Genomic DNA, 115,343 nt, shown 5'->3' on the forward strand with positions numbered 1-115,343 from the left:
GCACGTGCTTGTTGCATAATTGGCATGACATACGGAAGCAGTAAACCATTTACTTCTGCACAATCACCTAATGCATAAATATCGGTTTTATTGGTTTCCATTAAAGTGTTAGTCACAATCCCACGGCTGGTATGGATTCCTGCTTCTTGTGCAACTGATGTATTGGGTTGCAGGCCAACAGCAGAAAGAACAACGTCAGCTGTAAAGCTCTGTCCATTTGCAAGCGTTACGGTATAGCTTTCGTCTGAGTTTTTACTTACCCGATCTACGGTGGTACTTAATGCAAACTGAATACCTGTTTCTTCGAGATTTTGCTGGAAAGCATGTGCAACGTGTTCTGGTAGAAGGCGACCCAAAGGTTGTGGGGCAAGATCAATCACAGTCGCTTGATGACCAGTGTTCTGTAAATCGTTGGCAAACTCACACCCAATGAGGCCTGCACCTAAAATGACAACACGCTTGTCTTGTTTAAGGTCGAGCTTAGAGCGAAATTCACGATAATCAATCAGTGAGTTAACTACATGAATATCATCAGCGCCATCACCTGAAATGGCTAAACGAATAGGGTTAGCACCTACAGCTAATATTAATTTGCTGTATATAAGGTTTTCAGCTTGTCCATCTTTTGTGTAGGTCAATTGATGTTGATCTGCAGAAATTGAAGTTACAGTCGCATGATGAATAATTTGCATATTCAATTGCGCAGACATTTTCTCAGCATCACCTAAGGCAATTTGCTCTGGCGCTTTTTTACCTACAAGTGCATTAGATAAAGTTGGTTTTGCATAGTTCACCGCATCATCTGAGCAAATCATAACAAGTGCTTGTTCAGCATTCAGTTTGCGAAACTCTCGCGCTAATGTGTAACCTGCCATGCCAGAGCCAACAATGATGATCGGTTGCATAGTACTCTCCAATACTGATAATTTTTTTAGTAAATAAGAAAAAAGACCATATCAAAATGGTCTTTAAAGGAAATCTGTATTAGATTTCAATCATTTCAAAATCTGCTTTTGATACGCCGCAATCTGGGCAAGTCCAATCATCTGGAATATCTTCCCATTTAGTGCCTGCAGCAATGCCATCTTGTGGCCAGCCTTCTGCTTCGTCATAAATCCATCCACAAACGATGCATTGATATTTTTTCATTTGATTCTCCAAAAATACTGACAATTCCATTTATTGGTGTCAGCCAAAATCTTTCTCACACCTAGACTCGAGTGATATGAATTTTTATCGTTCATATTCAAGCAAATTTTTACGCAGTTCGAGGTGGAAAGTAAAGTAAATAACGGAGTTTAGCTGACTAAAAGAGAAGCTGAATGGCAGATTAGGACAAAACGTATGCTAATTATGCTAATGCATGATAGGACTGAGCATTAAATCTTTGAAATATTTGCCAAAATTATATGTATTATGATTTAAAAAAAATTGTCAGACTTTTGTCGCGTATTGATTTACCAGTTATTCATATAAAATTTATACTGTTTGTGTTTTATACTTGTTATTTAATTAAAAAATGGTTTATTAAAAATCAATAAGTTATATTGGTTGGTATTTTTTCTTAGCTCATGTTTGCTATATTTTTTGTCAATAATTCGTTAAAATTTACGCATTCTTTTGTCTAATTTTTATCTCCTATGTCTACTTCTTTGTCTACATCATTGTGGTCACACATTCGTACGGTCCAAGATTTTCCAAAACCAGGAATTTGTTTCTTTGATTTAACTCCTTTGTTCATGCAGAGCATTGCACCTTTAACTGATGCCTTAATCGAAAGTATTCCTGCGGAGCAATTGGCAGAGGTAGAGAGTTTCGTTGCTGTTGAAGCACGTGGGTTTGTTTTGGCGAGTTTGTTGGCGCAACGTACTGGCAAGGGGTTGTTGTTGGTTCGTAAAGCTGGAAAATTACCACCACCAGTAATTGGCGTGGGCTATAGCCTTGAGTATGGCATGGACCGTTTAGAAATGTCTGCGGATGTACAGGCTCAAAAAGTGATTATTGTTGATGATGTATTGGCCACAGGTGGTACATTAAAAGCAGTTAAGCAATTGATGGATAAATGTCAGCACACTGTTTTAGGGGCGAGTATTTTCCTTGATTTACCAGACTTACACGCGGATTTAGGAATGAATATTTGGTCAGTTTTGGACGATAAATCAAAACCTCAAATTTAAGTCGAAAAGCCTTGTGATTCACAAGGCTTTTTTAATGTGATTGATGATTTGAGTGGCTGACTAATCCGATCAGGTAATTCAGACGATCAGGGTTTTCCAGTTGATGACGGCCACCAATAATACTTTCAACGTACATGTATGGCTCTAATAAGTCAGAGGTACTATGCATATCAATCAGTTCATCACCAAGTTCGATATAAGCGATTTGAGATGAGGTTTTGGATTGAAGCTCCTCAATTGTAATCGCTGGATAATCTGGATCGAAAGATGGCATTAGGCTCGGATTTGCAATCACAGCAGGAAGTTGAAATCGATTTGACATCTTTAATGCCCAGTAACCACCTAGACTATGTCCTACTAAAATGTCTGGTTTAATTTTCTCGATCATATCGATATAAAAACGTTCAACAGCAGCGTATTTTAAATTTCGATAATCAACATTAATGCAATATTTATTTTTAGAAAGAATTGCCTGAAACTTGGTAGATTCTCTTGAAGAATCTAATCCATGCATAAACAATACTTTAGGCTCTTGAGTGTTCATAAGTCATCATTAAATCCATTCTATTTTTTATGATTGTTGAAAGTATACTTTTCCACAATTTATAGGATGATTGTAGAGTGCTGTATTCAAAGTACAACTTAGCTTTTGGTCTAAGAAATGTTCAGACCTAGACTTTAGTGGATGAAATTAAGCGTTTTTCAAATGGCTGATTATTTTTTCTAATGCTCAAGTACTTTGAATTCTGCTATGCTATGCAACTTCTTTTTTAAATAAAATTACGAGGCAGAGATGACGCAACAAAACGCTCAATCGACTTCTGAACAAGCCATTTCCGAAAACGATTTAATCGCACAGCGTCATGCCAAGTTAAAACAGATTCAAGATAAGGCTCAAGAGCAGGGTACGAGCCCTTGGCCAAACACGTTTAAGCGTGAACATTATGCACAAGACCTTCAGGATCAGTTTGCTGATAAATCAAAAGAAGAAATTGAAGGCAGTGAAAAAGTTTATGTCAAAGTTGCGGGTCGGGTGATGTTGAACCGCGGTTCGTTCATGGTGATCCAAGACATGACCGGCCGTATTCAGCTTTATGTGGCGCGTAAAGAACTTTCTGCTGAAACACTTGACACCATTAAAGGTTTAGACCTAGGTGATATTATTGCCGTTGAAGGTTACATCGGACGTTCAGGCAAAGGTGATCTTTATGTGCATATTGAACATTTTGAACTCCTCACTAAATCACTCCGTCCTCTTCCAGACAAGTTCCACGGTTTAACAGATACAGAAGTAAAATATCGTAAACGTTATCTTGATTTGATCGTGAACGAAGAAACGCGTAAGACTTTTGAAATTCGAGCAAAAGTAGTTGCTGGTATTCGTAACTTCTTGACTGAAAAACGTTATATGGAAGTTGAAACGCCAATGATGCATGTGATTCCAGGTGGTGCTTCTGCGCGTCCATTTGAAACGCATCACAATGCCTTAGACATGCCATTATTCTTACGTATTGCACCAGAACTTTACTTAAAGCGTTTGGTTGTAGGTGGTTTTGAACGTGTGTTTGAGATTAACCGTAACTTCCGTAATGAAGGTGTGTCTACACGTCACAACCCAGAATTCACCATGATCGAATTCTACCAAGCTTATGCAGACTACAAAGACTTGATGGAACTGACAGAGCAAATGCTAGAAAAACTAGCAATTGATATCTTAGGTTCGACAGATGTACCTTATGGCGAAGAAGTGTATAGCTTCAAAGGTCCATTCAAGAAAATCTCAATGTTTGATGCAATTCTTGAACATAACCCACAATTTACACCTGAAAATGTAAATGATCGCGAGTTTTTAGCTGAGTTTGTTAAGAATGAACTTAAAGAGCAAGTGAAGCCAGGTTTTGGTCTAGGTAAGCTTCAAACGATTGTATTTGAAGAAACTGTTGAAACGAAACTTCGTCAACCGACCTTCATTACTGAATATCCTGCGGAAACCTCTCCATTGGCACGTCGTAACGATGACAACCCGCACATTACTGACCGTTTTGAATTCTTCATTGGTGGTCGTGAGCTTGCAAATGGCTTCTCAGAGTTAAATGACCCAATTGACCAGGCTGAGCGTTTCCAAGCACAGGTAGCTGAAAAAGATGCGGGTGATGATGAAGCAATGCACTATGATGCTGACTTCGTTGAGGCGCTTGAATATGGATTACCTCCTACAGCAGGTGAAGGGATTGGTATTGATCGTCTGGTAATGCTATTTGCCAATGCGCCAAGTATTCGCGATGTGATCTTATTCCCACATATGCGTCACAAAAATGCGTAATAGTGAAATTAAAAAAGCCCTTCTTTGAAGGGCTTTTTTAATTTTTCTTAACATAAAATTAAATTTAAATGTTTTTTAGTGTGAGTGTATTTTGAGGTTTTAATTACAAAATATTTAATTAAGGTGATAAAAAATATAGAAAATTATCATTAAAGCTAATCTGTTTAACTAGCTGTATGTTTATCAAAATATTTATACAGTGTTATTAAATGTATCTAATTAAATACTTAATGTAAAGTTAATGGATTTATAAATTAAAAATTCAAATAATCAATAAGATATAATCCTAAATTGATTTGTGATGAACCCGAATAGACTTATAAAAATCCTATCATCGAGCTTACTATTTTCTAGTCCATTGGTGTTTGCCAATGGCATTCTCCTCAACGATGAAAACCTAAGAAATGATTTAAATTGGCTGAATCAACAAGGTGTGATTCAAATAAGCACCTCGACATGGCCGCTAAGTGGTGATGAAGTCCAACGTGCCCTCACCAATGCTAAAATTAACTCCATTGAACAACAAAAGGTTATTCAGGAAGTCGAAAGAGCGATTAAGCAGCAAAATGAAACATTAAAAGTTGATGTTTTCGCGGAGAGTGATCAAAAGAAAATCCCACAATCTTTTGCCGATCATCAAAAAGCACAATATGCGCTTGGTGCAGAGTTAAATCTTGGGGGGCAAAATTGGGATGCGAAGCTCAAAGTTAGAGGTGAAAAAGACCCTCAGATAGACAATGGGCAAGACGTTAACCTAGAAGGCTCATATCTTGCGGGTAAACTTTGGAATCAATGGCTCATTGCTGGTCAGATTCCAACCTACTGGGGACCTGGACACGATGGTAGTTTGATACGTGGAGATGCAAGTCGACCAGTATATGGTTTCACTCTACAGCGTGCTGAACAGTCTGCTTTTGATCATAAATGGCTATCATGGATCGGGCCTTGGCAATACCAAGCTTTTGGCGGCCAGTTAGATGATTATAAAGCAGTTCCTGATGCTAAAATTATTGGTTTACGTTTGACCGCACAACCACTACCTTATTTAGAGTTCGGTGCATCACGCATTATTCAATGGGGTGGTGAAGGTCGCCCTGAGGATTTAGGAACTCTCTGGGATGCTTGGATTGGTAAAGATAATGTTTACGGGGATACTGTTAATCCATCTAACCAGATTGCTGGATTTGATGCGCGTTTGAATCTAAGCTATTTATTGAACCAGCCAATCGGCGTCTATGCTCAATACGTGGGGGAAGATGAAGCAGGTGGCTTACCTGCTAAGAAAATGTATCAGGCTGGGGTGGATTATTCTTCATCTTTAAAAAAAATGCCTTATCAGGTTTATGCTGAGTGGGTAGACACCACTACAAATGGGAAGGCCCAAGGAATATCTTATAATCACAGTGTTTATACAGATGGATATTATCAACATGGCTATCCTCTTGCACATGCGATTGGAGGAGATGGTGAGATGATTTCTTTGGGTGGAAATATTCGTTTTGATGCCATGAATAGACTTTCAGGTCGCGTATTATTTGCAAAAGTAAATCAATCAAATCGAGATACCAATGTTGCATTTTCTGAGGAAGATGATATCCAAGCATTAGATTTAACTTGGACGCATTTTGTGAAGCCGAATTTGCCATTAAAGATTAATGGTTGGATTGCAGATTCAGATCGTCATGGTAATGATGCAGGTGCTTCTGTTGGTATTGAAATACCTTTAGATGTCAAAAAACTGGGACGTTAATATTCTTAGATTAGTATTTGAAAAAGCCACCTAAAAAGGTGGCTTTTTTTACATGAGACTTGTTTGTATCCGAACTTTCATTTCTAAGCTAAGTTGCGCGATATAATCCTTCATCCATGGGTAATTCTGTCCCATTGGATTTACTTTAGTGGCTGTGTCTAAAAAACTAAGCTCAGGCTGAATGAATAATTGCTTTTCTAAGCAGTCTTTAAATTGCTCAGCGTTCGCATATAAATCTGTTTCAACTACAAAAAAATGTTTAGGATAATTGTAAAAGGCGTAGCACAAATTAAAAGCTTTTTGATTGCCTTTTAAATGACCAATACTAATTTCACTTCTATGATCTTGATTGCTATGTGTAACGCCAATCAAGAACTTTAGTTTTTGATCAGTATGTTCAACAGCAAACTGTAAGCCAATTTGATCAGCAGTTAACTCGTGCTGAACAAAAATATTTAAAGCAGAACCATTTTCAGTAAACGGTTCTTGTAACACTAGAATTTGATGATGCTGATAAATATGACCAGCAATTTGAGCTCGCTCTAAATGTTGTTTAAGAGATTCAAGGCTAAGCATGGGAGATAAAAATAACTAATTTAGAGATTTTTTATATTGAATGAATCCTGTCTCGGTTGCAACACGATTATACAAAAGTCTAGCGTTATCATTGCTTTTATGGGTTAGCCAATACACTCTATCATAACTATTTTTACATTCGTCATAGCTAAATTCTATTAATTTCCTGGCTAAGCCCTGATTTCTATAATTTGCATCAATAAACAAATCTTGGAGATAACAATAAGGGAGTTTAGTCCAAGTGCGTGCGTGAGAAATGAGATGTACAATTCCGACGACGTTTTGATTTTTTATAATGGCATAGCCAAACATATCGGTTTGCGACGCATCAGATAATCGTTTGAAAGTCAGAGCCGCTTGTTGAGGATTCAATTCGGTCTTGTAGAATTCAAGGTAAGCTGACCAAAGGGCTAACCATTCTTGGTATTTTATATTTGAAAGGCCTGTAATTGTTATCATAATTAGATTGTCTCTTTGCTTATATTCTATTTGAGTATATTAATATAAAAAAACGAGATAAAGCTCCGTTGTCTAAATCACTATAATGAATATAAATTTTCAAAAGTGTCATAAGTACACATATTCTAGCTGGTGTTGTCCATGTCATTAAATGAGGAAAGACTTACTCATCTTAAACAGCTTGAAGCTGAGAGTATTCATATCATTCGCGAAGTTGCTGCAGAATTCGAAAATCCAGTCATGCTTTATTCGATTGGTAAGGACTCGGCAGTTATGCTGCATTTAGCGCTTAAAGCATTCTATCCTGCAAAACTCCCTTTTCCACTGTTACATGTAGATACAGGTTGGAAATTTAAGGACATGATTGCTTTCCGCGACAATATGGCTAAGCAACATGGTTTCGATCTTATCGTCCACCAAAATAAAGAAGGTAAGGATGCTGGGATTAACCCATTTGATCATGGTAGTTCGAAATATACTGATATCATGAAAACTCAGGGTTTAAAACAGGCATTAGATAAATACAAGTTCGATGCTGCATTTGGTGGTGCTCGCCGTGATGAAGAAAAATCACGTGCCAAAGAACGTGTGTATTCATTCCGTGATGATAAACATCGTTGGGATCCTAAGAACCAACGTCCAGAACTTTGGAATCTTTACAATGGTAAAGTGAATAAAGGCGAAAGTATCCGTGTGTTCCCATTGTCGAACTGGACTGAGCTTGATATTTGGCAATATATTTACTTAGAAAGTATTCCACTTGTTCCATTGTATTTAGCGGCAGAACGACCTGTTGTTGAGCGTAGTGGTACATTAATTATGGTGGATGATGAGCGTATGCCTTTAAAAGAAGGTGAAGTTCCACAAATGAAATCGGTTCGTTTCCGTACTTTGGGGTGTTACCCATTGACAGGTGCGGTGGAGTCGACTGCTAACACCTTGCCAGAAATTATCCAAGAAATGTTGCTTGCAACGAGTTCTGAGCGCCAAGGTCGAATGATTGACCATGATGAAGCGGGCTCGATGGAAAAGAAAAAGCAAGAAGGTTACTTCTAGAATCTCTCTGCCGCAGCAGTGCTGCTCCTCTCTTTGTAAAAGAGAGGAGTCATCCTCCTTTTTCAAAGGGGGAACGAGGGGGATTCAAATACACCGATTTCAACATATTTGTGGAGCTATGAGCCATGTCTCATCAATCAGATTTGATTAGCCAAGATATCTTGGGTTATTTAAAACAACACGAAAATAAAGACTTATTACGCTTTTTGACTTGCGGTAACGTAGATGATGGTAAATCAACTTTAATTGGTCGTTTACTTTACGATTCAAAATTGATTTATGAAGATCAATTGCAAGCCGTTACACGTGACTCTAAAAAAGTCGGTACAACAGGGGATGCACCTGACTTAGCGCTACTTGTAGATGGTTTACAAGCAGAGCGTGAGCAAGGTATTACGATTGATGTAGCTTACCGTTATTTCTCTACAGAAAAACGTAAGTTTATTATTGCCGACACTCCGGGGCATGAACAATACACACGTAACATGGCTACAGGTGCGTCTACGTGTGATCTTGCGATCATTTTAATTGATGCGCGTTACGGTGTTCAGACACAAACACGTCGTCATACGTATATTGCAAGCTTACTTGGTATTAAGAACATTATTGTTGCGATCAACAAAATGGACTTGGTTGAATTCTCTGAAGCACGATTCAATGAGATTCAAACTGAATATGCAGGCTTTGTTGCACAATTGGGTGACCGTAAACCATCTAACATCATCTTTACGCCGATTTCTGCGTTAAATGGTGATAACGTTGTAAACAAATCTCCAAATACGCCGTGGTACACAGGCGAAACTTTGATGGGTACGCTTGAATCTGTAGAGATTAATCGTACTTCAGCTAAAGCTGACTTCCGCTTCCCTGTACAGTATGTGAACCGTCCTAACCTCGATTTCCGTGGTTTCTGCGGTACGATCGCACTAGGTGATATCAACGTTGGAGATACGATTACTGCGTTGCCATCAGGTAAATCATCTACAGTTAAAGAAATCGTTACTTTTGATGGTAACTTAGAACGTGCAGTTGCTGGTCAAGCAGTGACATTAACGTTAAACGACGAGATTGATATTTCTCGTGGTAACGTACTTGTACGTGCAGACCAAGAAGTACCGGCAATTTCTCGTTCTGTTCAAGCGACTGTTGTATGGATGGCAGATCAACCGCTTGCGATTGGTAAGTTATATAACGTGAAGATTGGTACGCAAACTGTTCCTGCTAAGGTAACAGCAATTAACTTCCGTACAAACGTAAATACGCTTGAAAAAGTTCAAGTTGAAAACTTAGAGCTGAATGCGATTGCGAATGTAACGATTGAATTTGATGCACCAGTCGTATTTGACCGTTATCAAGATAGCCGTTACACAGGTTCATTTATCTTTATTGACCGCTTAAGCAACGTTACAGTTGGTGCAGGTATGGTTGAAGAGGCAGTTGAGTGGACTGCACATAATGAGCCTGTAACATCAGAAGCACGTGCGGCGCGTTTGGGTCAAAAACCTGCTGCGGTAACTGTATCAAATGCTGCAATTGTGAATGCACAAGTATTAGAAAGCTTATTGATCCAACAAGGTGTTGTCGCGATTGCTAAAGCTGGTTTAACTGCTGAGCAAGTTGCATTATTACGTGAAACTGGAGTGGTGGTCATTACTGATACTGCAACAGGTACGGATGCAAGTTTTGAAGTAGAAGCTGCTGAAGAATTGGCTGAGAAGATTGTGGAATTGGTTCGTCTTTAAGATTGACTGATTTAAAAAAACCCGCCTGATGGCGGGTTTTTTTATTTAAAATTCAATAACGACCACACTAGTCTTAATGAGCTAAGATAGGGTAAACATTAACGATAAATTCGAGATATGATGAAAATAGTAGCGTATTTGCTTTTGATGCTCTTAACGGCATGTGTTAATGCTCCGATACAACAAAAACACCCTAGTAAAGCTTGTTTAGAATACCAACAAATGATGACAGCGCCTATGCCTAGAGAAGCTATGCAAAAACTGCAAAAAAATGCTTCGAATCTAAAGAATAGAGATTAACGGTAAAATTGGACTAAAAACTTAAAACATTTTCGTAGAGTAGAAAAGCTAAAAAATAAAATCATCGTTTAAAGTTAAATATTTTTTTATTGCTCATGAGTCTTGATTAAGATGGAAACTAATCCATTCTATTTAATATACATTTACTAAGAAAAATTATTAAATCATGCCTCAAGGTTCAAAATTTTAACGATATTGGATTAGTTTTGTGTGCTTGAAACTTGAAAAATATAGGAATAGTGATTGCATTGGTGCTAAATTAAATGAGATGAAATGATTAGGCGCTACAATGAATAAAGCACTCCCAAAATTTCACCCCAAACATCTCAATTGGCTGATGCCGTTAATTTTGTCATGTTTGATGAGTGGTTCAATTTCTTTAATTAATATTGTAATGAATCGTGGATTTTTTGATGGGATCTGGGCGGTCTGGATAAAGACGTGGGCAATGTCTTGGTTAATCGCATTTCCATTGATCTTAATATTTTTACCTGTGGTAAGAAAAATCTTAATGCGTTTTGTAAAAACGATACCATAGCCCTTGAATGAAAGGTTTGATTGGCATTTAAAACAACAATTATAAAATTCTATGATCTTGCAACTGTTAAAAAATCGGGATAATTTTGCAGGTCGATAAAAATTACAACCTAAGGATTGGCATGACATATAACTCAGTATTCAAGGAAAACTTATTTCAGAATCAGGTCATCATTGTGACAGGAGGTGGTTCTGGTATTGGACGTTGTACAGCTCATGAGCTTGCATCATTGGATGCACAAGTGATTATTACAGGGCGTACCCAAGAAAAACTCGATAAAGTTGTTGCTGAAATCATGGAAGATGGTGGTAGAGCCTATGGCATCGCTTGTGATAATCGTGATGAAGCACAAGTGAAAGCCATGATTAGCGAAGTAACTAAAAAATTCGGACGAATTGATGGCTTGGTGAATAATGCAGGCGGACAATTTCCAGCGCATTTAGAAAAAATCTCAGCCAATGGATTTGATGCTGTCATTCGAAACAATCTACACGCTACATTCTATCTTATGCGCGAAGCTTACAATCAGTGGATGAATAAGCATGGTGGAAGTATTGTCAACATGACTGCTGATATGTGGGGAGGTATGCCGAATATGGGACATTCAGGGGCAGCCCGTGCAGGGGTTGATAATCTGACCAAGACAGCTGCTGTCGAATGGGGCAAATCTGGAGTTCGTGTGAATGCCGTAGCACCTGGATGGATTTTGTCATCAGGTATGGATACATATACTGGTGAAATGGCTGAAAAAGTGATTCCAAGTATGGCGGAGAAAGTTCCTTTGCAACGCATGGGAACAGAAGCTGAGGTGTCATCAGCGATCGTCTATTTGTTGTCTGAAGCATCTAAATTTATATCGGGTGTCACGATACGGATTGATGGCGCAGCTTCTCAAGGCACACGTATATTTCCATTAAGTCCGGCTGAGAATAATCAAGCCTATGATGGATTTCACCGTTCTTTTTTACCCGAAGTGATTCAAAATTTAAAAAAATAAGAAATGCCCAATTGAAGCTTTAAACTTAACAATTGGGCATGTAAATTTAAAGTTTCTTACTGAATCGTGACTGTCACGGGTTTACCGTACAGGGTGTAGCTATAATTCGGAGCAATCGTGTATTGATAGCTCGGCATGACATAGGCTTTGCCTGTTTCACTAAACGTAATCAACTGACCATTTTTACTATATTTGGCAGAACCAGGCAGAACAATCATTGAATTAAAGTTTTGTGCTGAAGCCTTACCTATTTGAGTAACTTTTTCTCCACTAAAAACAACAGGCTGTCCCACTTTCGCATTAATTTGACCTGGAGTATTGATCTTGACGACTAAATCAGAAGATTCATGAGCATAATCGGTGGTTAAGCCATGTGTTCCTTGTACATACATACGATTAAAATCATCTTTATTGGTACGGAATGTCCAAGGCCAGAAAGTTACGCCACGTAAGCTCGCCATTGACATTAACTCTTTGCTTAATCCTGCAAAAGACGGGTTAAATGTAGAAGAATATTTTTGAGTCGCGTCTAATATTCGACGTGTGTTTACAATATTGCTTTGTGCGTTCGGCGTACTCGTTAAGAAGCCTGTAGAAACACCCGGTAAGGTATTTTTCATCTGTAAGATTTGATCACCATTAAAACTAATAACAATCGATTGATCATAGGCATTATGCTTATCTAAAAGCTCTTTAATCTTCGCTACAATTTCAGGCTTAGTACTTTTAATTTCGATGAAATTGGTCACATGTGGATATTTTTTGACTGCAGCCAAAACCTCATCCATGGTTGGAACTGGACGACCATTGGGAATCGTACGTAACTGACGAATTTCAGCTAAGGTCAGATCTTCAGTGTTTCTGCTATCACCTGTGGTACGTTTTAGCGTCCCGTCATGCATCAAGAAAACATGTCCATCTTTCGATAAATAAACATCATATTCAACTGCATCAGCACCTACCTCAATAGCTTTGATTGTTCCTTCTAAAGTATTTTCATCCTCTAAAGCTGGAATACCACGATGGCCTGTGATGAGGGGTTTTCTTAACAAGGTATTCGGTGCCATCTGCTTCATAATGTTTTGGAAAACATCTGGCTGTTGAGTATAGATCCCATTAATCCCAGTGCTTAAAATATCAGCTGCTTTGAATGCATCAATGCCATCTTTTTGATCTGGATGAAGTGTGCTTGCCCAGGGTGTTATTAATAAGCGTTGTAGATGAGATACGACTTCTGATTGCACTAAGTGCGGCGGTAAAATGACAATTTTTGATAAAGAAGAGTTGGTATTATGTGCAATTTTTACAATATCTGATTTACTATTGGTTAAACCAGATTGTTTTGAATAGTCGAGTGCTGTACGCAATACAGGGATTTCAACACGAGCTTTACGTAAGAGTTCAGGCTGATCCGACACCAAGGTGATATCAGCGAGATCATAGTTTTCTGTCAACGTTTTCAGATTACGAATTGTTTTTTCTGAATTGATCGTTAATAGCGGAATATGACGTCGTGTTGAATCATTTAAATAATCTTTTAAATGAGTAATTTTCTTTTGATCTTGGTTAAGAAGATTGAGTTGCTCATCCAGTTGGTAGGCAACATGAGTTGCTAATGGAGCTGAGTTCAGTGTAGTTGCGCCAGCAGGCTGAGCGAGTGCTGGTGCCATAGAGACTGGCAATTGCTGATCGATTAGATCTGTAACTCGATTAGACTCTGGTAGGGCTTCAAGTTGCTCAGTCACTTTAATTGAATCTACACGCATCAAAGCGCCAGCTGTAGAAATGCCAATGTCACCCTGATTTAAATTGTAAGGTAGCGTGCTATCGAGTACGAGTTCATCATTAATATAATGGCGTACGCGTTGGCCATGTACGATGACTGTTGCTTTGTAGGTTTTATTTAACTCAAAATTCTCTTTATATGCAGATTTCTGTAAAACATTCCATGTGTTGTTAGGTTGACGCATAGAAAGTTCAAGACCACTTGCAGCGGTTGCATCAACACGAAATGCGAATTGATAGTATGGAATAAAAGCTGGATCAGCATATTGATCAGCGGCACGATAGATGATGCTACCCCAACGCCCGCCATTGTTATTTTCTAAGAAAGCAAAATCCATATCGATACGATAATTACGATGTTGCTGTAGTTCGTTTGGCAACATGATGGTCGTCATTTGTGTATCGTGCGGCGTACCATCGATGAATAGTGCTCCATCTTTAACCTCAATATTCCCTGGATTGCTACGAAGTTGAGTCCAATTGTTTGGAATAGACGTTAAAGCATTGAAATTTTCTTCAAAAAGTATTTTGGGTACAGGTACTTCAATGTCTGGTGTTTCTGGTTCAGGAGATGGATTAGGATTTTCCGTTTGATCTGGATTTGATACAGTGTTTTTTTGATCATCATCGGAGCAAGCCGTTAAGCTTAATGTTAATAATATTGCTGACGTCAGTGTTGTAAATTTCATCATTAAAAAGTACTCGAAAAGTATGTCCCTAAGCGAGACACAATCTAAGTACGTAAAATGACAATTCTATGGATTTGTCATAAAGTAAAAAAAATATTACATATTAAATATTTATGAAATTCATCAGCTTTAAATACTGTCGTGTTTAAGCGGTGAACATCATTAAAAGTCCAGTTGAAATCTTATGAAAAGATGAGGGAAAATGCGATTTTCGAAAAAAACCAACTCAGCGAACTGAATTGGTCTCCAAATATCAATGTGATGTGCTTATTGAATGGTCACAGTCACGGGTTTTGCATAGATGGTATAGGTGAAATTGGGTGCTATGGTGTATTGGTAGCTTGGCATGACATAGGCTGTACCACGTTCACTGAAACTCACAGATTGACCATTTAGACTATATTTTGCAGAGCCTGGTAGTACGAGCATCGTATTGAAGCTTTGGTAACTAGATTGACCCAGTTGCGTTAATTTTTGCCCAGCGATTTGTAAAGGTTGACCAACAGTTGCTGTTATTTGTCGTGGAGTTTCAATTTTGACCACAAAATTCGATGCATCTTGTGCATAATCTGTGGTCAATCCATGTGTACCTTGAATGTACATACGATAGAAATCATTTTTAATTAAACGGAACGTCCAAGGCCAGAAGGTCACCCCACGTAAACTTGCCAGATACATGACATCCTGATTCAAACCACTATAATTTGGATTGAATGTTGAAGAAAATTGTCGTGTTGTTTCCAAAATTCTTCGAATGTTTAGAAAAGTAGTTTGTTCCTTTGGTGGATATACCAATAAACCCGTTGATACACCTTTTAGAGTGTTCTTCATTTCAAGAATTTGTTGCCCATCAAAACTTATGACAATGGCTTGACCATATGCATCATATTTATCAAGTAAATCTTTAATTTTTGAAATTATTTCGGGTTTTGCACTCTTAATCTCGATAAAATTGGTGACATGTGGGTACTTTTTAACTACTGCAGCCAATACTTCATCCATCGTCGGTACGGCAAGTCGCTGCCCGGTCGTTTTTAGTTTACGAACCTCTTCGAGCGTCATTTTCTCAATATTTTTTGCGATACCCGTTGTGCGCAAAACCGATTTATCATGCATTAAAACGACATGGTCATCTTTCGTCAGATAGACATCATATTCCACGGCATCAGCACCAACTTCTATCGCCTTAAGAATACCTTCAAGCGTATTTTCATCAACTTGAGACGGGACTCCTCGATGACCTGTAATAAGTGGTTTACGAAGTAGGGTGTTGGGCGCCATTGAGCGCATGATGGAATGAAATAATTCAGGCTGATGTGTATAAATGCCATTTACGCCTGTTGTTAATATCTCAGCAGCTTGATAGGCATCAAGCTTAGGACTGGTCTGTCCAGAAATATTGTGGGTAAAACCTGCCCAAGGTGTGATCAATAAACGTTGCAAGTGTGCAACTACATGAGACTGAACCAAATGGGCTGGTAAAATCACAATTTTAGAAAGTGATGTATTGGTTGCCTGTGCAATTTTCACAACACTATTTTGATCTGAAATCAAATTGCCCTTTTCAGACCAGTCCAATGCTGTACGGATTTCTGGAATCTCCACACGCGCTTTTCTTAATAGATATGGATCATCAGAGACTAGCGTGACATCACTAAAATCATAATCTGAAGACAAAGATCTTAATTCAGCCAGTATGTTTTCAGAGTCGATATGCAGAAGAGGAAGTGTTCTTTTGGTTTGATCAGAAAGAAGACTTCTGAGGTGCATCGAGGTCTTATTGTCGAAATCTTTTAAAAATAATTGTTCATCAAGTTGGTAAGCAATATAAGTGGCGGTATGAGCGTTATCATTTGTTAATGAGTCGGCTGGTTGCGCTAAAGCAGGCGCCATTGCAACTGGATATTTGTGATCAATGACATCTGTAATCCGATCTTGAGTAGGGAGGGCATCAAGTTGTTCAATCACCTGTATTGTGTTGACCTTCATCAGCAATCCTGCTGCTGAAAGTCCAATGGCACCTTGGTTTAGGTTGGTGGGTAATTCACCATCAAAAACCAATTGATCATTCAAGTAATGACGAACACGTTGATCATGAACAACAACTGTAGCCTTATAAGGTGTATTTAAAGCAATGTTTGATTCGAATTTGGATGTATTGATGACATTCCATGTGTTATTTGAGCGTCTAAGTGCGAGTTCTAGACCATTATAAGCAGATGCATCTGCACGAATAGCAAATTGGTAGTATGGTGTATATTCAGGTTGAGCAAACACATCTGAAGCTCTATAAATAATACTTCCCCAACGAGTACCGTTATTACGCTCAAGGTATTCAAATTCTAACTCAATTTTATAGTTGCGAAGCTTTTGAAAATCCGAACTTAACATGATGGTGGTGGGTTTGGTTAAATCTTTGCGACCATCAATCAGTAAGGCACCTTCTTTAAATTGAATGCTACCTGGATTTGAAGGCAGGATATTCCAATCAGAAGGTATTGAATAAATTTCAGTAAAATCCAGATTTAAATATGTTTTTGGTTGTGGAACATTGATCGGTGTTTCAGGTTCGAGATCCGGTGGTAGAGATGGTTCTGGATCTTCAGGCTGAATTGGTATGGTTGGCTCAGGGGTATTTGGTAAGGTTGATTTAGCTTGATCTTCCCCAGAGCATCCTGCTAAACCGAGCATGAGCGATAGTGTGACAACTAGAGTCTGCTTTTTCATTTTAAAATTCTCGAGTGTACGATCCATGACGACCTTAAAATCTATGAAATTAAGGTTACAATTCCTTTGTAAATCAAAAAAATACGAAGCTTTGTTTGTATTATTGAGTTATTTTAATATTCGTGTCTGAGGCAAGGTTCAAAATAAAAGATTTAAAACTTGCCATCCACCAATAATGACACGAATGATCCCCAAAGCGACGAACAATATCATTTCAAAAAAACAGAAAACTAAAAAAGTCCAACCTGCTGCACCATCCACTTTGCTCGCATCGTATTCAATGTATAGCAATAACAACACCAGCCCAATTTGGAAGTAGATCATCGCAATTACTGCTGAATCCCATGGAAAACTTAACAAAAAAGTCCAACAGATGATGACCAAGGCAGCAAAACTGCATGGCAAAATAAATTGCAGCAAGTAACGCATATTATTTTCCCCAAAAAATAATGATTCGTTTTCATCCTTATACATAAGTAATACAGGACTTTATCAATGCGATCAACTATGATGAAATTGATTGAAATGAATGAAAAGTATTGTAAATAAAGGATTTGATTATGGCACAAAGCATGCAACACGTGATCATTACTGAACCAGGCGGCGTTGAGAAGTTGGCTTATGAAACGGTTGATATTCCGCAACCTAAAGACAATGAAGTCTTGGTGAAAGTACATGCTTTCGGCATTAACCGTCCTGATATTTTACAACGCCAAGGTTTATATCCAATGCCTAAAGGGGTCACGCCTGTACCTGGGTTAGAGGTATCAGGGGAAGTCGTTGCAGTAGGGGCTGAGGTAAACGCCTATCAGGTGGGGGATCAAGTGTGTGGACTCACCAATGGTGGTGGTTATGCCGAATACTGTGTAGTGCCTGAATCTCAGCTGATTAATATTCCTGCAGGGGTGAGTCATATTCAAGCTGCTGCAATTCCAGAAACATTTTTTACCGTTTGGGCGAATATTTTTCAAATGGGCAAAGCTAAAGCGGGGGAAACGGCTTTAATTCATGGCGGAACCAGTGGGATTGGAACAACGGCATTGATGTTGTGTAACGCATTTGGCTTAAAAACTTTTGCGACTGTTGGCTCAGATGAGAAAGTAAAAGCAATTCAAGATTTGACGCATGCAATTAATTATAAAACGGAAGACTTTGAACAGGTCATTCAGCAAGCGACTGAAGAAAATGGTGTAGATATTGTCTTAGATATGGTTGGAGCGCCTTATTTAGCCCAAAACTTGAATGTATTACGTCGTGATGGGCGTTTGGTTTATATCGCATTTCTTGGAGGAGCTAAAGCTGACGGCGTAAAATTAGGTCAAATCATGATGAAGCGTTTAACCATTACTGGCTCAACCATGCGTGCACGTACCACAGCAGAAAAAGCCAAAATCGCTCAAGATTTAAAGACACATGTTGCGCCGTTATGGGCAAAAGGTGAATGTCTACCGATGATCTATAAAACTTTTAATTTTGATGAGATTCAAGTGGCTCATTTGGCAATGGATGCAGGTGATCACATTGGTAAAATTGTGGTGAAAGTCTTGGATTAATCTCAACCACCTATGTTCGATTGAGTCAGCGCTGAGGATGAATAATCTGCTTCGTCCCAACAGACTGTAGATTATTCATCTGCTAACCAATTCTTAGACTGTTGATTGCTTGTGTCCAATCTTGGCAAGAACAGCGCGGACAATCTTGAAGTGGTTGTTGAAGTTCAGTACAGAATCCGCAATGTGTACACGCATATATTACGCTAGGTTTTACCTTGTATATTGATTGAGCTTGATCTGGAAAAATTGGTAAGCCATATTTAACTTGCTCATCGGGATAAAACAAAATACTGAAATTCCCATCGGACTCTAATAGACCGACTCGAATTTGACCTAAATGCTCAACGGATTGACGACGCATTTCCGAAAAGAACTCATCATGCGACATATTACCTCGCTTGAATGCTTCAAGGACGAGCATGCCATCTTTTACGATGTAACAGGATTTACCTTCGACTAAGTCTTCGAAAGGCTGATATTTCATCATTAACCACGTTGTGGTGCGGTAAAGCAAGATGATCACACTCATGACGACTACGGCTTGAATTAAGGGTAAATCCTCCGTAAACATTGGATCTCCAGCAATTGATCCAAGACAAAGAATAATGGCAACTTCAAAGATGGAGAGTTGTCTAACCCCTCGCTTGCCAGTCAAACGAAGAAAAAGAATGATGAGTAAATACATCACCACACATCGGATTAAAATTTCGAAAACAAATACCCATGTGGTGTCGTAAAAAAAGATAGAAGCAAAATCCATTTGTTCCTCAATTTTCTAGGTGATTCTACTTAAGCTATCAAGCGCCAAAAAAAAGAAATACAGAATTATTGTCGAATTATTATGACTTTATGTAGATGTGGTGCGTGACTTGAATATTAAATCATGTTGTTTAAAAGATAGGGAGTGGAATTACAGTTGTTAATGTTAATCAGGATTTTGAATATATGAGATAAGGTTGGCATTTTTTATTCATTACAATGATCCGAAATGTTTGTTATGTATTTGTAATATTCTGTTATATTCTTATGGTTGCATGTTTCGGTGTTTAACCAAGAGTTAAGGTGTATTTTGGATTCATTCCGTAATCGCGTTCTGTTCATATTTGCTGGATTAACCATTATCCTTGGGATATGCGTATCGCTGTATATTGGAAATATCGCATCTCAGCACTTGGCTAAAGCCAGTGGACAGACCCTACATGTCGCAGCAAAAAATATCAGTAATGCCTTGGCAGCTTCTCTTGCCGAACGCGAGCGCGAAATGGTGCTGCTCAGCCAATCTCCATTCTTTTCAGAAGCAAGCCTAGATGATCCACGTGTTCGTACACGCTTGGAACAAGTCAAAAATGCGTATGTCTATTATGCTTGGATGGGGGTAACAGATTTAAACGGTAATGTTCAAATTGCTGCGGATGGTATTCTTGAAGGTGAAAACGTTTCTTCACGGCCATGGTTTAAGGCAGGTTTACAGGGTACATACTTAGGTGATGTGCATGAAGCTGTGTTATTGGCAAAAAAAATTCAAGCTTTAAATCCTCATGAGCCGATGCGTTTTATTGATTTCGCAACACCAATCTATGATCCAAATACTCAAAAATTAAAAGGAGTGTTAGCTGCACATGCAGATTGGGAGTGGGCACGTCATATTCTCAATAAAGCATTATCTCAAACAGCATCTCAGCGTGGCATAGAAGTCTTTATCTTAAACAAACAGGGTGAACTGCTGTATCCATTTAAAAGTATTGGACGAGTCAAGCCACCTCAACTTAAAGTCAACGATGCACTTTATTATATTGATGATTGGAATGAAGGACAGGATTTCTTAACCGCAAATATTGCGGTGGAGTCCGAGACTAAAAGTGATATTGGTTGGCATGTGGTTATTCGTCAACCTTTGGCGATTGCTTTGGCTGATATGCGTGATTTGCAGTTCAAAATCTTTCTGATTGGTTTATTCGTCTCGCTGTTTATCTTTTATGTGATTTATCAACTTGCCAATAAATTGAGCAGACCCATTGAGGCTTTAGCTAAATCGGCTTATGCGGTCGAACAGGGAGACGTGCATACGGCATTTCATAGTCAAAGCAGCATCCGTGAAATCCAAGGATTATCACATTCTCTACAAAGCATGACGCAAACCTTATTGGAACAAAAACAACAATTACTTGATGCTAACCAATCACTAGAGCGGAAGGTTCAAGAGCGTACTCGAGCACTTGAATTGGCTAATCTTGAGTTGATTCGATTGTCACGACATGACGCATTAACAGGTTTACACAATCGCCGTGCTTTAAACGAACAACTTGAATACTGGTTTGCTCAACATAAAAGAAATCAAATTGGCTATGCAGCACTTATATTGGATGTCGATTATTTTAAGCAAGTCAACGATCAATATGGTCATGATCAAGGGGATCAAGTGTTACAACAAGTAGCAAAAATCCTTGATCAAGCAACGCGTGAAACCGATTTTGTGGCACGTTATGGTGGTGAAGAATTTGTAATTTTATTGCCTGCAACACATCTGATGGGTGCGCAAGTTTTGGCAGAGAAAATTCGTACAATGGTGGAACAAGCTGTTATTTTGGTAGAGAAAACTTTGACTGTCAGTATTGGAGTTAGTGTGATTGATCTCAATGATGCTGATGCTTATACCATTCTTAAACGAGCAGATCGACATCTTTATCAAGCAAAAGCCAATGGTCGAAATCAAACTGTGATTGATGCTTAAAATAAAGCATCCACATTTTGCTAAACTCAGTATTCTCTCATTGGACTAAGCACCTAACGTGACTTCATTCAAAATTCAAACCAGTTCTTTTGCACAACTTGTTCAAGTTCCTCAAGATCATAAGTTGAGGATTTTGATTGATCAGATTGAACAACAAAAATTACAATTATCCGCATGGCAACACGCGCAAGAAGAAATTCGTGCCTACACGCAGAAGAAACTTATTCCTGTCTATCGTGATGTTTATCAAGTGCTGTTTCAGCAATTACAAAGTCTATGGAATAGCCTAAGTCAAATTGATTTAAATAAGTCGTCTCAAAAGGTTGTAGAAGAGAAGTGTTTTAGTTTGACCCAAATGTTGAGCAAATCAAATATGCTCAATGAAACTCAACTTGAGACAGTTGAAAAATTACATATTTATTTCGAACAGGTGTTTGCTCAACCACGAAATAAGCAAGATAAAAAGAACAACTTCGAATCTAGTCAAGCACCAGATGCTCATGTTGAACAAAATGATTCAACGATTGATGACGATTCGTTATGGGACAAAGCGCAGTATCAACAAGCAAGGCAGCAAGCCAAACTTAAACGGCAGCAAGATAAACAAGCCGAAGCAGAAAAGTTAGTGAATCAATCGCTAAAAACCGTATATTTAAAGATTGCCTCGATTATTCACCCTGACCGTGAGCCTGATGAGTCGAAAAAAGCGGAAAAGACCGAGCTGTTACAGCGTGCTAATGAAGCCTATGAACAGGAAGATTTGTTCTATTTATTGAAACTTCAGCTTGAAGTTGAGCAAAGTAAACATGGTTCAAATAAGGGTTTAAGTATTGAGCAAGTCAAGTTTTACCAACAGGCTTTAGAAGCGCAAAGCCAAGCTTTAAAACAGCAGATTCAGGAATTGATTGACTCGCTTGTGTGGTCAAACAAAGCCAAAATTGGCGTGAAAAAGTCAAAAGGGCAATTGAATATTAAGGACTTATATAAGCAGATTGATGCGGATGTGTCTGCGGTGAAACAGCAGTTAAAAGCGGAAAAACAAAGGTTGATGTATATGGGGAAAGAGCGTGGGTTGGAGATGTTATTGGAGCATCAGGTTTTGTGATTTTTTTTAGAAGAGCCTCTCCGTAATTTCCCTCACCCCAACCCTCTCCCATAGGGAGAGGGAGTTGCATCTGGTTAGATATCATCAAGTAATTTAATAATGAACGTTCCCTCTCCTTGTAGGAGAGGGCTAGGGAGAGGTTACAAAGTTTGATAATCTAGAGAAAATAATAAAAAATTAAATCCAACATGAACAAGAAGCTCGATCGTCAATTACTCATCTTCGCTAAATCCATGCGCCACACCGCCACTGATGCAGAACATTTGATGTGGCAAATTCTACGAGCTAAGCGATTTATGAATCTTAAATTTCGTCGTCAGCATGTGATTAAACCTTATATTGTGGATTTTTACTGTCATGAAATTGGTTTGGTGATTGAGTTGGATGGTGGTCAGCATGGAACGGATGAGATACAAGAATATGATGCTGAACGGACGAAGTTTTTAGCAGCTTTAGGTTTAACGGTTGTTCGGTATTGGAATTATGATGTGTTGGAGCGGACTGATGTAGTTTTAGATCATTTATGGAATATATGTTTTGAACTAAAAGTAAATGAATAATGAAAGCTCCTTCTCCCTTTGGATAGGATCGAGGTGAGGTTGAAATTAAGGATAGCTATTTAAAAATTTGTGGTAAATTTTTAAATTCTAACCAAGAATTTTTTCAAATAATATTTAATGGAGTATTGTTAAATGATTGTTGCTTTTCAAGGAGAGTTGAAATCACCATTAGGCTTTTTTTCTAAATTTAAGAATCAGGATTTTGATTTAGGTGACAATTATATACTATCCTTTAAAGATAATGATGAAAATCCTCGAGCACCTGTCATAAGAGTAGTTCATGATGTCAATGTGGATGCTGATATTTATAAATTTATTGATAGTTTTATCTACGAAAATAAATATTTAATGCATTTAGATACATCAATTAATCTTCCTCTAATTGATAAATTTGATAATTTATATATTAACGCTAATGGTGATTTGCAACATGACAAATTTATTGATTTAAATCATCTTCCTTACAAAGTTGAAGAATTATGCTTAAGTGTTGATTCTGAAATCAAAAAAAAATTAAAAAGATTTTTGCAGTCATTAATTTGGTATCAAAATTTAAATAGTCAATTTATAAAAGAAATTAGTTTAAGTTTATTTTGGAAAACTAGAAATGAAGAAAAATTATATCATTTAATTCCATTGAAAGAAGACGGTGGTTCTATTACTGGAAAATGTAATGGGGTATATTGGGCTGATAATCATGTTGATAATTTTCAAATTTTTTATAATCAGCAGTTTGAAATACCATTAGCTCATGAGTTACTTAAGGAAGCTTATAATGTTAGGAAAGATAGTCTAAGAAGCTCGTTTGTTTTAATGGTAGCAAGTTTGGAAATTGCGATTAAACAGCATATTGGAAGAGTATTACCAAAAAGCTATTGGTTGTTGGATAATATGCCAAGTCCACCGATTCAAAAATTGTTCAGTAAATATCTGTTGGAGCTACATCCTTTTTTAGAAGGGAACAATAAAGAATATTGGGATAATGTAAAAAAAGTTTTTAATAATCCCTTGCAGAAATTAATTGAGAATAGGAACAAAATTGTACATACAGGGTGGTTACCAAATAAAAAAGAACTAGATGAAGAGTATGTTGAAAATAGCTATTATTTCATATCGGATTTAATTTATTTTTTAGATGCCTTAGAAGGTCATGAGTGGGCTAATAATCATATTTCAGAGCAATTACTAACTGCATTAAAGTGGCAAAAAAATAGTGAAGTACCCACATCGGATATTTTAACAATAAGCTTAATAAGCAACTTTAATGAATAAAAAATCCCCTCATTAAGAGGGGATTTTTTGAATCAAACTACAACATTAAAGCGCTGCAATCTGCTCCATATTCGCTTTAATCTTCGCTAACTGGTCAGCAAACTCAGCAAGTTTTACTTTCTCGCCTTCAACCACAGCAGCAGGTGCTTTTGCCACAAAACCTTCATTAGAAAGTTTAGTTGCAATTTGGTCATGCTGTTTTTGAACCTTGTCTAAGTCCTTTTGTAGACGACCCAATTCCGCTTTAGGGTCAATTAAACCCTTCATTGGAACGAATACAGATACATGACCTACAACGCTTGATGAAGACAATGGTGGTTGTTCAGCATCAGCAAGGAAAGTAATGCTTTCAACTTTCGCCAATGCTTTAAACAACGGTTCAATACGAGCAATCTGTGCTTTTTCCGCATCCGTTGTGTTTTGAAGCAGAACAGGCAACAAGCGCGCATTACCTAGACCCATCTCACCACGGATGTTACGTACCGCACCAATCAAACCTTGAAGCCATTGCATATCTGCTTCAGCTTGTTCGTTAATCAACGCTTGGTCAGCAACAGGGTACTGTGCAAGCATAATCGTTTCGCCAGAAATGTTCAGTTTTGGCGCAAGTGTTTGCCAGATTTCTTCTGTAAGGTACGGCATCAACGGATGTGCCAAACGTAAAGACGCTTCCATCACAGAAAGAAGCACACGACGCACTTCAGCTTTACGCTCAACCGATACGTTTTCATCATTCAGAACAGGTTTCGTCAGCTCTACATACCAGTCACAGTATTCATTCCAAATGAACTCGTAAATCGCTTGTGCAGCCAAGTCCAAACGATACGTTGCAAATGCAGTTTGCACCGCTTGTTCAGCTTTTTGCAGACGGCTCACGATCCACTGTTCAGGCAATTCCCAAAGGTCTTGGCGAACTTCCTGACCAATCACTTGCTCTTCGCAGTTCATCATCACGAAACGTGTTGCGTTCCAGATTTTGTTGGCAAAGTTGCGGTAACCTTCAACACGTTTCATATCGAACTTGATGTCACGACCCGTATTTGCAAGCGCACAGAATGTAAAACGAACTGCGTCTGTACCGTAAGATTGAATACCTTCTGGGAATTCTTTACGGGTTGATTTTTCAATCTTCGCTGCTTGTTTCGGGTTCATCAAACCTGTTGTACGTTTTTGTACTAAAGTTTCAAGATCAACACCGTCAATCAAATCGAGTGGGTCAAGTACATTACCCTTAGATTTAGACATCTTCTGACCTTCGCCATCACGTACCAAACCGTGTACATACACAGTTTTGAACGGCACTTGAGGTGTACCATCTTCATTTTTCATGAAGTGCATCGTAAGCATAATCATACGGGCAACCCAGAAGAAGATGATGTCAAAACCTGTGACCAACACATCAGTCGGGTGGAAGGTATTTAAGAAGTAGTTTTCTTTATCTTTCGCTTCGTCACCCGTCCAACCTAAAGTTGAGAATGTCCAAAGCCCAGATGAGAACCATGTATCCAATACGTCTTCGTCTTGATCTAGTTGAACATCTGCAGGGATGTTGTTTTTCGTACGAACTTCATCTTCGTTACGACCTACATATACATTGCCTTCTGCATCGTACCAAGCAGGGATACGGTGACCCCACCACAATTGACGAGAGATACACCAGTCTTGAATGTTGTTCATCCACGCCATGTACATGTTGCTGTATTGCTCAGGCACGAACTTAATACGACCATCTTGAACCGCTTCAATTGCAGGTTTCGCAAGTGGGGCAATCTTCACGTACCATTGGTCTGTTAATAACGGTTCAACAATTACACCTGAACGGTCACCACGAGGTGGCTTCAATGTATATGGTTGAATTTGATCTAACCAACCTTCAGTTTCCGCTTGTTCAACTAACTTTTTACGTGCTTCAAAACGCTCTAAACCAATGTAGTCTGCAGGCGCAGGAATGGTTTTAGAAATTTGCTCACCCGCTTTTGCGATATATTCAAACTCAGCCAACACTTCAGCATTTTTGTTGAAGATGTTGATGATTGGCAATTCGCAACGTTTACCCACTTCATAGTCATTGAAGTCATGCGCAGGGGTGATTTTTACACAGCCTGTACCGAATTCTTTGTCTACATATTCGTCTTTAACGATAGGAACAGCACGACCTGTGATTGGTAGGATGATGTTTTGACCTACAAGGTGTGCGTAACGTTCATCATCAAGTGCAACTGCAACAGCTGTATCACCCAACAAAGTTTCAGGACGAGTGGTTGCCACAACAATGTGATCTTTACCATCGTGCGTGCGAAGTGACTTATCTTCAAAGAAATATTTGAAGTGCCAAAGCGAACCTTGTTCTTCTTTATCAGACTCAACTTCTAAATCAGAAAGGGCAGTTTGTAATTTTGGATCCCAGTTTACAAGGCGTTTACCACGGTAAATCAAGCCTTCTTCGTGAAGTTTTACAAACACTTCTTTCACTGCGTTTGATAAACCTTCATCCATGGTGAAGCGTTCACGTGACCAGTCGACAGAAGAACCTAAACGACGAATTTGACGGGTAATGTTACCGCCAGACTGTTCTTTCCATTCCCATACTTTTTCGATGAACTTTTCACGACCAAGATCATGACGGCTAATGCCTTCGGCACCCAACTGACGCTCTACAACCATCTGCGTTGCGATACCTGCATGATCCGTACCTGGTTGCCATAGGGTGTTGAAGCCAGACATACGTTTATGACGTGTCAAAGCGTCCATGATGGCATTGTTAAAACCATGACCCATGTGCAAGCTACCAGTGACGTTTGGTGGCGGAATCATGATACAGAAAGACTCGCCTTTTTCAGACGGCTTAAAGTAACCGCGTTCTTCCCAAGTTTGGTACCATTTTTTCTCGATCTCGGTCGGATCGTAGGTTGTAGCAATATTTTGCGCTGAATCAGTCATAGTTCGAACAGATCAAAAGTAGATAAAAAATTGCATCTATTGTAGCAAAAAAAATGCATGGAGAGGCACGTTAAGCAAATGCATTCTCGTTTCAAATCCCACACAATCGAACAGTAATTGATTTTGAATAACACTAAAGCCAGCGTCAACTCGCGGAATCGGCCTGACAATAAAGGATAACAATCGCATGACCTATACTATTTCTTTGCGCTTACAACCTGAAACTTATCAGCAATATCAAACCATTCACCAAAAACTCAATGCAGGAGATCGTGAAGCGCAAGCTAAAATTCTTGGAGATAATCTGTCCAAAATTGCTTGTGAGATTATTGATCAAGCCTTTGGCACACTGGTCAAAGATTCTAATGCAAAGGATCAAGACTCAGCAAAAGTATTGAAACAAGTGCAAGATGCAATCTTGAAATACATGCCTTGGTCGGTATCATTTTTTGGTAATGATCGCTTAATGCCTATGGTGAATCATGTACAAAGTTTGATGTATGAACAAGATGGAAAATACTATATTTCATACCCAGTTGAAAAAGTTATTGTGAATGAGCTACTGGGCTGTGCAGAACGTATGCGTGAAGGTCAAAATCAATATGTTGCTCCCGGCTTAAAAGCCTTCACTAAAGTGGTTGATCAAGGCGTTACGAGCTTAATTCGTGAACCTAAAAAAATGCTGAAATTTAATATGGTGGTGGATAAAACCTTAAATGGTGTGATCAGTCTGACCACAGGATTAGGGTATAAGCGATTTGAAAATTTAAGCAAAATTCATGATGCACAAAGTATCGTGAAGTACTTTGACCATTTTCTGGTTTTTCTTGATAATGAAGGACAGCAAAAAGCAAAATTAAATGCTTAAACCATAAGGATAAAGGGAATGGCAAAGTTGGAACAGCTTGATCAGAAAGTGGTGTGGATTACAGGTGCATCATCGGGTCTTGGTAAAGCGTTGGCTGCTGAATGTGCCAGTTTAGGGGCACAGGTTATTTTGACGGCTCGTCGTTTTGAAGAGCTGGAAACGGTAAGGCAGTCTTTGGCACACCCAGAACGACATATTTCCATTAAAGCGGATATCACAGATGAATCACAAGTTCGTCATGCTTATGAACAAGTTCTCCAACAAAAAGGACGTATTGATTGGTTAATCAATAATGCAGGTCTATCACAACGTGCATTAATTAAAGACACGACCATGCAAACTGAACGTGCGATCATGGAAGTTGACTATTTCTCTCAAGTCTTTTTAACCAAAACGGTTTTGCCGACTTTTCAGCAACAAAAGTCAGGACGAATTGCCTTTATCTCAAGTGTCGCTGGGTTATTGGGCACACAATATCGTGCGACTTATTCGGCAGCCAAAGGTGCGATTCATATGTGGGCGAATAGCTTACGTGCTGAAATTGAGCAAGATGGTGTGGGTGTCTCGGTAATTTTCCCAGGATTTGTGAAAACCAATGTATCCTTTAACGCTTTAAACGGTGAGGGAAAGCCCCAAGGTTATCAAGATGAGGCCATTGAAAATGGTTTAGAAGCAGAGGAATTTGCTAAACAAACCGTACAGGCATTATTGAAAGGGGATGAGTATATTGTCGTGGGTGGGGCAAAAGAAAAATTAGGCGTCTTTATTTCACGGTTATCACCAGCAATACTGTATCGAATGATCCGAAAAATGAAAGTAAAGTAATTTTTAATGATCGTGACCCGCATATCGATGAGAAAAATTTTATCAACTATGTTTGGTTTTCTATCTCAATGATCATGCGAGCGATAAGGGGTTTGAAGACTCCTCAAATAAAGTATAGGGCTTGAGTGACTACTACATACCTGTAAAGAAAAAGAGAGACTTTTAGTCTCTCTTTTGTATAGCAGTTCCGTAAGCGAATACTTCAACCATTCCACCTTGAAGTCCTAAATCTGTGGTGCTGAGTCTTAACCCTAAGATTTCAGTTGCGCCCATTTTTTCAGCTTCAAGTTTAAGTCTAACAATAGCTTCACGTCTTGCACGTTCAACAATACTTTCATAACTGCGTAAGCGTCCACCAAAGAAATTTTGGATTTGCGCAAGTACAAACTTAAAATAATCATGCGAAATCACAACATTACTGCTGATCATTTGTCCATGGTTTTCAGAAGTTTTAAAACGCTGACTATCTAACTTGATATAAGCTAAGCGCGCTTCTTGTTCATCAAGTTGCTTAAGATGCTTTTGTTCATTATAGCGACCAAATCCAAATCCAATACAAAATAGGATGAGAAAGATAACCACCTGAAAAATGATACCATCCATAACGAATCCTTAAGAGGTGAATGGATCAGGAATTTTAGGTGCATTCGGTGTGACATACACAGCTGTGCCATAAACAAATAATTCGGAAGCACCTTGGGTAATATTGGAAGTCGAGAAACGAATTCCGACAATCGCATTCGCCCCTAAGCCACGCGCTTTATCAATCATACGGTTCATTGCTTCTTGACGAGACTCTTCAAGTAATTCCGTGTATGCGGTAAGTTCTCCACCGACGATATTCTTAAGTCCTGCGAGTAAATCACGTCCAACGTGTTTACTTCTGACGGTACTACCATATACCACGTCAAATTGTTGTTGAATTTGATGACCAGGTACAGATTCTAAATTACTTAACAGCATGTGATTGAAGTCGTTATAAAAAGGATAATTAATGACAAAATATCAGTATTTGGGACAATAAAAAAGCCCACCGAAGTGAGCTTTATTCAAACAAAAAATTACTTCTTGTCGTATTTTAAATCTGAGCTTGAAGGCTGATAAATCACTTGATCCGTAGTATTAGTTTTTAAGCCACCACCGAGTGATTTATAGAGCTCGATTTGGTTGTTAAGGTTCGCTTGTTCAAGCAGCAATAAACCTTGCTCAGCACTATACGATGTACGTTGCGCATCTAATACAGTTAAGAAACTGTCAATACCAGCGCGGAAGCGGGCATTTGAGAGTTTGTAGGTTGTATTGGTCGCATCAACTAAACGGCGTTGTGCAGTTAAACGTTCACCGATATTTTGACGCACTGCCAAAGCATCATTCACTTCACGGAACGCAGATTGAATTGATTTTTCATAATCAGACAATGCGATCTGTTGCTGTGTTTCAGAGACCTTAATATTGGCACGACGTGTACCCCAGTCAAAGATTGGTATATCTAGACTAGGACCAACAGACCAAACAAAAGCGCCAGACTTGAATAAATCACTTAAGTCTGTTGATGCATAACCTGCTGAACCTGTGAGGCTAATGGTTGGGAATAAACGCGCTTTTGCAGCACCGATATTCGCACCAGCCGCACTTAGCTGATATTCAGCCGCTTTAACATCTGGACGGTTGTTGAGTAGATCACTTGGCAAACCAGCCGCAAAAGCAGTGGTTGATGTCACACGTGTGATTCTCTCTTTAGGCAATAAATTGTCAGGTAGTGGTTGACCTACAAGGAGGTTTAACGCATTAACCGCTTGTGCAATTTGAGTCTTGTATTCAGCAACATCACCACGTGCCGTCTCAACAGAAACTTGAGCCTGACGAAGCGGAACTTCACTGTCGATTCCTACATCAAAACGTTTTTTGTTGAGATTGTAAGATTCAAGTTGAGCTTTTAGCGTCTGTTCAGCGAGCTTAAGATTCGCTTGCGCATATGAGTAAGCCAACCAAGCTTGAGCTGTTTGGCTAATCAAGGCAATTTGAGTGGCATCACGTGCGCTTGCAGTTGAAAGATAAGTGTCTAGGGCATTGTCTTTCAAGCTTCTAACACGACCCCAAAAATCAATTTCATAAGCCGTTAAACCTAAACCTACATTATAGGTTGTTACTGGGCTTGGCGAATTGACCGTGTCTTGTCGTAAAACACTACCACTTGCACCAATCGTAGGCAATTGATTGTTTTGGCTGATTTGAAATTGTTGACGTGCTAATTCGATATTTAGCGTCGCTTTACGAAGATCACGGTTATTTGCCAAGGCTAAATCCAAAACTTGGATTAAGCGTTGATCTACAAAAAAATCCTTATAACCTTGCTCCGCAATAGATGGACCAGAAGCATTGCCAAGATAACTTCCTGGAATATTGGCTTGAGTGACCGGTTCTGGACCACGCATGCTTTGACATGCTGTCAAAGCAAGCGCAATTGCAGATACCGCAATGCTACGACCTGTAATAGACCATACGTTTTGCATCACGAAATTTGCTCCTGTTTATTTTGTTTTGGTTTTGTTTTAAAGATACTTCGGATCCATACATAGAACACTGGAATAAAGAAGATCCCTAAAAGTGTTGAGCTGATTACACCACCAAGTACACCATAACCCACGGAATGTTGACTTCCTGCACCTGCGCCAGAAGCGAGAGCTAGAGGAAGAACACCAAAACCGAAAGCCAATGTGGTCATAATGATTGGACGCAAACGCATTTTCGCGGCATGCAAGGTTGCTTCGAAGAGTTCTTCACCTTGATCTTGAAGCTCTTTCGCAAATTCTACAATCAAGATCGCATTCTTCGCGGACAAACCAATCACGGCAATAATCGCCACTTGGAAGTAGATGTTATTTGAAAGGTTTGGATCTTTCAAAATAATCATTCCCAAGAATGTTAAGGCAAGTGCACCAACAATACCCAATGGCACAACCATGAGTACAGAGAATGGGATAGACCAACTTTCATATAAGGCTGCCAAGCAGAGGAAGACAATCAATAACGAAAGAGCATAAAGGAATGGTGCTTGTGCGCCAGACTCACGTTCTTCAAGAGATAAACCAGTCCATTCGTAATCGAAGCCTTGTAAGCCCATTGAAGGAAGCTTAGCAATGATTTCTTCAACCGCTGCCATTGCATCACCCGAACTCACACCTGGAGCTGGAGTGCCTGTAATGTTCATGGAAGAAACGCCGTTATAACGCTCTAAACGTGGTGAACCATAAGTCCATTCGCCTGTTGCGAACGCTGAGAATGGAACCATCGTACCTTGGTTATTGCGGACATACCACTTGTCTAAGTCTTCAGGCATCATACGAGAGCTCGCTTCACCTTGGACATACACTTTTTTCACACGACCACGATCGATGAAGTCATTAATGTATGAACCACCCCATGCCATACCCATCGTACTATTGATTTCAGCAATGCTGACTCCCATAGCACCTGCTTGAGCATGATCGACGATGACACGATATTGAGGCGTATCTTCTTGTCCGTTAGGACGAACACCTGTTAAGCGCTGATCTTGAGAAGCTAAGCCGAGTACAGCATTACGTGCTGCTAATAATTGCTCGTGACTTTGACCTGCAGCTGCTTTTAACTGTAGGTTAAAGCCTGCACTCACGCCCAACTCCGGCATTGCTGGAAGTTGAAGAGGCATGATATAGCTGGCATCTTTCACAATCATATTCAGTGCCATACCACGTTGGATAATTGCACCGACCTGAGATTCAGGAGAGGTACGGTCTTTCCAGTCTTTCAACTTAATGAAGGCAAGACCCGCATTTTGACCAATACCCGTGAACGAGAAACCAGCAACACTAAATACAGATTCAACATGTTCTTTCTCGTTGTTGAGGAAGAAGCCTGTCATTTGATCAATTGTTTTGCCAGTGCGTTCAAGCGTTGCATTTGGTGGTAGCTGAACGAGTGTCATCACCACACCTTGGTCTTCATCTGGTAAGAATGAAGAAGGAAGGTTGACAAATAACCAGCCCATCACAGCAATCACAACACCATAGACCAATCCTGCAAATAGCTTGGCATGTGTTAAACGGTTTACGCCGTTTTGATATTTCACCGAAATTTTGTCAAAACCATTGTTAAACCAACGGAAGAAACGGGCAAAAATGTTATTGCTTTGAGGTTTGTTGGCATCATGTTTTTTCAACATGGTCGCACACAATGCAGGGGTAAAGGTTAATGCAACAATCAATGAAAGAATCATTGCTGTAACGAGCGTGATAGAGAACTGACGATAAATTACACCTGTCGTACCCCCCATGAATGCCATAGGTACGAATACTGCAGTTAAGACAGAGGTAATACCAATCAATGCACCAGAGATCTGTCCCATCGACTTTTCAGTCGCTTCCACAGGTTCAAGGTGCTCTTCTGCCATCACACGTTCAACGTTTTCTACGACGACAATCGCATCATCCACCAGTAGACCAATGGCGAGAACCATAGCGAACATGGTTAATGTGTTAATCGAGAATCCGAACATGTTGATCACAGCAAATGTACCCAATACAACCACTGGAACAGCCATTGTTGGAATAATGGTTGCACGCCAGTTTTGTAGGAACAAGAACATGACCAAGAATACGAGGATAATTGCTTCAATTAAGGTTTTCACAACACTTTTAATTGAGAGCTCAATAAATGGTGTTGTATCAAATGCAAGTTTGTCCACCATACCTGTTGGGTAATTTGGACGTAATTCTTTTAAACGATCTTCAATCGCTTGGGCTGTATCTAATGCGTTTGCACCCGTTGCCAAACGAATCGCTACACCACCTGCAGGTTGACCATTAAATTTAGAGTCAAATGCATAATTATCTGCACCTAATTCAATTTTAGCGACATCACCTAAACGAACTTGTGCACCATTTGGTGAGTTCTTAAGGAAAATATTTGAAAATTGTTCAGGTGTTTGTAAAAGACTTTGAGCAGTTACAGTCGCATTTAAAACTTGACCTTGTACAGAAGGTGCACCACCTAACTGACCTACCGCCACTTGCGCATTCTGAGTTCTTAATGCATTTGCAATATCACTCGGTGTAACTTGCAGGTTGGCCATTTTGGATGGGTCCATCCAAATTCGCATAGCATATGAACCACCAAATACTTGCACTTCACCCACACCAGTCACACGGCTAAGTGGTTCAGAGATATTTGAGTTTACATAGTCTTTAATGTCATTTGCATCTAATGCATCTGACTCAGAATAAAACGCAATAACTTGTAAGAAGCTTGCGCCAGACTTAGTAACTTTTAAACCTTGACGTTGTACGTCTTCAGGCAAAAGTGCAGTCGCTGATTGAAGTTTATTTTGAACTTGTACCTGTGCAATATCAGGATCGATACCTTGTTCAAAGTTTAGAGTAATGGAAGCTTGTCCATTACCAGCACTGTTAGATGAGATGTAACGTAACCCATCCAAGCCATTCATTTGTTGTTCAATAATTTGCGTTACTGTGTTTTCTACAGTTTCAGCAGATGCACCCGGATATGTTGCAGAAATCGATACCGTTGGTGGTGCAATCGTTGGGTATTGCGCAATTGGCATCTTGGTGAGGGATAAAATACCCGCCAACATGATGACCAATGCAATCACCCAAGCGAAAATTGGGCGATGGATAAAAAAGTGAGCCATTCAGTCTACTCCTTATGCATTTGAAGTAGCTTTTTGTTCAGATTGAGCTGCTGGCTTTGCTTGTTGACCATCTTTGCCGGCTTGAGGTGCTGCAGCTTGAGGTTGATAAGGTTTAGCTACAACTTGTTGTTCAGGTTTAACTTTCGCCACACCATCTACAATGACCTTGTCACCTGTATTTAGACCTTTGGTCACAATCCAATCTTTACCTTGCACACCTGCAGTCTCAATTGGACGTACTTCAACTGCACCTTTCGCATTCACGATCATCGCAGTCGCTTGACCTGTTGGTGTACGGGTCACAGCCGCTTGAGGCACTAAAATCGCATTAGGAATTACACCTTGCACAATTTGAGCATTAGTGAACATTCCTGGCAATAATAATTGATTCGGATTTGAGAACACAGCACGTAGGGTAACTGTCCCTGTTTCTGGATTTACACTTGCATCAGAGAATGCAAGATTACCTTCAATAGGGTAGATGCTGCCATCTTCAAGTTTTAAACGAACTTTAGTATTGTTGCTGCGGTCGATGCTGCCTTGACTCAACTGTTGACGTAAACGAAGAAGCTCAGCACTTGATTGGTTGATATCGACATAGATTGGATCAAGCTGTTGGATTGTTACCAATGCTTCAGGTTGATTAGCCGTTACCAATGCACCTGCAGTCACACTAGAGCGACCTGATTGCCCTGAAATGGGTGAGCGAACAGTAGAATAACCTAAGTTAATCTGCGCATTTTTCACCGCTGCTTCTGAAGCTGCAACATCTGCTTGTGCCAATTTAACTTGTGCTTGTAGATCATCAAATTCTTGCTTAGACACAGCATTGATACCGACAAGTTGGCGATAACGGTCAGCTTTAACTTGAAGCGCATTGAGATTGGCTTTTTGACGAACTAAGGCTGCTTTTGCACTGTCTAAGTTCGCACGGTTGGTATTTGCATCAATTTCGTACAGAGGTTGTCCTTCACGCACAAAACTACCTTCAGCAAACAGACGCTTTAAAATCACACCGCTTGCTTGCGGACGTACTTCAGAAATTTGATAGGCTGAAGTTCGACCCGAAAGCTCGACAGTTTGTTCAACACTTTGTGGTTGAGCAACGATGACACCAACTTCAGTTGGCGGCATTTGCTGTTGTGCAGCGGCTTGCTCTGCATCTTTTGGATCTTTGCTACAACCCACAAGTGCAATACTTGTTGCAAGAGCACAAGCAGTGAGGGCAGGGGCCCAAAGCTTTGCCGACATCATTATTCCACCTCGTTAGATTTTTCTCTAAAAATAATTGTTTGCTTTGCTATCCGTTGTGATAGGACTAACCACAGTATAGTCAGCCATATCAACGCAATACTCCAACCTGCAACAACATCTGTCGGGTAATGAGCACCGAGATAAACCCGTGAAAAACCCATGCCAACAAACCATATACAGGCAGCGACAAAAATGATTCTACTTTGATGATGGTTTCGAAAGATCATGATCATCAAACCAGCAATCACTGCTGCATAGAGACTATGTGCGCTTGGAAATGCGGCTCCATAAGTTTCAACGATTTGATAAATTGCATTTGGACGAGGTCGGTCGAAAGCATATTTGAGTAACCAGCCAAGACAGGCACCACCAACGAGACCAAGTGAGATAAATAGACAGTTAGCATATTGTTTTAATCGCCATTGCTGTAAGGTCCAAATCGCCACGCACATCAGCATGATCGGTAAACCGCCAACATGAGACAATAAAACCGCAATTCCATCTATGAGGGGATTGCGGTGTTGACTCATCCATGAAACAGCAGTGAGATCGAGCTGTTGTATCGTTGGAATATAGATTCCTATACTACTTATCGTTATTCCTAAACAACCTATTAAAATCAGTAAGTAAGGCATATAAAATAACCTAAGTTATATTATAGTGGCATACATTTATTGCATGAATGCGTCAAAGTGTACTCGCCAGTACACTTTTTTTCAAGTCAGTGTAAAAGCATAATTTATAGTAATTTCATTACAATGTGCATCTTATTTTTAGCACAAAAAATAACACAAATATCTAATGAGAAGATTTCTTTGGTGAAATTGGATCTTCGACCTCTAAAGGTTGTTTTGGGGGCCAGAAAAAGTCCATTGGTCGTGTAACAAAGTGAGTAAATACTAATTTTGCCAGAGGTTTCCATTGTTCAAAACGAACACGTCGTGCGCGTAATGCCACAATAATAGTGAGACTAAAGCTGACAAATAAGTTGGTCAAACCAATTAATAATACACCAAGGAATGAAACAATAATGAGCCCTATTTCAGGCGTGCCATTGATACTCAATAGGCCCTGCATAAAGTTTGCTGAAGCAAAGGCAATATGGCGAATATCTAAAGGCAGACCAAGAATAAAACCAATTGTCCCCATGCTGCCTAGCATGATTCCGAACAGGAAATTCCCGGCTAGTGCGCCTAAATTACGTTCAATATAGTTTGCAAACTTTTCCAGTCTGTCAGCACCTAGCCAGTTTTTTAAGCGATGATGTGCTTTTAAGCGAGGTCCGACTTTACGATACACTGCCATGTTGTCGAAGTAACCTGCGATTAAACCAGATAAAAATAGACATACACCTGCAATAGCTGCATGTGGTACTGCTAGGGATGTAAAAGGATTTAAACTATGAAGTAAATATGTTGCTTTACTGTGATTGAGTAATTGTTCACCCAAAATCAATGGCCACATCATGGTGATCAATGCTGCAACCGGGATTGCAATGGAAATATTGCCGAGAATAGCGACAAACTGCGTACGGATAATATTGATAATCAGCGCAGCAAGTTCTGCAATTTGTGCAGTTCGAGACCCTTTCTTTTGTTGAACTGTCGCGGCTAGGGCAGCTGCAGTCATAGCAGGTTGTTTGGTTGCAACGGTAAAATGCAGTACATGGATCAACATGAAACCTAATGCATAGTTCATGCTATACGCGAAGGCTTGCATGATAGGTGCCATGGCGATGCGCGCAGTGAGAATCTTCAAGGTCGCCATGATAGCGATAATGACGCCTGCACCTGCGGCTGATTTGTACATACTGAAGAAACCAGCTTTATTGGTACTTACATAATGTTCGCCTGTTTTACTGGCATTTTCAGTGACTTGTAATGCGATTAATTCACTGTTTGTTTTTAAAAGCTCTCGAACACTTCGCTCCTCATAGTGAGCCGCAACTAAATCTTGACATAACTCAGCTAGTGCTAAGTATTGAACTTTTCCAGTTTCAGTCAATAAGTTCAGTAATAGTTCAATACGATCTAAACATTGCTCAAGCAAAGACAATAAATAAGTGAGACTTAAACTCACCCCAATTCTTTTCGTAGCACGACGAATCTTCAAAACGACATCGCGGCACTGCTCGATCATCACCAAAGCCTGGTTGGCGTCGGGTACGACCATTTCAGTAAGATCATCAGCTTCACTATAATGTTTTTTGTATAGCTCAATAAATTCAATGATTTCACGATTCTGCACCAAAAAAGGTGACTCATATTCAGTCAGTTCTGGTTGTGCATTAATAAACTCAGGATAAAGTCCAATACCGCTGATACGGTAAGATAAAACTGTAATGGCTTTAATCATGTCGCGTTTGATGCCAAATTTTGCATCTAAGCTGCCATTACTTTGATTGACAATCTGAAAAAACTGAATCCATTGCTGATCTTCAATATTTTCTAGCCAATATTTATCGCTACGTAAATGAAAGACACGGAAGACTAAATCTTTTAGATCAGTTTCATCGGTCAAAAGGGGAAGAACATGCGCTCCCATTCGTTGACCCAACTGATTCCAAAAACCATCTAGAGAAAGAATCCCACTGTCCGCATAAATAGTGGTTTGTTTATAGCGATTGATCAGATGAACGATATAGGCTTGAAAAGTGGTGGCAGCAGTCGGCGTAATTAATAACGCTTGTATCAACGCCTGAAATTTTTGATTAATTTCTTCTAGGTTATAACTGTCTGATGGACGGATGCGATTAACGAGTTCAATGAGTATGTTTTCGTCTGGAGCAGCTTGATGATGGTCAAGTTGCTCCTGCATTTGTTTAAAAAGATCATTAAAGTTTATATGCATACGCAAATTTTTTTAGTTGAAGTTTATTGGATTCGATCTAATGCTAATTGCGCCAAATTATCAAGCGCTTGACGATAAATACTTTCAGGCAGTTGTAACAATGCCTCACGAGCTGCTGTAGTTTCTTCAACAGCACGTTCGCGACAGTAATCTAGTGCACCAGAGTTTTGAACAATCTGAATCACTTGATCCAAATGTTCAGTACCACCTGTAGTGATGCTACGACGGATAATATCGTGCTCTGCTCCAGAAGTTTTTTGTAGAGCAGCAATCAGTGGCAGTGTTGGCTTACCTTCCATTAAGTCATCGCCAATATTTTTACCAAGTGTTTCTGCGTCAGAGGTGTAATCGAGTATGTCATCTATGATTTGAAATGCATTCCCGAAATGACCTGCGTATTTTCTGAGTGCTTCACGATATTGATGTTGATTGGCAAGAATCGCAGCGCCTTCAGTCGCCAATTCAAACAAACGAGATGTTTTGCCGTGAATAATATCTAAATACGTCGCTTCAGTGGTTTCAGGCTGATGTTGAGATTGCAGTTGAAGTACTTCTCCTTCAGCAATTTCACATGTTCCTGTTGAGAAGTCTTTTAATAACACCATATTGTTCAAATCTACGAGCAAATCGAAAGCTCTAGAAATCAGGAAGTCTCCAACAAGTACAGCGGTTTGGTTATTCCATGTTGCATTCGCTGTAGGACGACCACGGCGTAACCCAGACTCATCTACGACATCATCATGTACCAGTGTAGCGGTATGCAGCATTTCAATAATTGCAGCTAACTTTTGGGCATGCTCTAGGTTGGTTTCACCGCAAGCGCGAGCAGCCAATAAACACATAATAGGACGCATGCGTTTACCACCTGCCTCAACCACATGTTTGCTGACTGACATCACCAAAGCAACTTTAGAGCTGATTCCTTCATTAATAAGTTGGTCCATCGCAGCAAAGTCTGTAGCAACAGGTGCGAGAATGTCTTGCTTAAAATCGATGGCCATAACAATGAAGTCCTTATACAAACAGTAGATGTTACTCAGCTAGTGTAACAATTTAAGTGAAAGTTTTGGTCGCTTTGCCACATGAATATGCATGATTTTCTTAATGTTGTTCAGTTTCTATTCATGTTTGTGATTTAATTTTCATAATACCAATAAAACTTGATATGTTATTTGATATTCGAAGTAGTTCATTTTGTGAATAAATATAGTTTAATCAATCAGCAAATTGTTATTTTCATGTAAGAAATAGATATTTCGGGTTGAAAGTTAACTTTTAGACAAAAGACCTTGTTGTTTATTTCATTATCACTTAAAATCCTTGCCCTTGAATAACCCCCAGTGGCGTTCGTTTTAAGATCGATATATTCCTTTATCGGCACGACGACACGGGCCTGTTGGAGTACATTATGTACGCAGTAATCCAAAGCGGTGGTAAACAACACCGTGTTGTTGAGGGTGAAACCCTTAAAGTTGAATTATTGAAAGCTGAAACTGGTTCTACTATTACGTTTGATGATGTATTAATGTTAGTGAACGGTGATAGCATTCAAATTGGTGCTCCAGTTGTTGCTGGTGCTAAAGTAACTGCTGAAGTAGTTAGCCATGGTCGTCACGACAAAATCCGCATCATCAAAATGCGTCGTCGTAAACACTATCGTAAACAACAAGGTCACCGTCAATGGTTCACTGAGTTGAAAATTACAGCTATTTCAGGCTAATTACGAGGAGTAAATAGACATGGCAACTAAAAAAGCCGGTGGTTCGACACGTAACGGTCGTGACTCAAATCCTAAAATGTTAGGTGTTAAAATGTTCGGTGGTCAAGCTGTGACTGCTGGTAACATCATCGTTCGTCAACGTGGTACAGAGTTCCACGCTGGTGCTAACGTTGGTATGGGGCGTGACCATACTTTATTTGCTACCGCTGATGGCGTGATCAAATTCGAAGTTAAAGGTCAATTTGGCCGTCGTTATGTATCTGTTGAAACTGTATAAGTTTTATCAGGCATAACCAAAAAACCCACTCTTGAGTGGGTTTTTTTATATCTGAAAGAAAGTTTTTGAACTTAAGTGAATCTTCATCATGATGAAGTATTTTCAACAATTTAGCTAAATAACAATACAAAAGTTCTTATTTTCTCAATTATTAGCGATCAAATTTGGTTTAAGATGACTCCATATCAAATGATGATCAATAACAAAAGGTGGGATCATGACAATGCTTCGTAAAACGATTGGTGCAATTACAATGAGTGCTGCAATGATGGCACCAGTCGCAAGCACTCAAGTTTTCGCAGCGCCAGTGGCTGCTTCGGAGCAACAAGCGACCGCAAACTTGGTTCGTCAATTAAACGGAATAAAAAGTTTAACGGCAAATTTTGAACAAACAACGAAAGCAACTAAATCTAGTAAAGCACCACAAAAACAAGGTTTGAGTGCTCAACATATGAATCAGACTTTTACTGGGGTGATGAAAGTTGCTCGTCCAGGTAAGTTCTATTGGGAAACTACAGCACCAGTAAAACAAACAATTGTGACTTCTGGAAAGATGATTTGGATCTATGACCCAGATCTACAGCAGGCAATTCGTCAAAATATGGATGAGCAAGTTGCCAATACACCAGCATTATTATTGTCTGGTAACACTAACCAAATTATGCAGTCATATCGTGTAACACAGCCCAATAAAGCTAAAACTTATTACACGTTATATCCTAAGCAGAAAGATGGTGCCTTTCAGAGTCTGACCATTAGTTTCGGTGCAAATAAAGCGCCAAGCTTAATGATTTTAGAAGATTCATTAGGACAAACTACACACGTTAAATTTAGTAATGTGAAAGTAAATGCAGGTATTCCGGATTCAACATTTAACTTTACACCGCCTAAAGGCACAGACATTATTGACCAATAATATAAAAGCAGCGTTTATCGCTGCTTTTTTTAACTACAAATTTCAACTGAATTGATGTCTGCTAGAATTTATAGTCTCTGTGTTAAACACTCATTTTATTGGAGGCTATATGCTAAATCACATGAATCAGTTTAGAAAAGTGAGTGTTATTTGTGCATCAATGATCATGTTAGGCGCTTGTCAGCCTAAATCTGATGCAGAAACTAAAAAAAGCAATGTGACTGCTGCGCAAGCAAAACAATCAGAATCTTGGTATGTCGAATCGAAGAACGTCGAATTAAAGCCTAAACAGAAGCAAGTATGCGATGAGGCAGGGTGTACAGAATATTCATTCCAAACGGTTGAAACTAATCATCCGTGGATTAATACGTATTTTAAAAATCGAATTGAAAAAGCAGACCCTATACCATTCCAATCGGCTACTAAGAACACAGAGACAACTACTGTGGATCCGCTGAAGTTGAGTCAGAGTCAGACTGTGGTACGTTATTTAAGTCAACATCAGAATATAGCGAGTTTTGAATATCTGAGCTATGTATATTCTGCTGGTGCAGCACATGGGATGTACCACAAAGAATATGTTCATTTCGATTTAAAAACTAAAAAAAGAATAGCACTACAAGATTTAATTGTGAAAGGTCAAAATAAAAAGCTATTAGAAACACTTTATAGTGCTAATAGTATGTGGCTTACAGATCACAATATTGAACAAGATAAACTCGAATTAAGTGACAATTTCTATTACGGAGTTGATGGTATCGTCTTTGTTTATCCGCTGTATGAACTCGCGTCCTATGCTGAAGGAATGTCTGAACTCACTTTACCTTATGTGAGTGTGAATGGTTTGATACAGTCAGAATATCTTCCAAACCTACCCAAACTCGCTGCTGAGTAATTGACTCTATTTTAATTTGATTCAATAAGCTTCAGCTGTCAGCGCTTCGACTGTATTTTTTTCAACGAAGCGCTTACACTATAGGCAGTTTTTTTCCCTGAAAAGATTAACCATGATCGACCCGAAATTACTTAGAAATAATATAGAGGCTGTAAATTTAGCCTTAGCTAAACGTGGCGTGCAACTCAACGTAGAAGAATGGGCATCTTTAGAGGCTCGTCGTAAAGAAATTCAGTCTAAGACTGAAGCTTTACAAGCAGAACGTAATTCGGGTGCTAAACAAGTTGGTCAAATCAAAAAAGCAGGTGGTGATGCCTCTGAAATCATGGCTCGTATGAGCGCGATCGGAGATGAAATTAAAGCTGCTGAGCTTGCGTTAACAGAACTACAAGCTGAAATTGAAGCAAAATCACTTTCTATTCCAAACCTACCTCATGAGTCGGTGCCAGAGGGCAAAGATGAGAATGACAACGTTGAAATTTTAAAATGGGGTACGCCTCGTGAATTCAACTTTGAAATTAAAGATCACACTGATCTTGGTGAGTGGATGGGTGGACTCGAGTTCGAAACAGCGACTAAGTTAACAGGTACTCGTTTCAGTGTGCTCAAGGGTCCGCTTGCACGTTTACAACGTGCACTAACGCAGTTCATGTTAGATACACATACATTGAAAAATGGCTATACAGAAGCTTATGTACCGTATTTAGTGAATGCTGATTCATTACGTGGAACTGGTCAGTTGCCTAAATTTGAAGAAGATTTGTTCAAGCTTCAAGGTGACAAAGAATATTACTTGATCCCAACTGCTGAAGTGCCTGTGACCAACTTTGTGCGTGATGAGATTATTGATCCTGAGCGTCTACCATTGAAATATGCTGCTCATACACCTTGTTTCCGTAGTGAAGCTGGTTCTTATGGCCGTGATACACGTGGTTTGATTCGTCAGCACCAATTTGACAAAGTAGAAATGGTTCAAATTGTTAAACCTGAAGACTCTATGCAAGCATTGGAAGAGTTGACAGGGCATGCTGAGGGTATTTTACAGGCGCTTGGATTGCCATATCGTAAAATCATCCTATGCGGTGGTGATATGGGCTTTGGTGCAACGAAGACTTATGACTTAGAAGTTTGGGTACCAAGCCAAAATACCTATCGTGAAATTTCATCGTGTTCAAACATGGGGGATTTCCAGGCTCGTCGTATGAAAGCTCGTTACCGTGCTGATCAAAAGAAAACAGAGTTTGTTCATACTTTGAATGGTTCAGGTTTAGCAGTTGGTCGTACTTTGCTCGCGGTGATGGAAAACTATCAACGTGAAGATGGTTCGATTGAGATTCCTGAAGTCTTACGTCCTTATATGGGTGGACAAAGTTTTATCGATTAATCGATAAAACACAAAAAAGCTAACTCAATTGAGTTAGCTTTTTTTTGAGTGTTTTAATGAATGAGTTGAGCACTGCCTGTTTGTCTTTCAATAATTTTTTTTAAGGTCTCACTCGGTTTTTCCCCAAATGCATCTTTATACTCAAGTGAAAAACGACCTAAATGTGTAACACCCCATTTATAAGCAATTTCAGTAATATTAATTTTATGCGTAGACTGTGAAATTTCATTATAAATACATTTAAGTCGGTAATGGCGTATATAAGCATTTGGACTGCATTTTAAATATTTTTTGAAAATTGTATTCAGCTTTTTTTTGCTTAATCCAGATGCATATTCTAAATCTGAAATTTCAATTTTTTGATGTATATTTTTTTGTATGAATTCTAACAAGCGAGTAAAGAAGTCAGGATAATCTAAAGTATTTTTATAAATTAAATCACTATAGTTATTGGGTTGAGATAATAATAATGACTTCACAATAATATATTCAAAATCTGAGCGCATTTCTTGAAAAAATGAAGTATTGGTAAAATTGTTTGTGAAATTTTTAATACTGTCAATTAAATCCCACCATGCTTTAATTTTCGGGTTGTTTTGATCCATCACATTTTGAAATACCAAAGGTTCGGTAACTGGCTGAGAGATTAAATCTGAAAGTATTTTTTCAACAAAAGTCTTTGAAAAAGAAATGAATGTTTGCACACAGTCTTTGTCAATAATTAGTTCAAATTTATCTTCAGGTGAAACAATGGATGCTTGATCATAACAGGCGTAAAAAGTTTGACCATCTTTTTTAAATAGTGGTCGCCCATTTTTAGGGCGCGTTATACAAAAGTGGTTCATATTTTCATGCGTATGCGTTTTGAAAATTACATCTTTACCATATGTTAAATCCCCAATAATCATACGACCGATTTGCGATCCATTAAAACTAAAATCCAATGGTTCATATTGATTAAAATCGACTAAATCATGTGGGCCAATGATTAAATCAAGACAATGGTTGGCATCATGAATATTCTGCGTATGTGATTGAATCGTAGAAATAGACCTGTGTTGCTGGCTATACATAAATACCTCTATCCTTAGCTTGCTTATCATTACTTATGCAAAAATCAATCCATGATTTTGCTTTTTTTGTTTTATCTCAAATAAATAAATTAATCTAAAATAGCAGAATATAAAAATACTCTTTTGGTACTAAATTAGATTAATTTGATATGTTATTTAAAAGTGGTAAGCGACACGTAACATAGGGCTACTCGCGGTCGCTCCTGAACCAGCAACACCAGATGCATCATTACCATATTTATTTTTCCAGTATTGATAAGCAATCCCAGCTTTCAATTTTGGTTGATTGGCAGATTTATCTTTAAGTAAAGAATACATTAAAGACATGTCTACAAAGATTTCACTGGCGGTAGGCTCACCAAAAGGATCTTTCCCTTTGGTACTCATCCAAACACCTATGCCTTGATAATTCCAATTCGATTGCATAATAGGAAAATCCCAAAGCACTTGAAGTGCTAAGTAAGGATCATAGGTATATTTTTTACTCAGTACATTAGCATCATTGCTCTCATAATAGCCTAGCAAACTGAGATTAAGATAGCCTGGTGTATTTAATGTAACACTTGGACCAGCAACATACATTTGTCGATTTGAACCATAATCATCATTCTTTGTATTCCAGTCAAAACCTACTGTAAAACCATATGTCTTGAACCAACTAGAATCATTCAGTTTGTGTTGCGTGATACTTGGGATATCTAAGGTATGACGATAAATTGCATATGCCTCTTGAGCTCCTCGACCAGAAGCTTTGTTTGCATTTGGTTCAGCTGAGGATTGATGCATATTGAGTTGAAAAAAATTGGTGCCATATTTATAGCCGCTTAGGTGTACAAGACTAAAAATATATTTGTCAAAATCACCGTCTTTAAATGGTTCTGAGAAATCTTGACCATAACTGACAGCCAGTGAAGTATCACTCCAATTTGCCGCTTGAACTGCAGTGCCTAATGCAAAGCAGATTGATCCAGTGAATAACCCCTTTAAAATATAATTCACAGCTAAATTCCCTCTTAAAATAAATAAGCCGACAGTGAAACTGTCGGCTTAAGTGGTGGATTAACGAATATTATGCTTTTCCAAAATTGGTAAAACATGATCACGGAAATACGGAAATTCGCGGCTATAATCGAGGAATGAAAGTGTCGTTCCTCTAAAACCAGCTTCATTTAAATCTAAAATACCTTGCGCAACTTGTTCAGGTGTACCGACTAATGGAAAGCCACCATGGCCTACACTCATTGCATCACGAATGGATTGTTGAACCTCTTTTGGGAAACTTTGAGCATGTGCAAACATTAAGCTCATCAGATTGTCAACGGCGACAGTATCAGCATTGTTTAATTGACGATCCCATTCTGCTTTGGCTTCCTCTTGTGTAGGTCTGCAAATGACATGGGAGAAGGTCATTACATTGACTTCTCGGTTTACGTCGCGACCTGCTTGTTTAAGCTCATCAATTTCAATCTTGCTTCTGCCCAAGTCTGAAGCTGGTGTAAAAAGAAAGTCCGCATTATTAACGGCAAATTCACGTCCATTTTTTGAACCAGCAGCATTGAAAATAGGCGGATGTACAAGTGGTTTTGGTTTTCCATAAGTTCCTTTGGTTTTGAAAAACTTACTTTCAAAATCAAATTTTTCTTCACTGGTCCATACTTTTTTAATCAGGTCATACCAGTCTTGTGCATAACCATAACGAGTTTCGTGATCATCAGGTAAATGTAGACCGAGTGCTTCATATTCAGGTTTATTCCAGCCTGCAACAATGTTGAGTCCAATACGACCTTGACTAATCTCAGATAGCGTTGCAATCTGCTTGGCAACTACAACTGGATGATTGGGGACAGTCTGAATTGTCGCAAAAACTGTAATGTCTTTGGTTAAAGCCAATAATGCGGCCGCCCAAGTCATGGTCTCTAAAATTGTTCCCTGAAAGTCTGTTTCACCGCCATAGCCTGTAAAGCGAGCAATCGGTAACATGAAGTCGATACCAGCTTCATCTAGCATTTTTCCAAGTTCGAGATTCTTTTCCCAGCTCGCACTCCATCGATCTTCAAGAGTTGAAATGGTCATTCCACCTGAGCAGTTAGAAGCAAATGAGCCGAGTAGAAAGCGATTATCATTGAAAAAGTGATGTTGATTCATTTTAAAAAATCCTTAAATTTCGTGAATTCGCTATACACCAGCAAATGCTTGATGAAGATTTGCTTGTTTATATTGCCCGTTATGGAACACCAATGGATTTCCAAGCTGATTACGGCAGGCTTCAATTTGTCCCACAATAATGTAGTGATCCCCAGCTTCATGAAGCTCATACTGACGACAAACAAAAGTGGTTAAGGATTTATTTAGAATGGGGATGCCCATATACTCATCAACGTCATCTAAGCCTTCGAATTTGTCATCAGAGGATTTTGAGAAATGCTTAGACTCTTGATACTGATCTTCACTCAAGATATTGATGGCAAAATATTCTGCCTGTTTGAAATCTTCGAAATGTGTCGCAGATTTTGCGATGTTCCATAAAATTAAAGGTGGATCAAGCGATACAGAAGTAAATGAGTTCGCTGTCATTCCAATTTTTTTATGATTTGAATCTAATGCAGTTACTACTGTAATTCCAGTTGCATACTGACCTAAGAGTTGGCGTAACGAGCGTTGCTCCAACTGTATTACAGGTGTCATTTCATTTAACATGATCATAATCCTTCATCTTAATTCTGATTGTCAGAATGAGTTCCTTTATTCGCCAATCGGTTTATTTTCACTGGATGGCCAAGTTGGCATCAGTTCATTTGAGGGTAAAGTTTCATCTAAAAGTTTCTTGGCAGTTTCAACACCTGCAACAGGTAGTCCAGTTGGATCTAATACGCCAATTTGCACCAGTAAACTTGCCTGATCCCAATAGATATGCTCATGACATAGTTTCGGTCCACGGAACTTGATAATGCCGAGCATTGGAATCTCTACATATTTTCCTGTCGGTTTAATTCCAGGAATTAACCAATCAATTTCCTCATCATGAGTAAAACTCATAATGAATTCATCAACGACTTGAGTTGCGCCTACAGTTCGTGAAATAGGCGTTAGTTTCATATCTTTTGGATTGTTATGAACAAAATGGTATTGATAGAAGCGAGCTAATTGCTTGTAGCCGACGCCACCTGTCAATGTTGGAATGTGATTGACATAAGGCTCTGCCACCATTGTTGCCATCGTGTCTGGAACATTTCGAGTGTCAAATTCAAATCGAACATGCTCTTCCCATAGCGCAGCAAGGTCGTAATTTGGTCCTATTGCTTTGCGTAAAGCTGTAATGGTTCTTTCATGTGCCATGAGTGCACTAGGCTTGTGATAATGCATACTCTGTGGGCGAGCAAAAGCATGATCAACATCTGGATAAATATATGTTTCGACTTTTGAGTTGTTTTGAAGAGCAAGTAGGATTTGATCACGAGTGTTAGAATCACAGAACTGATCTTGTTCAGCAAAATGAAGAACCAGTTTGGATTGAATGTTGACTGCTTCTTCTAGGTTTTGCTCGATTCCTACACCGTAGTAAGAAACAGAACACTTTAAATCTGGAATGCGGCAAGCTGCGAGATATGCCAATTTACCGCCTAGGCAGTATCCGACCAATCCAGTACCTGCATCTTGATCAACTGTTTCAAGGGATTTGAGTGTTTCAATTGTAGATTTGATATCCTCAATACCCAGATCTTGATTAAATTGAGTATATAAGTCATATGCTTTTTGAAAGTCTTCTTCGGTATAACCGAGTTCTACATTAGGTTGAATACGCCAAAATAAATCAGGAACAATAACGGTATAACCTTCTTCAGCCAAAAAGTCTGCCTTTTGACGCATAACTTCATTAACACCGAAAATTTCCTGACATAACACAAGACCAGGACCTTTACCTGCTTCAGGTACTGAAAGATATGCTTTAAACGAACCTGCTGATGAATGTACATCAATATATGAACCAGCCATCTCGATAATCTCCTTTACTGTTGAACTTATCATCGGCATCAGCAGGATTTTTGACTATCCAAATAGAGTTCAAGTTTTATCCGTTTTAGGTCCCTTCATCGATATGCATCTGTTAAAAAAGCTACCACTTGCTTACTTTTAAGCAGCTTGAGTCGTGGAGAAGGTGCTAAAATATAGTAGGCATATGAGGATCGATTCAGTGGATATTTTTCCAATTTCATTAAAATTGCAGCAGCAACCTTGTTTGATTGTCGGTGGAGGGCATATTGCATATCGCAAAGCACTGTTACTGCAAAAATCAGGAGCAAAAATTTCGGTTATTTCACCTGAGATTGAGGCGCAACTTTTAGAAATTGTCGAGAAAAGCTCTGGTCAATATATTCAAGCTCATTTTGAAGATCACGATTTAAAATTAAACGATTACCGTTTAGTGATTGCTGCCACAGATCAGCCTTTAGTGAATCAACAAGTTTTTGAAGAATGTGAAAACTTAAATGTATTGGTGAATAGTGTTGATGATCCACCACATTGTCGATTTATGGTCCCTGCAATTGTTGATCGCTCTCCACTTGTTATTTCAATTGCGAGTAATGGGACATCCCCAGTATTGTCCAGACAGATTAGAACTCAACTTGAGACTGTAATCCCCCATGGAATCGGAACATTAGCTAAAATCTCTGGTGAATGGCGACAACGTGTAAAACAAAAAATTGAAAATCCTGATGAACGCCGTATCTTCTGGGAAGAGCTGTATGCTGGACCTTTCAAAGAGCGTGTATTTAATAATAATCTGGCTGAAGCAGAAAAAATTATTCATCAGTCTTTAATAGAATGGAACAAACCCAAAGGTGAAGTTTATTTAGTTGGGGCAGGTCCAGGTGATCCCGAGCTTCTCACACTCAAAGCTTTAAGGTTGATGCAACAAGCAGATGTTGTGATTTATGACCGTTTAGTTTCTGGTGCTATTATGGAGTTATGCCGCCGGGATGCTGAAAAAATCTATGTGGGTAAAGCAAGGTCAAATCATGCTGTTCCACAAGAAGGTATTAATGCTTTACTCGTGAAATATGCGAATGAAGGCAAACGTGTCTGCCGTTTAAAAGGAGGAGATCCTTTTATTTTTGGGCGAGGTGGTGAGGAAATTCAAGAACTCTATGAGGCAGGAATTTCATTTCAGGTCGTTCCCGGAATTACCGCAGCATCAGGGTGTTCAGCATATGCGGGTATCCCTTTAACTCATCGTGATTACGCACAAAGTGTTCGCTTCTTGACTGGACATTTGAAGGAAGGTTCTCCTGAACTTCCATGGAATGAACTCGTGTATGAACACCAAACATTGGTACTGTACATGGGGCTTGTTGGATTAGAAAAAATCTGTGAAAAGCTTATTCAACATGGTCAACGAGCAGACATGCCTGTTGCTTTAATTTCTAAAGGTACGACACCAGAACAAAAAGTTGTTGTGGGGACTTTGGCAGATATCGCTTCGAAAGTGTTAGAAAATCAAATTCAGGCGCCAACTTTGACCATTATTGGTGAGGTGGTGAAATTAAGAGAACAGTTGAAATGGCAAGACGAACTGTAAAAGTCTGCTATAAAGTTGAGAAATTATTGTGATTCATGTTGTTTTATACGAACCAGAAATTCCTGCAAATACAGGAAACATTATCCGTTTATGTGCAAATACAGGAGCACAATTACATTTGGTCAAACCGCTAGGTTTTGAGCTGGATGATAAGAAGTTAAAGCGTGCTGGATTAGATTACCATGAATGGGCTCGCATGCAGATATGGGATAATATTGAAGCATGTCTGGAAAATCTAGCGAGTCAAGGTGTGGATCAAGATTCGATTTATCCTTTAACGACCAAAGGTACCGAAACACCACATACCTCGAATCTGAATAGGCCAGTTGCTTTACTCATGGGGCCTGAAACGCGCGGACTACCTGAACATGTCCGTATGATGTTCCCAAAGCAACATTGGATTCGTTTGCCCATGGCACCAAATTCTAGAAGCTTAAATTTATCTAATGCTACGGCAGTGATTGTTTATGAAGCATGGCGACAACAAGGATTTAAAGATTTAACTTAAGTCAGTAAGGTCATCGAAAGGTGACCTTTTTTAATGCATAAAAGTTTAGTAAAACTTGGCTAATATAATGAAATATTCATTAAGAATAAAATTAAAATAATGATTTTAAATACGATTTGATTTTATATTTCGGGAATCCAATTTTTTTGAGTAAAAGTTTAAAAAATATACAAAATGGTCAAATTTTTTATTTGTTAATGAATTTAATATTTATATAAAACAGAGTGTTAGGTTTGATTTTTGTTGATCTTAAACTAGCTGTCATCCAAACGAGATATTAGAAATTCGACCAATTGGTATATTTGTTGCTTAGTTAAAGTGAATATATGGTTCCGATAAATTTGATAGACGAACTGTGATTTGTACTTAAACGAAATGAATTTATCATTGTACAGCCAATGTCTAAAGATGTTCGACATTGGCTCACATTACCAATGGGGTGGTATGTGATGAAAGAGAATTGGTTTTCCAAATTTACTCCTTTTCAAGGGGATATTGAAAAAACTCCCGTTGCCATGAACGAGTACTTGCCTGCAGGACAAAGTATTGTACTTGGACTTCAACATACATTTGCCATGTTTGGTGCAACAGTGTTGGCACCGCTGCTCATGGGGTTTGATCCTAGTCTAACGATCCTGTTATCTGGTATTGGCACGATATTATTTTTCCTTATCACAGGTGGGAGAGTGCCAAGCTATCTTGGGGGGAGTTTTGCTTTTATTGGTGCTGTGATTGCTGTAACAGGCTATACCGGTTCAGGGTTAAATCCAAATATTGGGATTGCCTTAGGTGCAATAGTGGTATGTGGCATTTTCTATGCCTTGATGGGTTTGCTTGTAATGAAAACGGGTTCTCAATGGATGGAGAATCTTTTACCACCAGTTGTTGCTGGTGCAATCATTATGATAGTTGGATTAAATTTAGCACCTGGGGCGATTAAAGCTGTATCAGGTAATGAGTTTGATACATGGATGGCTTTGTTGACCGCAATGTGTATTGGCGGTGTCGCAGTATTTACAAGAGGAATGTTGAGACGATTATTGCTATTGGTGGGTTTGATAGTTTCGTATCTTGTATATTTTGTTTTAGCTAACATGATGGGAATGGGTAAACCAATCGATTTTAGCTCGGTTTCAAATGCGGCATGGTTTGGTTTACCAACTTTATATCAACCTGAATTTCAAATGAATGCAATTCTGCTGATTTTACCTATCGCATTTATTCTTATTGCTGAAAATCTTGCGCATTTCAAAGTTGTAAGTGAAATGACAGGCAAAAATATTACGCCTTATATGGGGAGAGCATTTTTGGCAGATGGAGTATGTACCTCTATGTCTGGTGCTGTAGGAGGAACAGGATTAACTACATATGCAGAGAATATTGGGGTCATGGCGGCAACGCGTATTTACTCTACAGTGGTTTTTGTAATTGCGGGTATTGTCGCCATTATTCTGGGATTATCACCAAAATTTGGAGCACTCATTAGCACATTACCTGTCGCAATTTTGACAGGGACTTCAATGATTGTTTTCGGCTTAATTGTAATCGCTGGTGCGAAAATCTGGATCGAAAATAAAGTCGATTTTACTCAAAACGGCAACATTATTGTGGCATCAGTGACTGTGATTATGGGCGCAGGGAACTATTCGATTATGGTTGGTGGACTTGATCTCGGCGGCATTACAACGGCGACATTTGCGGGAATTATTCTAAATCTGATTTTTAATCGAGCTAAGCAAAAGCAGAATCAAATTGTAGCAGACGTTGTACCAGAAAAAACTTAAGTTTGAGACTTAGCTTTTATGACAAATTTTAGTCAATCCTAAATTGTCGAAAGTTTCAGCAAGATAATGAAAACGTAAAAGATGTATACTTGATACAAGGGGATAAAAATGGGAATACCAGTAATTGATTTAGCAGGCGTAGATATAAACAAACCAGAAAGTGAGGCGACTAAACGTGTAGTTGCTGAACTGAGAAAAGCTGCGATGCATTCAGGTTTTTTCTATGTGAAGAATCATACAGTTCCTTTAGAAATGATGACGCGACAGTTTGCATTAGCAAAAGAATTATTGGCGCTTCCAGAAGACGTTAAGCAAAAATATGATGTACGTAATTTTTTTGGATTCCGTGGATTTGATAAACTGAATGGTCAGCAATTAGACCCTTACGGCAAGCCAGATTATAAAGAAGGGTTTTATTGTGGTCGTAATTATCCTCAAGATCATCCTTTTGCAATCGCTAAATATCAAAACTATGGTCCAAATCAGTGGCCTGAAGAATTACCTCAATGTGAATTGATTTGTCAGGAGTACATCGATGAAATGTATAAACTGGCAAATTTTCTGATGCAACTTTTGGCATTAACGTTAAATCTGCCATCGAACTATTTTGATGCTTCTAGTAAAGATCCTATGGGAACATTACGTATGTTGCGTTATCCACCTACACCTAGAGATGATGATGAAACATATGGCGTTGGCGCGCATACAGATTGGGGGTCAGTCACCATTTTGGCACAAGATCAAATAGGCGGATTAGAAGTGTGCATGCCTGACGGAGAGTGGGTTGCAGCACCACCAATTGAAGGAACATTTGTAGTTAATCTAGGTGATATGATTCCAAAATGGACCAATGGTCTATATCACTCCAATCCACATCGAGTAAAAAATAGTTTTTCAAATGGTGCTTATCGTTACTCAATTCCATTTTTTTATGAACCAGACTATCACGCTGTGATTGAGCCAGTTCCAGGAACATTGAAAGAAGGTGAATTACCTTTATATGCACCATGTACAGTAGGGGAGCATTTAGAAGAAATGTATAATCGTTCGTATAAAAAAGCGGAAGAGAATGCGGTAGCTTAAATATCGCGATACAAAAAAAGCATTATCAATATAATGCTTTTTTTAATTATTTTAATGATTTATGAGCGATATTGATTGATAAAGTCCTCAGAACTTAGTCCTTTTTTAGCATGATGAATTGATGCTCTTTCCGCATATATTTGTCTGATATAGCGTGCTACTTCGCAGCTATCTGCAAACATATTATATTTCCAACCCAAACCATAGGACCACAAATTAATATTATCCACGGTCATGATTTCAATATTTGTATCCTCATGATCTAAATAATGGTCAATCATCTTGCGAATGACCTCTTTGGTACAGCTTAATTTATATGCATGCCACTCATCATGAGGACACGCATTTTTTGGTGGCTGCCTAAATGGGTATTGAATGCCTCTTCCAGGGCGATTAAGACCGTGACCTTCCCATGGGCTGTATTCTTGGGACCATGTATTTAATGGCCCGTTTGGAACCGCAGGACGTATTTGCCCCCAATGCACCAAATTTTGATTTAACCAATCATCTGCAAAACTATCGCAGTTGAAAGGATCAAGTTTTCTAATCGCTTCTTGGTCATGTTGAAATGAGATATAAGATTCGATTGGATTTTCGATTTTGAAAATACAGTGGCTATAGTCCATCGCCATTTTAAATGGAATACCTTGATGATTGACTAAAGCTGCAACTCTTTCTACCCGGCGATAATCTTCAGACCAATTATCTACGTGATTTTCGAAGGTAATGGTTATACCCTTATTTAGGGCATACTCATAAAAATATAAATAGGCATCAGCAACTTGTTGATCATTAAGATAGTTGAATTTACTGTCTTTTGCTGCAAGCATAATGTTGTGGTATTTGGCGCCTACGGCACATGTAAGCTCGATATTTTCTTTGAATATTTTTTCATGTTCTCCCCAAATATAGCATCCGTAACCTGAATAAACTGGGATATTGTATTTTTGACTCCCTTTAATGTAATCATCAATCATTTCACGATGAGTCGGAATGTGATCGATAAAATCCCACACGCTCGATTCTGCAAGTAGGTCGAATTTTTCCATTATTGATGGTTCTTCAAGAGATACTGGATGCTCAAATGATGAGGCTTGTATGCCTAGTCCAGCACAGCCTAATGGAAACATTTTTTTCATAAATTCAATACCAAAAATATATAATTAAATCAGTGAATTGATAATGCAAAAAAAATGCCTTAATACTTTAATATTTCAATCTATTACATTATTAAAATGGCTTTTTTAAAATATCAGTTGTCTAATACGAGCATAAATTTATCGAAATAAATTAGATACGGGGATGTATGATTAAAAACATTAAAAAATACAGCTATGGAATTATAGTAATCATCTGTGCAGGAATGACGACCTCTAAAGTAATGTCACAAAATGAAAATAAAGAACAAGCGGATTTAAATAATATTAATCCATTGACTCAACAGGAAATCGATCAAGCATTAGCTCAGATGAAAGTAAAAATGTTCAAAAATTTGGAAAATTGGAGTACGGCGTTAAAACGAAATGATTTCGAGCGGACAGGAAAAAATTTGGTGTTAAAAAGTAAGAAACAGCTTGAATTATGTCATATATATCAAGCTTCTGTAGATGAAACATATTCTTTAGCGCAAAAAAATCGCCATCGTATGTCTATAGATGAACAGAAAATTGTGGATGATCGAAACAGGTTTATTGAGTATTTGGGATTCAAAGATAATCAAATTGATACTAAATTAGGTTTTAGTTGTCGATTAATTTAAAAAAAAGCACGGATGAAAAATCCGTGCTTTTTAAACTCTAGAAACGGTAACCAATTTTAAAGCTATATCCAATAGCTGTATTGTTTTTAAAATCTGCATCATAGCGATCGGTTCCGAACCAACTAGCAGATTGAGCTTTTGCATCACCTAACCAAAAATATCGTGCACCCGCTTGAATGAATGTATTTTTATTAAAGCTGTACTGACCACCTAATCCTGCACTCCAAAAACCTTCAGATGGACCTAAGGTAGAAACATATTCACCTGCACCAGAGTCCCATCCTCCGATAATGGTCAATGCGAGTTTTTCATTTAATTTTCTTGCGATACCGAATGTTGCAGATATTTGATCTTTTTCATAAGCGATTAAGTCGAAACCACGAGGTCCTTTACCTTGTCCCTCAGTAATCGAAGAAGTTAAAACTCCAAATTTGTATGGACGGATTTTGAACTCAGACCAATCTACCCAACGTAAATTGATATAAGCTAATGTATCAGCCATGATACCTGATTGGAAATCAAGGTTAACTGATTGTGGAGTTGATGCTGAGGTTTTACCTTCTGCATATTGGTAGTCGGTACCAAGTGCCCCAATTTTATCTACAATATGCCACCCTGGATGTACAATAGGTAATGTATCTGTAATCACTTCAGGCATACTTTCTTCAGCTTGAACTGAATAAGAAATTTTTGATCTGTAGGTTAATGAAGCTCTTAATGCTATTTCAGGAATTTGAAATGCAGCACCCGCTAGCCAACCAAAAGCACCTTCTTCAGGCATACTTGCTTTATAGCCTTGATAATCTTTTCTTGTATCACGACCAAGAAGATCTCTTGAACCTGTACCTTTTTCCTTAAAAGTACTACACAGTGCTACACCACTAGTCTGTGAATTACATAAATAACCACCTAATAGACTGTAAGCAGTTCCTTGTAAACTAAGATCACCTTTTACTGTTTGATAAACTGGGCCTGCATAAAAATTAAGGTGTTCATTAGGTTGGAAGCCTACGACTAGAGATAAACTATTTGTCGATACTTCAGCCTCTGTACTGCCATACTCACTGTGAAATGCACCATATTTTGTCGCAGATTCAAGGTCACCTAATGGCAATCGTCCTGAGCTGTTGACTCTGGAATGTTTTTTATCAGAATTTGAATAAGAGGCTTTTGCTCCGAAAGGTTGGTCATAAATTAAACCTAATGAAATATTGTCAGTCACTTGAAATTTTAAATTAATATTTGCAAATCCGAACGTGTCTGCAATATCACTTAAATTTGAGCCCGCAATTTCCCCACCTGCATTAATATCATCTGCTGTAGGCATATTCCAACCATTCGGGTCTCTTAATCCTGCAGATGCAGGACCCGAAGGTTCAGTTCTCATTGTTCCTGAAAGATCAGCATCCAAAATTGAGTAACTAAAATCTACATAGTTTCCTGGCTGTAAAAAGCCATTCATCGATTGGCCTGAACGATCCATAGCTGCAGCATAAGCGCCCGCGGTTGGAAACATTGCGACCAAAATCGCCCCAGTAAGTGTATTCAAACGCATTATTACATTCCCTGTGTAATGAATATTATTAGAGCTTTTACTCAAATATTTTGCTCTTTATACACATCGTGTAATTTTTGGTCAATGAGTATCCTGACAAATATGTAATTTTTTGCCAATCATTTTTTATTTAATTTCATGTATTTGCGTTTAAATGTGTTATTTGTCTCATTATTTTGAAATAAAGCTGCATATTATGATGTAGAGTTTATTTTTTAAATAATAAATTTTGATTGATGTTTGATCATTTTGGTCAATTTCCATGATAAAAAAAGGCGCCTAAGCGCCTTTTCTAAAAAATCAATTTTTAACGATCATTAAACTCATCATGTTGTGGAGCAGGGTATTTAAAGCCTTTGGTTTTATAACCTAAATACAAAATACCACCAATCGCCCAAATCAAACCATATTTAAGCGATGCTTGATCGACCTCTAACCACAATGCAAATACTGCAATAAAGCCGAGTAATGGTACGATAACGAAATTAATAATTTCTTTCGCTGTTTTAGTACGACCATCGCGTAACGCATAGCGTGAGATAACAGATAAGTTCACAAAGCTAAATGCTGTTAACGCACCGAAGCTAATTAATGAAATGACAAAGTCTAAATCCATAAAACCAGCGGTTAATGCGACTGCACCTACAATCATGATGTTATATGATGGAGTGAAGTTTTTAGGGCTGATGTGACCAAAAATTTTCTTATTGATGACACCATCGCGTCCCATAACATACATAAGGCGTGATACACCTGCATGTGCAGAAATACCTGATGCCATAACAGTAATGATGGCAAATGCAAGCACATAAGACTGGAACAAAGATCCACCAACCAACAACAAAATTTCAGGTTGAGTTTCTGCAATATTCTGGAAGTATGATCCCGGATTATTAGGGAAATAGATCTGCATGAAGTAAGTGCTGACGATAAAGATAATCCCTGCAATTAAAGCAGTTAAGAAAATTGCTTTTGGTAGCGTTTTCTCAGTATCTTTAGTTTCTTCAGCGAGAGAACTGAGTGAGTCAAATCCTGTAAATGAGAAGCAGAGTAATGTTGCACCTGTGATCAAGGCACCCACTGAAGTTAACTCATTCCAAAATGGTTCTAAACTCCAAAGTTGGTAGCGTTGTTCAGCAGAGATTGGACCATCCGCGTTATATCCCATTTGGAGCTTGGTATAGACCATCCATGTAAATACAGCGATCACAATTAATTGTACGAATACAATTAAGCTGTTGAAATTTGCAACAAATCGCGCACCACGAAGGTTAATACCTGTCATAAATGCTGTTAACACAATGACCCAGACCCAATGATTGACATCAGGGAATAAAGCCTCAAGATAAATCACCGCAAGGATGATGTTGACCATGGGGGAGAGCAGGTAATCTAACCATGATGACCAGCCAACCATAAAACCAACGTTAGGGTGGATAGATTTTTGAGCATAGGTATACGCTGAACCTGAAGATGGATATCTACGGATCATATGACCATAACTCAATGAAGTCAGTAGGATTGCAACAAGTGCAAAAATATATGATGTAGGAACGTGGAAATTACTTTCTTCTGATACCAAACCGAAAGTATCAAACAACGTCATTGGCTGAATATAAGCTAAACCGATAATAATGATGTGCCAGAGTCCTAGCGTTTTTTGCAGTTTAGCTGCCGATTGAGTCCCAGTTATATTAGTCAACGGCTTTATCCTCTTAATCGTTGATCAAGGATCAGTCAAATCAATTAAGGATCGTTTGAGACGAACGATCCCCCCTAATGTTTTTTCAAAAGTGCGCCAATCTAAACCAAATTGATGCAGTTTGTCAGTAGTTTGTGCGAGTTTTTTTAGCAGGATTTATGCCAAAGATATTGAACTCATGAGTTAAAACAACTAACAAATGAAAAGCCTGATGTCTAAAAAAACATCAGGCTAGTTTTAAGCGTATCTTTACTTATTTTGAGAAAATTACCAAGCTTTTTCTAAGATAGATTTCAAATCTTTTAATGTCGCTTCTTTAGGGTTGAAAATGATAGATCCGTCATTTAACGCTTTTTCGGCAACTTCATCTAATTGAGATTGCGTAACTTTGCCTGTCTCACGTAATGTACGTGGCAGTTTAGTTAAATCATAAATGCGATCACGCATTGTGTTGATAATCGCAATAGCTTTATCTGCACGTTGATGTGCTGGTGTCTGTGCATAGATATCAGTACCTGCAAGCGGTAGTAACAGGTCAGCAATCTTATCGCCATTCACATCCTTGTTGTAATCGAGCACATAAGGGAGGAATAAGTTCATGCACAAACCATGTGGTAAGTGAGCAACTGCACCTAGAGCGTGTCCAAGGGAGTGAACAATACCGACCATTGCATTTGAGAATGCAATTCCAGCCATGGTTGATGCTTGAGCAAGTTCTAAACGGGCATCAGCATCTTTTGGATTTTCCAAAACTCTAAACAAGTTTTCACTAATTTTTTTAATTGCAGCAGTAGCGTAAGCATCACTGATAGGATTCGCTGCCAAACACGTATAGGCCTCAACTGCATGTGTCATTGCATCCATTCCTGTCATTGCTGTCAGGTGTGGAGGTAATGTTAAAGTCATACGTGGATCTAAAATTGCAGCACTAGGCATTAAATATTTTGAAGCAAATGCCATTTTTTGATTATTCGCTGTATCTGAAACCACAGCAACCATCGTGACTTCAGAGCCTGTACCTGATGTTGTTGGGATAACAAAAAAAGGCTTTAATGGGCGAGGTAGGTTGTGAGCTCCTGAATATTTCAGCAGATCATCGCCTCCTTCGGAGACGAGAATATTGGCAGCTTTTGCTGTGTCGATGACTGAACCACCCCCAATTGCAATGATGGCATCGCATTGATTGTTACGATACATCTCAGTCACGGCTTTTACTGTTTCTAAACTTGAGTCCGGTGGAACTTCATCAAAAATTGAGCCAATTTTTACTTCTGTCGCTGCAAAAGCAGCTTCCACTGGTTCAAGTAGACCATTGGCACGTACGCCTTTGTCTGTGATGATGAGTGGTTTTTTTGAACCCATTGAATCTAGCTCAAATGGAATGTGTTCAAGCGCAGCATTACCAGCAATCACTTTAACTGGACAGAAAAATTCATAATATGGTTTAGCCATGCTTAAGCACTCCCTTTAATATATGACTGAGCTACTTTGAGATAAATATTTGCTGCACCTGTCAATTTTTCTTTTAATGACAGATTGACCGGATATTCTTTGACTGCAAGTTCAGCGACTAATTTTGGAAGAATAAGGGCTTCCATTTTATTCAGACAACGCACTAAACGTATTGCATGACCTAAATCGCCATCAGCAATCATACGGTCATTTGCAAATGCTTGTGCAGTACTTTCTTGGAAAGAAAATACCAAAAAAGCATGATGCATATGTTTAAAGGTAATCGTTAAATCTGGTTTTTTTGATGCATGGTCGATTAAGACAAGTTGATGTTGTGGATTCACTTGTGCAATAAATGCTGCATCACTGTTGAAAACGTCCATTGAAATCGTGAAGCCGACAGGAAATTTAGCAATTTCCTGTTTTATTTCTTCATCGACTTGACTTGCCATCGCTAAGCCTCTGCCAATCACGTCAAGCATGAGTTTGACATAAGCTTGTTCTAGCGCGGGCTTTACAGAGTTAATAGAAATCACTCACTTGTCCCTTATCACATAGTTTTATAATTTAGAGTAAATACTCTAAAATTATCTAATGACAAAGTAAAGGAGTTTTAATGATCATTCACGATAATTTGACTGAACAGGTCACTTTTTTTTAGATAGGCAATGAGGTCTTGAACTAACATATCAAAACTTGGGTAGGGATTTATCAAATCAGAGATTCTGACCATTTCAAGACCTGCATAACCACATGGATTAATAGTTTGGAAGCCTTCCAGGTCACAATCTATATTAAGTGAGAGTCCATGATAACTGCGACCTTTTCGGATTTTAAAGCCCAGAGATCCAATTTTTCTACCATCAACATAAACACCAGGTGCATCTGGTTTAGCATAAGCTTCGATACCGTATTTTTTTAATAAATCGATCATGACATTTTCTGCATAGCTGACTAAAGTACGGACATTCCAGCCTAATCGATTTAAATCAAACATAAAATATGCAACTAATTGTCCTGGACCATGCCAAGTGACTTGTCCACCACGATCAGTTTGAACAACTGGGATATGGCTAGGCACTAATATATGTTCTGGTTTGCCAGCTTGTCCTTGGGTAAGCACAGAATTGTGCTGCAAAATCCAAAATTCATCTGCTGTTTGTTCGTCACGCTGTTCTGTCATCAGCTTCATTTCTTGGAAGCGATCTTCATAAGAAGTGGTTTGGGTATAGTGACGAATAATCAATTGAGGTTTGGTTTTGACATCCACGGAGGTTAAGGCTCACATTCAAAAATGAGTTTTATTATAGACAATATTGTTGAATTAAGTGTGACCTAGGCACATACTTGATGAATAATTAACAAACATAAAAAAACACGCATGAAGCGTGTTTTTTTATTAAAGTGCAGTTTTAATTAAAGGGCAAGCAGCCAAGTCTGCATATACTTGATGTACTTGCTCAAGCTCTTCAAAACGAAGTTGCGCAGTAATTGAATGATACTTGCCTGTACGCGATGGTGTCACTGTCATTGCATTCCCATCAAAATCAGGGAAATGTTTAACAAAAATGTCATTCACGGCTTTGCATAAATCCTCACCTGCAAGACCAATCAATTTAATTGGATAATCCATCGGAAACACCCAAAGATGTTCTTGTAGTTCGCGTGATGGAGTGCGATCGATCATGTCAGTCATAGGACACCTCATTAGTAAAAATACCTGCTAGGCGCAGGTATTTAGAATTATTTGCTACATGCTTTATATTATGGGGGAGTGTCCCCCATATTCAAGCCTGTATTATCCTATGGATAGATTAGTCATTCTCAAGGAACGAGCGTAAATGTTCAGAACGCGATGGATGACGTAATTTACGTAACGCTTTTGCTTCGATCTGTCGAATACGTTCGCGTGTTACATCAAACTGTTTACCAACTTCTTCCAACGTGTGGTCCGTCGGCATATCAATACCAAAACGCATCTTCAAGACTTTAGCTTCACGTTCAGTGAGGTTTTCAAGTACCTCACGTGTTGCTTCTTTCAAGCCTTCTGAAGTTGCAGCATCAACTGGTGAAGTGATGTTACCATCTTCAATGAAGTCACCAAGATGTGAGTCTTCATCATCACCGATCGGTGTCTCCATCGAAATTGGTTCTTTAGCGATCTTAAGCACTTTACGAACTTTGACTTCATCCATTTCAAGGCGTTCACCTAACTCTTCAGGCGTAGGTTCACGTCCCATTTCTTGAAGCAATTGACGAGATACGCGGTTGATCTTGTTAATGGTTTCAATCATATGTACAGGGATACGAATCGTACGTGCTTGGTCAGCAATTGAACGAGTAATCGCCTGACGAATCCACCAAGTTGCATAAGTCGAGAACTTATAACCACGACGGTATTCAAACTTATCTACGGCTTTCATCAAGCCAATGTTACCTTCCTGAATCAGATCGAGGAACTGTAAACCACGGTTGGTATATTTTTTCGCAATGGAGATGACCAAACGTAAGTTCGCCTCAACCATTTCTTTTTTAGCACGACGTGCTTTTGCTTCACCAATCGCCATACGTTTAGAAATATCTTTAATTTCACGTACAGTAAGGTCTAGATCTTTTTCGATATCAGCGATTTTTTGTTGGAAAGCAAGAACGTCAGGGCGTACTTTCTCTAAGTATGGTTTTTGGTCAGCAGTGGCTTTAGCAATTTGCTCATCTAACCAAGCTGGATTTGATTCTTGACCAGGGAACGTTGTACGGAATTGAGTACGATCCATACGACCACGACGAACTGCGTAGCGCATTACTTCACGTTCTGCTGTACGAATTTGTTCATGCGTGCCACGAATCATTTCAGAAATGATGTCAAACAAACGTGGTGTGAACTTAAACATCATAAAGACGGTTGCGAGCGACTCAAGAGCTGCTTTACCTTCTTTACTGTTACGACCATGTTTTGCGATCGCATCTTTAGTCGCATTCCACGCAGCTTCTAGCTCTGCAAAACGCACTTTGGCGATTTCAGGGTCTGGACCTGAATCACCCTCAGAATCATCATCACTTTCAGACTCTTCTTCATCATCGTCATCAAGTTTTACATCTTTAGTTGGTTTAGTCTCTGTTTCTTCTTCAAGATCAGCATCAACTTCTTCTAAAACTTCTGGAATTTCTTCATCAGACTCTGGATCTAAATAGCCTGAAAGGATATCGGCTAAACGACGCTCGCCAGTTTCGTAATCTTTATATTCTTGTAATACAACTTCAACCGCATTTGGCCAATAAGCAATTGAGTTTAAAACGTCACGAATACCTTCTTCGATACGTTTTGCAATCTGAATTTCGCCTTCACGAGTCAACAGTTCAACTGTTCCCATTTCTCGCATATACATACGAACAGGGTCAGTTGTACGACCAGGCTCATTTTCTACAGATGCTAAAACTGCAGCTGCTTCTTCTTCAGCAACTTCGTCAGTCGTTTCTGCGCTACTACCATCAAACATTGCATCGTCAGATTCTGGCGCACGTTCGTGTACAGGAATACCGACGTCTTGAAGCATCTGAATGATATCTTCAATCTGTTCGCTTTCAGTGATCGAGTCTGGGAGATGATCGTTAACCTCAGCGTAGGTTAAGTAACCTTGTTCTTTGCCTCGGCTAATCAGAGCCGCTACTTGTGAAGTAGGGGAATGCATATCGCTCATCTTTGCTCTCTTCTCGTTGAATCTGTGGCGGGGAAAAACCGTGCATTCTAGCACAATTAACTTATCTTTAGTATGGTATTAACTCAGTATAATTGGTTTTGAAAACCAATGAATTAAGCTATTTAAGTCAATATTGGGTCAAAATTGTTCATTTCAAGCACATCATGCTTTTTATTTTAAACCAGCAATAAGGATTTGATCCTTGATTAAATAATGACATATTTTTTTGTCCAAAATAAACTAAAATTTGTATAAATATCAGCGAAAAATAAAATAAAACTTGACAAGTATTCTGAACAAAGATAAATAGCGCCTAGCCCCATTCATTTTTTCACACATGAGGTAGTTTTAGTGTCTTCTACAGATTTTGAACTAGATGATAACTACGGTGATGATGATGTTAGTTTTGATGAAACTACGAGCAAAATTAGCGCCAAAGAATCATTAGAAAAGCGTCGCTTGATTGATGACTTACTTGCACAGCGTCGTTTAGATCGTGAATTGAAAGATCTTGAATATGATTTTGACGATGATGATTTCGACGATGATGAAGACTAAATTAGATTGGGTATCCTGATCTAAAATGTTATTCTACGGAATTAAGATACAACCTTTGGAAATACAATGAGTGCATTAGATTTAGACTTGTTAAGTGACTACTTAGATGGCGACCAAAATGAGCATGGTCTAGATTTTGCTGCAACTCATGGTTTTTTGTGTGCGACAGCTGTAGGTCCTCAATTTGATCGTTGGTTGGATGAGTTATTTGACAATAATCAAAAGAAAGTGCCTGCAGAGATCGTAGCTCAAATTAAACTTTGGTTAGAAGATTTACGTCAAAAACTTGCCAATGAAGAAGGTATTGAATTTCCTTTTGAAATTGAAGAAGCAGATGTAGAGTCAAGCCTTGGGGATTGGAGTGTAGGCTTTGTCGATGCAATGTTCTTAAATGAAGATGCATGGTTCACACCTGAGTTTGAAGAGCAATTGGTTGATCTCACTCTACCAATCATGGTGTTTAGTGGAGTTGACGAAGAAGATCCTCAAATGGAGTCTTTCCGCCGTAACGGTCAATTGATGGATGAGCTTGCAGAAGAAATTCCAGATAACTTGAATGAATTGTATTTGATGTATCACACGCCGAACTAATTAAAAAGCACCGTAAGGTGCTTTTTTTATTTTGAGTGCTTTCTTTTTTGTCTGCGGTACACAATCCAAATGATTATGCTGATCACAATAGCAATAATTAGATAGCTGACTTGGCTAAATATTTTGTGCATCATTTCAGTATTATTTCCAAAATAATAACCCACATATGCTAAAAAGGTAGTCCATATAATCGTGCCTAAACCACTATAAAACATAAACTTTGCAAAAGGCATTTTGCTCATGCCTGCAGGTATGCTAATCAGAGATCGTACTGCTGGAACCATACGTCCAAAAAAAACGATTCGATGTCCATATCTTTCAAACCATTCTAATGATTTATCAACATCAGCTACTTTAATAAATAAATACTTTCCATATTTATCAACGAATGCATAGAGCTTTTGATCAGAGATCTTACGTCCTAACCAATACAGCGTAGCGGCAGCTAAGAGCGAACCTATACTTCCTGAAATAATGACACCGATCAAAAGTAATTGACCCTGAGAAGCGGTATAGCCAGCTGAAGGCATAATAATCTCAGAGGGTATTGGTGGAAACACATTATCGAGAAACATCAATAGAGCAATGCCGAAATAGCCCAATTGCTCCATCACTGAAATGATCCAATCTTTCATAAGTGATTTGTATTTTAAAGTTAAACCTATGCTAGATGTTTTTAGGAAAAAATACAGTGAAATTAAGTTAATGCATTAATTCAGGATGTTGAATTTGTATAAGTGTATGAACATAGACTTCTCGTAGGATATAGCTGACGAGAAGGGGAGCTATGCTGATGATGAAGATAAGACTCATTGAATTTCTCATCTGAAAACCGATTGCTAAAGCAATAATTGCGCCGATACAAGCACCTAACGTTACGATAAAATAATGGGATTGGTTACGTATATGCAATTTAACACCAGAATTATGTGAATCGATATATGTAAATTTTAAATGTGTCGGTACAGCTGATACACGATCTAAATGATTATGGTGAGCAAAATTCCGTCGAACAGGAAGATATTTGAATGGCACTCGATTCATGACTTTCATCCTTGAGCTAAATTTATTTCCTTCGTATTAAATTTATCTGAATGACTTCATGTGTTTTGTGTTGTTCTAAAATAACTTTGTAATGGTGATATAGCAGAATTGAAATTTTGTTTGTTCAATGTAAAAAGCGTCATCTACACTGTAATGTAGACAACGCTTTTGTAAGTTAAATAAAATATTTTTTATTTATAGGCGTTTACGTTTTGCCGCAATAATCTGAGACTGGCGCATACGGAATCCTTCTTTCTGCTTTTCTGTTGTTTTATCGATACAATAAACACATGATACGCCATGTTCGTAACTTGGTAATGCTACTTCTTCAGGGGTTAATGGCCAACCACAAGCATGGCACTTCACATTTTGACCTTCTTCCACTCCGTGTGTAACCGCAGTACGACCATCAAAAACAAAGCATTCACCTTCCCATAAACTTTCTTCAGGAGGGGTTTCTTCTAAATATTTAAGAATACCACCTTTGAGGTGATATACCTCTTTAAAGCCTTCTTGAAGAAGTAGTGAAGTTGATTTTTCACAACGAATCCCGCCTGTACAAAACATGGCAATCTTTTTATCTTTATGCTGTTCAAGATTGTTTTTTACATATTCAGGGAATTCGCGGAACGTTTCAGTTTTTGGATCAATTGCCCCTTTGAATGTGCCTGCTTTGTATTCGTAATCATTTCTTGTATCGACTAAGATCACGTCATCACGTGCAATGAGTTCGTTCCATTCTTTAGGGTCTAGATAGTGACCAACTAAGTCGCGTGGCTTCACTGGAACACCTAAAGTCACGATTTCTTTTTTATGTTTGATTTTCATTTTACGGAATGGTTTTTCGTCACTGTGTGACTCTTTATATTCCATATCATTAAATCCTTCATTTAAAAGGAATTGATGAATGACATCAATTGCATGACGGTCACCTGCAACTGTTCCGTTAATCCCTTCATGGGCAACAATAAGAGTACCGCATAGGTTGATGGTTTTTACCAACTCAAGTAATTTTTGTTGAAGTGCTAGAGAATCTTCAACCTCTTTAAATTGATAAAGTGCCGCAACAACCCAACCAGTGGTCGCTTGCTGTTCTACAGGTGCAAGCTGTTCTACAGTAGCGTTCATGGAGTACTCCAAATGTATTAATATAGGGATAAAATCAGGCGCGTATTCTAACGCGATTTTTGAAAATATGCGAGAAAGCCATAGAAAATTTATGGTTTTATATGAGGAAAATATTTTGAATACAGCGCGTCGAATCCCATCATTAACACCATGTGCGGGACGTTGTTCAACAGTGTTTGGTGATGCGGTATGTCGTGGTTGTCGACGTTTTAATCACGAAGTAATTCAATGGAATACTTATAATGAGGAACAACGACTGAGTATTTGGAAACGTTTAGATCAACAACTGAATCAAATTTTGGTTCCAATGCTTCCTCATGCTCAACTTTCTGAGGTGGAAAAATTCATTGAATCAAAAAGAATCCGAGTATTGGAGAATGCTTCAAAAGGCCGAAAATTATATCATGCGCTTAAAATTTGCGAAAAAAACAAGCATTTAGCAGAGCAGAGTGGTTTAGGTATTTCAGCTCCACATGTTAAACCGATCTGGACTGAGTTTGAACGTCGGGTATTGGCTTTGGCGAATGCCAGTTATGAATTAGCTTGGCTAAGAGCAGATGGGATTAGCCAGAGCTTGCAGTTGGTGGATGAAGAGTAATTCTATGATAATTTGTTATAAAAAAACTCGCTAAAGTAAGCGAGTTTTTAGTCAATCATTAAGCAACTTGGACAGGAATACAATTTGCTGTGTGATTCACAGTGTTATCTGGATTTGCATAAACCAAACGTGGTTTATGTGCATCAGCTTCTGCAACAGTAAAATCACCGAAAGTCGCGATAATAATAATGTCACCTAAATCTGCTTGGTGAGCAGCACCACCATTTACAGAAATAATGCCTGAGTTTTCTTCACCACGGATTGCGTAAGTTGTAAAACGCTTGCCATTAGTTACATTCCAAATATGAATTTCTTCATATTCACGAATACCAGCTAAATCTAGTAATACACCATCAATTGCACATGAACCTTCATAATGAAGTTCAGCTTGTGTTACAACTGCACGGTGGATTTTAGCTTTTAATAAACGAGATAGCATGGGAAGCGTCTCCTGAGTTGTTCTAAGATTGTTTTATTATCTAGAAACAACAGTTTTTTAATTTGGGTGAAGCATTTGAAAGCGCATTTTGCCCTCAAATTTTCATCGTGGCAAGAAAAATTGTTGAACAAAAATTAAATTTATCAACTACGGCTTGTAGGCATTTATTTGATTCATTGCCTGCTGAATTTCACCACTCACTAATAATTTTGTACGACTTAGTGCGTAATGAATTGCATCGTCAATGAGCGTTTGTTCACTTGAGGGTGCTTTACCTAGAACATGACCTGATACACGGTCTTTTGATCCAGGGTGTCCAATTCCAATACGTAAACGATGGAAGTTAGGGCCAGTATGAGGAACAATGTCACGTAAACCGTTATGACCACCATGACCACCACCCGTTTTGAGGCGAATGATACCTGGATCCATATCAAGTTCATCGTGAGCAATAAGCATTGCTTCTGGAGAGATTTGGTAGAATTTTGCGAAGGGTACAACACTTTGACCAGAACGGTTCATAAAGGTTGAAGGTAATAAAAGTCGAACATCTTGTCCTTCTACATTACCGCGACCACTTAATCCATTAAACTTAGGGTCATTTTTAAGTGTTATGCCATATTGTTCTGCAAGACGTTCTACATACCAGAAGCCTGCATTATGGCGGGTTTGAGCATACTCTTTACCAGGGTTGCCCAAACCAACAATCAGTGAAATATGAGACACTAATTTACACCATCAACACTTATGCGCGTTTGAAGTCAGCGTGCATTGGAGTGTTTTTAGCTGGGTGACGTTGTAAAGCTTGGATTTTAACGCTTTCAACTTTACCATCAACATCAATTTCAATTACTTCTTCAAAGAAAGCGTTGTCTTCTAAGTATTTAACAAGCTGACGAAGCTCAAGTGTAATTGCTACAGGTGCAGCATCACCACCATAGATGATAGCAGGAACTTTAGATTGAAGACGAAGGCGGCGGCTCGCACCTTTCCCTTGTACTGCTTCTTCACGTGCTACTGCATTTAATACGAAGTTTGCCATGAGAGACATCCTATTTAAGTTAAGTGAACTAGATCTGCGACCGATCTAGTGATAGAAAGCCCTACCAAAAGGCAGGGCTTTAAAATTTTAGCGCTCTATTATAGATAAGAATCAAACATTGCGCTAATAGATTCTTCGTTGTTAATACGACGAATTGTTTCAGCAACCATACTCGCAACTGAAACTTGGCGAATCTTACCAAGAGCTAAAGCTTCTTCTGAAAGCGGAATTGTATCTGTTACAACAAGTTCGTCGATAACAGAGTTTTTCAAATTCTCGATCGCTTTACCAGATAAAACAGGGTGAGTAGCATATGCTACGACACGACGCGCACCAAAAGTCTTCAATGCATCAGCGGCTTTACATAAAGTACCAGCTGTATCAACCATGTCATCAACGATCACACAGTCGCGATCTTTAACATCACCAATCAAATGCATCACTTGTGATTCATTTGCTTTTTGACGACGTTTGTCGATGATAGCTAAATCGATATCGCCCATTTGTTTCGCAACAGCACGAGCACGAACAACACCACCAACGTCTGGCGAAACAACCATAAGGTTGTCATGAGACTGTTGACGTAAGTCAGCTAAAAGCGCTGGCGTACCGTAAATGTTGTCTACAGGGATGTCGAAGAAACCTTGAATTTGGTCAGCATGAAGATCGATCATCACAACACGGTCAATACCTACAGTTGTTAGCATATCTGCTACTACTTTTGCAGTAATTGGAACACGTGAAGAACGAGGACGACGGTCTTGGCGAGCATAACCGAAATAAGGAATCACAGCAGTGATACGACCAGCACTTGCACGACGCAATGCATCTGCCATTACTAAGATTTCCATAAGGTTATCATTAGTTGGAGCACAAGTAGGCTGAACGATGAATACGTCTTTACCACGGACATTCTCAGTGATTTCGACAGCGATTTCACCATCAGAGAATTGACCTACAGATGCAGCACCTAGAGGGATATGCAAGTGGCTAACGACTTTTTGGGCGAATTGTGGATGCGCAGTTCCACTAAAAACGACAAGATTGGGCATGAAGCACCCTTGGCGGTTGAAATGTATAGAATGAGATGGCAGGGGCGGCTGGATTCGAACCAACGGATGGCGAGATCAAAACCCGCTGCCTTACCACTTGGCGACGCCCCTAATGCGGCAGAACTTTAATGGTTTTATATGGGTTTGTCAAGATTGTTTGACTCAACTCATGATACCAATGTTCTGTCTTTTTGAACTAAATTGGCAGGGGCGGCTGGATTCGAACCAACGGATGGCGAGATCAAAACCCGCTGCCTTACCACTTGGCGACGCCCCTAAATCGATGTTGTGTTTAATGGCAGGGGCGGCTGGATTCGAACCAACGGATGGCGAGATCAAAACCCGCTGCCTTACCACTTGGCGACGCCCCTAAAACACGATACATCTTACAGGTGAAAATGATGGCAGGGGCGGCTGGATTCGAACCAACGGATGGCGAGATCAAAACCCGCTGCCTTACCACTTGGCGACGCCCCTATCATTTAAACGATGATTTGATTCAATGGTGATTGTTCTAAACTATTCACTAAGTAAGCTTTACAAGGTGAATGAGCAAGAATGTCATCAATGTTCATTTCAGTCGTTACTTCAGTAAAAACACAAGCACCTGTACCTGTAAGTTTTGCAACACCGAACTGATCTAAATATTGCATTGCTTCATCGACTTCAGCATATAGACTTCTTGCCAGAGGTTCAAAGTTATTTCTGAAATCAGATGGCTTTATCTGATAGGCGCAAAATTTAGAGGTCTTCGTGTCTCTTGTCAACGATTTTTGTGAAAAAAGCAGTTGAGTGCTGATAAAACAGTCAGGTTTTAACACAATGTATTGTTTTTGATCTAAGTCTATGAATGTTAAGTGTTCACCAATACCTTCTGCCCATGCATTACGACCATGGATGAAGATGGGAACATCAGCACCCAGTTGTACACCAATTTCTGCTAATTGATCACGATTTAAGCCACATTGCCAAAGTTGATTCATGATTAATAACGCGGTAGCCGCATTTGAAGAGCCACCACCGAGTCCTGCACCCATCGGTATATTTTTTTCGATGTTGACATGAATGCCTAATTTTTCACTTTTGGCATAGGGTTTCAGCATCATCATTGCACGATAAATCAAATTTTGTTCAAGACTTACTTCTGATAGGCCTGAAATGGAGATAGATTGGTTAGAGATTGGAGTGAATTCCATCCAATCACAAAGATCTATCAACTGAAAAATAGTTTGCAACTCATGGTAACCATTTTCACGGCGCCCCGTAATGTGTAAAAACAAATTCAGTTTTGCAGGGGAGGGTACACGAATCATAAATAATCAAACTTAACGATTTTGAATTACCATTGTAATACGATTTTCAGTTCCATCTTCAAGTTGTTGCTTTAAAATCAAACGGTTTGGTTGTGTAGATTGACCGTTGTAAGATAATTGAATATGCCAACCTTGTTCTTTAATTTTACTGATTCGCATTGATTCGTCTTTTTGAATTTCAGCTTCTTCAGTCGCTTGCTTAGCTTGTACCCAATCGACTAAATAAGTAATTGGTGCTTCCCAACCTGTTGCACGAAACAATAACTCTTCAGGTGAGTTGGCTGTAATTTCACCAGTTTTGGCACTGTTCAGTGTCACTTGACCAGGTTGACCTGAGATTTGAGTTTTACCGACTCCAAGAATTCCGCTTAACTCGATATCAAACTGTTCATCTTGCTGTTGCCAAGTAAAAAAAGCACTGCCTGATTGCTTGGGGGTCTTGACGCCAATTTTACCCTGAAGATTAAATTGATTTGATTGTTCAAGGTTTTGCGTTGTTGGCGGTGATGGTTGAGTTTGAATTGCTTGACAGCCAGTTAACCCAAGAAGTGCGCTACTTGTGGCAATCAGCAATAATGATTTTAAATTTAAGATCATACAGTATTAACTCTTTTTGATATTTTGTGGCAACAATAAACTATCGAGTTGATCCAATTGAGGATGATTTGGATGATTTTTATGGAGTTGATGTAACACTTGGCTAAATTCTTCCAGTGAACCCAGCATATAAAGCGATTTAGCATATCGAATGCCGATATTTGGACTTTGGCTGAGTTGATATGCTTTCGCAAGTACACGGGTGGAAGTGTCAAAATCGTTTTGAAGAAAGCAGATATAGCCTAAGGTATCTAAGATAGATGCCTGTTCTGGGGCATTGTCTAAAGCTTGTTCGGCATATTGTCTCGCCTCATCTAAACGACGATTTTGCAACGCCAGAGTATATGCATACGCATTCAGATATGTTGGACTATTGGGTTCGATCGTGAGTAATTTTTTAAGCAATTCATCTAATTGATCGCGATCCGTAAATGGATCAAGTAATAAGACTTGAGAATATAAAATTTCAGGGTCATCAGTTAAATTTTTAGCCGCTTCTTTGAGTAAGCCCAAGGCAGCTTTGTTATTGCCCATTTTTTTGAGTATTTCAGCTTGTGCTTGATATAAGAAACTCGCATGTTGGGGGTAATTCACCCGTTCCTGAGTCAGAAAGCGCAGCGCATCACTTAAGCGATTTTGTTTGTCATAGATTGAAATTAGATTTCGTCTAGAAACCATATATAAATTACCATCTACAAGTCGATAATAAGCTTTAGCTGTTTCAAAATGTTGTTTTCGTTCAGCATTTAATGCCAAATAAAAATAAGCATCATTTTGATACTGTCCAGATGCACGTAGTTCGACCAAATACTGTTCAGCAAGCTCATATTCTTTGAGATCAATTGATGTTAGACCAGCGATAAAAAGAGCTTCTTCCGAATCAGGCCATTTTTTTATGATGCGTTTTAATTTGCTTAACGCCTGTTCATTTTTATTCAGTTTAATTAAGTAGCGGATTTCAGCCAGACTGAGCTCTAAATTATTACGATTTTTACGAGCACTTTTTTCAAACCATTTTAGCGTCTCTTCTTCGTCGCCTAAAGCCATGAGTAAGTTTGCTTTCAGTAAGATAAACCCTGTTGATTTGGGGCGTTTTTTTAATGCTTTATTTAAAGTAATTAAGGCATTTTCGATTTCATTATTTTGTGCTTGTAAACTCGCAATCAAAACGAGAATTGAAGGATTGTTACGCGTTTTACTATTACGCAAAGTGTTTAATAAATATGCTCGATCCTCAGGGGATTCCGGAGAAATTCCTTCAAGAATTTGTTCTAAATCTGATTCAGGATCTAAATTTAAAATATCATCGAGCACATCAGCAGCAAGTTCATATTCGTGTGACTTTAATGCGATATGCGCAAGATAGAATTTTGCAGGTACATCTTTGGGTTCTTGCACGACCCAATGGGTTGCAATATCTAAAGCGGCTTGTAAGTCGTTTTGTTCGAGTGCGACGTTAAGTGCACGTTGTTTTAAAGCTGTTGAACTGGTTTGGATTGCAAGTACGGTATAGTTGTGTAAAGCAGTCGGTGTGTCATGTGCAGCTAAAGCAAATTCTGCAACCATAGCCTGTTGTAAAACTTTATGATTTAAATTGGCATGGTAAAATTCTCCAGATGCTCTAATATGAGCACTGTAAGTCATGCTACTCACTAACAAGAGTGTGGTAGAATACTGTCGAATTGTCATGCCGGTTGTGCGGCTCATTGTTTGACGCAATTTTTTTATCCAAGTACTGCTTTTTATGACACCGTTATTGCACAATAGCATAAATTTAGCCAATTGATGATCTGATATGTCTTTCTTTGCATTGGGTGTCAACCATCAAACAGCCTCAGTTGAATTACGAGAGCAAGTTGCTTTTAACCCTGAAAAGTTAAAACTATTGTTGGCTGAACAAAGTCACCATGACCAGCTGAACGATATGGTTGTGGTGTCAACCTGTAATCGTACTGAAGTCTACGCCATCGCTGATAATGCGGAGATGGTATTAGATTGGCTCGCTCAAAAAAATGGCATTGATGTAAAACAATTACAAAATCATATTTACCGTTATGAAAATACAGATGCTGTGACACATTTGATGCGTGTTGCATCAGGATTAGATTCACTCATGCTTGGAGAGCCTCAGATTATGGGGCAAGTGAAGTCTGCACTTAATTTAGCAAAAGAGTCTGAAGTTGTTTCACAAAATTTAAATCGTATTTTTGAATATGCATTTTATGCTGCTAAGAAAGTGCGTTCAGAAACAGCGGTCGGTAGTCATGCTGTATCCATGGGGTATGCGGTAGCACAGTTAGCACTACAAGTTTTTAGTAAGCCTGAACAATTAACCGTTATGGTGGTTGCAGCAGGTGAAATGAATAGCTTGGTTGCAAAGCACTTAGCTGAAATGGGCGTTGCTAAAATTTTAATTTGTAACCGTGGTCAGGAACGGGCGGAACTTTTAGCGCAAGAAATATCACATCGTGTTGCGGTAGAAATTATTCCTTTTGTTGATTTAGCTCAAAATTTACATCGCGCTGATGTGATTTCAAGTTGTACAGGAAGTTTACATCAGGTCATTTCCTATCAAGATGTTAAGTCAGCACTAAAAAAACGTCGTTACCGTCAAATGTTGATGGTGGATTTGGCTGTTCCTCGCGATATTGAATCTAAGGCTGAAAGTTTGGATGGTGTTTACCTTTATGGGGTGGACGATCTTCAAGGTGTTATTGATGAAAACTTAGCGCAGCGACGCCAAGCCGCTGTTGAAGCTGAAGTGATGGTCAATCAACTAGCAACACAATTGGTGACTCAGCAGAAAGTTTCACAAGCTGGAGCGACAATTAGTGAGTATCGTGCTCATGGAGATAAAGTTAAAGCATTTGAATTAGAGCATGCATTAGATCGTTTAGCCTCTGGCGATGATGCAGCCATTGTCATGCAGGAAATGGCGCATCGTTTGACGCAAAAGCTATTACATCCTACATCCATCTTACTCAGAGAAGTCGCTAAAGATGAAAATCCTGATGTCTATGAAACGATTAAAGAACATTTAGAAGATATTTTTAGTGCTCAGCGAAAACTAAAAAAATAAAAGCGGTCACTGACCGCTTTTATTTATTCATGTAGTAAGCGTAGTCCAATTTTTTTGGTTAGCTCATTCAGTTGTTGTCTTAAGTTTTTAGACTCATTTAATGATTTTGCTGCTTTAAATTTGATTCTCAGATATTTTTCTTGGAGTGAAAGTGAGTATTCTGAGGCAAGTTTATCAGCCATTTCAGGGGCTTCAGTGAGTGTTTGAATATTAGTACGTTTTAAAATCTCAGAGAGTTCATGATGAAATGGGCTACATGCACCCAAAATATAATAACTCGCCAACTCTTGGTCATCTGGCAGATCATCAAAAATGACATTAAAAATTTTTAATACTTTTGCAAGCAATTCATCTTCAGGAATCACTGCGCGTAATACTTCAAAATGAATATAAAGAAAAGGATGGTACATTAACATTGCCACTGCGAAATCTTCATCTCGTGTGCGAATATTAAATGATAATGAAGCGTCAAGACTCACTTGAGGCTGCCACTTTTTATTGAATCCTAATTTTTCTTTGAAATATTGACGAATCAAATAGCGATACGAACCTTGCTTAGGCATCAGATTGGTGAGTTGATTTAGCTCAGCCATGACCTGACTTTTACCTTCAGGTGTATTGATTTGATATTGTTGACTGAGAAGTGAAAAAGCAAACTCTGATAAGAGTGGTGATTGTTGCCAAAGTCGATTGAAAGTTTCAACACCGTCCTTACGAACTAATGAGTCAGGATCATGCTCCGTAGGTAGAATAAAAAATTTCAGTTCACGACCATCATTTAAGAGGGGAAGTGCAATTTCTAAAGTGCGTCGAGCAGCTTTTTGACCAGCCGAATCACCATCAAAAGCAATAGTTAACTGATTATTTTGTTTAAATAATAGATTCAAGTGATCAGCATTGCTCGCCGTCCCCAAGGTGGCAACTGCGCCAGGAATGCCAGCTTGCTGTAATGCGATGACATCCATGTAACCTTCAACCATTAACCAATGATTGGCTTTGAGCTTACGACCTTCATATAAGCCATAGAGTAGTTGGTTTTTATGGAAAACTTCAGAGTCTGGCGAGTTGATATATTTGGGTTTGATCTCGTCATTCAATGCTCGTCCACCAAAACCGACAACGCGACCTTTTGCATCACGTATAGGAAAAATGACACGTTCTCGTAGTAGATCAAAATCACGACCAGAATCACTGGTTCTGATCAAACCGAGTAATTTTAATCCTTCAATATCTTGCGGAAATGCTTTTTCAAGATGTTGCCAATCTTCTGGGGCATAACCTAATCGCCAATACTTAATCGTGGTATCACTTAGTCCGCGTCGCTGAAAATACTGTTGCGCAATTTGGCTATTTGGAAGTTGTTTTTCATAAAATAAAGCAACATTTTCAAGAAGATCGTATAAATTACCTTCAGGTGCGACCTCAACTGAATTCAAGTCATCTGTATTAAATTGATACTCATCGAATTCATAGTTTTGAAATGCTTCAAAAGGATCTACATCAAAAGCTGAAGTAGGCGGAGAAATGATTTCTGCTGCATCTGCTTCAATGGGTGCCTGCGGTTGCTTTTCTTGGTTAGGTTTAATAGGTTCTCTCTTGTATGAGAGTTTTTTATTGTCTTGATTGTCTTTAGGTAATTCGATACCGGTTTGGCTTGCCAGGTCTTTAATCACCTCGATGAAATTGCGATTATCAATATCCATCATAAAGCGAATTGCATTTCCATTGGCTTGGCAACCGAAACAGTGGAAATATTGCTTATCACGGTAGACGTGAAAAGAAGGTGTTTTCTCTTGATGAAAAGGACAACAGCCTGAATAGGTACGACCTGACTTTTTTAATTTCACACGTTGGCCAATAAGATCGACGATGTCAGTTCGATCTAAAATTTGATCAATCGTATGTTGTGGAATTGCCATAATTAAAAAGCCAAAAGAATGAGGAATAAAGTGATTGAATTAAGTCTATCCTAAACACTTAAGACGATAAATAAAGCCATGCAATAAAAAAGGTGGGTAATCCCACCTTTTTTGATTCGTAAGAATGGATTATTGACGCTGTGGGTCGTACATACTTTCATTTGCTGGCGCACTTTCCACATTGTGATCTTTATTACCAAGCAAGCCAAAGCTTAAGCGATTCAATAAACCGGGTTGTGTATTGGTGTTGTCAGATTGCTCTGCTGATACTTCTGCCGTTGTTTGGCTGCGTGCTTCACGACCTAAAATACCCAAGGTTGCACGATTTAACCAACTTCCATCTTTACGTGCTGCGCGTAAATCGACCTCACCATTAGACTTCACAAGATGAGGGTAGTTTAGCTTTAGCACTTCAACGTATTGTTGAGATGTTGCCTTGTCACCGAGTTTATCGTATCCGTAAGCAATCGTTGCAAGCGCTTCTGGTACTTGAGGTGTTTGAGGGAAATGTTCCATAACCCATTGTCCACGCTCAACTGCTGCAAGCCAAGCTTTACGCTTTAAGTTAAAGCGAGCCGCATTCATTTCACTTTCAGCAAGTTCTTGACCAATAAATTTCATGCGCTGAGCAGCATCTACAGCATACTGACTACTTGGGAAACGACGAATGAAATCAACAAAATTTTGATATGCAACTTTTAAATAGCTGACATCACGATGAGCCTGTTGGAGTGATGTATAGCGGATGAGACCATCATAGTTTTGCTCCATATTCGCCACACCACGAACATAGTAAGCATAATCAACATTAGGATGTTGAGGATTTAAACGAATAAAACGGTCTGCTAGCGCAATAACAGCTTCATAGTCTTTTTGTTGAAAACGAGCATATAAAAGATCGAGTTGAGCTTGTTGAGTATATTGACCTGTAGGGTAATAAGTTTCAATTGCTTCTAATGATTGTGCTGCATCGCTATATTGACCACGATCTAATGCTTTTTGTGCTTTATCGAAATAAGATTGTTCGGTTGATTTAGGTCCAGTATCCACAACATCCTTCTTGGGATTACTGCTACAGCCCACAAATGTTGCTGCTAAGCCTAGCGATAAAGCAAGCATTGTAACTTTATAACGTGGTAGCGACATAAAAATTCCTCTGTTTATACGGGCAATAGGCTACAATTGCACTATTAAACCACTTTTGTCCGAATGAGCAAATGACTTCAGCACAAACTTCTAATTCTAATTTCCCAGAAATCGACATCAATTTACTTGAAGATTCTGAGGATGCAGATAACCATACTTCAGCCCCAACTGCAACACGTTTATCGTTGCAATTTCAAGTGGATGAGAGTTCTCTTGGTCAGCGAATAGACCAAGTTGCTGCGCTCGCTTGGAACGAATTTTCGCGTGAAAAATTGAAACAATGGTTGAAGGATGGTCATTTGTTGGTAAATGGTCAAGTTGTGAAACCAAAATATAAAAGTGAAGGGAATGAGCTACTCACGCTTGATGTAGAGCTTGAAGCCCAAGTCACCAGTCAACCTGAAAATATCCCTTTAGATATTATTTATGAAGATGATGACATCTTAGTCATTAACAAGCCAGTGGGGATGGTTGTACATCCTGGCGCAGGAAACCCGAATGGTACTTTGGTTAATGCACTGTTGTATCATTTTCCTAAATCAGCAGAATTATCTCGAGCTGGTCTAGTACACCGTATCGATAAAGATACTAGTGGTCTCTTGGTTGTAGCTAAAAATTTAGAAGCTCAATTTTCCTTAAGTAAACAGTTAGCGAAAAAATCAGTTTATCGAATTTATGATTTAATTTGTTATGGCAATATTATTGCAGGCGGTAAAATTGATGAGCCGATTAAACGTCATCCTGTAGATCGTGTAAAAATGGCGATCTTACCAGGTGGTCGTGATGCCGTGACTCACTATAATGTGAAAGAAAGATTCCAAAATTTCACACGTGTTCAAGCACAATTAGAAACTGGACGTACTCATCAGATTCGTGTTCATTTCACTTATATTGGTTTTCCTTTGGTCGGTGATCCAGTTTATGTCAGTCGTGTCAAAGTACCTGCAGGTGCTTCGGAAAAACTTGCTACTCATCTACGAGAGTTTAGACGTCAAGCACTTCATGCATCAAAATTGGGGTTAGTACATCCACGGACAGGTGAAGAAATGATGTTTGAAGCACCATGGCCTGAAGATTTCACAGCATTACTTGAGACTCTTCGTACGGAAAATAAGGCTTACTAAATTAAAGGAAAGTTTACATGCAAATTGTGCAAGGTTTGCCCAAAGGTGTCGTGGTAGGACAAACAGAATTGAGTCACCCTCACGCACTGAAAACACCACAGACTGATTTAGAAGGTTTTAACTTGGCGTTGCATGTAAATGATCAACCAGAACGTGTTCATCGGCATAGAATGAGCTTGTTAAATGACTTTTCAGTCTATGGGGTGAATCGATTAACTTGGATGAACCAAACGCACAGTACAATCTGTCACGTTGTAAATGATGACATGAGCTTACACGCCCTAAATGGCGATGGTTTAGTGACACAGCAAAAACAACATGCATTAATGATGATGACGGCAGATTGTTTACCGGTGGTTCTCGGTAACAAAGATGGTACTGAAGTCGCTAATTTGCATGCAGGTTGGCGAGGATTGGCAAATGGCATTATTGAAAATACAGTCAATGCCATGAGCACTCAACCCTCTTGGGCGTGGTTAGGTGCGGCAATTAGTCAGCCATGCTTTGAAGTGGGTGAAGAAGTAATGCACACATTCTGCGATAGGATTCCAGAATTAAGTTCAGCATTTCAAAAGGGAGATCTAGAGGGTAAGTATTACGCAGATCTGTATGCGATTGCTCGCCATATATTGAAAAGTTTAGGGGTGGAACAGGTTCTTGGAGGTGAGCGGTGCAGTTACACGGAGGATCAAACATATTATTCTCATCGCCGTAATTCCAAAACTGGTCGCATGGCAACATTCGTATTTATGCACAGTAATCAATAAACTCATTTGATTTTTCAAAGTTTCATACCATGACCAAATTTCGTAAAAGCATCGCTATCGTTTATCACAGCCCATTTGGTCACACTCAGAAAGTCGCCGAACATATCGCCATTGGTGCACAAAAACTCAATATTGAGGTATTGCTCATCAATGTTACAGACGTGAACTGGGAGTTGCTTGATCAAGCTGAATCTATTGTATTTGGCTGTCCTACTTATATGGGAAGTCTAACCTCAGCGTTGAAATTATTTATGGAGCAATCTTCAAAGCGTTGGCTAGCGAGAACATAGCAGGGCAAATTGGCAGCTGGTTTCAAAAATGGTGGAGGATTAAGTGGATATAAGTTGGCTGTGCTTCAGCATATCAATCTTTTTGCAATGCAACATGGCATGATTTGGTCTGTACTACCGCTAATGTCTACAGGTAGATCGCATCGAGATCTCAATCGTATGTCTAGTTTTTTGGGGACTCATGACGCAGTCTGATAATGCGCCTGTGGAGGTAACACCTTCGAGTGGGGATATTGAAACGGCCACATGGTTTGGTGAACATTTAGCGAATACCGTATTCAGGTTAAATTGCATGGATTAAAAAATCATTTTCATCTAATTTAATTATTTATTGCTCGCTTGAAATGTAATAATGAAATGAAGTGAAGTTAACTAGGTTGTTGAAATTAAATTTATAATTGTTTATTCAGACAAAGAGCTGATCAATGAATTACAAAATAGTGTTAAATATTTCACATTAAATTTTAAAAATAATTATAATTAATCATCGAATAAAAAACGTGCGCCATTGGACTTGGTTGCCTAAAAATTACAAGGTTTGGAGTCATTCATGACCTACACTTCAAAAAATATTGGGTTCAATTCAGCTGTTTTAATGTTTGTTCTCATGTTATCACCACTGGTGCACGCTCAAACAACCATGGAAAAATTGGACGATCGGGAGTTGTCTGACATTTCTGGTCAAGCTTTATTAAGTATGAGTTATATCGATCCCAATGATGGGGCAAACAATATGCGAGGTAAAGGCGTTGGCTTTTATAAACTCGGAATGGAAGCAGATATAGAGCTCAATGCAAATATTAAGCATTTACAACTTGGCTGTGGTGGTATTAATGGAGCAGGTGGATGTGACATTGATATTGAAAATCTGAGTTTGAGTGGTGTGTCAGACACCAGAGAAGGTCGTGCAGGTTCTTCAGCCAAGTTAACCAATCCATTTTTAGAGTTTGCGGTAAAAAATCCAACATCGGCATCAACGCGAGAAGTCGTTGGATTGCGTCTCAGTGCTGAAAAAGTATTAGGTTTGCTGACGCTTGGTGATGAAAACTCTGACAAACCGAATGGCATTAACTCACTCAGTGGTTATTTAAAAATTAATCCGACCCAAGGTATGGCTTATACCAATGCTCGTAATATGTCCTATAGCGATACTAATTTAACGATCGATGGGAGAGTAAAGCCAAACATTTGTATACCAATCTTGGGATGTTTAGGGATCCCATTAGGATTTAAATCTGATGATTACAACCTCGCGTTACAAGAAACCTCAGCTCCATTAACACTGAATGGTGCTGTGATATCTGGCACTCGAATGAACTCTGCAAGGTTAAGTGGTATCGCGCATATCAATCCACTGTACTTTGATGGTGATTTAAAGGCTTCCTTAAATGTATCTCTTGGGTTATTAAATTTACAAAAAGAAGTGACTGGAAATATTACAGGTTTAAAAGCCAATATTACTGTTGATCAAAACCTAGGCTTTATCCATAAAATCATGCTCAACAACCCATTTTCACTTTCTCTACAAAATAGTGAGGTCTGGTGGCCAAATGCTGATGTTGCCGCAAAGCAAGGTTGGTGGATGGCATTTAATGATTCAATTGATATTGGGGATGTTACACCTGAGAAACGTATTGATATTACTAATGATGTATTAAAACAAGTGGTTGGACCTATTGGTGAATACATTACTCGAAATCCCATCGAATGTACTGTCTTGAATTGTCTTTTTGGGGATAAGTTAGGTGTAGGTAATGTCAATTTACCGAATACAAGTGTGAATTTTCCATTAAAAGACTTGCAACTAAAAAATCAAACCTTTGCTCCAAACTGTTATGGAAATTTAAGATTTTGTTAAATAGGTGATGTACTTGAGTTTTTGAGTTCGCATTTCATCGGATAAATGATTATTTACATCACATATTCATACTGTTGATTGTGATGTAAGTCTCTAAAAATATTCAATTTTATTATTATTTCTCTATTTCAATTCGTTAAGTCAAGTTTTGAGCCTCTTTATTTTTTTCATTAATTTATAGATAGTAATGCTGTTGCTTATGGATTAAGCCTGAATAAAAATAATACGGAGACTCTAATGTTGAAGAGTTTACTTGTTTCTATCAAATTGATTTTATCAACATCTTGCTTAGTGTTGATTCCTTTGTCTGCAACTGCTAATAACATTCAGAATGATTTAAGAATGATGACTGATGAAGAGTTATCTGCGACAAACGGTCAAGCTTTATTAAGTATGAGTTATATTGATCCCAATGACGGGGCAAACAATATGCGAGGTAAAGGCGTTGGCTTTTATAAGCTTGGAATGGAAGCAGATATAGAACTCAATGCAAATATTAAGCATTTACAACTTGGCTGTGGTGGTATTAATGGAGCAGGTGGATGTGATATTGATATCGAAAATCTGAGTTTGAGTGGTATGTCAGACACTAGAGAGGGTCGTGCGGGTTCTTCAGCCAAGCTAACCAATCCATTTTTAGAGTTTGCGGTAAAAAATCCAACATCGGCATCAACTCGAGAAGTTGTGGGTTTGCGTCTCAGTGCTGAAAAAGTATTAGGTTTACTGACGCTTGGTGATGAAAACTCTGATAAACCGAATGGTATTAACTCACTCAGTGGTTATTTAAAAATTAATCCCACTCAGGGTATGGGTTATACTAATGCTCGAAGTATGACCTATGCCGATACTGGTCAAACTATCGATGGAAAAGTGAATGCAAGAATTTGTTTGATTTGTATTATTGCACCTACTTTGACACTCGATTTTAAATCGAATAATTACAATTTAGCATTACAAGAAACGACTGCACCAATTCAAATTAACGGAACTACGGTCTCTGGTACTCGAATGAGTTCTGCACAATTGACAGGTGTTGCCAATATCAATCAATTGAATTTTGGTGGTAATCTCACGGCTAATATCCAAGTGCTAGGGGTGGGATTACTGAATTTGCAAAAAGAGGTCAGTGGTAACATTACAGGTTTAAAAGCCAACATTACGGTAGATCAAAACTTAGGTTTAATTCATAAAATCCCTGTAAACAATCCATTCTCACTCTCTGTTCAAAACAGTGAAATCTGGTGGCCAAATGCTGATGTTGCTGCACAGCAGGGTTGGTGGATGGCATTTAATGATTCGATCAATATTGGGGATGTAACACCTGAGAAGCGTATTGATATTACGAATGATGTGTTAAAACAAGTGGTTGGACCAATCAGTGATTATATCAGTCGAAATCCTCCATCTTGTAATGCACTTGATTGTCTGTTTGGTGACAAACTTGGTGTTGGAAATGTTCATTTGCCGAATACCAATGTAAATTTTCCATTAAAAGATCTACAACTTAAAAATCAAACCTTTGCTCCAAATTGTTATGGAAGTTTAAGGTTCTGTTAATAAAAAAACCGCTCATATGAGCGGTTTTTTTATTTATGAAAAATTCTTGCTTTATCACGCTGCCAATCGCGGTCTTTTTCAGTGGCACGTTTGTCGTGTAATTGTTTACCTTTAACAAGCGCAATTTCGAGTTTGACTAAACGACCTTTCCAATAGCACGCCAAAGGTACACATGTGTAACCTTTTTGATTGATCGCCCCTTGAAGTTTCTCGAGTTCACGACGTGAAAGAAGTAGCTTACGAGTACGTGTTGCTTCGGGAACGATATGAGTTGAAGCAGAAAGAAGAGGTTGGATTTGAGCACCAAATAAATAAGCTTCATTATTTTTGAAAATAATATAGCTTTCCGTAATACTCATGCGTCCAGCGCGAAGAGATTTTACTTCCCAACCTTGTAAAGCTAAACCAGCTTCAAATTTTTCCTCAATAAAATAATCGTGACGTGCACGTTTATTTAGCGCAATAGTGCCACTATTATTTTTTTTAACTAAAATCGATTTCGACATAATACAAATATTCCAAGATTAGGCCTATTTTGCCTCAAACTTGGCTTGAGGTGAAGTCATTTCACCGTCAACAAGTGTGCGTGTGAATTGAGTTTTTGTTAAACTATGCGCCTACATAATAATCTTAGAGTATAAATGGATGTCTAAAACTCGTGTCATCTATCCGGGAACATTCGATCCTATTACCAATGGTCATATTGATCTTGTATCTCGTGCTGCAAAAATGTTTGATGAAGTTGTAGTTGCGATTGCAATTGGTCATCACAAAAATCCAGTGTTTAGTTTAGATGAGCGAGTTGCGCTTGCAAAATCATCATTAAGCCATTTAGATAACGTAGAATTTGTTGGTTTTGATGGTTTGCTGGTGAATTTTTTTCAAGAGCAAAAGGCAACAGCTGTACTCAGAGGTTTAAGAGCAGTGTCTGACTTTGAATATGAGTTTCAACTTGCAAATATGAATCGTCAATTAGATTCAAATTTTGAAGCTGTATTTTTAACGCCGTCAGAGCAATACTCGTTTATTTCATCCACATTAGTTCGTGAAATTGCACGTTTGAAAGGTGATGTGACGAAATTTGTGCCAAAAGCAGTTGTTGAGGCATTTGAACGTAAGCATCAGCAAGGTTGGTAGAGTGTCTTTAATTATTACGGATGAGTGCATCAATTGTGACGTTTGTGAGCCTGTATGCCCAAATGAAGCGATTTATATGGGTGAACTGATCTATGAAATTGATCCGAACCTATGTACTGAATGTGTTGGTCATCATGACCAACCCCAGTGTTCATTATTCTGCCCAGTAGACTGTATTCCTAAAGATCCTAATCATGTGGAATCTGAGGTTGAATTGCTGGAAAAGTATAAAAAACTAATTGCTCAAAAAAGCACGAGCAATTGATCTCAAAGTTTGTTAAGATGCGCCACTTGAAGTGAGCCAGACGATCGCTGCTGTGAAGGTCTTTGTGACTAAAGCAGGGGAGGAAAGTCCGGGCTTCATCGGGCAAGGTGCCAGGTAACGCCTGGGAGGCGTAAGCCTACGGAAAGTGCAGCAGAGAGTAGACCGCCATTTTGCAACTGAACTTCGGTTTAGCCTAGAAAATGGTAAGGGTGAAAGGGTGCGGTAAGAGCGCACCGCATGACTGGTAACAGTTCATGGCATGGTAAACCCCACCTGAAGCAAGACCAAATAGGAATCCTTAAGGTATGGCCCATACTGGATTCGGGTAGGTCGCTTGAGCATATGAGTGATTGTATGCCTAGAGGAATGATCGTTCTAGACAGAACCCGGCTTATCGGCTCACTTCAACAAATTTTGATCAAACAGTGTCGATATTACTTGACGGATACATCAATCAAGTAGATAATGCGCGCACAGTTTACGGCTATGTAGCTCAGTTGGTTAGAGCACCGCACTCATAATGCGGGGGTCACAGGTTCAAGTCCCGTCATAGCCACCATTTTTATAGACCACACTCACTAGTGTGGTCTTTTTTTATGTGTGGAATCTTGAGTTTTCATTGGCACTGAATAAGCTGAGGATCTAGCTTAATTTTTGGAAACTCTTGTTCAAATTGTGCTAATACAGCTGCCTGATTTACATTTGAAAACACAATATTTTGCAAGCTATCAATTTTTTTCTCAGTTAAATAAAGATGTGCACAATGTAGAGCGACCGCATTCTCTTTACTCACGGCAAGTTTATGATCTTCAGGAATAACATCAATATGCACGAGCTTTTGTTGAGCACGGCTTAATTGAACTAGAGTTCGTTTTTGTTGCATGGTTATAAAATTTTGAGCATTGATCCATTGAGCGACATCCATGCGTACACCGTGATAATTCACAAATATGGGATGAATCGTTTGGCATCCGCTCACAAGGCTTAAACAGCATATGAGAATGAAATATTGAGGATTGAGCATGATTTTGATGTCATTGAAACCTTACTATTACAATAAAATCATATAATTATGGATTAATTTTGTTCAAATAAGGTTTATTTGTATAAAGGGTGATCATTAGTGCTTTCGTATGCTTGACGATACTACGATAACTTAAGATAATGCGCACACAGTTTACGGCTATGTAGCTCAGTTGGTTAGAGCACCGCACTCATAATGCGGGGGTCACAGGTTCAAGTCCCGTCATAGCCACCATTTTTATAGACCATGCTCACCGCATGGTCTTTTTTTTATTTCTCAAAATGTTTTGAGATAATATCAAGTGTAGATTGTGCTTGATAAAAAGGCTGAATCAAACTTTGAATTAATTGTTCTAGAACGCCAAAATCATTTAACATGCTGATAAGTTGAGGTGCAAAACGATGGGCTTCGATCATTAAATCTTCTTGAGTTAATCCAACAGCCGTGAGTAAAGCTTGTAAACTGTAATCACCAAAATATTCATAGAACTCATCAACCACTTCTAAAATGATGGACTGAATCTCAGAAGACTGGCGCAAATTTCTCCAGGTTTCATAGACCAGAATAAAAAAATCTTCGACATCAATGGCTTCAATCTGCTCAAGCTGAGCTGAAATTTTTTGAAATTGGAGATCTGACCAAATATGTTGAATGATTTCATAAAGTTCATTTTGAGGCAGTGTGATAATTTCGCCTAATTGAACCAATATTGCATTTGCAAGTTGGGATTCTAGTTTTAACTCTAATGTGTGTTGCTGATCTTGGAGAAAATTAAAAATCTTTGATTTGACCGTATTATTTTGAACTTTATTTTTTCGAAGCCTATCCAGCCAAGGTGTATATTTTTCTAAAATTTGATTTGCTAATTGAAGACTTACTGAATGTGCCTTCTCATTACTTAAAATTTGTTGTTTTAAACCATAACGTACTTGATCTAATTCAAGAATTTTATTTAGCCATAGCCCAAAATCATGGTCAGAAATTAAATCTCCGATTAAAGCATTTGAATCCTTTAAATGAAGGTAAATACGTTGTGCAACTGCGCCAATAAACTCTAGTAAATCAGGTCCAAGATTTAATTCAAAAGCATATTTTGAAACAACAGCATGAAGTTGTTCAAGATTTACAATGTCTTTTAGTTTGATTCGATTGAACTGAGCATAAGCCTGTGAAACAAACGTGTCTAGTACAGCATTAGATTCAGCATTTAATAAATACTGTTGCGTAAACCGAATTTGCTCAAGCATAAGTGCTTGAGCAAATTGATTGAGTTGTGTCGAGTTAGACACCTGCTTTCCATCCATTTACGATTGGATAGCGGCGTTCGCGGCTAAACGCACGAGAGGATATACGTGGACCAATTGCACCCTGACGGCGCTTATATTCGTTGCGATCAACCAATCCAATGACTTTAGTCACGATATCTCGATCAAAACCTTTAGAGATAATATCTTCAAGACTCTGATCTTCTTCAATATATGCATATAAAATTGCATCAAGAACATCGTAAGGTGGTAATGAGTCTTGATCTTTTTGATCAGGTCGTAATTCAGCAGAAGGTGGGCGAGTAATCACACGTTCAGGGATTACAGGCGTATCTTCCAAACTATTACGGTATTTCGCTAACTCAAATACAATCGTTTTATAAACATCTTTAAGTACAGCAAAACCACCGACCATATCACCGTACAGTGTGCAGTAACCAACAGATAATTCAGATTTGTTACCTGTAGATAAAACAAGATTACCAAATTTATTCGACAGACCCATTAATAAGGTGCCGCGTGCTCGAGCTTGTAAATTTTCCTCAGTTGCATCAGCAGGAGAATTGCCGAAGAATGGGTGTAATGTCTGCATAAAGCTGTTGACGATTGGGTGAATTTCCGCAATACCAAAAGTGACTCCCATACGTTTTGCCTGCTCAGTCGCGTCTTCAACACTGATTTGAGAGGTATATGTGTAAGGCATCATAACCGCTTGAACTTTATCTGCTCCAATAGCATCGACAGCGATTGCAAGGGTGAGTGCTGAGTCGATACCACCAGAGAGACCAAGAATGACACCAGGGAAACCTGAGCGTTGTACATAATCTCGTGTTGCCAAAACCAAAGCTTGGTAAATTTCTGCAATCGTATCTAATGCAGGTGCTTTGGTAGCGGCTTTAAAAGATTTAAGCTCTGCTTCATATTCAACATGAAAAAGGTCTTCTTTAAAGCTTGGTGCTTCAAGTACAACTTCACCATTTGCATTCACAACGAAACTTGTTCCGTCGAAAATGAGATCATCTTGCCCGCCTACTTGGTTGACATAAACAAGATTGAGATTCAATTGTTTAGCTAACTCTGTAAGCGTAACAACACGGTGTTGAGGCTTTCCAACTTCGTATGGTGAGGCATTTAGCACAAGAACAGTTTCAACATTTAGTTTGGCAAGTTGTTGAACACTCTCTAGCGTCCAGACATCTTCGCAAATTAATACACCGAATTTATGTCCTAAATATTCAAATACAAGGTGTTGATGACCCTCAGCGAAATATCTCTTTTCATCAAAAACACTATAATTTGGTAAATTTTGCTTGTTATAAATACCTAATACTTGCCCATCTTTCATAACGGCTGCAGAGTTATAGCGTGCACCCGAATCAGCTTGATTAACAAAACCAAATACCATCACAATGTCTTTCACTTCAGCCAGCTTTTCGAAAGCTGATGCTGTACGTTTGCTTAGGCTTGGACGAAGTAGGAGATCCTCTGCAGGATAACCAATGGTCGAAAGTTCAGGAAATACAATGATATTGGCATTTTGCTGTTTGGCTTCATTAGCGAGTTCAATCATTCGTTGAACATTGGCTTCTATATTGCCGACAAATGGAGAGAATTGAGCAAGAGAAACTTTAAAACTATTCATTTAAACCAAGTCCTATCCTATAGGTTTATATACAGCACGTGCTGATTTTATTGGAGTAATTATTCAGCTGTGTGTATGTGATATTACATAACTGCCAAATGGCTCAAATTTACATCATTCAAACATGATAAAAGATCTTATTTTTTGCACAGCAAAAACTACGATTCATATGTATTCTATCTAAAATAAAAGTAGATACTAGCTTTTGCCATTGTTTGTACATAAAAAATTAAATCGTAATGGATTTGCGACACAGTAAATCAGATGTCAAAGCTGATATGGTGTTTCTGATTCACAAATCAATAGCTTGAATAAAAAATATTCTTTTAATTTTACAATTTTTATGGATTCAAAATAATATTCGGAATCTTTTTCAAAAATATATCTCTAGCTATTTCGCCTTGTTGTTCAATGTTGTATTCATTGAAATTTTTTTTAGGGTCAAATTTATAGGCATAAGGATTATACTTTTTGAAGGAAATAAAATACGCACTTTGCAGAAAAGCGCCTTTGAGCAAAACATTTTGTCCTTGTTGGTGTTGTAAAATATGAGTCATCTCGTGAATGAAAATTCCTTGATAGATTTTATTTTCTTTCGAATAGTCAGTTTTGAAATGTTTGTTACGAATATGCAAATAGCCCTTTGGTGCCATAAATACCGCTGAGGGTTGCCACGGTAGAAACGGATGATTCATGATTTTCACACTGTCATAATCTATAAGATCACCAAAGACACTTTGGCTCAACGTGATTTCACCTTGGGTGAGTGATCTACATCTAAAAGCGTCAAATTTTATCCATTTTAAAATAAGTGGCATCCACAACATCATACTTATTTCTTAATCTACTTAAAGTTTATGTGACATTCAAAATATCACTATTTGGAATCATTACTTGTTAAAAATGGTGTTGACCTTTAATGATAATGAAATGGTATTTACTGATTAAAACTTAATAATTTTGTTAGACAATCTTGATGAATGAGCAATTATGCCATCTCTAAAGATTTATTATGCAAATGGCTATTTCGTCTTTTTATCTTAATTTTTTAGAAACGTCGAAGAATTCACATTATTTGAATTTATTCACTGAGATAAAAGAGAAGGTTCGCCATGTTATTAACTCAGCCACTAAAAAAAATTTCTAAATTTCTAAACGGTTCTAAATTTGATCCTGAGAATCAATCAAAAGCTATTCCAATTCGTCATATGAAATTTGATTTTGATCATCAAAAGATTGATCCAAAATTTTATTTGAATGCGGAATTAGCAAGTGCTTACTTTGCTTCACTTTCAATTTTTTTAACCTATGGTGAGGATCTCGTTATTGATACAGCACGTTATCATCGTGACTTTATTCAAGATCCATTACTCAAGCAAAGAGTGACAGCGCTGATTGGGCAAGAAGCTTTACATTCTAAACTTCATGAAGAATTAAATGACGCTTTTTTAAAGGCAGATTTGCCTGTCAAGTTGTTTAGATTTCTGGCGCATCACGTTTTTGAATATGGTTTTAATCGGTTGCCTCAGCCAATGAAATTATCGCTTATGGCTGGGATTGAGCATTTTACCGCAGTGCTTGCTGAATACATGATGAATCATGAGCATATTTTCTTCGAATCTCAAGATGAGAAACAACGCGCAATTTGGATGTGGCATATGCTTGAGGAATCAGAGCATAAAGATATTGCATATGATGTGTTCCAACTTCTTTCGAGTAACTATGCTTTAAGAATAGCAGGCTTTTTCCCAGCGCTTATTACGATTTTAGTGCTGATTTCTGCTGCATCACTAGTTGTGCCATTTTATCGTAAGCCATCAAATCTAATCAGTTTAAGTTACTACAAAGATATGTACCGAAGTGTAGGTTTGATTTTTGGTCTAAAAGATGGTGTTTATGGCAGTTCGATCAAACATATTTTCGAATATCTCAAACCAGACTTCCATCCGAATGATCATGATACATCAGCGTTTTTAGAGTACTACAAAGAACGTTTATTAAATCCAGTGGATGGTATTTTAACACCATACTTTACGAAGGAATTCATGCCTGCTTTAAAGGTATAAGAATAAGGATAGTTCATGCTTTTTTTTAAGAAGAAAATTAAACCGAGCCATCAGGCTTATGCTGTGGTAACGGGTGCTGGAAGTGGTATTGGACGCAGTTTTGCATTGGAAATTGCAAAACGTGGTGGTCAAGTGGTGTGTGCTGATATTAATTTAGCTGCAGCTGAAGAAACTGTTCAGCTGATTTCTCAGACCACAGGCCAAAAAGCATTTGCTGAATCCTGCGATGTGGGAAAAAAGGAAGATGTTGAGCGATTGGCGAATCAAGCAGAAAACCTTTTTAATCATCCTGTGACACTTGTTATTAATAATGCTGGCGTGGGGTTAGGTGGTAAGTTTGATGAGGTGACACTAGAAGATTGGCAATGGTGTATGCATGTCAATTTATGGGGCGTGATTCATGGTTGTCACTTTTTTGTACCGAAGTTTAAACAACAAGGTTATGGGGCAATTATTAATGTTGCTTCAGCAGCAGGTTTTACAGCTGCACCTGAAATGACAGCTTATAACGTGACGAAATCTAGTGTACTTGCATTATCTGAAACGTTATCTGCAGAATTACGTCAAGATAATATCCATGTGAATGTGCTTTGCCCAACTTTAGTACCTACCAATATTATGAAGAATGGGCGATTACCTTCCAATTACTCGGGTTTAGCGGATGATTTATTGCAGAATCATGCATTTGTCACAAGCGATCAAGTTGCACAAAAAACCTTAAACAATTTAGATAAAGGCATTCTTTATACGATTCCACAGCCAGACGCGAAATTATTTTGGTTGATGAAGCGTGCTTCACCGACCTTATATACCAAGATGTTAGGTTTAGGTTATCCATGGTTTAAGCGGTTTGTAAAATAATAGAGAGATAAAAGAATGACACTCGATAACGAATTTGAAAGCAAAGCAGATTTAAAAATTCAAAGTGATGATCAATCTGAAAAAACAGAAGTAAAAGTAAAGAAAAAAAACAATGCAGATAAAGAACTTAAAGTTGAACAACAACAAAAGGTGTATGACACGATTGTTGTTGGTGCAGGTATTTCAGGTATCGCTGCGGCATATAAAATGAATCAGGCAGGCTATCGCGACTACATTGTGCTGGAAAAAGCGAACCGAGTTGGTGGTACATGGCGCGATAATAATTATCCAGGATGTGGATGTGATGTTCCTTCAGCCTTATATTCTTTTTCCTTTTCGCCAAGTCACAAATGGAGTCATTTGTTTGCCAAGCAGCCCGAAATCTTAAGTTATCTTGAGGAAGTGGTTGAGAAGCATCAACTGAATGAAAAAATTCAATTTAATCATGAATTAAAAGCAGCACGTTGGGATAACGAGAAGTCGCAGTGGTCGTTAGAAACTTCTCAAGGAAAGTATCTAGCAAAAACGGTAATCTTTACAACGGGACCCATTACTGAGCCATCATTTCCAAAAATTAAGGGCATAGAAAGTTTCAAGGGGGAAATGTTTCACTCTGCAAGATGGAATCATGAGTACGATCTTAAAGGTAAACGTATTGCTGTTATTGGTACAGGTGCTTCAGCGATTCAATTTATTCCTCAGGTTCAGCCATTAGCGAAAGAACTCTTTGTGTTTCAGCGTACAGCACCTTGGGTTTTGCCAAAAGCTGATATGAATTTGAATGATCAAGCGAAATCACTGATCCAGAAATTTCCCGTTATTCAATCCACTTGGCGGAGCAGTATTGCCCAAATTTTAAATGGCATTAACTTTGGTTTGCGTAATCCAAAAGTGCTGAAACCTGTGAATTTCTTAAGCAAACAATTATTGAAGTTGCAAATTCAAGATGATGAATTAAGAAAAAAAGTCACACCAAATTTTGATATTGGTTGTAAACGTCTTTTATTTGCCAACAATTATTATCCAGCATTGCAACAAGATAATGTGAAACTAATCAATGAGGGGTTGGTTGAGATTGATGGGAATACGGTTGTTGCGGCCAATGGTGAGCGTCATGAAGTAGATGTCATCATTTGGGGTACGGGTTTTGAGGTATCGCATCCGCCAATTGGTAAGCGCATTTATGATATGGATGGGAAGCTCTTAGCGGATCGCTGGAAAAATAGTTCACCAGAAGCTTATTTAGGTGCAAGTATTACCAATGTACCAAATGCATTTTTGGTGTTAGGACCAAATATTCTGGTTTATGACTCATTTATTGGTATTGCTGAAGCTCAATTAGATTATATTCTTGATGGCCTACTAAAGATCAAAAAGCAAAATATTAACAAGCTTGTGATTAAAGACGACGTTGTTAAGCGACATAATCAATTGGTTCAAAAACATCTTAAAACCACTGTATTTAATGCAGGTGGCTGTAAGAGTTACTATTTGGATGAAAATGGTCGTAACTTTGCAGCATGGCCATGGTCTCTTGCAAAATTAAAACAGCAGTTAAGCTCATTAAACTTGGATCATTATTCACAACACTGATCAAAAAGCCTGATTTAATCAGGCTTTTTTTGTTTGTAGATATTCTATATATACGAGGTTTGTATTTCATCAGGGCTGAAAACAATATTTTGTTGTTAATCAGATAATAAAAAACCACCCAAAGGGTGGTTTTTTGACTGTCGACGTAGTTCGAATTAACGAACGATATCGCGTTGAACTTCGCCAGTGTAAAGCTGACGAGGACGTCCGATCTTGTATGGGCCGCTGTGCATTTCTAACCAGTGGCTGATCCAACCAACAGTACGTGCAAGTGCGAAGATTACAGTGAACATTTCTGTTGGGATACCAATCGCTTTAAGGATGATACCTGAATAGAAGTCAACGTTTGGATAAAGGTTACGCTTGATGAAGTATTCATCAGAAAGTGCGATACGCTCCAATTCCATTGCTAAAGCTAACTGTGGATCATTGATACCTAAAGCACCAAGAACTTCATCACAAGTTTCTTTCATTACTTTAGCACGTGGATCGAAGTTTTTATAAACACGGTGACCGAAGCCCATAAGTTTAACTTCTTTAGTCTTCACTTTTTCCATGAAGCCAGCAACGTTTTCTACAGAGCCGATTTCATCAAGCATCTTAAGAACAGCTTCGTTTGCACCACCGTGAGCAGGGCCCCAAAGTGCAGAGATACCAGCAGCGATACATGCATACGGATTAGCACCAGTAGAACCAGCTAAACGTACTGTAGACGTAGAAGCATTTTGTTCATGGTCAGCATGAAGCGTGAAGATACGATCCATTGCTTTTGCAAGAATAGGGTTAACTTTGTAATCACGATCTGCTGGAGTAGCAAACATCATGTACAAGAAGTTTTCTGCATAGCTTAAGTCATTACGTGGGTAAACGAATGGTTGACCAACAGTATACTTGTAGCTCCACGCAGCAAGGGTAGGAATTTTAGCAATCAAACGGATCGCAGTAATTTCACGGTGATCAACATTTTCGATATCAAGGTTGTTGTGATAGAACGCTGATAACGCACCAACAACACCAACCATAATCGCCATAGGGTGTGCATCACGGCGGAAACCGTTATAGAAGCGGCTAACTTGATCGTGAACCATGGTGTGGTTACGAACTTTAGCGTCAAACTCTTCTTTTTGCTCAGCTGTAGGAAGCTCACCATTTAATAATAAGTAGCAAGTTTCTAAATAATCAGCTTTAGTAGCTAGTTGGTCGATTGGATAACCACGGTGTAATAGAACACCTTTATTACCATCGATAAATGTGATTTTAGACTCGCAAGACGCTGTAGCCATAAAACCAGGATCAAAAGTGAAGTGACCTGCGGCCAATACATCTTTAACGTCGATTACATCTGGGCCCAATGTGCCGCTGTAAATTGGTAATTCAATTTCTTTGCCATCAAGCTGTAATACGGCTTTTTTGCCAGTTGCTTCAGACATTCAATAGATCTCCTGTCCTGGTGAATGTTTTATCTAACCCGAAATAATCTGTTGTAATCCGTGAGTTAGACGGTTTCAAAATTTGCTCTAAGCTTAGTGAGTAGTCAAAAATTGTCAATTATACTTATGGATAAAAATGACGACCTAAAGTGACTGGTTCTAAACTCAGTTAATCAGTAGGAATTTATCTGCTTTTCACTAGCGCCGCCGTATAATAAGACAATTTCAACGGTAGTGGCATAAAAAAAAAGACAAAAACGTGCATATTTTGATGATTTAAACCAAGTAATGCTTGATTATTAATACCTTTTATCAATATGTTAAAGGTTGTGAAAAGCGATTGTTTATAGAATTTGTCTGTTTTTTTAAGATGATAGACTGAATAAATAGACCAATAATGACAATGAAATATTTTTTTTCACTTTATTTACTAATTGATTAAAAAGTGTCTAATTTATGATGTTTCATTACATTTTAAGTGATGAGCTCAACATTAGAAAATGAAGTTCATTTTGTAATTAATTTATAAGTACATATGATTTTTATCCTTTTTTACATTTGAAATTACTCAATTCAATTAGATAAAAAAACAATGACCATGTGAGCAATATTCATTTTTCTAATTAGTTTTAAAAGTACAAATTATTTGAGAATTAATTTTCTTTAAGTTTTTGAAAAATAAAATAAATATTATATTTCTTAAAAAAATATATTTTTGTAGTGAGTTGTGCTTTAGTCTAATTAAGACAAATCGAACATTTGAGTTCAGTAACACTAAATTAAAATAAATTGATATAAATATTAATGGCTTAGTGTTTGTATTTAAATGGAGAGATGACTTAACTGTAAGAAAGTAGATGTAAATGATTCTTATTTAAAAATATTTTATGGTTGACGCCTGCTTCGTAGGTTTGTAATTTGAAATTGCACGTTTTATAATTCCGTGTCGTATAAAGGTTTAGACAATTTATTTGTCTAACAAATGCCAGCTTTCCTTCGAATTAATTCCAACAAACTCCGGATGGAGTTTTTAACTACAGGATGCCCGCTGTGAAAAGCAACAGACCTGTCAATTTGTCCATGGGTCAAGTTTTAGACGTAAACTTAAAATCCCCTGTGGCTATTGCATCTATTTTACACCGTCTTTCAGGTGTCATCGTATTTTTACTCGTACCAGTTCTTTTATGGATCTTAGACAAATCATTGTCTTCTCCTGAGGGCTTTGCACAAGTTCAAGCTATTTTTGATAGCTTTATCGTGCGCTTCATCGTATGGGTATTTGTCGCTGGCTTAATCTACCACTTCATCGCAGGTATCAAGCATTTGCTTGCTGATATGGGTATCGCTGAAGAGTTACAAAGTGGTCGTGTAGCAGCAACAATCGCATTAATTTTATCTGCAATTGGTATCGTTGCATCATTTGTATGGATCGTACTCTAATGAAAAGTGCTACTGGTTTAACGGGTTCAGGTTCTCGCGATTGGTTTATCCAGCGTGTAAGTGCTGTAGTTTTAGCTGTTTATACTGTTGTGGTGTTTGGTTGGATCCTTTGTAATGGTGGTTTCAACTTCGAACAGTGGTACGGCTTTATGATGACATTACCGATGAAGATTTTATCTTTATTGGCAGTCTTATCTCTTGTTGCGCACGCATGGATTGGTATGTGGCAAGTATTCACTGACTATGTGACGACTCGTCAAATGGGTCCATCAGCATCAGGTTTACGCCTTGTACTGACTTCAGCAGTTATTATTGCTGTATTTGCATATGCGATCTGGGCAATCCAGATTTTTTGGGCGAATTGATAGGAAACAATCATGGGCGCTATAAACCCTAAAGAAGATTATACAAATATTCCACACGAAACTTTCGATGCTGTCATCGTTGGTGGTGGTGGTTCTGGTATGCGTGCTTCTTACCAACTTGCTCAAGCTGGTTTGAAAGTTGCGGTATTGACTAAAGTATTCCCAACGCGTTCTCACACTGTAGCTGCACAGGGTGGTATTGGTGCTTCTCTTGGTAACATGCAAGAAGATAACTGGCACTACCATTTCTATGACACAGTAAAAGGTTCTGACTGGTTAGGTGACCAAGACGCAATTGAGTTTATGACTCGTGAAGCGCCACAAGTTGTATATGAACTTGAACATCTAGGTATGCCATTTGATCGTAACGCTGACGGCACAATTTACCAACGTCCATTCGGTGGTCACTCTGCGAACTATGGTGAAAAAGCTGTTCCTCGTGCTTGTGCTGCTGCCGACCGTACAGGTCACGCACTTCTTCACACGCTTTATCAAAGCAATGTGAAAATGGGTACACAATTCTTCGTAGAATGGATCGCGCTTGATTTGATCCGTAATGAAGCAGGTGATGTACTTGGTGTTACAGCAATTGACCAAGAAACAGGTAAAATTGCAGTATTCCAAGCGAAAGCAACATTGTTCGCAACGGGTGGTGCTGGTCGTGTTTACCGCGCATCTACAAACGCATATATCAACACTGGTGACGGTCTTGGTATGGCTGCTCGTGCAGGTATTCCATTACAAGATATGGAATTCTGGCAATTCCACCCAACGGGTGTTGCAGGCGCAGGCGTATTGTTAACTGAAGGTTGTCGTGGTGAAGGTGCAATCCTTCGTAACAAAGACGGCGAACCGTTCATGGAGCGTTATGCTCCAACTTTGAAAGACTTAGCACCACGTGACTTCGTATCACGCTCTATGGACCAAGAGATCAAAGAAGGCCGTGGTTGTGGTCCTAAAGGTGATTATATCCTTCTTGATATGACGCACTTGGGTGCTGATACGATCATGAAACGTCTTCCATCTGTATTTGAGATTGGTAAGAAGTTCGCGAACGTTGACATCACAAAAGAGCCAATTCCTGTTGTGCCAACAATCCATTACCAAATGGGTGGTATTCCAACTAACATTCATGGTCAAGTTGTTGTTCCTGAATCGCGTGAAACTACTCCGCTAGAAGCACATTACGACAAAGACAGCGATACTTATTCTACCAATGCTGCGGATCGCAATTTCACTAAACCAGTGAAAGGTTTCTATGCGATTGGCGAATGTTCATGTGTGTCTGTACACGGTGCTAACCGTTTAGGTACAAACTCATTGCTTGACTTAGTTGTATTTGGTAAAGCTGCTGGCGAACATATCATTGACTATGTGACTAAGCATCACGGTGATGAATATGCGCCGCTTCCAACAACTGTGCTTCAGCAAACTGTCGAGCGTATCCGTCGCTTAGATGAGTCAACTTCTGGTGAGAATGCGCAAGAAGTTGCTGATGCAATTCGCGATATCGTTCAAGATCATGCAGGTGTATTCCGTACAACTGAACTTCTTGAAAAAGGTGTGAAAGAGATTCTTGCACTTGAGCCTCGTATCCGTAATATCCACTTAAAAGACAAATCAAAAGTATTTAATACTGCGCGTATTGAAGCACTTGAAGTGGAAAACTTATACGAAGTTGCAAAAGCAACCTTAATCTCTGCAGCTGCACGTAAAGAATGTCGTGGTGCGCATACTGTTGTAGATTTTGAAGAATCTCCAGATCATCCAGCATATCCTTACGGCCGTCGTGATGATGAGTGGATGAAGCATACTTTATGGTTCTCTGCTGATAACCGTCTTGAGTACAAGCCAGTACGTTACAAGCCTTTATCAGTTGATGCTATTCCACCTAAACCACGTACATTCTAATTGGGAGAAGTAAGATGAGTAGAGGTACTCGTACATTTAATATCTACCGCTACGATCCTGATAAGGATAAAGCACCGTACATGCAAACATTCAAGCTTGAGTTGACTGATAAGCACCGTATGTTGCTTGATGCGCTACTTGCATTGAAAGTTCAAGACGAAACTTTAACGTTCCGTCGTTCATGCCGTGAAGGTATTTGTGGTTCAGATGGTGTAAACATCAATGGTAAAAATGGTTTAGCGTGTCTTTGGAACCTAAACGATTTGCCAGAAGTAATTACTATTCGTCCATTACCAGGTCTTCCAGTAATCAAAGACTTGGTTGTAGACATGAATCAGTTCTATGATCAGTACGACAAAATTCAACCGTTCTTGATTAATAATCAACCTGCACCACCTAAAGAGCGTTTACAATCTCCAGAAGAGCGTGAGCATCTTGATGGTTTGTATGAATGTATTCTTTGTGCATGTTGTTCAACGTCTTGCCCATCATTCTGGTGGAACCCTGATAAATTCTTGGGTCCTTCAGCATTGTTGAATGCATATCGTTTCATTATTGATTCGCGTGATACTGCTACTCAAGACCGTTTGGCTCGTTTAGACGATCCTTTCAGTTTATTCCGTTGTAAAGGTATCATGAACTGTGTATCAGTATGCCCTAAAGGTCTAAATCCAACAAAAGCGATTGGTCACATTCGTAGCATGTTGTTAGATCAAGCTGGATAATGCTGTTCCAAAAAAAGCACACTTAGGTGTGCTTTTTTTTTAATCAAAACTTGATGTTAAATTTAGTTTTCGAGATATTTTGGTTGAAGTGGTTAGATTTGCCCCAATCATAAAAAAATATGCACTTTAGGGATAAATGAAAACGTTTTGCATCTGCAAATATCTTTTTAAAATGTTAAGATATCGGTTTTATGATCCAAGTTGCATGTATTTAAATCTATAATTTTAGGCTTTAGTCTAATAATTATGAATTTTAATAGAATTTATCTAAATGCACCTTATATTATCTCAATGGTTTATAGTTGTATTTAGCTAATTTATGAATGGTATGTGTCAATAAAATCAGTTTGAAGTGAAGTTCATGGTAGGATTTGAACAAAATTTTTAGCATGAATATTATTCAATCTGTACATTAAATCAACATTTTGGTGGTTTGGTGTTAAGCTGAAAGCAGGGATAATCAAATTGAAAAGTTGCTTTAGAAAAGACTAATATTTTTATTTTTTTCTAAGTCAATTTGCAAAAATTGCTCGGTAATTTTATCGAGTATAAAGATGAGTGATGATGCCAATGAGGGCGTTATGATTCGTCATTGGTATTAGAAACTCTCTAATGCTATACGCCCCATGGTCTTTTGTACCAGATGGGTGAATGTCAATTTACCGATTTGGCATTATCAATCATGGGCGAGCTTAGAAAGCTCCCTGTAATGTTTTGCAATAGGAAATGGGTCCACAAATGCAAGAAGTTGCTGACGCATTGCGTCTTGACACTGAACTTTCCGCTGACAGTGCAGCGTATATTGAAGAACTTTATGAGCAGTATTTAGTTGCTCCAGAATCAGTCGGTGCTGATTGGCAAGAATACTTTGGTAAGTTCCCAAAAGGGGATCAACCACACAGCAATGTACGTGAGCAATTCCTTTTATTGGGTCGTAACTCAAACCGTATTCAGCCTGTCGTTCAAAGTTCAGTTAGTTCTGAGCACGAGCGTCGTCAGATTGGCGTATTACAATTAATCGCTGCATACCGTAACCGCGGTCATCAAAAAGCAAAATTAGATCCATTAGGTTTGGCAAAACGAGAAGAAGTGCCTGATCTTGATCTAGCGGCTCATGGTTTAACCAAATCTGACGTAGATACTGTATTCAATACAGGTAATCTTGCAATTGGCAAAACTGAAGCAACTTTAGGTGAAATGGTCAATGCGATGGAGGCGACGTATTGCGCTTCTATTGGTGTTGAATATATGCACATTGTTGACACTAAAGAGAAACGTTGGATTCAACAACGTCTTGAAGGTGTGAAAGGTCAATTTGGTTTTTCAGCAGAACAAAAGAAACATGTTCTTGAACGTTTAACTGCAGCTGAAGGCTTAGAGAAATACTTAGGCAATAAGTATGTTGGTGCTAAGCGCTTTGGTGTGGAAGGCGGTGAATCTTTCATTCCGATGGTTGATGCTGTTATTCAACGCGCAGGTTCTGTGGGATGTAAAGAAGTTGTGATCGGTATGCCACACCGTGGTCGTCTCAACTTGCTTGTCAATATCATGGGTAAAAACCCAGCAGATCTTTTCGGTGAATTTGAAGGTAAATCACTTCACAAGAAAGGTTCTGGTGACGTTAAGTATCACCAAGGTTTCTCGTCAAACGTAATGACTCCAGGTGGCGAAGTTCATTTGGCATTGGCATTTAACCCATCACACTTAGAAATCGTAGGGCCTGTAGTTGAAGGTTCAGTACGTGCTCGTCAAGTTCGTCGTAAAGACATTGGTGGTGATGACGTATTACCAGTAATCGTACATGGTGATGCTGCATTTGCTGGTCAAGGTGTGAACCAAGAAACCTTCCAAATGTCACAAACACGTGGTTATACGGTAGGTGGTACAGTTCATATTGTTGTCAATAACCAAGTTGGTTTTACAACATCAGATCCACGTGATGCACGTTCTACTGAATACTGTACTGATATCGCGAAAATGATTCAGGCACCAATCTTCCATGTGAATGGTGATGATCCTGAAGCTGTATTGTTTGTAGCTCAACTTGCACATGATTTCCGTCATACTTTCCGTAAAGACGTTGTTATCGATATGTTCTGTTACCGTCGTCGCGGTCACAATGAAGCAGATGAGCCAGCAGCAACTCAGCCAATGATGTATCAAGTCATTAATAAGAAAACGACGACTCGTGCATTATATGCTGACAAATTAGTACAAGAAGGTGTAATTGATCGTGCGACTGCAGATCAGATGATCGAAGATTACCGTGCTGATTTAGAAGCAGGTAAACATGTTGCGAATGCACTTGTACTTGAACCGAATAAAAAAATGTTCGTTGACTGGACGCCATACTTAGGTCACGAATACACTGACGTTTGGGATACTACTTTCCCTGAAGAGCGTTTAAAAGAACTTGGTCGCAAAATGCGTGAGCTTCCTGAAGGCTTCGTGATGCAGCGTCAAGTTTCTAAGGTGATCGATGATCGTCTTAAAATGCAAACTGGTGAAATGCCATTGAACTGGGGTGCAGCTGAGACTCTAGCTTATGCTTCGTTATTGGACGAGGGTTATCTTGTTCGTTTAACTGGTGAAGATGTTGGTCGTGGTACATTCTCGCATCGTCATGCGAAGCTTCATAACCAAGTAGACGGTTCGACGTATATTCCACTTTGCCATATTAAAGAAAATCAACCGCGTACAGCGATTTATGACTCATTATTGTCTGAAATGGCAGTATTGGCATTCGAATATGGTTATGCAACAACTCTACCTAAGAGCTTAATTATTTGGGAAGCACAATTTGGTGACTTCGCGAACTGTGCTCAAGTTGTTATTGACCAATTCATTGCTTCTGGTGAGACAAAGTGGGAGCGCGTTTGTGGTTTAACGATGCTTCTTCCACATGGTTTTGAAGGTCAAGGCCCAGAACACTCATCTGCACGTTTAGAGCGTTTCTTACAGCTATGTGCTGAAGAAAACATGCAAGTGATGACGCCTACAACTCCTGCACAGATTTTCCATGCTTTACGTCGTCAGGCGATTCGCCCAATTCGTAAACCAATGATTATCATGTCTCCAAAGTCATTATTACGTCACAAATTAGCGGTATCTAATCTTGATGAATTGGCGAACGGTACTTTCCAAACCGTGATTGATGAAGTTGATAACATTAATAAATTGGATGTGACTCGTGTAGTGCTTTGCGGTGGTAAGGTTTATTACGATTTACTTGAAAAACGTCGTGAAAATGAATTGAACAACACTGCTATTGTTCGTGTTGAACAATTGTACCCATATCCAGAAGCACGTTTAGCGGAAGTACTTGCACAATATCCAAATATGAAAGAGCTTGTTTGGGCGCAAGAAGAACCGAAGAACCAAGGCGCATGGTTATTCATCGCACCACGTTTATACGAAGGTGTTATGAAGTCAGGTCAACAAATTCAAATCAGCTATGCAGGACGTGAAGCATCTGCTGCACCGGCTTGTGGCTCACCATATTTACATGCAAAACAACAAGCACAACTCGTTAACGAAGCGCTTGCGATCGTAGCAGAATAATCAGGAGAATCTTAAGAATGGCAACCGAAATTAAAGCACCGGTATTCCCAGAGTCAGTTGCAGACGGAACAATTGCAACTTGGCACAAACAACCAGGTGAAGCGGTATCACGTGACGAAGTGATCTGTGATATCGAAACGGATAAAGTTGTACTTGAAGTTGTTGCTCCTGCAGATGGTACGATTGCAAATATCATCAAAGGTGAAGGCGACACAGTTCTTTCTGATGAAGTAATTGCTACATTTGAAGCAGGTGCTGTTTCAGGTGCTTCTCAAACTCAAGCTGTTCAATCTGAAGAGAAAGTTGAGCAAGCTGCTGCTGCTACAGAAGCGGGTGCTGCTCCTGTTGTTGAACGTGCTCAAGCTCCTGTTCAAGACCAAGCTCCAGCTGTTCGTAAGGCATTAACTGAAACTGGTATTAATGCATCAGAAGTTTCAGGTACAGGTCGTGGTGGCCGTATCACTAAAGAAGATGTGGCGAATCACCAATCTAAACCTGCTGCTGCACCATTAAGCGTAGCTGTAGGTGAACGTATTGAAAAACGTGTTCCTATGACACGTCTTCGTAAGCGTGTGGCTGAGCGTTTACTTGCTGCAACGCAAGAAACAGCAATGTTAACGACGTTCAACGAAGTCAACATGAAGCCAATCATGGACATGCGCGCTCAGTACAAAGATGCTTTTGAAAAGCGTCATGGTGCTCGTTTAGGCTTTATGTCATTCTTTGTTAAAGCTGCAACTGAAGCACTTAAACGCTACCCAGCTGTAAATGCTTCGATTGATGGTGATGATATCGTTTATCACGGTTACTATGACATCGGTGTAGCGGTATCTTCTGACCGTGGTTTAGTAGTACCAGTATTACGTGATACTGATCGCATGAACTATGCTGAAGTTGAAAATGGTATTCGTGATTACGCATTCAAAGCACGTGATGGTAAGCTCGGCATTGAAGACATGACAGGTGGTACATTCACGATCACTAATGGTGGTACTTTCGGTTCATTGCTTTCAACACCAATTTTAAATACGCCACAAACTGCAATTTTGGGTATGCATAAAATCCAAGAGCGTCCAATGGCGGTAAATGGTCAAGTTGAAATCTTACCAATGATGTATTTAGCGCTTTCTTATGACCACCGTTTAATTGATGGTAAAGAAGCAGTAGGTTTCCTTGTAACAATCAAAGAATTGTTAGAAGAACCAGCTAAACTTATCCTTGATCTTTAATTCTAAAGAATAAATCCATGGGCTTAGAGCGATCCTCTAGGCCCATTTTTGGAGAGAAGAATGTCTCAACAATTTGATTTAGTAGTAATCGGCGGTGGTCCAGGTGGTTATGAAGCTGCTATTCGTGCAGCACAACTGGGTTTCAAAGTTGCGTGTATTGAAAAGCGTATTCATAAAGGAAAACCATCATTAGGTGGTACTTGCTTGAACGTGGGTTGTATCCCATCTAAAGCACTTTTAGACTCTTCACATCGTTATGAAGATACTGTTCATCATTTAGATGATCATGGTATTACAACGGGCGAAGTGAAATTCGATCTTCAAAAATTACTTGCTCGTAAAGATAAAATCGTTAACCAACTTACAATGGGTATTGATGGCCTGTTGAAAGGTAACGGCATTGAATGGTTGCAGGGTACAGGTAAATTATTAGCTGGTAAAAAAGTTGAGTTTGTTCCACATGAAGGTGAAACTCAAATTTTAGAACCTAAATATGTCATTCTTGCCTCTGGTTCTGTTCCTGTAAATATTCCTGTTGCTCCTGTAGATCAAGATCTTATCGTTGATTCTACTGGCGCGCTTGAATTCCAAGAAGTACCTAAGCGTTTAGGTGTAATTGGTGCAGGTGTAATTGGTCTTGAACTTGGATCAGTATGGCGTCGTTTGGGTGCAGAAGTTGTTGTTTTTGAAGCAATGGATGCATTTTTACCAATGGCTGATAAAGCTTTGGCAAAAGATTACCAAAAAGTATTAACTAAGCAAGGTCTTGATATTCGTGTTGGCGCAAAAGTAGCTGGTACAGAAATAAATGGTCGTGAAGTGACAGTCAAGTACACTCAAGGTGGCGAAGACAAAACTCAGACTTTCGACAAATTGATCGTTTGCGTGGGTCGTAAAGCGTATGCAGAAGGTTTATTAGCAGAAGATTCTGGCATTAAACTTACTGAACGTGGTTTGGTTGAAGTAAATGATTGGTGTGCAACTTCTGTTGAAGGTGTATATGCAATTGGTGACTTAGTACGTGGTCCAATGCTTGCACATAAAGCAATGGAAGAAGGCGTAATGGCTGTTGAACGTATTCATGGTCACGCAGCTCAAGTGAACTATGACACGATTATTTCTGTGATTTATACACACCCTGAAGCGGCGTGGGTTGGTTTAACAGAAGAACAAGCTAAAGAAAAAGGTCACGAAGTTAAAACAGGTCAATTTGGTTTCGCAGCGAATGGTCGTGCGATGGCAGCTGGAGAAAATGCTGGTTTCGTGAAATTTGTTGCTGACGCTAAAACGGATCGTTTGCTTGGTATGCACGTGATTGGACCTGCTGCGTCCGATATCGTTCACCAAGGCATGATCGCACTTGAATTTGTATCAAGCGTTGAAGATCTTCAATTAATGACATTTGGTCACCCGACATTCTCTGAAGTAGTTCATGAGGCTGCGCTAGCAGTAGATGGGCGAGCAATTCACGCGATTCAGCGTAAACGTAAATAACACAAAAAAGAGCGGCTGAGGCCGCTCTTTTTGCATTTGGTGGTTGTTTTTGTTTGAATAATCATCTAAAAATAGAATACTAAATTTAATAAATGCCAATATTTATTGCGAAGGAAGTTTAAATATTGGTGTGTCATAAAAAGTGAAAAGTAGTAAAAGGTAAAACAATGAATTTACACGAGTATCAGGCGAAATCGCTGTTAAAAAAATATGGTATGCCAGTTCAGGAAGGCATCATCGCTACAAATGCAGAGGAAGCAGTAAAAGCATTTGAACAGCTAGGCGGCAAATTCGCTGTTATGAAAGCACAAGTACATGCCGGTGGGCGTGGAAAAGCTGGCGGCGTTAAAGTCGTTAAGTCAGCTGATGAAGCAAAAGAATATGCTTCGCAAATTATTGGTACTCGTTTAGTTACATATCAAACGGATGCAAATGGGCAACCAGTTAACAGTGTACTCGTTGCAGAAGATGTCTATCCAGTTGAGCGTGAATTGTATTTAGGCGCAGTTGTTGATCGTTCATCACGTCGTATTACTTTCATGGCTTCTACTGAAGGTGGTGTCGAAATTGAAAAAGTCGCTGAAGAAACTCCAGAAAAAATTATTAAAGTTGAAGTAGATCCATTGGTTGGCTTACTTCCTTTCCAAGCTCGTGAAGTCGCTTTTGCTTTAGAGCTGAAAGATAAACAGATTAATCAATTTGTTAAAATTATGTCTGCAGCTTATCAAGCGTTCGTAGAAAATGATTTCGCATTGTTTGAAATTAATCCATTGTCAGTCCGTGAAAATGGTGAAATTTTGTGTGTTGATGCCAAGGTCGGTATTGATTCGAATGCTTTATATCGTTTGCCAGAAGTTTCTGCTTTAAGAGATAAATCGCAAGAAAATGAGCGTGAGCTCAAGGCATCTGAGTTTGACCTTAACTATGTTGCTTTAGAAGGTAATATTGGTTGTATGGTGAATGGAGCAGGTCTTGCAATGGCAACCATGGACATCATTAAACTCTATGGTGGTCAACCAGCAAACTTCTTGGATGTAGGTGGTGGCGCAACCAAAGAGCGTGTAATTGAAGCATTCAAGATCATTTTAGCGGATCAGTCAGTACAAGGTGTGCTGATCAATATCTTCGGTGGTATTGTGCGTTGTGACATGATTGCTGAAGCAATTATTGCAGCAGTTCAAGAAGTAAATGTAACAGTGCCTGTTGTTGTTCGCTTAGAAGGGAATAATGCAGAACTAGGTGCAAAATTACTTGATGAATCTGGTCTTAAACTAATTTCTGCAAACGGCTTATCTGATGCCGCAGAAAAAATTGTTGCTGCAGTAAAAGCATAAGGAGTATCAATCATGAGCGTATTAATTAATAAAGACACTAAAGTATTGGTACAAGGCTTTACGGGTAAAAATGGTACATTCCACTCAGAACAAGCTTTGGCTTATGGTACTAAGGTTGTGGGCGGTGTTACTCCAGGTAAAGGCGGTCAAACTCATTTAAATCTACCTGTATTCAATACAATGAAAGATGCAGTGAAAGAGACTGGTGCTGATGCATCGGTCATTTACGTTCCTGCACCATTTGTATTGGATTCTATCGTTGAAGCAGTTGACTCTGGCGTTGGACTGATTGTTGTTATCACTGAAGGTGTACCAACCATTGATATGCTGAAAGCGAAACGCTATCTAGAAACCAATGGAAATGGCACTCGCTTAGTGGGTCCAAACTGTCCAGGTGTTATCACGCCGGGTGAATGTAAGATTGGTATTATGCCAGGACATATTCATCAGCCAGGACGAATCGGTATTATTTCGCGTTCTGGTACGTTGACCTATGAAGCTGTTGCACAAACTACGAAGTTAGGATTAGGTCAATCAACGTGTATTGGTATTGGTGGAGATCCAATCCCTGGTATGAATCAGATTGATGCTTTGAAACTGTTCCAAGATGATCCAGACACAGATGCAATTATTATGATTGGTGAGATTGGTGGTACGGCTGAAGAAGAAGCGGCAGAATATATCCAATCAAATGTGACCAAACCTGTTGTTGGTTATATTGCTGGTGTGACTGCACCGAAAGGTAAGCGAATGGGTCATGCTGGTGCTATTATTTCAGGTGGTAAAGGCACGGCAGAAGAAAAATTCGCTGCGTTTGAACGTGCTGGAATGGTATATACACGTAGCCCAGCTGAACTTGGTTCAACGATGCTAGAAGTACTTAAAGAAAAAGGTCTAGCTTAATGCTTTAAGTAAAAAAGCCTCCTGAGTGGAGGCTTTTTTTCATGCATAATAATAAGATATAGAAACGTAAAATTAATATGATTCAAAATTTAAAACTTTATTTACAAGCTTTGATGTTTTTTTCAATTTCTGCTGTTCACGCGAATTCCTTGGATCATGATGAAAATACGAATGATCAAAATCTCATTTTTAATTTTTTTGAAGCTCAGCAAGAACTTCACTATGAGCCTGCCATAGAAGATTTAAATAGTGAACAGACCAAGATTGCAGAATTAAATGAGAAAGAATATTCGAGATTTGATGTATTGACGCATTCAATTTTTCAATCCGAACGTATTCAATTTTTTAATTTCACGGCTTTTGATCGGAATGAATTGAAGAATAAACTTGATACAGGTCATTTTGACTTATCAAATCTGGGACAATTAAGCATTACGTTTGGATATGGTGTTGAGTATTTGCTGAAACAGAATCAAACGATAGGGTACGAGTTTTTATCCTCGTTTCCCTACGATCGAGGCAGATTGATTCGGATTTTTTGGAATCAGACATTTTAAATGTCTAATCTATTTTTCGATAAAGGCCTGATTTAACTGTTCCAGCTTTGGTTTCTTTTATGAGGTGCCATGAAGAAGGTAGATTAAGTGATGACAATGGTTGATCAGCTTCGACATAAATAAATGCATCTGCTTTGAGTTTTGGGTCAATCAATGAAGCCAACTCCTCCCAAAGATTTAAACTATAGGGAGGATCTAAAAAAACTACATCGAATTGATTGTTTGAGAGTTGTTTTAGCGCGATTTGGGCAGTGCTTTGAATCAGTTTTGCATTATTCACATTTAAAAGGGCTAAGTTTGATTTTAAAAATTTATTTTGCTCTAAATTAGGTTCGATCATCGTGACATGAGCTGCCCCTCGAGATAGCGCTTCAAAACCTAATGCACCAGATCCAGCGCAAACATCTAGCACCTGCGCTTGTTGAATATCCCACATTAACCAATTAAATAAAGTTTCGCGTACACGATCTGGTGTTGGTCTTAAACCCTCAATAGTGGCAAAAGGTAATACACGGCGTTTCCATTCACCACCAATGATGCGGAGTTGATTTTTCATTTATTGACTCGTGTTACGTTGAGTGTCAGTGTTTGCATTCGTTGCATTCGTTGCATTCGTTGCATTCGTTGCATTCGTTGCATTCGTTGCATTCGTTGCATTCGTTGCATTCGTTGCATTCGTTGCACTGTTGCTGTTACGTGATGTTTGGAGTTCACGAGGAAGTGCATTTGGATCGGCTGACAAATTAGTAGATCCGCTAGGTAATTCACCAGGCTTAATGCCTGCTGTCATTAAGCCGCCGCTGACAACATGATTCATCGGCTTTATTGGCTTACGATCACGATGGAGTAACCAATAATCTAATACAGGACGTGCGAGCGCGGTTGCTCCTGAACCTCCACGACCATTTTCCCATATCACTGCAATCGCTATTTCTGGGTTGTCGGCAGGGGCGAAGCCTACAAATAAGCCGTGATCGAGTTGACGTTCAGTTAATAAAGCTTCGTTATACTTTTTACCTTGCGCAATACTCTTGACCTGAGCGGTACCTGTTTTACCCGCAATTTGATATTGCAGTCCACCACGAATCCCTTTACCTGTTCCAGATTGGATCACATCCACCATGGCATCACGCATCTTAATCCAATCTTCATCAGTACCATTGAAGGCAATTTTATAATCTGGTGCATTGTGGACTTTGAATTGCTTTGTTCCTTTGGTTTCACGCAATACATGCGGTGTAACATGGGCGCCATGATTTGCGGTAATTGCAGTTGCCATCGCGAGTTGTAAAGGGGTAGAAGTGAATGCACCTTGCCCAATACTGACTGAGATTGTTTCACCTTTGAGCCATTTAGAATTGCGAGTTCGCATTTTCCATTCTGGCGAAGGATACAAGCCTGTGCTTTCGCTAGGAAGGTCTACACCCGTTTTCTCACCAAATCCAAACTGACGCATCCATGTGTTCATACGATCAATCCCCATCTGGTAAGAAAGAACGTAATAGTAAGTATCACAAGAGACAACAATGGATTTATGCATATTGACTACACCATGCCCTGTTTTTTTCCAGTCGCGGAATTTGTGAGAGTCTCCTGGTAAGTGGAAATAACCTGGATCTGAAATAGCAGTTGACCAATCGACAATACCGTAGTGAATACCCCCTAATGCAGCCATAGGCTTAATGGTAGAACCTGGTGGATAGGTCCCTTGAACTGCGCGGTTATACAACGGCTGATCTAAATTGTCACGCAGCGAACTATAGTCTGTATGACTGATACCAGTCACGAATAAATTGGGGTTGAAACTCGGACTCGAAACGAGTGCCAAAATTTCACCTGTACGTGGATCCATTGCAACAATTGCACCACGACGCCCCGCAAGTTGCTCAGCAGCTACTGTTTGGAGACCATAATCAAGTGATAAATAGAGGTCATTACCGCGTACAGAATCTTTACGCCCTAATTTCCGTAAGACATTACCAAATGCATCTGTCTCAATAGATTCAAAGCCAGGTGAACCATGCAACAGGTCTTCGTAAAATTTTTCTACGCCAATTTTACCGATCAGGTTGGTGCCTGCGTAAGCATCTTTATCAATGCTTTTAAGTTCTTTATCATTAATACGACCGACATACCCAATAACATGGGCAAATAATTCACCATGTGGGTAATAACGCGTCATTTGGGTTTCAATGGAAACACCAGGAAATTTAAACTTTACTTCGCTAAATTTAGCGATATCTGTTTCAGTTAAGTTTAGTTTAAGCGTTACACGTTCAGTCTTTTTTGCGGTTTTTACACGACTCATGAAGCGTTCAATGTCTTCTTCGCTTAAGTCAATAATCTTTCTAAGGCGTTCTACCGTGTCTTCAATATCAGGCACATCCGCTTTACTTAATGTAGCCGTAAAAACTGGATAATTGTCAGCCAGTAGAATGCCGTTACGATCAAAAATATAACCGCGGGCAGGGGAAATCGGTTGTAAACGAATTCGGTTTTTGTCCGATGCATCTTTAAACTGGTCGTAATGCACAATTTGCAAATAAGCATATCGAGACAATAGAACAAGTAAAAAAAAGATTACCACGCAAATAGCAAACACCACTCGACTACGAAAAATTCGCTTTTCTTGTTGTACATTCTTCAGTGGGAACTGCTGCTTCATAGATCTTTACTTTTTTGCGGGTAAAAGCTGACTTTATATCAAAGTATTTTAACTCAGATTGACTATAAAATTTGTAAAATTAATAAATAGTTCGTATGTTATAAAAATTAAAATTTGACCAAATAGACACTAATTTTAAAGCTTGTTGTATATAAGAACGAAAATTATTCTGTTAAAGTCGAATCACTATGGATGAATAATAATATTGTTCTCAGTTTGAGAAAATGGAGAAAATAATGAGAAAAATCGTTTCCTTTGCTGTCATGATGTGGGTAGGGAATTTAGCATACGCAGATTTTTCATCGTTTTATCCTGAAGCAAAATTGAAACCAGAACAATTTTCTAAAATAAATGTGGGTGCTGGTGTTACACAACGGTTAGCGCATGGGAATTTAGAATACGTCACTCCATACGGTATTGGATACGGAAAGCTTGGCGCTTTCTTAAATGACGACCACGATGTGGGTGCTCAAGTCGGTTTTCGTTACCCAATAATTCTCGGAACTAAGGACTTAAATGGATTTTATTTAGGTGCATTTGCTGGTCATCTAAAATCAAAAACAGTCAATGGTGAAAAGGAATCTCAACTCGGTGGTGGTATAGATTTATCTTATGTCATGCTGAATAAAGAAAGAATTAGTACATTTAGTGTAGGGATAAAAGCAGGAGAGGAAATCACGCAAGGAAACCAAGTGATTTTTGAAACTAAACCAGAACTACAGTTTGCTTACACCTTAAGTGTAGGATTTTAGAAAGCTTTATGGTTTTATACCTCAAGTTCGACTGCAATTAGATATATGAATATGAGAGTCATGAATGTTTGGATATGTGAGTGATTTGTGGCAAGCCTTCGTCAATCGACCTGATTTTTATGCAGTACTGAGTATTATCCCAGTAACCGCATTTGTGACTTGGGCTCACGTCTGGATGGCACTCAAGATGGTGTTTTATCCAATTAAGTTTTGGGGTTTTCACTTAGGTCCGCTTCCGGTGGGATGGCAAGGAATTGTTCCACGTAAGGCAGGACGTATATCGGGTATTATTACCGACAATACACTATCAAAACTTGGCTCCTTACGAGAGTTCTTAGATGCGATGGATCCCGAGGATACTGCTCGTATCATTGGTGAACAGGTTGGCTTTGAGTTAGAGCACTTAATTGATGAAGTGATGATGGATCGCAATGCGGTTCTATGGGAAAACTTACCTTACTCAATCAAGAGACGTATTTATGCGCAAGCACATAAGCAACTTCCAAATGTTTTGAAAGAGCTCGTAACCGAATTAACTTTAAATGTTGAGTCGCTCGTGGATATGCGTGCGATGGTAGTGAGTCAAATGGAAGGCGACCGTCAATTGATGGTCAATATGTTCCTAAAAGTGGGTCAAAAAGAAATTAACTTCATTTGGCATATCAGTGCATTAATCGGTATGTTCTTCGGTATCTTCCAAATGATCGTTTGGTTTGTGGTGCCTTGGCATTGGACTGTACCATTCTGGGCAGCAATTTGGGGCTTTTTAACAAATTGGATTGCAATTTGGATGGTATTTAATCCAGTTGAACCACACTATATACGTTATCCACAATTCTTTGAATTAACGAAAGATCGTAAATTCCCTTGGATAAAACCTGTCATTCCACGCATTGGTTCTTATAATATTCAAGGTGCGTTTATGAAGCGCCAAGAAGAAGTATCTGATGTATTTGCCCGTGTAGTGACTGAAGATTTGATTACATTGAAATCTATTATGATGGAAATGATGTATGGTGGAAAAAAAGACAAAACACGCCGTATTGTTAAACGTCATATCAATGAAATCATGGAAACACCATTGGTTCGTACATCATTACAGCTATCTTTAGGTCCAAAAGAGTATGCAAAACTCAAGACAGACTTGATCGATCGCTCAATTGAAATTACGATGGTGCCTGTATGCGACCCAGCTTTTAATGCGAGCCGCGCACAGAAAATCTATCAAATGTTTAAAGAACGTATCCGTGAATTAACGCCGCGCGAGTTTCAAAATCTATTACGTCCTGCATTCCAGGAAGACGAATGGATCTTAATTGTGCTAGGTGGGGTAACAGGTTTCTTCGCGGGTCTGATTCATTTATTTGTGGCTTTCTTATAAATAGATGCTGGATTGGTGCCTACCAAAGACATTAACCAAGTATCGTCGATATAGTTAAAATGAGGATGTTTATTTATGCGCATTATATTACTCGGACCACCTGGAGCAGGTAAAGGTACTCAAGCTCAGTTGATCTGCAAGCGCTACAATGTCCCACAAATTTCAACCGGTGATATGCTCCGTGCTGCAATTCGTGAAGGAACTGAACTCGGTCTACAGGCAAAATCTGTAATGGACAATGGTGGTCTAGTTTCTGACGAACTGATTATTGGTCTGGTTAAAGAGCGTATTGCACAACCAGATTGTGCAAATGGTTGTATCTTTGATGGTTTCCCTCGTACGATTCCTCAAGCTGAAGCTTTGGAAAAAGAAGGCATTGATATTGATCACGTGATCGAAATTGATGTGCCTGATGAAGAAATCGTTAAACGCTTATCGGGTCGTCGCCAACATCCAGCATCAGGTCGTGTTTATCATATCGTCTACAACCCACCAAAAGTGGAAGGCAAAGATGATGAAACTGGTGAAGATTTAGTTCAGCGTCCAGATGACCAAGAAGAAACAATTCGTAAGCGCTTAGGTTCGTATCATACTGAAACTGAACAGTTGGTTGGCTTTTACCAAGGGCGTGCAGCTTCAGGTGAAAATGCGCCAACGTATGATAAGTTGAATGGACTTCGTCCTATTGAAGAAGTTCAAAAAGAACTTTTTGCAATTTTAGATCAAACTAAATAACCATTATTCAGCTTTGACAAAAAAGAAGCCCTAAGTCATATTAGGGCTTCTTTTTTATGATGTGAAGGTAAACAAGTGCAAAATATTGCCATTATTTTATTGATGCTTGCATGCTTGGCAGTATTGTCTTTTTTGGTATTTATAAGTTTTAAATTACTTCGCGATAGTCAAAAACAGATGAAATTAGATAAAGAGAAAAAAGATCAAAAAAAATCTCTTGATCGTTAAACCTGTTTTAAATCGATCTGTCTTGTCGCTCCATATTCGAAACGTTCAGGCCAGTTGCACACATCACTCACAACACACTCATTGCACTTTGGCTTCCGCGCAATACAGCAATAACGTCCATGTAAAATTAACCAATGATGAGCGTCTACAATAAACTCTTTTGGAATCACTTTAACTAGACGGTGTTCAACTTCGAGTACATTTTTTCCTACCGCAAGTCCAGTACGATTACCTAATCGAAAGATGTGGGTATCAACGGCCATGGTTGGTTGACCAAAAGCGGTATTTAATACCACATTTGCAGTTTTTCGACCTACGCCCGGAAGTGCTTCTAAATCAGCACGGTTGTTAGGAACAGTACTGTTGTGTTGTTTAATCAATATTTCACAAGCTTTGATGACATTTTCAGCTTTAGAGTTATAGAGACCTATTGTTTTAATATAAGATTTTAATCCTTCTACACCTAAGGCATAGATTGCTTCAGGTGTGTTTGCTACAGGGAAAAGCTTATCTGTGGCCTTATTTACG

At 38.8% G+C, this 115,343-nt stretch carries 103 protein-coding genes, 6 tRNA genes, 1 other RNA gene and 1 pseudogene (2 of these 111 only partly in view); 55 read left to right on the forward strand and 56 right to left on the reverse strand.

What is annotated here, in order from left to right; translation table 11 throughout:
* On the reverse strand, window positions 1-905 hold the 5' portion of the coding sequence (locus tag AC1M85_RS04145; protein ID WP_488213609.1) for an NAD(P)/FAD-dependent oxidoreductase. It extends 274 nt beyond the left edge of the window; the window shows 905 of its 1,179 coding nt (coding positions 1-905); the start codon lies at window positions 903-905; its stop codon lies off the left edge, out of view.
* Between the two features lie 79 nt (window positions 906-984).
* A complete protein-coding gene (rubA, locus tag AC1M85_RS04150; protein ID WP_000760495.1) occupies window positions 985-1,149 on the reverse strand; it encodes a rubredoxin RubA in 165 nt (54 codons plus the stop codon).
* 491 nt (window positions 1,150-1,640) lie between these two features.
* Here rubA and AC1M85_RS04155 point away from each other — a divergent pair, with 491 nt between their 5' ends.
* Entirely contained in the window at window positions 1,641-2,177 is a 537-nt protein-coding gene (locus AC1M85_RS04155) for an adenine phosphoribosyltransferase (RefSeq protein ID WP_035266671.1), read from the forward strand.
* Between the two features lie 31 nt (window positions 2,178-2,208).
* On the opposite strand, the gene AC1M85_RS04160 is transcribed toward AC1M85_RS04155, so the two are convergent.
* A complete protein-coding gene (locus tag AC1M85_RS04160) occupies window positions 2,209-2,721 on the reverse strand; it encodes a YqiA/YcfP family alpha/beta fold hydrolase (protein WP_179997703.1) in 513 nt (170 codons plus the stop codon).
* 249 nt (window positions 2,722-2,970) lie between these two features.
* On the opposite strand from AC1M85_RS04160, the gene lysS reads away from it, so the two are divergent.
* Window positions 2,971-4,500: a lysine--tRNA ligase gene (lysS, locus tag AC1M85_RS04165; RefSeq protein ID WP_092766879.1), complete on the forward strand. Its 1,530-nt coding sequence runs from the start codon at window positions 2,971-2,973 to the stop codon at window positions 4,498-4,500.
* Window positions 4,501-4,801: 301 nt separating this feature from the next.
* Window positions 4,802-6,250 (forward strand): capsule assembly Wzi family protein, encoded by a 1,449-nt coding sequence (locus AC1M85_RS04170; protein WP_488213610.1) that lies wholly within the window; start codon window positions 4,802-4,804, stop codon window positions 6,248-6,250.
* A gap of 48 nt (window positions 6,251-6,298) precedes the next feature.
* Here the strand turns inward: AC1M85_RS04170 and AC1M85_RS04175 are convergent, their stop codons facing one another.
* Window positions 6,299-6,826, reverse strand: coding sequence for a hypothetical protein (locus tag AC1M85_RS04175; protein ID WP_092766877.1), 528 nt, complete (start codon window positions 6,824-6,826; stop codon window positions 6,299-6,301).
* 15 nt (window positions 6,827-6,841) lie between these two features.
* Complete coding sequence (locus AC1M85_RS04180; RefSeq protein ID WP_488213611.1) at window positions 6,842-7,285, reverse strand: GNAT family N-acetyltransferase; 444 nt, start codon at window positions 7,283-7,285, stop codon at window positions 6,842-6,844.
* Between the two features lie 141 nt (window positions 7,286-7,426).
* Here AC1M85_RS04180 and cysD point away from each other — a divergent pair, with 141 nt between their 5' ends.
* The 4 genes from cysD (at window position 7,427) to AC1M85_RS04200 (ending at window position 11,918) form a co-directional block, all read left to right on the forward strand.
* On the forward strand, window positions 7,427-8,341 hold the full coding sequence (cysD, locus tag AC1M85_RS04185; protein WP_035266686.1) for a sulfate adenylyltransferase subunit CysD: 915 nt from the start codon (window positions 7,427-7,429) through the stop codon (window positions 8,339-8,341).
* 125 nt (window positions 8,342-8,466) lie between these two features.
* Entirely contained in the window at window positions 8,467-10,083 is a 1,617-nt protein-coding gene (cysN, locus tag AC1M85_RS04190) for a sulfate adenylyltransferase subunit CysN (protein WP_481590615.1), read from the forward strand.
* Window positions 10,084-10,672: 589 nt separating this feature from the next.
* Complete coding sequence (locus AC1M85_RS04195) at window positions 10,673-10,921, forward strand: DUF2798 domain-containing protein (protein WP_035266689.1); 249 nt, start codon at window positions 10,673-10,675, stop codon at window positions 10,919-10,921.
* A gap of 121 nt (window positions 10,922-11,042) precedes the next feature.
* Window positions 11,043-11,918 carry an SDR family oxidoreductase gene (locus AC1M85_RS04200; RefSeq protein WP_092766872.1) on the forward strand — a complete coding sequence of 292 codons (876 nt, stop codon included), beginning with the start codon at window positions 11,043-11,045 and terminating at the stop codon, window positions 11,916-11,918.
* A gap of 56 nt (window positions 11,919-11,974) precedes the next feature.
* Here AC1M85_RS04200 and AC1M85_RS04205 read toward each other — a convergent pair whose 3' ends face one another.
* From AC1M85_RS04205 to AC1M85_RS04215, 3 genes are all read right to left on the reverse strand, one after another.
* Window positions 11,975-14,395, reverse strand: a complete 2,421-nt coding sequence (locus tag AC1M85_RS04205; RefSeq protein WP_228143098.1) for a glycerophosphodiester phosphodiesterase family protein — start codon at window positions 14,393-14,395, stop codon at window positions 11,975-11,977.
* Between the two features lie 264 nt (window positions 14,396-14,659).
* Window positions 14,660-17,119, reverse strand: a complete 2,460-nt coding sequence (locus tag AC1M85_RS04210; protein ID WP_488213612.1) for a glycerophosphodiester phosphodiesterase family protein — start codon at window positions 17,117-17,119, stop codon at window positions 14,660-14,662.
* A gap of 138 nt (window positions 17,120-17,257) precedes the next feature.
* Entirely contained in the window at window positions 17,258-17,548 is a 291-nt protein-coding gene (locus tag AC1M85_RS04215) for a hypothetical protein (RefSeq protein ID WP_155756968.1), read from the reverse strand.
* A gap of 131 nt (window positions 17,549-17,679) precedes the next feature.
* Between AC1M85_RS04215 and AC1M85_RS04220 the strand changes: the two genes are divergently transcribed.
* Window positions 17,680-18,672, forward strand: coding sequence for an NAD(P)H-quinone oxidoreductase (locus tag AC1M85_RS04220; RefSeq protein WP_488213613.1), 993 nt, complete (start codon window positions 17,680-17,682; stop codon window positions 18,670-18,672).
* A gap of 82 nt (window positions 18,673-18,754) precedes the next feature.
* Here the strand turns inward: AC1M85_RS04220 and AC1M85_RS04225 are convergent, their stop codons facing one another.
* Complete coding sequence (locus tag AC1M85_RS04225; protein ID WP_092766869.1) at window positions 18,755-19,432, reverse strand: YetF domain-containing protein; 678 nt, start codon at window positions 19,430-19,432, stop codon at window positions 18,755-18,757.
* Between the two features lie 309 nt (window positions 19,433-19,741).
* Here AC1M85_RS04225 and AC1M85_RS04230 point away from each other — a divergent pair, with 309 nt between their 5' ends.
* From AC1M85_RS04230 to AC1M85_RS04245, 4 genes are all read left to right on the forward strand, one after another.
* A complete protein-coding gene (locus AC1M85_RS04230) occupies window positions 19,742-21,403 on the forward strand; it encodes a sensor domain-containing diguanylate cyclase (protein ID WP_488213614.1) in 1,662 nt (553 codons plus the stop codon).
* 58 nt (window positions 21,404-21,461) lie between these two features.
* Window positions 21,462-22,508 carry a molecular chaperone DnaJ gene (locus AC1M85_RS04235; protein WP_488213615.1) on the forward strand — a complete coding sequence of 349 codons (1,047 nt, stop codon included), beginning with the start codon at window positions 21,462-21,464 and terminating at the stop codon, window positions 22,506-22,508.
* Window positions 22,509-22,696: 188 nt separating this feature from the next.
* Entirely contained in the window at window positions 22,697-23,068 is a 372-nt protein-coding gene (locus AC1M85_RS04240; RefSeq protein WP_488213616.1) for an endonuclease domain-containing protein, read from the forward strand.
* 132 nt (window positions 23,069-23,200) lie between these two features.
* Window positions 23,201-24,340: a hypothetical protein gene (locus AC1M85_RS04245; protein ID WP_481607557.1), complete on the forward strand. Its 1,140-nt coding sequence runs from the start codon at window positions 23,201-23,203 to the stop codon at window positions 24,338-24,340.
* A gap of 45 nt (window positions 24,341-24,385) precedes the next feature.
* On the opposite strand, the gene AC1M85_RS04250 is transcribed toward AC1M85_RS04245, so the two are convergent.
* On the reverse strand, window positions 24,386-27,280 hold the full coding sequence (locus AC1M85_RS04250) for a valine--tRNA ligase (protein ID WP_488213617.1): 2,895 nt from the start codon (window positions 27,278-27,280) through the stop codon (window positions 24,386-24,388).
* Window positions 27,281-27,467: 187 nt separating this feature from the next.
* Here AC1M85_RS04250 and AC1M85_RS04255 point away from each other — a divergent pair, with 187 nt between their 5' ends.
* Together AC1M85_RS04255 and AC1M85_RS04260 are read left to right on the forward strand one after the other, a co-directional pair.
* Window positions 27,468-28,148, forward strand: a complete 681-nt coding sequence (locus AC1M85_RS04255) for a hypothetical protein (protein WP_481590626.1) — start codon at window positions 27,468-27,470, stop codon at window positions 28,146-28,148.
* Window positions 28,149-28,166: 18 nt separating this feature from the next.
* Entirely contained in the window at window positions 28,167-28,973 is an 807-nt protein-coding gene (locus AC1M85_RS04260) for an SDR family NAD(P)-dependent oxidoreductase (RefSeq protein WP_488213618.1), read from the forward strand.
* 162 nt (window positions 28,974-29,135) lie between these two features.
* On the opposite strand, the gene AC1M85_RS04265 is transcribed toward AC1M85_RS04260, so the two are convergent.
* From AC1M85_RS04265 to sdsA, 8 genes are all read right to left on the reverse strand, one after another.
* On the reverse strand, window positions 29,136-29,576 hold the full coding sequence (locus tag AC1M85_RS04265; protein ID WP_092766865.1) for a YbjQ family protein: 441 nt from the start codon (window positions 29,574-29,576) through the stop codon (window positions 29,136-29,138).
* A gap of 9 nt (window positions 29,577-29,585) precedes the next feature.
* A complete protein-coding gene (locus tag AC1M85_RS04270) occupies window positions 29,586-29,936 on the reverse strand; it encodes a YbjQ family protein (protein WP_092766864.1) in 351 nt (116 codons plus the stop codon).
* A 98-nt stretch (window positions 29,937-30,034) separates the two neighbouring features.
* Window positions 30,035-31,486: a multidrug efflux RND transporter AdeIJK outer membrane channel subunit AdeK gene (adeK, locus tag AC1M85_RS04275; RefSeq protein WP_180028035.1), complete on the reverse strand. Its 1,452-nt coding sequence runs from the start codon at window positions 31,484-31,486 to the stop codon at window positions 30,035-30,037.
* Window positions 31,486-34,662 (reverse strand): efflux RND transporter permease subunit, encoded by a 3,177-nt coding sequence (locus tag AC1M85_RS04280; protein ID WP_035267851.1) that lies wholly within the window; start codon window positions 34,660-34,662, stop codon window positions 31,486-31,488. The genes adeK and AC1M85_RS04280 overlap by 1 nt, the downstream gene beginning before the upstream one ends.
* A 12-nt stretch (window positions 34,663-34,674) precedes the next feature.
* On the reverse strand, window positions 34,675-35,916 hold the full coding sequence (locus AC1M85_RS04285; RefSeq protein ID WP_035267853.1) for an efflux RND transporter periplasmic adaptor subunit: 1,242 nt from the start codon (window positions 35,914-35,916) through the stop codon (window positions 34,675-34,677).
* Window positions 35,916-36,551 carry a phosphatase PAP2 family protein gene (locus tag AC1M85_RS04290; RefSeq protein ID WP_035267854.1) on the reverse strand — a complete coding sequence of 212 codons (636 nt, stop codon included), beginning with the start codon at window positions 36,549-36,551 and terminating at the stop codon, window positions 35,916-35,918. The genes AC1M85_RS04285 and AC1M85_RS04290 overlap by 1 nt, the downstream gene beginning before the upstream one ends.
* A gap of 163 nt (window positions 36,552-36,714) precedes the next feature.
* Window positions 36,715-38,766 carry a site-specific recombinase gene (locus AC1M85_RS04295; RefSeq protein ID WP_180027964.1) on the reverse strand — a complete coding sequence of 684 codons (2,052 nt, stop codon included), beginning with the start codon at window positions 38,764-38,766 and terminating at the stop codon, window positions 36,715-36,717.
* Between the two features lie 23 nt (window positions 38,767-38,789).
* Window positions 38,790-39,767: an All-trans-nonaprenyl-diphosphate synthase gene (gene sdsA, locus AC1M85_RS04300; protein ID WP_035267858.1), complete on the reverse strand. Its 978-nt coding sequence runs from the start codon at window positions 39,765-39,767 to the stop codon at window positions 38,790-38,792.
* A gap of 407 nt (window positions 39,768-40,174) precedes the next feature.
* On the opposite strand from sdsA, the gene rplU reads away from it, so the two are divergent.
* The 5 genes from rplU to serS all read left to right on the forward strand — a co-directional run bounded on the left by rplU (window position 40,175) and on the right by serS (window position 43,958).
* A complete protein-coding gene (gene rplU, locus AC1M85_RS04305) occupies window positions 40,175-40,486 on the forward strand; it encodes a 50S ribosomal protein L21 (RefSeq protein WP_035267860.1) in 312 nt (103 codons plus the stop codon).
* 19 nt (window positions 40,487-40,505) lie between these two features.
* On the forward strand, window positions 40,506-40,763 hold the full coding sequence (gene rpmA / locus AC1M85_RS04310; RefSeq protein WP_035267862.1) for a 50S ribosomal protein L27: 258 nt from the start codon (window positions 40,506-40,508) through the stop codon (window positions 40,761-40,763).
* Window positions 40,764-40,980: 217 nt separating this feature from the next.
* Window positions 40,981-41,679 carry an outer membrane lipoprotein periplasmic chaperone LolA gene (gene lolA, locus AC1M85_RS04315; RefSeq protein ID WP_488213619.1) on the forward strand — a complete coding sequence of 233 codons (699 nt, stop codon included), beginning with the start codon at window positions 40,981-40,983 and terminating at the stop codon, window positions 41,677-41,679.
* 109 nt (window positions 41,680-41,788) lie between these two features.
* A complete protein-coding gene (locus AC1M85_RS04320) occupies window positions 41,789-42,574 on the forward strand; it encodes an RsiV family protein (protein ID WP_488213620.1) in 786 nt (261 codons plus the stop codon).
* Between the two features lie 112 nt (window positions 42,575-42,686).
* Window positions 42,687-43,958, forward strand: coding sequence for a serine--tRNA ligase (gene serS, locus AC1M85_RS04325; protein WP_179997729.1), 1,272 nt, complete (start codon window positions 42,687-42,689; stop codon window positions 43,956-43,958).
* A gap of 53 nt (window positions 43,959-44,011) precedes the next feature.
* Here serS and AC1M85_RS04330 read toward each other — a convergent pair whose 3' ends face one another.
* The 5 genes from AC1M85_RS04330 to AC1M85_RS04350 all read right to left on the reverse strand — a co-directional run bounded on the left by AC1M85_RS04330 (window position 44,012) and on the right by AC1M85_RS04350 (window position 49,024).
* Window positions 44,012-45,031, reverse strand: a complete 1,020-nt coding sequence (locus AC1M85_RS04330) for an AraC family transcriptional regulator (RefSeq protein ID WP_481590631.1) — start codon at window positions 45,029-45,031, stop codon at window positions 44,012-44,014.
* A 156-nt stretch (window positions 45,032-45,187) separates the two neighbouring features.
* Window positions 45,188-46,030, reverse strand: a complete 843-nt coding sequence (locus AC1M85_RS04335) for a hypothetical protein (RefSeq protein ID WP_257219853.1) — start codon at window positions 46,028-46,030, stop codon at window positions 45,188-45,190.
* A gap of 60 nt (window positions 46,031-46,090) precedes the next feature.
* Window positions 46,091-47,176 (reverse strand): LLM class flavin-dependent oxidoreductase, encoded by a 1,086-nt coding sequence (locus AC1M85_RS04340; protein ID WP_481590632.1) that lies wholly within the window; start codon window positions 47,174-47,176, stop codon window positions 46,091-46,093.
* A gap of 30 nt (window positions 47,177-47,206) precedes the next feature.
* Window positions 47,207-47,728, reverse strand: coding sequence for a flavin reductase family protein (locus AC1M85_RS04345; RefSeq protein WP_179997732.1), 522 nt, complete (start codon window positions 47,726-47,728; stop codon window positions 47,207-47,209).
* Between the two features lie 45 nt (window positions 47,729-47,773).
* Entirely contained in the window at window positions 47,774-49,024 is a 1,251-nt protein-coding gene (locus tag AC1M85_RS04350) for a dienelactone hydrolase family protein (protein WP_035267873.1), read from the reverse strand.
* A 199-nt stretch (window positions 49,025-49,223) separates the two neighbouring features.
* On the opposite strand from AC1M85_RS04350, the gene cysG reads away from it, so the two are divergent.
* From cysG to AC1M85_RS04370, 4 genes are all read left to right on the forward strand, one after another.
* Window positions 49,224-50,609, forward strand: coding sequence for a siroheme synthase CysG (cysG, locus tag AC1M85_RS04355; protein ID WP_179997734.1), 1,386 nt, complete (start codon window positions 49,224-49,226; stop codon window positions 50,607-50,609).
* 28 nt (window positions 50,610-50,637) lie between these two features.
* On the forward strand, window positions 50,638-51,117 hold the full coding sequence (locus AC1M85_RS04360) for a tRNA (cytidine(34)-2'-O)-methyltransferase (RefSeq protein WP_035267879.1): 480 nt from the start codon (window positions 50,638-50,640) through the stop codon (window positions 51,115-51,117).
* Window positions 51,118-51,566: 449 nt separating this feature from the next.
* Window positions 51,567-52,901, forward strand: a complete 1,335-nt coding sequence (locus AC1M85_RS04365; protein WP_481594465.1) for a solute carrier family 23 protein — start codon at window positions 51,567-51,569, stop codon at window positions 52,899-52,901.
* Window positions 52,902-53,009: 108 nt separating this feature from the next.
* The gene (locus AC1M85_RS04370; protein WP_481594390.1) at window positions 53,010-53,984 is read left to right on the forward strand and encodes an isopenicillin N synthase family dioxygenase; all 975 of its coding nucleotides are present in this window, start codon (window positions 53,010-53,012) and stop codon (window positions 53,982-53,984) included.
* 59 nt (window positions 53,985-54,043) lie between these two features.
* Here the strand turns inward: AC1M85_RS04370 and AC1M85_RS04375 are convergent, their stop codons facing one another.
* Entirely contained in the window at window positions 54,044-55,123 is a 1,080-nt protein-coding gene (locus AC1M85_RS04375; protein ID WP_488213621.1) for a hypothetical protein, read from the reverse strand.
* A 167-nt stretch (window positions 55,124-55,290) separates the two neighbouring features.
* Here AC1M85_RS04375 and AC1M85_RS04380 point away from each other — a divergent pair, with 167 nt between their 5' ends.
* On the forward strand, window positions 55,291-55,743 hold the full coding sequence (locus tag AC1M85_RS04380; protein ID WP_481593095.1) for a hypothetical protein: 453 nt from the start codon (window positions 55,291-55,293) through the stop codon (window positions 55,741-55,743).
* Between the two features lie 37 nt (window positions 55,744-55,780).
* Here the strand turns inward: AC1M85_RS04380 and AC1M85_RS04385 are convergent, their stop codons facing one another.
* The 7 genes from AC1M85_RS04385 to rpoD all read right to left on the reverse strand — a co-directional run bounded on the left by AC1M85_RS04385 (window position 55,781) and on the right by rpoD (window position 64,150).
* A complete protein-coding gene (locus AC1M85_RS04385) occupies window positions 55,781-57,298 on the reverse strand; it encodes an outer membrane protein transport protein (protein ID WP_488213622.1) in 1,518 nt (505 codons plus the stop codon).
* A 307-nt stretch (window positions 57,299-57,605) separates the two neighbouring features.
* Window positions 57,606-59,000 (reverse strand): APC family permease, encoded by a 1,395-nt coding sequence (locus AC1M85_RS04390; RefSeq protein WP_035267885.1) that lies wholly within the window; start codon window positions 58,998-59,000, stop codon window positions 57,606-57,608.
* A gap of 267 nt (window positions 59,001-59,267) precedes the next feature.
* Window positions 59,268-60,452, reverse strand: coding sequence for an iron-containing alcohol dehydrogenase (locus AC1M85_RS04395; RefSeq protein WP_488213623.1), 1,185 nt, complete (start codon window positions 60,450-60,452; stop codon window positions 59,268-59,270).
* Between the two features lie 2 nt (window positions 60,453-60,454).
* Window positions 60,455-60,988, reverse strand: coding sequence for a hypothetical protein (locus tag AC1M85_RS04400; RefSeq protein ID WP_035267888.1), 534 nt, complete (start codon window positions 60,986-60,988; stop codon window positions 60,455-60,457).
* A gap of 77 nt (window positions 60,989-61,065) precedes the next feature.
* A complete protein-coding gene (gene lipB, locus AC1M85_RS04405) occupies window positions 61,066-61,722 on the reverse strand; it encodes a lipoyl(octanoyl) transferase LipB (protein WP_035267889.1) in 657 nt (218 codons plus the stop codon).
* 129 nt (window positions 61,723-61,851) lie between these two features.
* Complete coding sequence (locus AC1M85_RS04410; protein WP_488213850.1) at window positions 61,852-62,139, reverse strand: YbeD family protein; 288 nt, start codon at window positions 62,137-62,139, stop codon at window positions 61,852-61,854.
* 127 nt (window positions 62,140-62,266) lie between these two features.
* Complete coding sequence (gene rpoD / locus AC1M85_RS04415) at window positions 62,267-64,150, reverse strand: RNA polymerase sigma factor RpoD (protein WP_035270672.1); 1,884 nt, start codon at window positions 64,148-64,150, stop codon at window positions 62,267-62,269.
* Window positions 64,151-64,501: 351 nt separating this feature from the next.
* On the opposite strand from rpoD, the gene AC1M85_RS04420 reads away from it, so the two are divergent.
* Window positions 64,502-64,708 (forward strand): PA3496 family putative envelope integrity protein, encoded by a 207-nt coding sequence (locus AC1M85_RS04420; RefSeq protein ID WP_092766845.1) that lies wholly within the window; start codon window positions 64,502-64,504, stop codon window positions 64,706-64,708.
* Window positions 64,709-64,774: 66 nt separating this feature from the next.
* On the forward strand, window positions 64,775-65,299 hold the full coding sequence (locus AC1M85_RS04425; RefSeq protein ID WP_179997742.1) for a YecA/YgfB family protein: 525 nt from the start codon (window positions 64,775-64,777) through the stop codon (window positions 65,297-65,299).
* A 26-nt stretch (window positions 65,300-65,325) separates the two neighbouring features.
* Here AC1M85_RS04425 and AC1M85_RS04430 read toward each other — a convergent pair whose 3' ends face one another.
* The 3 genes from AC1M85_RS04430 to trhO form a co-directional block, all read right to left on the reverse strand.
* On the reverse strand, window positions 65,326-65,910 hold the full coding sequence (locus AC1M85_RS04430; protein WP_051586650.1) for a DedA family protein: 585 nt from the start codon (window positions 65,908-65,910) through the stop codon (window positions 65,326-65,328).
* A gap of 91 nt (window positions 65,911-66,001) precedes the next feature.
* A complete protein-coding gene (locus AC1M85_RS04435; RefSeq protein ID WP_488213624.1) occupies window positions 66,002-66,343 on the reverse strand; it encodes a hypothetical protein in 342 nt (113 codons plus the stop codon).
* A gap of 195 nt (window positions 66,344-66,538) precedes the next feature.
* Window positions 66,539-67,471, reverse strand: a complete 933-nt coding sequence (gene trhO, locus AC1M85_RS04440; RefSeq protein WP_035270894.1) for an oxygen-dependent tRNA uridine(34) hydroxylase TrhO — start codon at window positions 67,469-67,471, stop codon at window positions 66,539-66,541.
* A gap of 91 nt (window positions 67,472-67,562) precedes the next feature.
* On the opposite strand from trhO, the gene AC1M85_RS04445 reads away from it, so the two are divergent.
* Window positions 67,563-68,069 (forward strand): DUF1289 domain-containing protein, encoded by a 507-nt coding sequence (locus AC1M85_RS04445; RefSeq protein ID WP_488213625.1) that lies wholly within the window; start codon window positions 67,563-67,565, stop codon window positions 68,067-68,069.
* Between the two features lie 58 nt (window positions 68,070-68,127).
* Here the strand turns inward: AC1M85_RS04445 and panD are convergent, their stop codons facing one another.
* From panD to AC1M85_RS04500, 11 genes are all read right to left on the reverse strand, one after another.
* On the reverse strand, window positions 68,128-68,508 hold the full coding sequence (gene panD, locus AC1M85_RS04450) for an aspartate 1-decarboxylase (protein WP_035269276.1): 381 nt from the start codon (window positions 68,506-68,508) through the stop codon (window positions 68,128-68,130).
* Between the two features lie 147 nt (window positions 68,509-68,655).
* Window positions 68,656-69,234 carry an aminoacyl-tRNA hydrolase gene (gene pth / locus AC1M85_RS04455; RefSeq protein WP_488213626.1) on the reverse strand — a complete coding sequence of 193 codons (579 nt, stop codon included), beginning with the start codon at window positions 69,232-69,234 and terminating at the stop codon, window positions 68,656-68,658.
* Window positions 69,235-69,253: 19 nt separating this feature from the next.
* Window positions 69,254-69,550, reverse strand: a complete 297-nt coding sequence (gene rplY / locus AC1M85_RS04460) for a 50S ribosomal protein L25 (RefSeq protein ID WP_035269282.1) — start codon at window positions 69,548-69,550, stop codon at window positions 69,254-69,256.
* A 98-nt stretch (window positions 69,551-69,648) separates the two neighbouring features.
* Window positions 69,649-70,602 (reverse strand): ribose-phosphate pyrophosphokinase, encoded by a 954-nt coding sequence (locus tag AC1M85_RS04465; RefSeq protein ID WP_035269283.1) that lies wholly within the window; start codon window positions 70,600-70,602, stop codon window positions 69,649-69,651.
* Window positions 70,603-70,638: 36 nt separating this feature from the next.
* A tRNA-Gln gene (locus AC1M85_RS04470) sits at window positions 70,639-70,713 on the reverse strand.
* 91 nt (window positions 70,714-70,804) lie between these two features.
* Window positions 70,805-70,879, reverse strand: a tRNA-Gln gene (locus tag AC1M85_RS04475).
* Between the two features lie 19 nt (window positions 70,880-70,898).
* Window positions 70,899-70,973 (reverse strand) — tRNA-Gln (locus AC1M85_RS04480).
* Window positions 70,974-71,004: 31 nt separating this feature from the next.
* Window positions 71,005-71,079 (reverse strand) — tRNA-Gln (locus AC1M85_RS04485).
* A gap of 5 nt (window positions 71,080-71,084) precedes the next feature.
* Window positions 71,085-71,915 (reverse strand): 4-(cytidine 5'-diphospho)-2-C-methyl-D-erythritol kinase, encoded by an 831-nt coding sequence (ispE, locus tag AC1M85_RS04490; protein ID WP_035269285.1) that lies wholly within the window; start codon window positions 71,913-71,915, stop codon window positions 71,085-71,087.
* A 12-nt stretch (window positions 71,916-71,927) separates the two neighbouring features.
* Window positions 71,928-72,512, reverse strand: coding sequence for a lipoprotein insertase outer membrane protein LolB (gene lolB / locus AC1M85_RS04495; RefSeq protein WP_488213627.1), 585 nt, complete (start codon window positions 72,510-72,512; stop codon window positions 71,928-71,930).
* A 6-nt stretch (window positions 72,513-72,518) separates the two neighbouring features.
* Window positions 72,519-74,231, reverse strand: a complete 1,713-nt coding sequence (locus tag AC1M85_RS04500; protein WP_481595844.1) for a tetratricopeptide repeat protein — start codon at window positions 74,229-74,231, stop codon at window positions 72,519-72,521.
* A 76-nt stretch (window positions 74,232-74,307) separates the two neighbouring features.
* Between AC1M85_RS04500 and hemA the strand changes: the two genes are divergently transcribed.
* Window positions 74,308-75,591 (forward strand): glutamyl-tRNA reductase, encoded by a 1,284-nt coding sequence (gene hemA, locus AC1M85_RS04505; RefSeq protein WP_481597262.1) that lies wholly within the window; start codon window positions 74,308-74,310, stop codon window positions 75,589-75,591.
* 23 nt (window positions 75,592-75,614) lie between these two features.
* Here hemA and AC1M85_RS04510 read toward each other — a convergent pair whose 3' ends face one another.
* A complete protein-coding gene (locus AC1M85_RS04510) occupies window positions 75,615-77,510 on the reverse strand; it encodes a DNA primase (RefSeq protein WP_488213628.1) in 1,896 nt (631 codons plus the stop codon).
* A 129-nt stretch (window positions 77,511-77,639) separates the two neighbouring features.
* Window positions 77,640-78,656 carry an outer membrane protein assembly factor BamD gene (locus AC1M85_RS04515; protein WP_035269296.1) on the reverse strand — a complete coding sequence of 339 codons (1,017 nt, stop codon included), beginning with the start codon at window positions 78,654-78,656 and terminating at the stop codon, window positions 77,640-77,642.
* 71 nt (window positions 78,657-78,727) lie between these two features.
* Between AC1M85_RS04515 and rluD the strand changes: the two genes are divergently transcribed.
* From rluD to AC1M85_RS04540, 5 genes and pseudogenes are all read left to right on the forward strand, one after another.
* Entirely contained in the window at window positions 78,728-79,780 is a 1,053-nt protein-coding gene (gene rluD, locus AC1M85_RS04520; protein WP_035269298.1) for a 23S rRNA pseudouridine(1911/1915/1917) synthase RluD, read from the forward strand.
* A 17-nt stretch (window positions 79,781-79,797) separates the two neighbouring features.
* Complete coding sequence (gene pgeF, locus AC1M85_RS04525; protein WP_035269301.1) at window positions 79,798-80,547, forward strand: peptidoglycan editing factor PgeF; 750 nt, start codon at window positions 79,798-79,800, stop codon at window positions 80,545-80,547.
* Between the two features lie 29 nt (window positions 80,548-80,576).
* Window positions 80,577-81,138, forward strand: a pseudogene (locus AC1M85_RS04530) (flavodoxin family protein).
* A 294-nt stretch (window positions 81,139-81,432) separates the two neighbouring features.
* Window positions 81,433-82,695: a hypothetical protein gene (locus tag AC1M85_RS04535; protein ID WP_228133287.1), complete on the forward strand. Its 1,263-nt coding sequence runs from the start codon at window positions 81,433-81,435 to the stop codon at window positions 82,693-82,695.
* Window positions 82,696-82,956: 261 nt separating this feature from the next.
* Complete coding sequence (locus tag AC1M85_RS04540) at window positions 82,957-84,252, forward strand: hypothetical protein (RefSeq protein WP_488213851.1); 1,296 nt, start codon at window positions 82,957-82,959, stop codon at window positions 84,250-84,252.
* Window positions 84,253-84,281: 29 nt separating this feature from the next.
* Here the strand turns inward: AC1M85_RS04540 and smpB are convergent, their stop codons facing one another.
* On the reverse strand, window positions 84,282-84,758 hold the full coding sequence (smpB, locus tag AC1M85_RS04545; protein ID WP_488213629.1) for an SsrA-binding protein SmpB: 477 nt from the start codon (window positions 84,756-84,758) through the stop codon (window positions 84,282-84,284).
* Window positions 84,759-84,897: 139 nt separating this feature from the next.
* Between smpB and coaD the strand changes: the two genes are divergently transcribed.
* The 4 genes from coaD to AC1M85_RS04565 all read left to right on the forward strand — a co-directional run bounded on the left by coaD (window position 84,898) and on the right by AC1M85_RS04565 (window position 86,213).
* Window positions 84,898-85,389: a pantetheine-phosphate adenylyltransferase gene (coaD, locus tag AC1M85_RS04550; RefSeq protein WP_035269911.1), complete on the forward strand. Its 492-nt coding sequence runs from the start codon at window positions 84,898-84,900 to the stop codon at window positions 85,387-85,389.
* Between the two features lies 1 nt (window position 85,390).
* Complete coding sequence (locus AC1M85_RS04555; protein ID WP_092766836.1) at window positions 85,391-85,654, forward strand: YfhL family 4Fe-4S dicluster ferredoxin; 264 nt, start codon at window positions 85,391-85,393, stop codon at window positions 85,652-85,654.
* 28 nt (window positions 85,655-85,682) lie between these two features.
* Window positions 85,683-86,064, forward strand: an RNA gene (rnpB, locus tag AC1M85_RS04560) — RNase P RNA component class A.
* A 72-nt stretch (window positions 86,065-86,136) separates the two neighbouring features.
* Window positions 86,137-86,213: transfer RNA gene (locus tag AC1M85_RS04565), tRNA-Met, on the forward strand.
* 57 nt (window positions 86,214-86,270) lie between these two features.
* Here AC1M85_RS04565 and AC1M85_RS04570 read toward each other — a convergent pair.
* Entirely contained in the window at window positions 86,271-86,678 is a 408-nt protein-coding gene (locus tag AC1M85_RS04570; RefSeq protein WP_481590214.1) for a hypothetical protein, read from the reverse strand.
* A gap of 157 nt (window positions 86,679-86,835) precedes the next feature.
* Between AC1M85_RS04570 and AC1M85_RS04575 the strand changes: the two genes are divergently transcribed.
* A tRNA-Met gene (locus tag AC1M85_RS04575) sits at window positions 86,836-86,912 on the forward strand.
* Between the two features lie 35 nt (window positions 86,913-86,947).
* On the opposite strand, the gene AC1M85_RS04580 is transcribed toward AC1M85_RS04575, so the two are convergent.
* The 3 genes from AC1M85_RS04580 to AC1M85_RS04590 all read right to left on the reverse strand — a co-directional run bounded on the left by AC1M85_RS04580 (window position 86,948) and on the right by AC1M85_RS04590 (window position 90,415).
* Window positions 86,948-87,967, reverse strand: a complete 1,020-nt coding sequence (locus AC1M85_RS04580) for a hypothetical protein (RefSeq protein WP_481590215.1) — start codon at window positions 87,965-87,967, stop codon at window positions 86,948-86,950.
* Complete coding sequence (locus tag AC1M85_RS04585; RefSeq protein ID WP_481591789.1) at window positions 87,960-89,585, reverse strand: NAD+ synthase; 1,626 nt, start codon at window positions 89,583-89,585, stop codon at window positions 87,960-87,962. The genes AC1M85_RS04580 and AC1M85_RS04585 overlap by 8 nt, the downstream gene beginning before the upstream one ends.
* 341 nt (window positions 89,586-89,926) lie before the next feature.
* Window positions 89,927-90,415, reverse strand: a complete 489-nt coding sequence (locus tag AC1M85_RS04590; protein ID WP_488213630.1) for a hypothetical protein — start codon at window positions 90,413-90,415, stop codon at window positions 89,927-89,929.
* 282 nt (window positions 90,416-90,697) lie between these two features.
* On the opposite strand from AC1M85_RS04590, the gene AC1M85_RS04595 reads away from it, so the two are divergent.
* Genes AC1M85_RS04595 through AC1M85_RS04605 form a run of 3 tightly spaced genes read left to right on the forward strand, consistent with a single transcriptional unit; the run spans window position 90,698 to window position 94,105 of the window.
* Window positions 90,698-91,651, forward strand: coding sequence for a metal-dependent hydrolase (locus AC1M85_RS04595; protein ID WP_481590217.1), 954 nt, complete (start codon window positions 90,698-90,700; stop codon window positions 91,649-91,651).
* 15 nt (window positions 91,652-91,666) lie between these two features.
* Complete coding sequence (locus tag AC1M85_RS04600; RefSeq protein ID WP_488213631.1) at window positions 91,667-92,512, forward strand: SDR family NAD(P)-dependent oxidoreductase; 846 nt, start codon at window positions 91,667-91,669, stop codon at window positions 92,510-92,512.
* Between the two features lie 15 nt (window positions 92,513-92,527).
* Window positions 92,528-94,105 carry a flavin-containing monooxygenase gene (locus AC1M85_RS04605; RefSeq protein ID WP_488213632.1) on the forward strand — a complete coding sequence of 526 codons (1,578 nt, stop codon included), beginning with the start codon at window positions 92,528-92,530 and terminating at the stop codon, window positions 94,103-94,105.
* A 155-nt stretch (window positions 94,106-94,260) separates the two neighbouring features.
* Here AC1M85_RS04605 and gltA read toward each other — a convergent pair whose 3' ends face one another.
* Complete coding sequence (gene gltA / locus AC1M85_RS04610; RefSeq protein WP_035269948.1) at window positions 94,261-95,535, reverse strand: citrate synthase; 1,275 nt, start codon at window positions 95,533-95,535, stop codon at window positions 94,261-94,263.
* Window positions 95,536-96,576: 1,041 nt separating this feature from the next.
* On the opposite strand from gltA, the gene sdhC reads away from it, so the two are divergent.
* The 10 genes from sdhC (at window position 96,577) to AC1M85_RS04660 (ending at window position 109,054) form a co-directional block, all read left to right on the forward strand.
* Complete coding sequence (sdhC, locus tag AC1M85_RS04615; protein WP_179997761.1) at window positions 96,577-96,975, forward strand: succinate dehydrogenase, cytochrome b556 subunit; 399 nt, start codon at window positions 96,577-96,579, stop codon at window positions 96,973-96,975.
* Window positions 96,975-97,340 carry a succinate dehydrogenase, hydrophobic membrane anchor protein gene (gene sdhD, locus AC1M85_RS04620; RefSeq protein WP_035268511.1) on the forward strand — a complete coding sequence of 122 codons (366 nt, stop codon included), beginning with the start codon at window positions 96,975-96,977 and terminating at the stop codon, window positions 97,338-97,340. The genes sdhC and sdhD overlap by 1 nt, the downstream gene beginning before the upstream one ends.
* Before the next feature lie 12 nt (window positions 97,341-97,352).
* A complete protein-coding gene (gene sdhA / locus AC1M85_RS04625; RefSeq protein ID WP_035268510.1) occupies window positions 97,353-99,251 on the forward strand; it encodes a succinate dehydrogenase flavoprotein subunit in 1,899 nt (632 codons plus the stop codon).
* 14 nt (window positions 99,252-99,265) lie between these two features.
* A complete protein-coding gene (locus AC1M85_RS04630; RefSeq protein WP_035268507.1) occupies window positions 99,266-99,976 on the forward strand; it encodes a succinate dehydrogenase iron-sulfur subunit in 711 nt (236 codons plus the stop codon).
* A gap of 738 nt (window positions 99,977-100,714) precedes the next feature.
* A complete protein-coding gene (locus AC1M85_RS04635) occupies window positions 100,715-103,537 on the forward strand; it encodes a 2-oxoglutarate dehydrogenase E1 component (RefSeq protein WP_488213633.1) in 2,823 nt (940 codons plus the stop codon).
* A 17-nt stretch (window positions 103,538-103,554) separates the two neighbouring features.
* A complete protein-coding gene (gene odhB / locus AC1M85_RS04640) occupies window positions 103,555-104,766 on the forward strand; it encodes a 2-oxoglutarate dehydrogenase complex dihydrolipoyllysine-residue succinyltransferase (protein WP_092766828.1) in 1,212 nt (403 codons plus the stop codon).
* A 60-nt stretch (window positions 104,767-104,826) separates the two neighbouring features.
* Window positions 104,827-106,260: a dihydrolipoyl dehydrogenase gene (gene lpdA / locus AC1M85_RS04645; protein WP_035268502.1), complete on the forward strand. Its 1,434-nt coding sequence runs from the start codon at window positions 104,827-104,829 to the stop codon at window positions 106,258-106,260.
* A 167-nt stretch (window positions 106,261-106,427) separates the two neighbouring features.
* Complete coding sequence (gene sucC / locus AC1M85_RS04650; RefSeq protein ID WP_035268500.1) at window positions 106,428-107,594, forward strand: ADP-forming succinate--CoA ligase subunit beta; 1,167 nt, start codon at window positions 106,428-106,430, stop codon at window positions 107,592-107,594.
* Window positions 107,595-107,606: 12 nt separating this feature from the next.
* Window positions 107,607-108,497 carry a succinate--CoA ligase subunit alpha gene (gene sucD, locus AC1M85_RS04655; protein ID WP_488213634.1) on the forward strand — a complete coding sequence of 297 codons (891 nt, stop codon included), beginning with the start codon at window positions 107,607-107,609 and terminating at the stop codon, window positions 108,495-108,497.
* Window positions 108,498-108,574: 77 nt separating this feature from the next.
* A complete protein-coding gene (locus tag AC1M85_RS04660; RefSeq protein WP_488213635.1) occupies window positions 108,575-109,054 on the forward strand; it encodes a hypothetical protein in 480 nt (159 codons plus the stop codon).
* 4 nt (window positions 109,055-109,058) lie between these two features.
* On the opposite strand, the gene rsmD is transcribed toward AC1M85_RS04660, so the two are convergent.
* Together rsmD and mrdA are read right to left on the reverse strand one after the other, a co-directional pair.
* Entirely contained in the window at window positions 109,059-109,610 is a 552-nt protein-coding gene (gene rsmD / locus AC1M85_RS04665; protein WP_035268497.1) for a 16S rRNA (guanine(966)-N(2))-methyltransferase RsmD, read from the reverse strand.
* Entirely contained in the window at window positions 109,611-111,719 is a 2,109-nt protein-coding gene (gene mrdA, locus AC1M85_RS04670) for a penicillin-binding protein 2 (RefSeq protein WP_488213636.1), read from the reverse strand.
* A gap of 236 nt (window positions 111,720-111,955) precedes the next feature.
* Between mrdA and AC1M85_RS04675 the strand changes: the two genes are divergently transcribed.
* From AC1M85_RS04675 to AC1M85_RS04690, 4 genes are all read left to right on the forward strand, one after another.
* Window positions 111,956-112,471 carry a hypothetical protein gene (locus tag AC1M85_RS04675; protein WP_035268492.1) on the forward strand — a complete coding sequence of 172 codons (516 nt, stop codon included), beginning with the start codon at window positions 111,956-111,958 and terminating at the stop codon, window positions 112,469-112,471.
* A gap of 64 nt (window positions 112,472-112,535) precedes the next feature.
* Window positions 112,536-113,852 (forward strand): DUF445 domain-containing protein, encoded by a 1,317-nt coding sequence (locus AC1M85_RS04680; protein WP_035268489.1) that lies wholly within the window; start codon window positions 112,536-112,538, stop codon window positions 113,850-113,852.
* 75 nt (window positions 113,853-113,927) lie between these two features.
* Window positions 113,928-114,587: an adenylate kinase gene (adk, locus tag AC1M85_RS04685; RefSeq protein WP_035268488.1), complete on the forward strand. Its 660-nt coding sequence runs from the start codon at window positions 113,928-113,930 to the stop codon at window positions 114,585-114,587.
* Window positions 114,588-114,662: 75 nt separating this feature from the next.
* Window positions 114,663-114,815 (forward strand): hypothetical protein, encoded by a 153-nt coding sequence (locus AC1M85_RS04690; RefSeq protein WP_171076785.1) that lies wholly within the window; start codon window positions 114,663-114,665, stop codon window positions 114,813-114,815.
* On the opposite strand, the gene nth is transcribed toward AC1M85_RS04690, so the two are convergent.
* On the reverse strand, window positions 114,812-115,343 hold the 3' portion of the coding sequence (gene nth, locus AC1M85_RS04695; RefSeq protein ID WP_488213637.1) for an endonuclease III. 170 nt of this gene lie beyond the right edge of the window; 532 of the gene's 702 nt are visible here — the last part of the coding sequence; the start codon falls outside the window, past its right edge — the gene reads right to left on this strand; the stop codon is at window positions 114,812-114,814. The two genes, AC1M85_RS04690 and nth, sit on opposite strands and share 4 nt — an antisense overlap.

The organism is Acinetobacter sp. 24-47-64 (genome assembly GCF_057737055.1).

What these genes read in the sequence shown, in the direction of transcription:
- rubA (WP_000760495.1), bottom strand. Translation starts at nt 1,149, where the DNA reads ATGAAAAAATATCAATGCATCGTTTGTGGATGGATTTATGACGAAGCA.
- AC1M85_RS04155 (WP_035266671.1), top strand. Translation starts at nt 1,641, where the DNA reads ATGTCTACTTCTTTGTCTACATCATTGTGGTCACACATTCGTACGGTC.
- AC1M85_RS04160 (WP_179997703.1), bottom strand. Translation starts at nt 2,721, where the DNA reads ATGAACACTCAAGAGCCTAAAGTATTGTTTATGCATGGATTAGATTCT.
- lysS (WP_092766879.1), top strand. Translation starts at nt 2,971, where the DNA reads ATGACGCAACAAAACGCTCAATCGACTTCTGAACAAGCCATTTCCGAA.
- AC1M85_RS04170 (WP_488213610.1), top strand. Translation starts at nt 4,802, where the DNA reads ATGAACCCGAATAGACTTATAAAAATCCTATCATCGAGCTTACTATTT.
- AC1M85_RS04175 (WP_092766877.1), bottom strand. Translation starts at nt 6,826, where the DNA reads ATGCTTAGCCTTGAATCTCTTAAACAACATTTAGAGCGAGCTCAAATT.
- AC1M85_RS04180 (WP_488213611.1), bottom strand. Translation starts at nt 7,285, where the DNA reads ATGATAACAATTACAGGCCTTTCAAATATAAAATACCAAGAATGGTTA.
- cysD (WP_035266686.1), top strand. Translation starts at nt 7,427, where the DNA reads ATGTCATTAAATGAGGAAAGACTTACTCATCTTAAACAGCTTGAAGCT.
- cysN (WP_481590615.1), top strand. Translation starts at nt 8,467, where the DNA reads ATGTCTCATCAATCAGATTTGATTAGCCAAGATATCTTGGGTTATTTA.
- AC1M85_RS04195 (WP_035266689.1), top strand. Translation starts at nt 10,673, where the DNA reads ATGAATAAAGCACTCCCAAAATTTCACCCCAAACATCTCAATTGGCTG.
- AC1M85_RS04200 (WP_092766872.1), top strand. Translation starts at nt 11,043, where the DNA reads ATGACATATAACTCAGTATTCAAGGAAAACTTATTTCAGAATCAGGTC.
- AC1M85_RS04205 (WP_228143098.1), bottom strand. Translation starts at nt 14,395, where the DNA reads ATGATGAAATTTACAACACTGACGTCAGCAATATTATTAACATTAAGC.
- AC1M85_RS04210 (WP_488213612.1), bottom strand. Translation starts at nt 17,119, where the DNA reads ATGAAAAAGCAGACTCTAGTTGTCACACTATCGCTCATGCTCGGTTTA.
- AC1M85_RS04215 (WP_155756968.1), bottom strand. Translation starts at nt 17,548, where the DNA reads ATGCGTTACTTGCTGCAATTTATTTTGCCATGCAGTTTTGCTGCCTTG.
- AC1M85_RS04220 (WP_488213613.1), top strand. Translation starts at nt 17,680, where the DNA reads ATGGCACAAAGCATGCAACACGTGATCATTACTGAACCAGGCGGCGTT.
- AC1M85_RS04225 (WP_092766869.1), bottom strand. Translation starts at nt 19,432, where the DNA reads ATGGATTTTGCTTCTATCTTTTTTTACGACACCACATGGGTATTTGTT.
- AC1M85_RS04240 (WP_488213616.1), top strand. Translation starts at nt 22,697, where the DNA reads ATGAACAAGAAGCTCGATCGTCAATTACTCATCTTCGCTAAATCCATG.
- AC1M85_RS04245 (WP_481607557.1), top strand. Translation starts at nt 23,201, where the DNA reads ATGATTGTTGCTTTTCAAGGAGAGTTGAAATCACCATTAGGCTTTTTT.
- AC1M85_RS04250 (WP_488213617.1), bottom strand. Translation starts at nt 27,280, where the DNA reads ATGACTGATTCAGCGCAAAATATTGCTACAACCTACGATCCGACCGAG.
- AC1M85_RS04255 (WP_481590626.1), top strand. Translation starts at nt 27,468, where the DNA reads ATGACCTATACTATTTCTTTGCGCTTACAACCTGAAACTTATCAGCAA.
- AC1M85_RS04260 (WP_488213618.1), top strand. Translation starts at nt 28,167, where the DNA reads ATGGCAAAGTTGGAACAGCTTGATCAGAAAGTGGTGTGGATTACAGGT.
- AC1M85_RS04265 (WP_092766865.1), bottom strand. Translation starts at nt 29,576, where the DNA reads ATGGATGGTATCATTTTTCAGGTGGTTATCTTTCTCATCCTATTTTGT.
- AC1M85_RS04270 (WP_092766864.1), bottom strand. Translation starts at nt 29,936, where the DNA reads ATGCTGTTAAGTAATTTAGAATCTGTACCTGGTCATCAAATTCAACAA.
- adeK (WP_180028035.1), bottom strand. Translation starts at nt 31,486, where the DNA reads ATGCAAAACGTATGGTCTATTACAGGTCGTAGCATTGCGGTATCTGCA.
- AC1M85_RS04280 (WP_035267851.1), bottom strand. Translation starts at nt 34,662, where the DNA reads ATGGCTCACTTTTTTATCCATCGCCCAATTTTCGCTTGGGTGATTGCA.
- AC1M85_RS04285 (WP_035267853.1), bottom strand. Translation starts at nt 35,916, where the DNA reads ATGATGTCGGCAAAGCTTTGGGCCCCTGCCCTCACTGCTTGTGCTCTT.
- AC1M85_RS04290 (WP_035267854.1), bottom strand. Translation starts at nt 36,551, where the DNA reads ATGCCTTACTTACTGATTTTAATAGGTTGTTTAGGAATAACGATAAGT.
- AC1M85_RS04295 (WP_180027964.1), bottom strand. Translation starts at nt 38,766, where the DNA reads ATGCATATAAACTTTAATGATCTTTTTAAACAAATGCAGGAGCAACTT.
- sdsA (WP_035267858.1), bottom strand. Translation starts at nt 39,767, where the DNA reads ATGGCCATCGATTTTAAGCAAGACATTCTCGCACCTGTTGCTACAGAC.
- rplU (WP_035267860.1), top strand. Translation starts at nt 40,175, where the DNA reads ATGTACGCAGTAATCCAAAGCGGTGGTAAACAACACCGTGTTGTTGAG.
- rpmA (WP_035267862.1), top strand. Translation starts at nt 40,506, where the DNA reads ATGGCAACTAAAAAAGCCGGTGGTTCGACACGTAACGGTCGTGACTCA.
- lolA (WP_488213619.1), top strand. Translation starts at nt 40,981, where the DNA reads ATGACAATGCTTCGTAAAACGATTGGTGCAATTACAATGAGTGCTGCA.
- AC1M85_RS04320 (WP_488213620.1), top strand. Translation starts at nt 41,789, where the DNA reads ATGCTAAATCACATGAATCAGTTTAGAAAAGTGAGTGTTATTTGTGCA.
- serS (WP_179997729.1), top strand. Translation starts at nt 42,687, where the DNA reads ATGATCGACCCGAAATTACTTAGAAATAATATAGAGGCTGTAAATTTA.
- AC1M85_RS04330 (WP_481590631.1), bottom strand. Translation starts at nt 45,031, where the DNA reads ATGTATAGCCAGCAACACAGGTCTATTTCTACGATTCAATCACATACG.
- AC1M85_RS04340 (WP_481590632.1), bottom strand. Translation starts at nt 47,176, where the DNA reads ATGAATCAACATCACTTTTTCAATGATAATCGCTTTCTACTCGGCTCA.
- AC1M85_RS04345 (WP_179997732.1), bottom strand. Translation starts at nt 47,728, where the DNA reads ATGTTAAATGAAATGACACCTGTAATACAGTTGGAGCAACGCTCGTTA.
- AC1M85_RS04350 (WP_035267873.1), bottom strand. Translation starts at nt 49,024, where the DNA reads ATGGCTGGTTCATATATTGATGTACATTCATCAGCAGGTTCGTTTAAA.
- AC1M85_RS04365 (WP_481594465.1), top strand. Translation starts at nt 51,567, where the DNA reads ATGAAAGAGAATTGGTTTTCCAAATTTACTCCTTTTCAAGGGGATATT.
- AC1M85_RS04370 (WP_481594390.1), top strand. Translation starts at nt 53,010, where the DNA reads ATGGGAATACCAGTAATTGATTTAGCAGGCGTAGATATAAACAAACCA.
- AC1M85_RS04375 (WP_488213621.1), bottom strand. Translation starts at nt 55,123, where the DNA reads ATGAAAAAAATGTTTCCATTAGGCTGTGCTGGACTAGGCATACAAGCC.
- AC1M85_RS04380 (WP_481593095.1), top strand. Translation starts at nt 55,291, where the DNA reads ATGATTAAAAACATTAAAAAATACAGCTATGGAATTATAGTAATCATC.
- AC1M85_RS04385 (WP_488213622.1), bottom strand. Translation starts at nt 57,298, where the DNA reads ATGCGTTTGAATACACTTACTGGGGCGATTTTGGTCGCAATGTTTCCA.
- AC1M85_RS04395 (WP_488213623.1), bottom strand. Translation starts at nt 60,452, where the DNA reads ATGGCTAAACCATATTATGAATTTTTCTGTCCAGTTAAAGTGATTGCT.
- AC1M85_RS04410 (WP_488213850.1), bottom strand. Translation starts at nt 62,139, where the DNA reads ATGATCGATCGCACTCCATCACGCGAACTACAAGAACATCTTTGGGTG.
- rpoD (WP_035270672.1), bottom strand. Translation starts at nt 64,150, where the DNA reads ATGAGCGATATGCATTCCCCTACTTCACAAGTAGCGGCTCTGATTAGC.
- AC1M85_RS04425 (WP_179997742.1), top strand. Translation starts at nt 64,775, where the DNA reads ATGAGTGCATTAGATTTAGACTTGTTAAGTGACTACTTAGATGGCGAC.
- AC1M85_RS04430 (WP_051586650.1), bottom strand. Translation starts at nt 65,910, where the DNA reads ATGGAGCAATTGGGCTATTTCGGCATTGCTCTATTGATGTTTCTCGAT.
- AC1M85_RS04435 (WP_488213624.1), bottom strand. Translation starts at nt 66,343, where the DNA reads ATGAATCGAGTGCCATTCAAATATCTTCCTGTTCGACGGAATTTTGCT.
- trhO (WP_035270894.1), bottom strand. Translation starts at nt 67,471, where the DNA reads ATGAACGCTACTGTAGAACAGCTTGCACCTGTAGAACAGCAAGCGACC.
- AC1M85_RS04445 (WP_488213625.1), top strand. Translation starts at nt 67,563, where the DNA reads ATGGTTTTATATGAGGAAAATATTTTGAATACAGCGCGTCGAATCCCA.
- panD (WP_035269276.1), bottom strand. Translation starts at nt 68,508, where the DNA reads ATGCTATCTCGTTTATTAAAAGCTAAAATCCACCGTGCAGTTGTAACA.
- rplY (WP_035269282.1), bottom strand. Translation starts at nt 69,550, where the DNA reads ATGGCAAACTTCGTATTAAATGCAGTAGCACGTGAAGAAGCAGTACAA.
- AC1M85_RS04465 (WP_035269283.1), bottom strand. Translation starts at nt 70,602, where the DNA reads ATGCCCAATCTTGTCGTTTTTAGTGGAACTGCGCATCCACAATTCGCC.
- ispE (WP_035269285.1), bottom strand. Translation starts at nt 71,915, where the DNA reads ATGATTCGTGTACCCTCCCCTGCAAAACTGAATTTGTTTTTACACATT.
- lolB (WP_488213627.1), bottom strand. Translation starts at nt 72,512, where the DNA reads ATGATCTTAAATTTAAAATCATTATTGCTGATTGCCACAAGTAGCGCA.
- hemA (WP_481597262.1), top strand. Translation starts at nt 74,308, where the DNA reads ATGTCTTTCTTTGCATTGGGTGTCAACCATCAAACAGCCTCAGTTGAA.
- AC1M85_RS04510 (WP_488213628.1), bottom strand. Translation starts at nt 77,510, where the DNA reads ATGGCAATTCCACAACATACGATTGATCAAATTTTAGATCGAACTGAC.
- AC1M85_RS04515 (WP_035269296.1), bottom strand. Translation starts at nt 78,656, where the DNA reads ATGTCGCTACCACGTTATAAAGTTACAATGCTTGCTTTATCGCTAGGC.
- rluD (WP_035269298.1), top strand. Translation starts at nt 78,728, where the DNA reads ATGACTTCAGCACAAACTTCTAATTCTAATTTCCCAGAAATCGACATC.
- pgeF (WP_035269301.1), top strand. Translation starts at nt 79,798, where the DNA reads ATGCAAATTGTGCAAGGTTTGCCCAAAGGTGTCGTGGTAGGACAAACA.
- AC1M85_RS04535 (WP_228133287.1), top strand. Translation starts at nt 81,433, where the DNA reads ATGTTTGTTCTCATGTTATCACCACTGGTGCACGCTCAAACAACCATG.
- smpB (WP_488213629.1), bottom strand. Translation starts at nt 84,758, where the DNA reads ATGTCGAAATCGATTTTAGTTAAAAAAAATAATAGTGGCACTATTGCG.
- coaD (WP_035269911.1), top strand. Translation starts at nt 84,898, where the DNA reads ATGTCTAAAACTCGTGTCATCTATCCGGGAACATTCGATCCTATTACC.
- AC1M85_RS04570 (WP_481590214.1), bottom strand. Translation starts at nt 86,678, where the DNA reads ATGCTCAATCCTCAATATTTCATTCTCATATGCTGTTTAAGCCTTGTG.
- AC1M85_RS04585 (WP_481591789.1), bottom strand. Translation starts at nt 89,585, where the DNA reads ATGAATAGTTTTAAAGTTTCTCTTGCTCAATTCTCTCCATTTGTCGGC.
- AC1M85_RS04590 (WP_488213630.1), bottom strand. Translation starts at nt 90,415, where the DNA reads ATGATGTTGTGGATGCCACTTATTTTAAAATGGATAAAATTTGACGCT.
- AC1M85_RS04595 (WP_481590217.1), top strand. Translation starts at nt 90,698, where the DNA reads ATGTTATTAACTCAGCCACTAAAAAAAATTTCTAAATTTCTAAACGGT.
- AC1M85_RS04600 (WP_488213631.1), top strand. Translation starts at nt 91,667, where the DNA reads ATGCTTTTTTTTAAGAAGAAAATTAAACCGAGCCATCAGGCTTATGCT.
- AC1M85_RS04605 (WP_488213632.1), top strand. Translation starts at nt 92,528, where the DNA reads ATGACACTCGATAACGAATTTGAAAGCAAAGCAGATTTAAAAATTCAA.
- gltA (WP_035269948.1), bottom strand. Translation starts at nt 95,535, where the DNA reads ATGTCTGAAGCAACTGGCAAAAAAGCCGTATTACAGCTTGATGGCAAA.
- sdhC (WP_179997761.1), top strand. Translation starts at nt 96,577, where the DNA reads ATGCCCGCTGTGAAAAGCAACAGACCTGTCAATTTGTCCATGGGTCAA.
- sdhD (WP_035268511.1), top strand. Translation starts at nt 96,975, where the DNA reads ATGAAAAGTGCTACTGGTTTAACGGGTTCAGGTTCTCGCGATTGGTTT.
- sdhA (WP_035268510.1), top strand. Translation starts at nt 97,353, where the DNA reads ATGGGCGCTATAAACCCTAAAGAAGATTATACAAATATTCCACACGAA.
- AC1M85_RS04630 (WP_035268507.1), top strand. Translation starts at nt 99,266, where the DNA reads ATGAGTAGAGGTACTCGTACATTTAATATCTACCGCTACGATCCTGAT.
- AC1M85_RS04635 (WP_488213633.1), top strand. Translation starts at nt 100,715, where the DNA reads ATGCAAGAAGTTGCTGACGCATTGCGTCTTGACACTGAACTTTCCGCT.
- odhB (WP_092766828.1), top strand. Translation starts at nt 103,555, where the DNA reads ATGGCAACCGAAATTAAAGCACCGGTATTCCCAGAGTCAGTTGCAGAC.
- lpdA (WP_035268502.1), top strand. Translation starts at nt 104,827, where the DNA reads ATGTCTCAACAATTTGATTTAGTAGTAATCGGCGGTGGTCCAGGTGGT.
- sucC (WP_035268500.1), top strand. Translation starts at nt 106,428, where the DNA reads ATGAATTTACACGAGTATCAGGCGAAATCGCTGTTAAAAAAATATGGT.
- sucD (WP_488213634.1), top strand. Translation starts at nt 107,607, where the DNA reads ATGAGCGTATTAATTAATAAAGACACTAAAGTATTGGTACAAGGCTTT.
- AC1M85_RS04660 (WP_488213635.1), top strand. Translation starts at nt 108,575, where the DNA reads ATGATTCAAAATTTAAAACTTTATTTACAAGCTTTGATGTTTTTTTCA.
- rsmD (WP_035268497.1), bottom strand. Translation starts at nt 109,610, where the DNA reads ATGAAAAATCAACTCCGCATCATTGGTGGTGAATGGAAACGCCGTGTA.
- mrdA (WP_488213636.1), bottom strand. Translation starts at nt 111,719, where the DNA reads ATGAAGCAGCAGTTCCCACTGAAGAATGTACAACAAGAAAAGCGAATT.
- AC1M85_RS04675 (WP_035268492.1), top strand. Translation starts at nt 111,956, where the DNA reads ATGAGAAAAATCGTTTCCTTTGCTGTCATGATGTGGGTAGGGAATTTA.
- AC1M85_RS04680 (WP_035268489.1), top strand. Translation starts at nt 112,536, where the DNA reads ATGTTTGGATATGTGAGTGATTTGTGGCAAGCCTTCGTCAATCGACCT.
- adk (WP_035268488.1), top strand. Translation starts at nt 113,928, where the DNA reads ATGCGCATTATATTACTCGGACCACCTGGAGCAGGTAAAGGTACTCAA.